This is a genomic window from Desulfosporosinus sp. Sb-LF, assembly GCF_004766055.1.
Taxonomy (GTDB): domain Bacteria; phylum Bacillota; class Desulfitobacteriia; order Desulfitobacteriales; family Desulfitobacteriaceae; genus Desulfosporosinus.
The window spans coordinates 173015-273775 of the sequence record NZ_SPQR01000007.1 but is presented as its reverse complement, the minus strand read 5'-3'; the positions used below and the strand labels follow the sequence as shown (position 1 = coordinate 273775).

The 100761-nt window shown below is 42.0% G+C and carries 87 protein-coding genes, 1 tRNA gene, 2 pseudogenes and 1 riboswitch; of the genes and pseudogenes, 20 read left to right on the top strand and 70 right to left on the bottom strand.

Translation table 11 applies throughout. The annotated features are described in order from the left end of the window. Both E4K68_RS21095 and trxB read right to left on the bottom strand, forming a co-directional pair. A pseudogene (locus E4K68_RS21095) lies at window positions 1-82 on the bottom strand (electron transfer flavoprotein subunit beta); the annotation flags it as partial. 117 nt (window positions 83-199) lie between these two features. After that, on the bottom strand, window positions 200-1120 hold the full coding sequence (gene trxB / locus E4K68_RS12890) for a thioredoxin-disulfide reductase (RefSeq protein ID WP_135379339.1): 921 nt from the start codon (window positions 1118-1120) through the stop codon (window positions 200-202). A gap of 229 nt (window positions 1121-1349) precedes the next feature. Here trxB and E4K68_RS12885 point away from each other — a divergent pair, with 229 nt between their 5' ends. Next, window positions 1350-4103, top strand: coding sequence for a UPF0182 family protein (locus tag E4K68_RS12885; RefSeq protein ID WP_135379338.1), 2754 nt, complete (start codon window positions 1350-1352; stop codon window positions 4101-4103). Between the two features lie 172 nt (window positions 4104-4275). Here the strand turns inward: E4K68_RS12885 and E4K68_RS12880 are convergent, their stop codons facing one another. The 11 genes and pseudogenes from E4K68_RS12880 to E4K68_RS12825 all read right to left on the bottom strand — a co-directional run bounded on the left by E4K68_RS12880 (window position 4276) and on the right by E4K68_RS12825 (window position 13595). Then, the gene (locus E4K68_RS12880; RefSeq protein WP_135379337.1) at window positions 4276-5553 is read right to left on the bottom strand and encodes a hypothetical protein; all 1278 of its coding nucleotides are present in this window, start codon (window positions 5551-5553) and stop codon (window positions 4276-4278) included. A 70-nt stretch (window positions 5554-5623) separates the two neighbouring features. Beyond that, a complete protein-coding gene (locus E4K68_RS12875) occupies window positions 5624-6586 on the bottom strand; it encodes a phosphodiester glycosidase family protein (protein WP_135379336.1) in 963 nt (320 codons plus the stop codon). A gap of 566 nt (window positions 6587-7152) precedes the next feature. Then, window positions 7153-7575: an OsmC family protein gene (locus tag E4K68_RS12865; RefSeq protein ID WP_135379334.1), complete on the bottom strand. Its 423-nt coding sequence runs from the start codon at window positions 7573-7575 to the stop codon at window positions 7153-7155. A 26-nt stretch (window positions 7576-7601) separates the two neighbouring features. Continuing rightward, window positions 7602-8183: an ANTAR domain-containing protein gene (locus tag E4K68_RS12860; RefSeq protein ID WP_135379333.1), complete on the bottom strand. Its 582-nt coding sequence runs from the start codon at window positions 8181-8183 to the stop codon at window positions 7602-7604. Window positions 8184-8313: 130 nt separating this feature from the next. Continuing rightward, window positions 8314-8976, bottom strand: coding sequence for a hypothetical protein (locus tag E4K68_RS12855; RefSeq protein ID WP_135379332.1), 663 nt, complete (start codon window positions 8974-8976; stop codon window positions 8314-8316). A 438-nt stretch (window positions 8977-9414) separates the two neighbouring features. After that, window positions 9415-10146 (bottom strand): phosphatase, encoded by a 732-nt coding sequence (locus E4K68_RS12850; protein WP_135379331.1) that lies wholly within the window; start codon window positions 10144-10146, stop codon window positions 9415-9417. A 75-nt stretch (window positions 10147-10221) separates the two neighbouring features. Then, a pseudogene (locus E4K68_RS12845) lies at window positions 10222-10566 on the bottom strand (ATP-binding protein). Between the two features lie 29 nt (window positions 10567-10595). Next, window positions 10596-11102, bottom strand: a complete 507-nt coding sequence (locus E4K68_RS12840; RefSeq protein WP_243450358.1) for a hypothetical protein — start codon at window positions 11100-11102, stop codon at window positions 10596-10598. 146 nt (window positions 11103-11248) lie between these two features. Beyond that, window positions 11249-11827, bottom strand: a complete 579-nt coding sequence (locus tag E4K68_RS12835) for a hypothetical protein (protein ID WP_135379330.1) — start codon at window positions 11825-11827, stop codon at window positions 11249-11251. Window positions 11828-11919: 92 nt separating this feature from the next. Then, window positions 11920-12780 carry an ATP-binding protein gene (locus E4K68_RS12830; RefSeq protein ID WP_135379329.1) on the bottom strand — a complete coding sequence of 287 codons (861 nt, stop codon included), beginning with the start codon at window positions 12778-12780 and terminating at the stop codon, window positions 11920-11922. Between the two features lie 50 nt (window positions 12781-12830). Continuing rightward, complete coding sequence (locus tag E4K68_RS12825; RefSeq protein ID WP_135379328.1) at window positions 12831-13595, bottom strand: DnaD domain protein; 765 nt, start codon at window positions 13593-13595, stop codon at window positions 12831-12833. A gap of 220 nt (window positions 13596-13815) precedes the next feature. On the opposite strand from E4K68_RS12825, the gene E4K68_RS12820 reads away from it, so the two are divergent. Continuing rightward, window positions 13816-14406, top strand: a complete 591-nt coding sequence (locus E4K68_RS12820) for an HD domain-containing protein (protein ID WP_135379327.1) — start codon at window positions 13816-13818, stop codon at window positions 14404-14406. A 14-nt stretch (window positions 14407-14420) separates the two neighbouring features. On the opposite strand, the gene E4K68_RS12815 is transcribed toward E4K68_RS12820, so the two are convergent. From E4K68_RS12815 to E4K68_RS12755, 13 genes are all read right to left on the bottom strand, one after another. Next, the gene (locus E4K68_RS12815) at window positions 14421-16127 is read right to left on the bottom strand and encodes an MBL fold metallo-hydrolase (RefSeq protein ID WP_135379326.1); all 1707 of its coding nucleotides are present in this window, start codon (window positions 16125-16127) and stop codon (window positions 14421-14423) included. A 198-nt stretch (window positions 16128-16325) separates the two neighbouring features. Beyond that, window positions 16326-16961 carry a response regulator transcription factor gene (locus E4K68_RS12810; protein ID WP_135379325.1) on the bottom strand — a complete coding sequence of 212 codons (636 nt, stop codon included), beginning with the start codon at window positions 16959-16961 and terminating at the stop codon, window positions 16326-16328. Next, window positions 16958-18100 carry a sensor histidine kinase gene (locus tag E4K68_RS12805; RefSeq protein WP_135379324.1) on the bottom strand — a complete coding sequence of 381 codons (1143 nt, stop codon included), beginning with the start codon at window positions 18098-18100 and terminating at the stop codon, window positions 16958-16960. The genes E4K68_RS12810 and E4K68_RS12805 overlap by 4 nt, the downstream gene beginning before the upstream one ends. 110 nt (window positions 18101-18210) lie before the next feature. Continuing rightward, window positions 18211-19056 (bottom strand): hypothetical protein, encoded by an 846-nt coding sequence (locus E4K68_RS12800; RefSeq protein ID WP_135379323.1) that lies wholly within the window; start codon window positions 19054-19056, stop codon window positions 18211-18213. A 233-nt stretch (window positions 19057-19289) separates the two neighbouring features. Beyond that, on the bottom strand, window positions 19290-20084 hold the full coding sequence (locus E4K68_RS12795; RefSeq protein ID WP_135379355.1) for a methyltetrahydrofolate cobalamin methyltransferase: 795 nt from the start codon (window positions 20082-20084) through the stop codon (window positions 19290-19292). Between the two features lie 102 nt (window positions 20085-20186). Continuing rightward, a complete protein-coding gene (locus E4K68_RS12790; protein ID WP_135379322.1) occupies window positions 20187-21149 on the bottom strand; it encodes an acetyl-CoA decarbonylase/synthase complex subunit delta in 963 nt (320 codons plus the stop codon). 15 nt (window positions 21150-21164) lie between these two features. Beyond that, window positions 21165-21926 carry an AAA family ATPase gene (locus E4K68_RS12785; RefSeq protein WP_135379321.1) on the bottom strand — a complete coding sequence of 254 codons (762 nt, stop codon included), beginning with the start codon at window positions 21924-21926 and terminating at the stop codon, window positions 21165-21167. A gap of 23 nt (window positions 21927-21949) precedes the next feature. Next, entirely contained in the window at window positions 21950-23860 is a 1911-nt protein-coding gene (locus E4K68_RS12780) for an ASKHA domain-containing protein (RefSeq protein WP_135379320.1), read from the bottom strand. Between the two features lie 101 nt (window positions 23861-23961). Continuing rightward, window positions 23962-25287: an acetyl-CoA decarbonylase/synthase complex subunit gamma gene (acsC, locus tag E4K68_RS12775; protein WP_135379319.1), complete on the bottom strand. Its 1326-nt coding sequence runs from the start codon at window positions 25285-25287 to the stop codon at window positions 23962-23964. Window positions 25288-25392: 105 nt separating this feature from the next. Continuing rightward, window positions 25393-27573 carry an acetyl-CoA decarbonylase/synthase complex subunit alpha/beta gene (gene acsB, locus E4K68_RS12770; protein WP_135379318.1) on the bottom strand — a complete coding sequence of 727 codons (2181 nt, stop codon included), beginning with the start codon at window positions 27571-27573 and terminating at the stop codon, window positions 25393-25395. A gap of 16 nt (window positions 27574-27589) precedes the next feature. Continuing rightward, window positions 27590-29608 carry an anaerobic carbon-monoxide dehydrogenase catalytic subunit gene (gene cooS, locus E4K68_RS12765; RefSeq protein ID WP_135379317.1) on the bottom strand — a complete coding sequence of 673 codons (2019 nt, stop codon included), beginning with the start codon at window positions 29606-29608 and terminating at the stop codon, window positions 27590-27592. A 64-nt stretch (window positions 29609-29672) separates the two neighbouring features. Next, window positions 29673-30437 (bottom strand): P-loop NTPase, encoded by a 765-nt coding sequence (locus tag E4K68_RS12760; protein WP_135379316.1) that lies wholly within the window; start codon window positions 30435-30437, stop codon window positions 29673-29675. A gap of 320 nt (window positions 30438-30757) precedes the next feature. Beyond that, complete coding sequence (locus E4K68_RS12755; protein ID WP_135379315.1) at window positions 30758-31615, bottom strand: DegV family protein; 858 nt, start codon at window positions 31613-31615, stop codon at window positions 30758-30760. Between the two features lie 556 nt (window positions 31616-32171). Between E4K68_RS12755 and E4K68_RS12750 the strand changes: the two genes are divergently transcribed. Beyond that, window positions 32172-32248 (top strand) — tRNA-Pro (locus E4K68_RS12750). Window positions 32249-32524: 276 nt separating this feature from the next. Next, window positions 32525-32647 (top strand): hypothetical protein, encoded by a 123-nt coding sequence (locus tag E4K68_RS21450; RefSeq protein WP_282432987.1) that lies wholly within the window; start codon window positions 32525-32527, stop codon window positions 32645-32647. A gap of 166 nt (window positions 32648-32813) precedes the next feature. On the opposite strand, the gene E4K68_RS12745 is transcribed toward E4K68_RS21450, so the two are convergent. Beyond that, a complete protein-coding gene (locus E4K68_RS12745; RefSeq protein ID WP_135379314.1) occupies window positions 32814-33887 on the bottom strand; it encodes an NADH:flavin oxidoreductase in 1074 nt (357 codons plus the stop codon). 214 nt (window positions 33888-34101) lie between these two features. After that, window positions 34102-34314, bottom strand: coding sequence for a hypothetical protein (locus tag E4K68_RS12740; RefSeq protein ID WP_135379313.1), 213 nt, complete (start codon window positions 34312-34314; stop codon window positions 34102-34104). Window positions 34315-34481: 167 nt separating this feature from the next. Here E4K68_RS12740 and E4K68_RS12735 point away from each other — a divergent pair, with 167 nt between their 5' ends. From E4K68_RS12735 to E4K68_RS12705, 7 genes are all read left to right on the top strand, one after another. Beyond that, entirely contained in the window at window positions 34482-35021 is a 540-nt protein-coding gene (locus E4K68_RS12735; protein ID WP_135379312.1) for a GNAT family protein, read from the top strand. A 55-nt stretch (window positions 35022-35076) separates the two neighbouring features. Beyond that, window positions 35077-35190: riboswitch (FMN riboswitch) on the top strand. Between the two features lie 138 nt (window positions 35191-35328). Next, on the top strand, window positions 35329-36450 hold the full coding sequence (gene ribD / locus E4K68_RS12730) for a bifunctional diaminohydroxyphosphoribosylaminopyrimidine deaminase/5-amino-6-(5-phosphoribosylamino)uracil reductase RibD (RefSeq protein WP_135379311.1): 1122 nt from the start codon (window positions 35329-35331) through the stop codon (window positions 36448-36450). Between the two features lie 164 nt (window positions 36451-36614). Further along, complete coding sequence (locus tag E4K68_RS12725) at window positions 36615-37268, top strand: riboflavin synthase (RefSeq protein ID WP_135379310.1); 654 nt, start codon at window positions 36615-36617, stop codon at window positions 37266-37268. Between the two features lie 77 nt (window positions 37269-37345). Next, window positions 37346-38548 (top strand): bifunctional 3,4-dihydroxy-2-butanone-4-phosphate synthase/GTP cyclohydrolase II, encoded by a 1203-nt coding sequence (locus E4K68_RS12720; RefSeq protein WP_135379309.1) that lies wholly within the window; start codon window positions 37346-37348, stop codon window positions 38546-38548. 67 nt (window positions 38549-38615) lie between these two features. Next, window positions 38616-39077 carry a 6,7-dimethyl-8-ribityllumazine synthase gene (gene ribE, locus E4K68_RS12715; RefSeq protein ID WP_135379308.1) on the top strand — a complete coding sequence of 154 codons (462 nt, stop codon included), beginning with the start codon at window positions 38616-38618 and terminating at the stop codon, window positions 39075-39077. A 144-nt stretch (window positions 39078-39221) separates the two neighbouring features. Then, complete coding sequence (locus tag E4K68_RS12710; protein WP_135379307.1) at window positions 39222-39842, top strand: sigma-70 family RNA polymerase sigma factor; 621 nt, start codon at window positions 39222-39224, stop codon at window positions 39840-39842. 64 nt (window positions 39843-39906) lie between these two features. Continuing rightward, entirely contained in the window at window positions 39907-40434 is a 528-nt protein-coding gene (locus tag E4K68_RS12705; protein WP_135379306.1) for a hypothetical protein, read from the top strand. A 49-nt stretch (window positions 40435-40483) separates the two neighbouring features. Here E4K68_RS12705 and E4K68_RS12700 read toward each other — a convergent pair whose 3' ends face one another. Together E4K68_RS12700 and E4K68_RS12695 are read right to left on the bottom strand one after the other, a co-directional pair. Beyond that, window positions 40484-40681: a spore coat protein gene (locus E4K68_RS12700; RefSeq protein WP_075363158.1), complete on the bottom strand. Its 198-nt coding sequence runs from the start codon at window positions 40679-40681 to the stop codon at window positions 40484-40486. Window positions 40682-40697: 16 nt separating this feature from the next. Next, window positions 40698-40907, bottom strand: a complete 210-nt coding sequence (locus E4K68_RS12695) for a hypothetical protein (RefSeq protein ID WP_135379305.1) — start codon at window positions 40905-40907, stop codon at window positions 40698-40700. Between the two features lie 211 nt (window positions 40908-41118). Here E4K68_RS12695 and E4K68_RS12690 point away from each other — a divergent pair, with 211 nt between their 5' ends. Further along, on the top strand, window positions 41119-41622 hold the full coding sequence (locus tag E4K68_RS12690) for a DivIVA domain-containing protein (RefSeq protein WP_135379304.1): 504 nt from the start codon (window positions 41119-41121) through the stop codon (window positions 41620-41622). On the opposite strand, the gene E4K68_RS12685 is transcribed toward E4K68_RS12690, so the two are convergent. The 9 genes from E4K68_RS12685 to E4K68_RS12645 form a co-directional block, all read right to left on the bottom strand. Beyond that, window positions 41617-41997, bottom strand: coding sequence for a hypothetical protein (locus E4K68_RS12685; protein ID WP_135379303.1), 381 nt, complete (start codon window positions 41995-41997; stop codon window positions 41617-41619). The two genes, E4K68_RS12690 and E4K68_RS12685, sit on opposite strands and share 6 nt — an antisense overlap. Before the next feature lie 17 nt (window positions 41998-42014). Continuing rightward, window positions 42015-43787 carry a UbiD family decarboxylase gene (locus E4K68_RS12680; RefSeq protein ID WP_135379302.1) on the bottom strand — a complete coding sequence of 591 codons (1773 nt, stop codon included), beginning with the start codon at window positions 43785-43787 and terminating at the stop codon, window positions 42015-42017. A 9-nt stretch (window positions 43788-43796) separates the two neighbouring features. After that, the gene (locus E4K68_RS12675; RefSeq protein ID WP_135379301.1) at window positions 43797-44201 is read right to left on the bottom strand and encodes a hypothetical protein; all 405 of its coding nucleotides are present in this window, start codon (window positions 44199-44201) and stop codon (window positions 43797-43799) included. Between the two features lie 188 nt (window positions 44202-44389). Next, the gene (gene clpB, locus E4K68_RS12670; protein ID WP_135379300.1) at window positions 44390-46987 is read right to left on the bottom strand and encodes an ATP-dependent chaperone ClpB; all 2598 of its coding nucleotides are present in this window, start codon (window positions 46985-46987) and stop codon (window positions 44390-44392) included. Between the two features lie 105 nt (window positions 46988-47092). After that, entirely contained in the window at window positions 47093-48100 is a 1008-nt protein-coding gene (locus E4K68_RS12665) for a J domain-containing protein (protein WP_135379299.1), read from the bottom strand. A gap of 371 nt (window positions 48101-48471) precedes the next feature. Beyond that, window positions 48472-50217, bottom strand: a complete 1746-nt coding sequence (locus E4K68_RS12660; RefSeq protein ID WP_135379298.1) for a phospho-sugar mutase — start codon at window positions 50215-50217, stop codon at window positions 48472-48474. A 284-nt stretch (window positions 50218-50501) separates the two neighbouring features. Then, a complete protein-coding gene (locus E4K68_RS12655) occupies window positions 50502-51386 on the bottom strand; it encodes a DegV family protein (RefSeq protein WP_135379297.1) in 885 nt (294 codons plus the stop codon). A 91-nt stretch (window positions 51387-51477) separates the two neighbouring features. Further along, on the bottom strand, window positions 51478-52056 hold the full coding sequence (locus E4K68_RS12650) for a flavodoxin family protein (protein ID WP_135379296.1): 579 nt from the start codon (window positions 52054-52056) through the stop codon (window positions 51478-51480). A gap of 480 nt (window positions 52057-52536) precedes the next feature. Continuing rightward, a complete protein-coding gene (locus E4K68_RS12645) occupies window positions 52537-53349 on the bottom strand; it encodes a GNAT family N-acetyltransferase (protein ID WP_135379295.1) in 813 nt (270 codons plus the stop codon). 209 nt (window positions 53350-53558) lie between these two features. Between E4K68_RS12645 and E4K68_RS12640 the strand changes: the two genes are divergently transcribed. Next, window positions 53559-54881, top strand: a complete 1323-nt coding sequence (locus E4K68_RS12640; RefSeq protein ID WP_135379294.1) for a M18 family aminopeptidase — start codon at window positions 53559-53561, stop codon at window positions 54879-54881. On the opposite strand, the gene E4K68_RS12635 is transcribed toward E4K68_RS12640, so the two are convergent. The 11 genes from E4K68_RS12635 to E4K68_RS12585 form a co-directional block, all read right to left on the bottom strand. Beyond that, entirely contained in the window at window positions 54876-55235 is a 360-nt protein-coding gene (locus tag E4K68_RS12635; RefSeq protein WP_135379293.1) for a DUF192 domain-containing protein, read from the bottom strand. The genes E4K68_RS12640 and E4K68_RS12635 overlap by 6 nt on opposite strands. 37 nt (window positions 55236-55272) lie before the next feature. After that, window positions 55273-56169, bottom strand: coding sequence for a type II secretion system F family protein (locus tag E4K68_RS12630; RefSeq protein ID WP_243450357.1), 897 nt, complete (start codon window positions 56167-56169; stop codon window positions 55273-55275). A 75-nt stretch (window positions 56170-56244) separates the two neighbouring features. Further along, complete coding sequence (locus E4K68_RS12625) at window positions 56245-57204, bottom strand: type II secretion system F family protein (protein WP_135379291.1); 960 nt, start codon at window positions 57202-57204, stop codon at window positions 56245-56247. A gap of 87 nt (window positions 57205-57291) precedes the next feature. Further along, the gene (locus E4K68_RS12620; RefSeq protein WP_135379290.1) at window positions 57292-58644 is read right to left on the bottom strand and encodes a CpaF family protein; all 1353 of its coding nucleotides are present in this window, start codon (window positions 58642-58644) and stop codon (window positions 57292-57294) included. A gap of 13 nt (window positions 58645-58657) precedes the next feature. Beyond that, on the bottom strand, window positions 58658-59899 hold the full coding sequence (locus E4K68_RS12615; protein WP_135379289.1) for a response regulator: 1242 nt from the start codon (window positions 59897-59899) through the stop codon (window positions 58658-58660). A gap of 13 nt (window positions 59900-59912) precedes the next feature. Then, the gene (gene cpaB / locus E4K68_RS12610) at window positions 59913-60665 is read right to left on the bottom strand and encodes a Flp pilus assembly protein CpaB (RefSeq protein ID WP_135379288.1); all 753 of its coding nucleotides are present in this window, start codon (window positions 60663-60665) and stop codon (window positions 59913-59915) included. A gap of 71 nt (window positions 60666-60736) precedes the next feature. Beyond that, on the bottom strand, window positions 60737-61852 hold the full coding sequence (locus E4K68_RS12605; RefSeq protein WP_135379287.1) for a Tad domain-containing protein: 1116 nt from the start codon (window positions 61850-61852) through the stop codon (window positions 60737-60739). Between the two features lie 42 nt (window positions 61853-61894). Continuing rightward, complete coding sequence (locus tag E4K68_RS12600; protein ID WP_135379286.1) at window positions 61895-62290, bottom strand: TadE/TadG family type IV pilus assembly protein; 396 nt, start codon at window positions 62288-62290, stop codon at window positions 61895-61897. Next, window positions 62287-62808, bottom strand: coding sequence for a prepilin peptidase (locus tag E4K68_RS12595; protein WP_135379285.1), 522 nt, complete (start codon window positions 62806-62808; stop codon window positions 62287-62289). The genes E4K68_RS12600 and E4K68_RS12595 overlap by 4 nt, the downstream gene beginning before the upstream one ends. Before the next feature lie 105 nt (window positions 62809-62913). Further along, the gene (locus E4K68_RS12590; protein WP_135379284.1) at window positions 62914-63087 is read right to left on the bottom strand and encodes a Flp family type IVb pilin; all 174 of its coding nucleotides are present in this window, start codon (window positions 63085-63087) and stop codon (window positions 62914-62916) included. A gap of 314 nt (window positions 63088-63401) precedes the next feature. Beyond that, the gene (locus tag E4K68_RS12585; RefSeq protein ID WP_135379283.1) at window positions 63402-63638 is read right to left on the bottom strand and encodes a hypothetical protein; all 237 of its coding nucleotides are present in this window, start codon (window positions 63636-63638) and stop codon (window positions 63402-63404) included. A gap of 310 nt (window positions 63639-63948) precedes the next feature. Here E4K68_RS12585 and E4K68_RS12580 point away from each other — a divergent pair, with 310 nt between their 5' ends. After that, window positions 63949-64260, top strand: coding sequence for a zinc-ribbon domain containing protein (locus E4K68_RS12580; protein ID WP_135379282.1), 312 nt, complete (start codon window positions 63949-63951; stop codon window positions 64258-64260). Window positions 64261-64433: 173 nt separating this feature from the next. Here the strand turns inward: E4K68_RS12580 and E4K68_RS12575 are convergent, their stop codons facing one another. The 9 genes from E4K68_RS12575 to E4K68_RS12535 form a co-directional block, all read right to left on the bottom strand. Beyond that, window positions 64434-65303: a nitrilase-related carbon-nitrogen hydrolase gene (locus tag E4K68_RS12575; protein ID WP_135379354.1), complete on the bottom strand. Its 870-nt coding sequence runs from the start codon at window positions 65301-65303 to the stop codon at window positions 64434-64436. A gap of 54 nt (window positions 65304-65357) precedes the next feature. Beyond that, window positions 65358-66299, bottom strand: a complete 942-nt coding sequence (locus E4K68_RS12570) for a LysR family transcriptional regulator (protein WP_135379281.1) — start codon at window positions 66297-66299, stop codon at window positions 65358-65360. A 576-nt stretch (window positions 66300-66875) separates the two neighbouring features. Then, window positions 66876-68342 (bottom strand): cobyrinate a,c-diamide synthase, encoded by a 1467-nt coding sequence (locus E4K68_RS12565; protein WP_135379280.1) that lies wholly within the window; start codon window positions 68340-68342, stop codon window positions 66876-66878. Window positions 68343-68544: 202 nt separating this feature from the next. Further along, complete coding sequence (locus E4K68_RS12560; RefSeq protein WP_135379279.1) at window positions 68545-68769, bottom strand: hypothetical protein; 225 nt, start codon at window positions 68767-68769, stop codon at window positions 68545-68547. A gap of 37 nt (window positions 68770-68806) precedes the next feature. Beyond that, window positions 68807-69865, bottom strand: a complete 1059-nt coding sequence (gene dsrB, locus E4K68_RS12555) for a dissimilatory-type sulfite reductase subunit beta (protein ID WP_135379278.1) — start codon at window positions 69863-69865, stop codon at window positions 68807-68809. Between the two features lie 38 nt (window positions 69866-69903). Next, window positions 69904-71127 (bottom strand): dissimilatory-type sulfite reductase subunit alpha, encoded by a 1224-nt coding sequence (gene dsrA, locus E4K68_RS12550; protein WP_135379277.1) that lies wholly within the window; start codon window positions 71125-71127, stop codon window positions 69904-69906. Between the two features lie 35 nt (window positions 71128-71162). Next, a complete protein-coding gene (locus E4K68_RS12545) occupies window positions 71163-71351 on the bottom strand; it encodes a 4Fe-4S binding protein (protein WP_135379276.1) in 189 nt (62 codons plus the stop codon). A gap of 1153 nt (window positions 71352-72504) precedes the next feature. Next, a complete protein-coding gene (locus E4K68_RS12540) occupies window positions 72505-74124 on the bottom strand; it encodes a (Fe-S)-binding protein (RefSeq protein ID WP_135379275.1) in 1620 nt (539 codons plus the stop codon). 43 nt (window positions 74125-74167) lie between these two features. Continuing rightward, window positions 74168-75055 carry a respiratory nitrate reductase subunit gamma gene (locus E4K68_RS12535; protein ID WP_135379274.1) on the bottom strand — a complete coding sequence of 296 codons (888 nt, stop codon included), beginning with the start codon at window positions 75053-75055 and terminating at the stop codon, window positions 74168-74170. 210 nt (window positions 75056-75265) lie between these two features. On the opposite strand from E4K68_RS12535, the gene E4K68_RS12530 reads away from it, so the two are divergent. Beyond that, entirely contained in the window at window positions 75266-76018 is a 753-nt protein-coding gene (locus E4K68_RS12530) for a hypothetical protein (RefSeq protein ID WP_135379273.1), read from the top strand. Window positions 76019-76238: 220 nt separating this feature from the next. Then, window positions 76239-76502 carry a hypothetical protein gene (locus E4K68_RS12525; RefSeq protein ID WP_135379272.1) on the top strand — a complete coding sequence of 88 codons (264 nt, stop codon included), beginning with the start codon at window positions 76239-76241 and terminating at the stop codon, window positions 76500-76502. Window positions 76503-76587: 85 nt separating this feature from the next. On the opposite strand, the gene E4K68_RS12520 is transcribed toward E4K68_RS12525, so the two are convergent. From E4K68_RS12520 to E4K68_RS21445, 5 genes are all read right to left on the bottom strand, one after another. Beyond that, entirely contained in the window at window positions 76588-77730 is a 1143-nt protein-coding gene (locus E4K68_RS12520) for a class I SAM-dependent RNA methyltransferase (protein WP_135379271.1), read from the bottom strand. 185 nt (window positions 77731-77915) lie between these two features. Next, the gene (locus tag E4K68_RS12515; RefSeq protein ID WP_135379270.1) at window positions 77916-78266 is read right to left on the bottom strand and encodes a YlbF family regulator; all 351 of its coding nucleotides are present in this window, start codon (window positions 78264-78266) and stop codon (window positions 77916-77918) included. Window positions 78267-78459: 193 nt separating this feature from the next. Beyond that, entirely contained in the window at window positions 78460-79230 is a 771-nt protein-coding gene (locus E4K68_RS12510; protein ID WP_135379269.1) for an alpha/beta hydrolase, read from the bottom strand. A gap of 94 nt (window positions 79231-79324) precedes the next feature. Continuing rightward, window positions 79325-80548, bottom strand: a complete 1224-nt coding sequence (gene pepT / locus E4K68_RS12505; RefSeq protein WP_135379353.1) for a peptidase T — start codon at window positions 80546-80548, stop codon at window positions 79325-79327. 190 nt (window positions 80549-80738) lie between these two features. Further along, window positions 80739-80864, bottom strand: coding sequence for a hypothetical protein (locus E4K68_RS21445; RefSeq protein ID WP_282432986.1), 126 nt, complete (start codon window positions 80862-80864; stop codon window positions 80739-80741). A 162-nt stretch (window positions 80865-81026) separates the two neighbouring features. On the opposite strand from E4K68_RS21445, the gene E4K68_RS12500 reads away from it, so the two are divergent. Then, on the top strand, window positions 81027-82343 hold the full coding sequence (locus E4K68_RS12500; protein WP_135379268.1) for an aminotransferase class V-fold PLP-dependent enzyme: 1317 nt from the start codon (window positions 81027-81029) through the stop codon (window positions 82341-82343). 65 nt (window positions 82344-82408) lie between these two features. Continuing rightward, complete coding sequence (locus tag E4K68_RS12495) at window positions 82409-82885, top strand: DsrE/DsrF/DrsH-like family protein (protein WP_135379267.1); 477 nt, start codon at window positions 82409-82411, stop codon at window positions 82883-82885. Here E4K68_RS12495 and E4K68_RS12490 read toward each other — a convergent pair whose 3' ends face one another. Continuing rightward, complete coding sequence (locus E4K68_RS12490; protein WP_348982859.1) at window positions 82886-83527, bottom strand: ribonuclease H family protein; 642 nt, start codon at window positions 83525-83527, stop codon at window positions 82886-82888. A gap of 193 nt (window positions 83528-83720) precedes the next feature. On the opposite strand from E4K68_RS12490, the gene E4K68_RS12485 reads away from it, so the two are divergent. Together E4K68_RS12485 and E4K68_RS12480 are read left to right on the top strand one after the other, a co-directional pair. After that, window positions 83721-84383 carry an AbrB family transcriptional regulator gene (locus tag E4K68_RS12485; protein ID WP_135379265.1) on the top strand — a complete coding sequence of 221 codons (663 nt, stop codon included), beginning with the start codon at window positions 83721-83723 and terminating at the stop codon, window positions 84381-84383. A gap of 354 nt (window positions 84384-84737) precedes the next feature. After that, window positions 84738-86189: an MFS transporter gene (locus E4K68_RS12480; RefSeq protein WP_135379264.1), complete on the top strand. Its 1452-nt coding sequence runs from the start codon at window positions 84738-84740 to the stop codon at window positions 86187-86189. 224 nt (window positions 86190-86413) lie between these two features. Here E4K68_RS12480 and E4K68_RS12475 read toward each other — a convergent pair whose 3' ends face one another. The 5 genes from E4K68_RS12475 to E4K68_RS12455 form a co-directional block, all read right to left on the bottom strand. Next, complete coding sequence (locus E4K68_RS12475; RefSeq protein WP_135379263.1) at window positions 86414-87148, bottom strand: class I SAM-dependent methyltransferase; 735 nt, start codon at window positions 87146-87148, stop codon at window positions 86414-86416. A 79-nt stretch (window positions 87149-87227) separates the two neighbouring features. Beyond that, window positions 87228-95822: a glucoamylase family protein gene (locus E4K68_RS12470; RefSeq protein ID WP_135379262.1), complete on the bottom strand. Its 8595-nt coding sequence runs from the start codon at window positions 95820-95822 to the stop codon at window positions 87228-87230. A 115-nt stretch (window positions 95823-95937) separates the two neighbouring features. Continuing rightward, window positions 95938-98514: a DNA translocase FtsK gene (locus E4K68_RS12465; RefSeq protein ID WP_199241760.1), complete on the bottom strand. Its 2577-nt coding sequence runs from the start codon at window positions 98512-98514 to the stop codon at window positions 95938-95940. Between the two features lie 111 nt (window positions 98515-98625). Further along, window positions 98626-99585 carry a metal-dependent hydrolase gene (locus E4K68_RS12460; RefSeq protein WP_135379261.1) on the bottom strand — a complete coding sequence of 320 codons (960 nt, stop codon included), beginning with the start codon at window positions 99583-99585 and terminating at the stop codon, window positions 98626-98628. 252 nt (window positions 99586-99837) lie between these two features. After that, window positions 99838-100728, bottom strand: a complete 891-nt coding sequence (locus E4K68_RS12455; protein ID WP_135379260.1) for a BON domain-containing protein — start codon at window positions 100726-100728, stop codon at window positions 99838-99840. Window positions 100729-100761: the final 33 nt, after the last annotated feature.

Below are 100761 nucleotides of genomic sequence, written 5' to 3'. Positions count from 1 at the left end.
CCCGCATGAGGGTATTCGTAACAGGATCGATTCGAACTTCGGAAGTGTCCGGAACTTGCTTTAGGCAGACTACGAAGTGCACTGAAATCCCTCCTTTATGTTATAATATTCAATTTTCGACTAAATACTCCATAAAATTTAACTCGTACATCGTAGTATAAAGCAAATATAATATCAAGTCTATATTTCCTTTCTGAAGTTAAATCTTTATTATTTCTGCAAGATACTTTTCTACCTCAACGGCCGCTAATGCGCCATCTCCAACTGCCGTAGCTACTTGGCGCAGTGGAGTGTTTCGGATGTCTCCCGCGGCATATACCCCTACGATATTGGTTTGTAGTAGATCATTTGTAAAGATATACCCACGATCGTCTGTCTCAATTTCACCATTGATAAATTGATCATTAGGATCTGTCCCAACATATATGAAAACACCATCCGCTGGGATTTTTCGTGTTTCTCCACTGAGTACATCACGAATACGCACGCCTTCTACAAAGTCAGAACCAAGAATTTCCTCAATAACAACATTAAGTTCAAAACGAATTTTCGCGTTGTCTTTAGCCCGGTTCATTGTGATCTGTGAAGCACGAAAGCCCGTCCTCCGATGCGCAATAATAACCTCTTTTGCAAATCTGGTGAGGTATGCACCTTCTTCGATGGCAGCCTCTCCCCCTCCGACAACAACAATCGTCTTATCTTTAAAGAAAGCACCGTCACATGTTGCGCAATAAGAGACGCCACGGCCTCGGAAAACATCCTCGCCAGGTACGCCCAATAACCGAGGTTTAGAACCTGCGGTAATAATAACAGCACGTGAATCTAATACCTGTCTGTCTGTATGGATCTTTTTAACTGTCTCTTTTAGGTCAAGTTTTTGAACTTCTTCGAAAATAAACTCAACTCCAAACGCCAAGGCTTGCTTATGAAATGAATTCATAAGTTCATATCCGTTGATCCCATCCGGGAATCCAGGATAGTTTTCAATCTTTTCAGTTGAAGCTGCCTGACCTCCGGGCATTGCCAATTCCACGATGACGGTTTTTAGCCCCCCCCGCGCAGCATATATACCAGCTGTTAGGCCCGCAGGACCCGCACCAATAATAACAACGTCATACATAACTTTCCACTCCTCTATTATGTTTCCGCACGAAAGATACCCCTTCAGGGTATTTTGCAAATAGTATACCATATTTTCTCCATATTTAAAAAGAATTCGGTTTAAATTCCGTATTAATGAATGAAGGGATTTTCTTTAACCGGGAAGAATATAATAATACTAGTTTTTAGCTGGTATAATGGCTTCAGTCTTAAGTCAGTTGCTAGTTGTTAAAAGGGAGGAATCATAGTTGCACCGTTTTTTTAAGTTTTTTGTTGGCCTAATCTTATTAATTGGGTTATTGACTGCGTCGAGTGGCTTATTCGAAGATTGGTTATGGTTTAAAGATCTCGGATATACTCAGTTGTTTTGGACTCCACTGCTAAGCAAATCGCTTTTTCAAGCGGTAAATGGCACCATTCTTTTTATATTTATTGCAGGGACCCTCTTTTCAATTCGCCATTCCATTGTAACCTTCGTTAACGAACGGTTACGTCTACGTTTGCGTCTAGTACAAGATATGAACCGTCCGGTTTTAAGCCTAAGTCAGCGTAGAGTTACGATTTGGTTACTTGTTATTTCCGCTGTAGTGAGTTTTGGTGTTAGTTTTGTAGCAGGGTTCACCGGCTGGTTGGATGTATTATCATTCACTCAAGCATCATCTTTCGGTCAAGTTGATCCAATTTTCGGCAAGGATTTGTCATTTTACTTCTTTAAGTTGCCTTTCTTAAAGACCTTATTCAATGCGTTTTTTGGTCCCTTGTTCTTACTCGCCTTGTTTACGGCAATTTTTTATGTCGTTACCGGTGTTATACGGTTTCACTCAAGTAAGCTTTGGCGAAGTGGTGCCGTTGAAATGGGAGCAGGAGCTCGTCGGCACTTGGCATTATTGATTGGGATCCTCTTTGCATTAAAAGCGTTTGGATATTACCTCAACATTTTCCAATTGCTTTACTCTGCTCATGGACATGTTGTTGGGGCCGGATACACTGACTTAACGGCTACACTTCCTGCGCTTAAAATTTTAATCGTCATTAGTGTTTTCGGATTTATCTTGGCTTGTATCTCATTGAGGTTTAAAGATTCACGCTTGTTGACAGTTCCGATTATTAGTATATTTGCCACAGGAATTGTACTATATGGTATTTTACCTGCGTTTCTTCAATCGTTTGTCGTCATTCCAAATGAGCTGAACAAAGAGCAACCTTATATCCAACATGAGCTAGATTTGACGAGATTTGGATATGGATTAGACCGTATTACTGAGATAAGCTATCCAGGTAACACACCCATTACACTGAGTACTTTAAAGGATGATCAAGGGACACTTAACAACATCCGGCTTAACGATACTCGCCCCATGCTGCAAACCTACACTCAGAAACAAGGAATTCGTCTGTATTACAAATTTAATGACATCGATATTGATCGTTATATGGTCAATGGAGACTATAGACAGGTCATGATGGGGCCACGTGAAATTTCAACTCCCGATTTGGATCCCAAAGCGCAAACATTTGTGAACATGCGCTTCAAGTATACACATGGGTATGGAGTAGCCGCTTCGTTTGCTAACGCTGTTACGTCTGAGGGACTTCCCTCCTTTGCTATCAAAGACGTTCCCCCTACCAGTGAGTTTCCAGAATTCAAGATGGCTGAGCCTCGCATCTATTATGGCGAGCGAACAAATGACTGGGTTGTAGCAGATACCTCCGTAAAAGAATTTGATTACCCCCAAGGGGATACTAACGCAGAGACCTCCTACCAGGGTAAGACTGGAATACAATTAACTCCTCTTAATAAGCTGATGCTTTCACTCAGACACGGAACGTTTCGATTCTACCTAGCCAAAGAAGTGACCTCAAATAGTAAGATGCTTGTGTACCGAAATATCAAAGAACGGGTTCAGAAGCTAGCGCCTTTCTTAAGCTATGATTCGGACCCTTATATGGTAATCGATAGTGGCCGTTTAAAATGGATTATTGATGCATACACAACATCCAATGCTCTTCCTTACTCCAATGAGTTCTCTGACCAAGGGTTTAACTACATCAGAAACTCAGTTAAAGTAATTGTGGATGCGAATGATGGGACAGTCGATTTTTACTCCGTCGATCCTAAGGATCCAGTCTTAAAAACTTATAGTAAAATTTTCCCAGACGTGTTTAAAGACTTAGCGAGCATGCCCTCTAGTTTAAAGAGCCATCTTCGTTACCCTGAAACGTTGTTTAACGTTCAAAGCAATATGCTTAGAACATTTCATATGACAAACTCATCAGTTTTCTACAATAAAGAAGATGCCTGGGATATCGCCAAAGAGCTCTTTGATGCAAAACCCCAAAACGTAGCTCCCTATTACACTATTATGAAAATTCCTGGTGAAGATAAGCCGGAATTCGTGCTGATGCTTCCTTTTACACCCGCATCAAGTGCGTCAAATACTCGGAACAACATGGTTTCGTGGATGGCAGCCCGAATGGATGGAGAACATTATGGCGAGCTATTACTTTACAAACTGCCTAAGAACATAGAAATTGACGGTCCACTGCAAATCGAATCTCGCATAGATCAAGACCCAGAAATTTCAAAACAGCTATCCTTGTGGGATCAAAAAGGCTCAAGCGTAGTTCGTGGAAATCTCTTAGCTCTCCCGATCGGCGGAAACTTCCTTTATGTAGAACCTATTTATCTGCAATCTGATAAAGGAGGTAGTATCCCCGAAATGAAGCGAATTGTGCTTGCCTATCAAGATCATTTGGTAATGTCCGATAATTTAGGTTCAGCTTTAACACAACTTTTTGGGGAAGGAACGCCTCAACCAACTACACCTGGACAAAGCGCCCCAACTCCCGTTTCACCCCCTTCGGCTGAATCACCAACCAAAGCCTTAAATACAACGAACTTAACTTCAATAATTGATCAGATGAATCAAATGCGCACCTTGCTGGACAGTCTGGAAACCCAACTAAAAGCCTTGAAGAGTTCTCCAAGCCCATCTTCTTAAGAAGATAGGCAATCTATTTCAAGAGCCTCTTGGCACTAAAATTTCAACCGTGCCATCGGGCTAGAATGTTCTCCATTGTGACATACAAAAGGAACGCAAGTGCGTTCCTTTTCTTAATACTATCAATTTGGAATAAATTGAGACTTTAACAAACGAATTCAAAGAGGTTTCGTTACGATTTAAGGGGCTGCAATTCCACGAGAGTGGATGTTCCTTGCTTAGTGAGTTGTATGAGCTCTGCCCCATCAACCGAGACATAATTCTCATCTCCGTGTAATTTGACCTCTGTCAAGTTCCCATTAGTGACTATATAGGCAGTTTGATGATCATAAACAACCACTTGTCCTTGAGCCCCTATTATCATTCGTTCGTTATCGTCAAAAGGAATAGAACCTTCCCACTTGGTTTTGAGGGATGGATTACTTGTCAAGTTTGAGAGGTCTTCCGTAGTTTTGATTTTAACAAGTTTATTGTTTTTAACCTCGCCTATATAGACACTCCCAGCTCTAATTCCCAAGATCCTATCATTAGTGTTCTTAGAAATAATGATTCGCTTTCCACCGTCCAAGGCAACTACTTGTTGGGTACTCCCCACCTTACTGTCAATTAAAAGTGTACCGTATCGATCCGAGGCGGCCATATTATCGATGGACTCACCAGATTTGCTAAGTGTGCGAACGTTTTTCATAACATCGATTTCCATGAGAAGTTCGGTTGAGCCGCTTTTTACAGTGAGATACATCAGATTAGTTGAGGTTGAGACTACCAATTCTTCGATTTTACCGTCTGCTGGAAATTTTTCAATTGTTTGATTAAAACGATCATCTGGCTCGGTGTCCTCATCACTATTGGGGAGCTCAAGGGAATACAATTCTGTAATTTGAGGATTCCCATATCGTTTTTCTACCCGGGGCTCAATGGGAGCCTCTTTGGGTACGTTTTTGGGAACTTCCTTCTCGATTTTTTGATTGGGATCTTCTGTTTTCGGGTCAACCGAGGTCGGCGTCTGTACTGGAGTTTGAACGGGAGTCTGCACCGTTGGTTTAGAAGGGTAAATTGTAACAGTAGTCACTGGATTGGGGTTTTTCTTAGCATAAAAATAGATTAAAGTATCTCGATCGGGCAGCCATTGATACGTGAGAACACCTAATGTTTTGTCATTGACTGAAGGCGACTTTTTTTCAAAAACAACTTTTTCCTTTTTAAGGTTAAAAACTTTGAGTGTACCATTTTCTGTGTAAGCCAAATAATCTTTGGCGTAAGAAATTTGAATATTTGTAAGGGCTACACCCGATATCGTTGCTTTAAGCTGAACAGTAATTGGGGTTTCTGATGCATTTACTGGTGCCATAACTTTTTGAACTTGGTTATTCAAATAGGAGTAAGCCCCATATTGCAGGGTAAGTGAAACTAAAGTCCAGACGAAGATAATACGGAGTTTCTTCTTCATGCATAATTCTCCTTTTTTGACATATCAAACTGGGACTTAACAGCACACGGGAGAATGGAAAAAGAACTAATTATGGGGTAACCACAAAAGCTGTGGGGATATAGCGTTCACCAAAAATATCCCAAAGTCGATTTACAACCTTGCCATTATAGACGAGTTCTGAAGAAGAACCGCCATCGAGATTGACAGCATTTACTGCGTTATAATCATTAAAGACATTCATAAGATCACGTAAAGTTGCCCCGATGCTCCAAGTGGGTTGACGACCGTCAATGACTACAAAAATAACTGTTCCGTCAGCCATTTGTCCAATGCCAGTCCGCGGGGCAATTCCCCATCCACCATCTCCCGAAATTACGGATCTGCCCTCAACAATTAGATTAGGACCGAAAGTGACGGCTTCGCGTATGTGTTTTTCTTCCAATTGGCTTGCTTTCATATCACCGATGATCAATTTTCCCTGGTCATTAAACCCGACAATATTTACGGTCTGATCTCCAACATTATTATGCACAAGTTTTCCACCTTGTACGGTCAGCCCATCAGGGAAAGCCCCGTTACCCTTCCCATTCGGATCATAGAACCCTCCGGCATTAATACCAGCAAAGGCACCCATATCCTTAACTAGATCGCTGACACGTTCTCCAGTAACACCAATTTCTTTGGTGACAGACAATTTTACACGTTTTGGGTCTTTGATCAGCATCACCTTGCCTTTGAAACTTGGACCTTGAATATCCTCGATCGTGATTCCTGCACTCGTATCGTCAACCTTTTTGCGTTGGATCGCTTGACTGCCGCTTACCCCTTGCGAAGTATTAATGTTCATAATTCGATCTATTTCTGATTGGGACAAAAAGGCCTGTACGACCTGAGGATGCCGTGATGTGTAAACCGAGCCAACAGCCATGACTTTAAGGGACTGGAAGGGCCCCCAGAATATTATTATAGGAGCAAGTATTGCCGCGAGAATAAGATTAAATCCCAAAAATTTTATTATCATTTTTATTTTAATCGAACTTTTTCTTTTCATTCCACTTCTTCTCCTTCTTTATTGTTAAACATCAGATTTTTTATGACTAATTTAACTATACTGATTTAAGGCAAAAAATAAGCCGCAGATTTCAAAAATGCGACCCTTAACCTAGAAATGTCTTTTTTTAAACTCTATTGTCAGTTTCCACAAAGAATAAATTATTAGAGCTAAATATAAATAAAAGCTCATTTGTATGGAGCTCCAACTAGAGCTTCCGAGATATACGCCAATTAGTTGACTCACTAAACCTGCAAGCATACCAATTACAATAATAAGCCACATGTGAATTACGACATTATGTTGTTTACGACGCGAGAAGTAATAAAGATAAAGAATGATAGAAATAAGAAAGACACTCCTTGAGATCATTTGAAGTAAGATCATTATATTCTCCTCATATACAAAATTCAATAATTAAACGTTATACTAAGTATAACAAAACATATATGTTCAATCAAGGTTGCCTATAAGGTATTTATAGGCAACCTTGATTGAACAATTTCACAAAATGAAGAAGAGTCGTATTTTAAAAAAATAACGACTCTTCTCTTTAGATTGAAAAGCTATGCAATAACAGGGTTAACTTCGATGCGGTATGTGAGGTCAGCAACTTTATCAATCATGTTGGCAACGCTACAGTATTTACTCATCGAAAGCTGAACAGCCCGGTGGAGTTTTTCTTCAGGAAGGGATTCACCCCAAAATTTATAAACTACTTCGATGTCATTAAACACACGTGGATGATCACTGGCCCGTTCACCTTCTACAGTCATTTCGAAGCGCTGAACTTTGATCTGCATTTTTCCAAGAATCGAAACAACGTCCATTCCACTACAACCTGCAATTGACATGAGCAGGAGTTCCATAGGATTTGTCCCATGCCCCGAGCCCCCAGCTGTGACGCTCGAATCAATATTAGTGATGACTTTCGAACTTCCTTCTCCCTGAAAATGCATCCCTTTTATGTTCTTAACTGATACTTTCATTTAATAAGCCCCCTTCATTCTTTGAATTAATCCCTACTAGGTAACCATATACCTTTGAGCACGTTTTGAGCAACAGCTCTCAAGGATTTGCGTGTGGACATTGCTTGGCTCCGTAGAGCTGCAAAAGCAGTTGGTTCAGAGAACCCATGCTGTTGAATAAGGAAAAGTATGGCTTGAAATATAATTCTACGCGTCTTAAGCTCTTCCTCTAAGCGTTGGATTTTTTTTGTGTTTTCCGATTCACGTATAAAACGATGTTCCGCGAGCTGTATAGCGACCGCCATTTCAAGTACATGCATTGGATACAGAATAACATGATGAGCATCAGCCTCTATGACTTCTGATAAAACGTTATGTTCTTCCTGAGTAAGTGCAACTATAACTGGGCATAGATGCTGAACAATCAAATTTTGAAGAACCTCGGACGAACTAAGGCCACGTAGATTCCACCCCATTATTATTAAATCTGGCTCAATTCGGTGGGTGAGACGTAATGCTTCCATCCCATTATCCGTCGTAGCTAAGACTTGATAATTTGTTAGCGGCAACATCGATTTAATATCCTGATTTAGCGGGGCTTTTTCTGATACTAATATTGCCCTCTTCATCTAAAATCACTCATTTCATAAAGCTGTATTTCACACCCACATTATATTATCTTTATCTTTGTATTAAAAATTCTGTCTAAAGGAAAAGCGCTCTATTTAGAGCGCTTTTCCTTTATTTAATGAATAAAGTTTATTTAGCAACTGCACCTAGTTGTTCTTCAGCAGAACGATACTCAGATTCTTGTTGAGAAATGGGGGGCTGTTCTATTGTCGCTGTATCCAATCTCAATGGGAAAATGAGGATCATTAAGGCCATTCCCCCAATAGCAAGCGCGAGATATTGTAATGATAAAACAAAAAAGACAATTGATGAAAGCTTAGAAGGAGTGCCAATTGCATAATTAAATGGCTGGATAAGTCTTAAATTTGCATTTAATAGCTGATTAGAGGTTGCATTAGATTCAGTGCTGTTATTATTAGTGCGGATCCAGATAGGTTTTCCCTGAAAATCTAAAGAATTAATAAGCTTGTGTCCTATGTTATAAAATGGATCTAGAGAAGAAAAATAGATGAAACCTTTGGTTGTATAAACTCGATCTAGCTCCACTGATGTTCCAGTGATTGCAGCCTTAGCATATGTTCTTTCGATTCTCAAAACATTATCCTTATCAATATTTATGGGCCCTTGATCAGTTATTATGGTATATAAACCACGATCAACAAACTCAATATTTGAGACCTTAACATCTAAAAACCGAATGCCAACCATCGACAGTAGGATAACAAATAAGCTAATAAATATTATTGCCCCAGCTATCCTTTCGCGATCTATCTGCCTTCGTATATTAAGCACAATTTGACACGTCCTTTACTTCTTAGCTTTCCTTTACATAGTTTAACCATAGTTCTCATTGTACTATAAATAATTTAACGAAACAAATGTGTTTCTTCTTATATACCCGAAAGGAAAGGTATTTTGCCTTTCCTAAGAGGGTTACCTCATTATTTCTCGTTGATTTAGATGTTTTTGGTAATTTATTCCGTTATGGGATATTTCGAGGCAAAATGCTTCCCGAATCTTCTGGGTAATTGTAGAGGGTCATTCGGAGTTAGTGTTAGAGGATTATTAGTTCCCGACTTGGGTTTAAGAAGAGGCTTTGGACCTGATGATTCTGGTACGACGACGGCAACATTAATAACTCCCCCTTCATTGTAATATATGGAATAAAAGGGCTCTGTGTACTTTATATTTAGATTTGTTAAAGTGTAAGAAAAATTCGTTGACGAATCTCTATGTGCTAATGGGTCGGCTTTTGCGTCGTGCTGCCAAATAGTTCAAAACTCTGTCAGGCGAGGTGTTAAGAACTTGATGTTCTGAAATTCCTGCTTCATGAACTAAATCGAGAGCGTGGCTAAATTCACCCACGCGATCCCAAAAATGTGCATCACTTCCTAAGATAACTGGCCCCTTATATTGCGCCATGTAATGAGCAATACGTCGGCAGTTTCCCCATGCCCCCCTTTCAATCGTTGTCAGAGAGCTGTTATTAATCTCTACTGGTAGATTCAATTTTGCAGACATGTAGGCAATTCGTTCGAGATCTAGCTCGAATTCAGGTCGCCCTGGATGGACCATCATATCAGTATAGGGATTTTCCATGGCCTTGAGATAGGCTTGTGTATTTTGTTCACATGTCCCACCAGGGTAACAGATATCATGAAGTCCAACGATAACTAGTTTCAATCGGGCTAGATAACTATTAGGGACGTCTAATTCTCCTTCTTGGCCTATAATATTAGCTTCGACCCCTGGCAAAATTCGGACTCCGTATAGTTCTTGGGGGAGAACCGTTAGATTCCCGAAATGATAGAGAAAAGGAGAACCTGGCATTTTAGGTCCATGGTCTGTCATACCCAGTAACTTGATACCTCTGCGTGAAGCTGCAAATGCATTTTCAGAAATCGTGCTGTAAGCATGTCCACTAGCTACAGTATGTGTATGTAAATCGACTAGTATTTCCATTTTAAACACCTCTGGGTTATTATTGTAAGCAGTCAAGTTAAACCAGCAACTTTCCGCCACAAACCATACAACATTTTAGCATTGAGTAATAGTCTTTCTATGTTGAAGTCTGTAGCTGTTACCTGTCATGTTTATAATTTCGCAGTGATGAATAAATCGATCTAAAATTGCAGTTGTAATTGTGGCATTGCCTAAAAAGTCAGCCTATTCATCAAAGCCCTTGTTTGAGGTAATGATGAGTGATGCTTTCTCAGCCATTGAGGATACGAAGCCGAAGAATAGATTAGCTTCCGTAGTTGACAGTGGCATAAAGCCAACCTCATCGATGATCACCAGTGCTGACGAATTGAGTATTTTTATGCGTCTCTTACTGGCAGTTGAGATTTGTGAGGTTTTTAGGTTACCCATGAGTTCAGCCAAGGTAGAGAAAGCTACGGCATAACCTAGGTCTAAAGCCTGTACAGCAACGGTCGAAGTTGTTCCCGTTCCTCCTCAAACACCTTGGCCGGTACCTTTTTAGTTGTGCCGTGAATCTTAGCGTTACCGGTTCTATCCAGCCAATCTAGGAATGAACTGTTGAGAATTTCCTCATCGGCAAACAGTCTGTTTTCATGGAAATTATACTTGATGAATTTAACCACATGCGAACCAGATCGCTTTCTGAAGGGTCGAGTTTGAAAGAATGCCCATTTGTAACGTGAATGCGCTAATACAAGGGCTACAAAGCGAAGCTTTACGCGTTGCCCATCAATGGATTCCATCCACTTTTCGCCAAAGTCCACTTGTAGCTGCTTACCCATCGGAAGCTCGTCTACGGCCTCATAGTCCCTAGGATGATTGGACTTTTTGAGATGATATTTTTCTCTCAAATTTTTGACATATCGCCTGACGGTACGTTCTTTGATGTCCTCTTGGTAATGCTTCTTGAGCCAATCGCATACTTGCGCTGCTGTCATTGTTGGATATTGACGAAGCCAGCTGATGATTGTTTCTTCATATTTCTAGCGTAAAACGGTATGGTTTAGTTCACCATTCACAATTATAAACCATTTAGACAAAATACAAAATAAGTGCTAGTTACTAGCACTTATTTTGTATAAAGTTATTGTTTTTTTACTGTTGTTGGAACCTTAACCGTCGAATCAACATTGAACCGAAAACTTGCTTCTGTAGCCTGTTCTACTCCCCCTTCAAGGTTAGGCTTTACTCGTAAGGTAATCAAATGTTGCCCTGAGGTTGCGCTTTTCCCTAATGCATCTCCTAAAGCTTTAATCTGACGAAAAGCTATGCGTGCAGTAGCTCCAGGTTCCAGCGTAGCTAAGTTTCCAGGCGAGGTAACTTTTTTTGTTTCATCACCTATTAGAGTCATTTGTAATTCGACTGGAACGTTAGTCATCTTTTTAGCCGTGGTATTTTGCACTGTTGCTATCAGGTCAAATGTTTTGGTTGAGATCACTTGAGCCCCTTTCAACGTGACACTACCATACGTAACATCTTTTATGATCGAGGCGGGTTCCACTGTAACACCAAGCATTTTGATCTCAGGAACTTCATTGATTTTGGTTACACTCGCATTTGTGTTTTGCCAAAGTGAAAACCCAGCAAAACCGATTAGGCAAATCACGAAAGCACTGGCGACCATAACGATGTATTTGCGGTCAATTGTGATAATTTTTGACAAGCTGAATACCCCCTATTAATTTGTGTTTTATTCCTTAAAAAAACCTATGCATGTCTTCTCAAGGACATGCATAGGTTTTGAAAATTATTTATTTATTTTTTCCCTTCACGTTCTTGATAAATTTGATGTCGGATATCTTTAAGAACGGTCAATCGGAATATTCGTGAAGACTGAATTATTCGAGATGTAGTACGTACTCCTATATAGTCTTCCATTTCATCAAGTGAAAGATTTGAGGTTATTACAGTGGGAAGTTGTTCGTTCATGCGATAATTAATAATTGAATAAATACGGTTTCGCGTCCAGTCCGTGTAATTATGAGCTCCTAGATCATCAAGGATCAAAATAGGGATAGTTCGTGCCGTATCCAATAAATCAATTTCATTAACTTCCGATTTATAGGTTGCTCTTAATTCGTCCAAGAGATCAGGAACTACCAAAAAAAGCACCTTAAGTTCGGATTCCATAAGTTCATTAGCGATTGAAGCGGCTAGATAGGTTTTTCCAGATCCTACGGGACCAGTATAAAGAATTCCAAGGCCATGGGGGGTGCGTTGACATTCCTTAACAAAACTTTTGGCGGCATCCAAGGCCCGCGCTGCTCCTTCATAATGCGTCTTATCTTCTTTTTCCGGTGAATAATAATTAAATCTAAAGGTTTCGAAACGGCAGTTCATCAACTCCCGTGAGATGCGTGCATGACGAAATTGATTCTCTAACTTTTTTGTTAACATACAATTGCAGGGATAAGCCACATCCCCATCAAGGAGGATTCCATGATCCTGACACGTTGGACACCTGAAAACTCCAGAGGGATATGAATGATCCACTTGCTCGTGGTTCTGGCGAGCAATGGGTGAACTTGGATCTGTACTCAGTGTAGACTTTAAGTCGGTTTTGAGTTTTTTAGCGGCTAAGACATTACTTTGTAAGATATCTTTTACACTTTTCATTCGGACAATAACCTCCTTAAGAATCCAAACTATATGTTGATGTTTATAAACTATAAATAAAAATTCTCGTATTTGTTAGTAGTTGTTTTTGAAACCGAATTCTTTGGCTTTGTAAGTTTTTTTTCCTGGCGAGACTGAAAATAAGCGTCCTCAGCCTCTATTTCAGCTCGCGTATGCAGTCCTTTTTTCTCCCATTCCCTGAGTATGGAGTCTAAATAGCGAAAGTTTCGGATTCCTGCACTCACGCCTCTTCTCAAAGCTTCGATAATGATCTCTTCTGTAAAATTAGAGGACAGCCAACGATCTATATTTTCGCATTCTAAGCGGGTTAGTAATCGACCCAGTTCTTGCTCAAAGGCGCGTACCAAATTTTCCATTGCTGGATTTGTTGGCGTTGTTGTAGGTTGCGATAAAGATTGGCTTTTTTTCAAGTTGCGTTCTTCTTCTAATTTTCTAGACCGTTCAATCGCCCATAGCTCAGCAAGTTCATCGATTAGACCAACAAGACTATAGCTATTACCCCACTTTTGCTCAATTGGATTCCAATACCTTTCAATCGCAAGTAGCTTTCGCTCAACCAGCCTTCCAACATCCTCTTCAATGTCAGATTGGGAAGCTGTCATTCGCCCAGCCAAAGTAGTGATTGTTGGGTAAGGATTGGTTTCAGCTTCGCTGAGAATCTGAATTAATACCATCATCTCACGATCGTTCAAACCAATCTCCTTATAATGAGTTAAAAGATATTTTGGAATTGCAACGACACCGGAAAAGAAAAGAGCCTGTGTAAAGCTCCCATAAACACTAACTTTATTCATTATCATCACTCCTTGTACCATCAAGAAAATAACCCTGAAGCATTCTCCACTTTAATGTATTATCCTCTCCAAAAAAATGGTAACAAGGATATATGAACCGTAAAATGGTTTATTAAATATAAAATAGTAAAATAAACTCGATAATATATCCCAAATTATGGAAGGTTATTAATGGTCTTTTGTCGTATATAGTTTACATAGAAACTAAGGAGGACAAGTTATGGACTTTCGGCAAGAACTTATTCAAATCATTGATAAATCTGGTGCTCACCCTGCCTGGGGAGTTAAACATTGTTTTCGGGTTTATCATCTAGCCAAAGAACTGTCAAATCACTTAACCCTGGATGACGAAGTTCTTTATGCTGCAGCCATGCTGCACGATACAGGAAAATATCCCGTCTATGCACTAAAGAACATTGATCACGCTTTGCGTTCCAAGGGGGTTACAGGAAACCTCCTACAACAAATGATGTTCTCCCCGATCAAGTTACCCAAAGTTTTAGATGCCGTGGAAAACCACATGTATTACTCGGAACCTGGACGGTGTGATGAAGCGGTGTATTTGCGCGAGTCTGACATATTGGATAATTTGGGAAACATTGGCTTAATGCGTCTGTTTAGCCTAGTTGGACAAGATGAACTAATTCAAACCCCTGAAAATGCAATCGATAGAGCCAGACTCTTTGCTGATGCCCTCCCAGACAAAGTATCTACTAAAGCAGGAAAACGTTTGGCGGTGAAGCGGCGTGAAGAAACTCTTCGCTTTTTGGCAGGTATAAAACGCCAAACCGCAGAATATGCTTGGCTTTGATGCCCTTTTTTACTTTAGTGCCGTTTTCCCCGTCCTTTTTCTTCTAGCCATCGTGTCATGCTATCTAAAAGATCCACGACACGGGCAAAATCATGGGTCTGTTGCCCTTGATCAATGAGTTGTTTAAGTTGGTGGCGCAGCCGAGCATACGATCTATTAACTTGAGCGCGTGAAAACTTGGGAACTGTAGTTTTGGATTTTTCCGAAGTTGATAGCACTTGCTGCTGATGTGTGGAATGGTTCATACTGGCTTTGATCGGAATATCCTGTGATAACCATATTTTTTGAGGTGCATGCCGAATAATTTGATTAGGCATTAATTCAATTGTTTCTCCTAGTTGGGGGATAAGGGGTGTTATTTTGAACAATTCCTGGATTTTGTTGGAGAAGACAGTTTGAGATTCTGTCTCTCCATGTACAAGAACGATCTGCTCTGCCTTTTTACCTAACAGAGAAAGCCAATGAAGTAGTTCAGCTTGGTCCGCATGAGCGGATAATCCGTCCATATGATTAATTCGAGCCTTAACAGCGACCTTTTCTCCATGTATAGTTACTTCCTCTACTCCATCTGAAAGAATTCTGCCGAGTGTACCTTGCGCCTGGTACCCTACGAAAAGAACCGTAGCATTTTCCCGCCAAAGATTGTGTTTAAGATGATGTTTTATTCGCCCGGCATCGGCCATACCGCTTGCAGCAATAATAATGGCGCCACCTTCAATTTCATTGAGGGCCATTGAATCTGCAGCGGTTTGACTAAAATGAACATTGGGCATATTCAGGGGACTATTGCCAAGCCTGATCAGTTCACGTGTTTCTAAATCAAAATGAGCGGTGTTTTCTTGAAAAATTTTCGTTGCCGCTATTGCCAAGGGACTATCAATATAAACTGGTAAAGTGGGAATACGATGTTCGTCCTGTAACTTACGGAGATAAAACAGAAGGTCCTGTGTACGTTCTATAGCAAAAGCAGGAATAACCAAGTTCCCTCCAGCTTCATATGTCGAACGAATTGTTTCTGCAAGCTGTTCAGCTCGATCCACTTTCTTCTCATCTGTATTCTCATCATGGAGGCGATTTCCATAAGTTGTTTCCATTACCACCACGTCAGCATCACTTAGAATGCTTGGATCTTCAAGGTAAGGTTGATTAACATTGCCGATATCCCCAGAAAACACAATCGTTCTACTAATATCCGATTCATTGACATGGAGCACAACATGCGCAGATCCTAAGATATGGCCTGCATCATATAGTTTAAAAGATACAGTCGGAACGAGCTCAACTTGCTCTAAATAAGGAGTTGCCTTAAAATATGGAAGAGCATCGAGTGCATCCTGGGCGGTATAAATCGGAATTAGCGGTTGGAGACCAGCTCTAACCCGCTTTCGATTTTTACGCTCTACTTCCATTTCTTGAATATGCCCACTATCGGGAAGCATTATTGAACATAATTTAATCGTTTCAGGAGTAGCCCAGATCGTCCCTTTAAAACCTGCTTTAATTAGTTTAGGCAACATCGCAGAGTGGTCAGTATGAGCATGGGTTAAAATAACTGCATCAATGCTTGCAGGATTATAGGGGAAACTGCCGTAATTCAACTCTTTCAGTGCTTTGGATCCTTGAAACATACCGCAATCAATTAAAATTCGCGATTCACCTGACTCAACTAAAAAAGATGATCCTGTGACGACTTGCGCCGCACCGAAAAAGCTAATTTTCATATACAATCCTCCAAAAATAGCGTCTAGAAGGTTTTTTATCGGATTTTTGCTAAACCTTCTAGGACGCTTATTTATATGTATTCAATTCTTTTTGAGTTTTATTTTTAAAAAGGTTATCTATTTAGGATTACCTATCATTGTTATTTTACCCGTTTGTTTCATGTTCCGCAATGGTAAAGCTTAACGTTAATCCAATTATCAAAGCTTAATGAATTCTAGTTTGACCGCTTTTAGAGCTGCTTGAGTGCGATCTTCAACGGACAGCTTACGATAGATACTTGAAAGATGATTTTTAACCGTCTTTTCACTAATGAATAAGGCAGTTCCAATCTCTCGATTTGATGACCCTCGTACTACGTAATGGAGAATTTCCATCTCACGCTCACTAAGTCCACAGGTATTTTTTACTCGGCTTGGATGCGTCAATTGCCCAAGCAATTTTCCAGTTACTGCAGGGGATAAAATCGGTTCGCCATTATACACTTTATGAATTGATTGAATTAATGTTTTCGAATCGACATCTTTAAGTAAATAGCCAGCCACACCAATTTGAAGGACCTGGAAGACCTTTTCGTCCGAATCATCAACAGTAAGCACTAAAATACCAATATTCGGCCATTCACGACGTATGACGCGACCAGCTTCTAGGCCATTCACCCCAGGCATATTTAGATCCATTAATAGAATATCGAACGACATGTTCCGGGCAACATTTATCGCACCTTGGCCATCTCCTACTTCTGCAACTACTTCAATACCCTCTTCAAATTGTAATATTCTGCGTAAGCCCTCTCTTAACAGAGGGTGATCATCGGCAATCACGATACGAATCATGTTGTCGTTCCCCCCTCCTGGCTTGATGGAATTGACAACTCTATCGTTGTACCCTTCCCCAAATTTGATCGAATCGAAAGATGACCAGAAAACATTTCTACGCGTTCGCGCATTCCAACAAGGCCAAAATGTTCTCCAGGAGCAATCATGGCAGAATTCACTTCAAAACCTTTACCATTATCTCGGATCCTGGCGATCGTCCAATCTTCTTGATAAATCAGCGAAATTTCAACGTCCGTCGAGTGAGCATGTTTTGCTACATTGGTCATCCCCTCTTGAACAAGGCGGAAAAGAGCCACTTCCATAGAAGGAAGTAGTCGTTTTTCACGGCCTTCGATTCGCAATTTACAGTTAATACCATAGTTTTCTTGAAAATTATCAAGATACTTAGAAATTGCAGGCACTATCCCCAAATCATCTAGTGCCATTGGACGAAGATCGAATATAATTCTTCGAATATCACGAAGATTTGAACGGACGAGATTTTTAAGATCTTTTAGCTCTGCTTTGACTCTGCTAGGGTCTACCTCAAGTAACTTTTCAGCAATTTCCAAACGCAAAACGATATTTGCAAGAGTTTGTGCGGGTCCATCATGAATCTCCCTTGCAACACGACGTCGTTCTTCCTCTTGCGCCCTAATAACCCGCAGACCCATTTCAACCCGTTGTTCATAGTTCTGCGTTTGAAGTGCCTCCTCTATCCCACCTTGCAATAAACTTATAGCCATGCTTACATGTGTTATGAGATTTTGGGCACGCTCAATTGTCGCATGCATCTGACGTAGAGAACGTTCAATATCATCTCGTCTTTTGCGCAATTGAACTTCATGCGCACGCAGAAGTTGAAGATTGACTTGAGCGTCCTTCGCTTCAGCGTAAGCCATAATCATATCATTTTCCGTATGCTTTTGATGTGCACGGCTAACTTCCATAAGTTTCTGCCGCAGTTGTCGATCAACCTTTTCTTGATACTCGACTTTAGCAATAATTTCTATCATTTCAGATTTAAGCTGTGAGAATTCATTAGTAAGCCGTTGCGACTCACTTCGTGATGCTTCTGCGATTAAAAAGATTTCTTCTTTTCCAGATTCAATCGCTGTCAAGGTGTTCTTCATGATTTCTCCCAACTGATCAGACACAATTTATTCCTCTTTTCCAAAGTCTATGTTAAATTATAATTTTTCCTCCTTTATATAATTCGACAAAGAATTAGTATTTCCTACTTCTGCTTAAGAAAAAAGCATTATTGTTAAACGAGCTCAGATTTCTTTCCTAGACGCTGAATGTACCTAATCTCTCTTTCTAATCTTCGTGGAAACGTTAGATCTACACTATTACACACTAAGACCTTCCAGCCCTGCTTGTTAAAGTTTAATATCTCACAAGGGTGCTCGGGATCATGTATAAAAATCAGAATATCTTCTACCTGTGCCAGAAATGTCTGCTCCATTAAAGTTATATTCCAATGGACTGTACCATTGGGGAAAACGGTTTTAAGTACATATTTAAGATGTTCCGCCTGCTCAGGTGCTTGCGAGGTATCCGGTAATTCCTTGGTTTTAGGATAGCCTGGTTCTAGGCCTACTATCTCAGCTTCAAGCTTTTGAACGTCTCGTTGAGTAATATTTACTGCTGCAAGTGCTGACATCACACTATCAATCTCGCAATCTTTTGATAGCTCACCAAGAAGTCCCACATTATCATTTTCTTGATTTCCTTCTTGGTGATTTTCCTGAACAATTCCGACAGGGAAAATTATAGTTTCCTTGATCTTCTTATTTTGAATATCTATTGCCTTTAGCATACCTTCATTTAACATTCTATCCATTACGTCTCTAAATTCAGGAATGTTATTTATAACACGAACGTCAGGAAGTTGTTGTTCAAGAAGTTGTTTAAGAGCTTCCTTCAAATATTCTGATGGAAAGGTCGGAATTCCCTGTAATACTGTCGTAACTTTCTTTACGATTTGACAACCCCTTTGAAATTCCGCTTCTGAATCTGCCCCAGTTAATAAACAGACCGTAAAAATTTTCTCTGTAATTTGACTAACCCATTCTTCAATTCGCGGATCATTATGAAAATAAGTCTCCAAAGTTATCCACCTCCAGAAAATATATCTGTTGAAAAGCTATGCTTGTATCTTAGACTGTATGAATAACTAATGATAAATAGCCTAAACTTTTCTACTATAAAATGACAAGCTCCTCGGAAAAGTTTCCAAGGAGCTTGTCACTATTTCATTTAATTAAGGTGTCTGCTCTTTTTGGTATTTTTACATAACACATGTCTTAAGCTTTCTTCACCTTCTTGAACACCTGACTAATATTAGCGAGAGCGGAAAACCTTAAGATATGAATCGGCATAAATGCTCTTATTGAGTAGGATTTGAGCTGTTGCGGCTACATCGACAAGGTCATCGTCATTGGCATCCATAATAGCTGCATCAAGTCCTGATGCAATAGCCATTGCGAGGTACGTCCGATTGATTAAATTACGATCTGGTGACTTCTGTGACACATTAGATAAGCCAAGAACCGTTCGTGGTGCTGGGTTTGCTAACATTTTCACTTGACGTAGACTTTCTAACACTTCAGGCGCATGCTCTTGAGCCACGTTTACAGGAAGAATTAAAGGGTCAATGAAAAGATCTTCCATACGCAAACCGTATTCATCTGCTGCAGCAACTAATTCCATAGCAAATGCTACCCGGTTCTCTGCGTCCTTAGGGATTCCTTTCTTATCCATGGTCAAACCGATCACACCTGCATTATATTGAATGGCCATAGGGAAGACGCGTTCAATTTTAACTTGTTCAGCAGGGCAAGAGTTAATAATTGCAGGACGTTTACAAACTTTCAGGCCTGCTTCGATTGCATTATAGTTAGTCGAGTCTAAGACTAATGGTAAATCCGAAACTTCTTGAATTACGTTAACCATCCACTCATACGCAGCGACCCGTTCCTCAGTGGGAATGGCAGGTCCCGAGTTAACGTCGAGGTAGTGTGCTCCACCTTCTTGTTGTTTTACAGCCCAATATTGCAACGGTTTTGGATCTTTATTGCGAAGTGCATCTCCAATATCGGTAAACATCCCGTTAATCCGTTCGCCAAAAATAAGCATTCGGTCACGACCTTTCATATTTTTTGGTTGTTAGGAGTTTCAAGCCAACTGGAATGGGTTTTATAAATAGTGCACTGCTACCTTGTTTTGAGTTTGATGGGCTTATTTGCTCATCAAATCAGCAATGTTCTTCTTAACTAAACTTACCGCAGCGGGATTACGCATCACAAGGATACTAGCTCCAACTTGTAACATAGCGGAAGCGGTTATTGCCTCCCAAAGCACACCACGGTCTTGAAGATCACCCCAGCCAGGGAACTCGTCAACCGATGCATTGGCCTCTTTGCACCGGTTGGCCTCATACCCAACGGTACAAATCATAGGCATGGAAAGCATTTTGTCATTTGCCAAAGCCCCGAGACGTGCACGTTCCATAATGGAATATGCATACTCGATGCCGAACCCAAGCCCTCCAATCATGGGGTCAATGACAATTTTGTTTAACGGTAGGCCCATCTCGTTGATCAAAATATTTAGTTGTTTGCAAATATTGATATCGAGCGGTGAACGTGCAATCAAAGTATGTTTGTGAACCATTGCAGCAGCCGCTATAGATTTATAGTTATCCTGTTCAGCAAGACCGAGAAGAAGGTTTTCTCCCGTTGCTGCCTCCGCAATAGCGGCCATAATTTCGTTATTCTTCTCATCATCGTCGCATCCTGCCACTATAAGTGGAACTCCAACGGCTGATAAGACTTCTTTTACAATACGGGCACAATCTTCTGGAGAACGGTTCTCACCTTCAGGATCTGCGCCAATCAGTTTTAGATAAACAAGATCCGCGCCATACTCGTCGACACATTTCTTTGCCCAGGCGGCTGGGTTACTGAGGGTATCACCAAATTGAGCTTTTATCGTATCATTCCACGATGGGACAATGTCATTGACCTCCATAGCGATTACTGGGCGATTCTGCATTTCTCCTTCAAAATGAAGAAATGGTAAAGTACTATCCCCACCAACGGTTACTGTAGAGGTTCGTGTTCCTCCTTGATCAGAAGTTGCGCCGAGAACGACCTCTCCGACCTTACTAGAATATCTTTCTTTTACTAATGTTACGGACATGAACTTCTCTCCTTTCTAGTTAAAGATTCCGGCACGGCTTAAAATGCTTTCAACAGCCTTGACCGAGACGGCATCATCAGGCAAATCGAACAATGCTTTACCTGCTAAGTCATATTCTACAACTAAAGGATCTAGCGGAATGTCTCCAATCACGGTAAGTCCAGTACGTTCAATTTCTTCGCTCAAGGATTTCATACTGCCCTCTGTGGATTTTGTAACGACCAAGTATATAGTCTGTACTGCGGACTTGAGTCCGCGAATGAGATCGTAAACCCGGCCAGCAGAGCGAATACCCCGTGCGGAAGAATCACTGATTACGAACATCACATCGATATGGGGGATCGTCCGCCGGCTAATATGTTCCAGTCCAGCTTCAGAATCCACGGCAACGAAGTCATAGTTTTCTCCAGTACTCTCGAGATGTTTACGTAAGAGATCATTAGGATAGCAGTAACATCCTGCCCCTTGTGGGCCTCCCATCACTAAAAGATCTATGTCTTGAGACTCGACTAGGGACTGCTGAAGTTTATATTCTATGAAGATATTCTTTGCCATTCCAGGGGGGATTGCTTTCGGATCTTTGCTTTGCTCAAGCAATTCTGAAATAGTTGCATTGACAGTTAATCCCAACGCTTCGCCTAGGTTTGCGTTTGGATCGGCATCGACAGCGAGAATTGAAATCCCTCTTTTTTGATGAACCATTTGCTTCAATAATAAAGCGGTGAATGTGGTTTTCCCTACTCCACCTTTACCAGCTACTGCTACATATTTAGCCATATAGAAGACCTCCATTTATAACGTTAACAACAAGATGGAAATAGGGCTAAATCCGTATGGGGCAAAAACAGAGCGGAAACATACTCATCCATAAATGTCGCTCCAACGGAAAGCTCGACATAGGTCATTTTCCGTCCCAATTCTTCCGCTTCACGCCAGGCATTTTGCGAAAGTAAAGCAAGACGTGCTCCTTTGACAGAAGAATTCCCGATAAACTCAAACCGTTCCTGTTCAAGATCTGGCAGCAGTCCAATTTGAACAGAATCATGCACATTAAGGTAATTACCGAAACCTCCAGCAATGACTATCCGACTGATCATTTCAATATCCACGGCAACCATATTTAATAATGATCGAATACCTGCGTAGATCGCCCCTTTAGCACGAATGACATTTTTGACATCATTTTCAGTGATCACGACATCTTGGTTCCCACCGGCTTGATGTGCCCAAGCAAGGACAAATTCTTTGTCATCAGAGGTAGCTCTCAAACGTTTCGAACCAGAGTGATGCCCTAGTTGAAAATTTCCAGCCCGGTCAATGATACCAGCTCCAAGTAATTTGGCCATGCAATCCACAAGTCCGGATCCGCAAATTCCAACAGGAAGAAGGTTGTTGACAACTTTGAGGGAAACATCGAGAGTTTGAGGGTCAATAATGACCCGTTCGATCGCCCCTGGCATTGCACGCATGCCAAACGTAATTCCACCACCTTCGAAACTAGGTCCTGCAGAACAAGCGCAAGCAACGAGCCAATCTTGATTTCCAAGCACTATTTCTCCGTTGGTTCCGATATCAATGAACAGTATAATATCTTCTCCATTGGCTAGATCTGTAACAAGTGTTCCTGCTACAATGTCTCCACCGACATAACTTGCTACCGATGGGAAGCAATGTACCAATGCCTCCTGTACCATATGAAGCCCGATTTCTCGTGCAGGGACAGAGGGGACTGATGTCATGGTAGGAATATAGGGTTCTAAACGGATGTACCTGGGATCTACGCCTAAAAACAGTTGTGTCATTGTGGTGTTTCCAGCTACCATTGCGCAGCAAATATCCGTATTGCTCAAAGATTGACGTACAAGGATCTTGTCAATTAGTCCATTGATTGTTTCCAAGACCTCTTTCTGAATCTCTTGTAAGTGCTTTTTGTCCTCGACTGCATACACTATACGAGAAATAACGTCATCCCCGAATTTCGCTTGCTTATTGTAAGATCCCTGTTGATCATTAATCTCTCCTGTCAAAAGATTAATGAGGTAAACGACAACCGTAGTGGTGCCAATATCAATTGCAAGTCCAAAGGGAGGGCGGTCATTACCGGGCTCCACGTGAATGACTGTTAACGCTGTATCGATATCCGTTAATGTGACAGACACGTCCCAGTTGGATTTCCGCAATGTTTCAGGAAGATGTTTTAAGACAGATAAAGGAATATGAATTGGTTTATCTCCAGTTTTCAAAACACGACGGAGTTCCATATTTAAACGGACTAAATCACTCGTGTTTTCAGTCAGGGTTGGCACCGAAAGCGAAATTCTTAGCTTTGTTGCTAAAGGATGATGCCCGAACTTTTCGAGTAAATCATGTTCACTTTCCCGTAAAATCCCCTTATGGACATCCCCCATTAAGACCTGATGTTCTTGTAACCGGGACTCTAGAGGTACCTCGATCGTCATATCCCCTTGGATCAAGGTTTGGCAGGCTAACCGAAATCCTTTGGAAATTTGCTCAGGTGTTAGGTTTCCTGTTCCGGTCACTAAGGGATTTCCGCTTAAAACGATAACTTTGCAAGCACCACAAGTTCCCTTTCCACCGCACCCTGATTTAATAAAGATTTCCGCTTTTGCGGCTGCATTGAGCAGTGATGTACCGTTATCAGCTTCAATAATACGGTTTTCGGGCATGAATTTGATTTGAAATGGGGGCATCGTTTTCACTTCCTCACTCTACCAAGAAATCCCTTTCACGAGTCTATGCAAGAGATCATCTTTGCGTTGCTCTCTTTAATCACTTAGGGCGACGTTAGTATTTAAGATATTGATTTTGAAAAGGATACAATTCCACTGGATTCACGTGGGCCGACAACAACTTTCCAACCGGATACTTCTGAAAGTTTACCCGAGATCACGGCAACGTAACCAGGTATGATCACATTACGATGTTTCACTTTATCGGCAATTCCGCAAGCATTCATTGCCTCAGCAATTTTCTCTGGCTCAAATTTACCTGCAGCATAGGCAGTAAGAACTGAAGTTCCATCTGTATCAATAGGGAGTATATAACTAGGAATTTTGGAAGTCTCGACTTCACCCTCAACACTGTAGTACGTCAAGGAGAAGTTTGTAGTAATATACAGTGGGGAATCTTCATTAACATCCCCAACTGAATGGAGAATAGGCTCAACTTGAATAGGTTTTTGGGGATCAGTGTATAGATTTTGTCGTATCGTCATTAAAGGCAAGATATGGGATTTTACGCTCGTGTTTAAGACAACGACACTGGCGTATTTCGCAACGTAAACAGAGGCCTCCATGATTTCGTCTAGTGGCTCTGAATTGCTTGTATAGGCAATAACAGGATAACCAAACGGACGGAATTTTTTCTTGATTGACAATCGGCGTAAATGCGTCAAGTTTTCTAAAGTCTGAACAGCTGTTCTAGAACCCGGATCCAAGACGAATTCCTTATAATCTAAAGCCTGAGCTTTTACGACGAGATCATCAAGTGCCTCAAGCCCTTCTGCTTTAATAATTATAGGAACGGAATTCTCCTTAGCTAGGTTGACCATTGCTTCATAGTTATCAGCAGTTGCCTCACCAATTAAGGGCTTTCGGGATGCTACTGGCACAAGAGCAGCCTTCAAGGCTATTGGATCACTGCTAAGCAAGAGTAACGATTTATCAGTACCTGCAGCTACAAGGCCAGCAACTTTTGCATAGCGCGCAGCATCTCCGGATTCATGAACCACGGCTACACCATCGATTGAATAGTGTAGTCCGACTCGATCAAATTCCAACCCATTAATTTCTTGGAGTTTGACACCCACTTCTTCATCACTTAATGTGTCAGACAGTCGAATGATCAAGGTGGTAGGGTGGTAGAAAGTTTTATCATGACGGAAGAGGACGTTTTCGTCTCCGATAACAGACCCATTGCCAAATTTAATAGCCTTAATCGGAGGTGCAGCCGCTGAATCCAAGGCCTCACGAGCAGCGGCAGTGACATAAGGGCAAGTATCTAGCGCTGCTTTGCCTGAAGCCAACGCCATGGCAAAGGCTAGACATGTAGGAACGCCACATTCTCCGCAGTTTTTCTTGGGTAATTGTTTATAGATTTCTAAACCTGTTAGAGCCATTTTGAATCCCCTTTCTAATCGATTTAGGAAAAAGCTTACAGACGAACAAAGGCCCCTGATAATAATTGAAACTGTATGAGGCCTTGTCGTCCCGTCCGAGAAACTTTACATTAATGATTCTAGAGCAAAGCAAGGATGTCCGTTTTCCTCAAGGAAAGGTAAGATTTCCTCTACCGTAGCACCGATTGATTCATCGGCAATCTTATCGATAAAGTCTGCGCCTAAACCTTCGTCGATGGAACGTTGAACAAAATCCTCACGCAAGAAGTCTTTCAATTCCTTAGGCATCCACACAATACGGGCAATTCCACCATCAGCGGGAATAAACTTCTTGCTTAAGAGATAAGTTCGACCAATTCCCATAAATCCAGGGGTTTGCATTCCACCACCGCAAGTTCCGGCTAGTGTAGAAAAGTTCATTCCACAAGGGGTCATACCGGAATGTTCACGAGTAGTAAGCATGATACCGTTAGCCTCAGGAACAATTGCCATAATAGCCTCAAAACATCCGCAAGAGGTCATCGGTTTATCCATTAGCGTATAGAGATTAACCTCTTCTAATGTGTTGTTTGAAGCTTTATATAAGAATTCATTTGTACTTTGCCACATACCTTTTAGCTCATCAATCGCCGGGCCTTTTGGAATGGGCTGGTTTGGTCCGTTTGGTGTAATTTCAAAGGATGCTTTGGCATCTAACCAGCTAACAGCTCCGCACAAACCTACCCTTTCAGGGGAGACAATGCAAACGTGGTTTGGTGCAAAGGATTGACAAAGCAAACAGGAGTAAAAGTCTGTAACAGACTCATCCGTTAAACTCTTCATGCGATCATCACGAGATTTATAGCGCTCGCGTGCTTTGATGAGACCTTCCTCAACAGCTGCTTGGTCAGTACAAATGGTGACTTGAACACGGTCGATGATCGCCGGGAATTCCTGCTTTAACTTCGCCAACAGGAGTTCACCGAAGTGTTTAATTAAGAAGCCTTTTGCCCTAGCATCTTTGGAAACCCGTACCCAACACAAATCCCGTTGAGCCACGTGCCAGATACCTTCTCCATAGTTTGCAAAGTAATGAATTCGACGCTCTAAAACGCCTTCAAAATCCGCCTGCATCTTACGTCCATAAACGTCGATTCTGATTCCCAAAGGAAGCTTAGATCCTTCAGGAACACTATCAATTTCAGGCCCAATAACCGTAATCTGACCATCAACGATTTCATCGGGTCCGACCATATGGACTAGTTCAAATGCCGTAGTACGTCCGCCGCCGAATTCGACGTAGGTATCCCCTTTACGGATCGTTTCGCCCTCAAAAGCAGGTCCGAAGTTTACCGGAATCGGTATTTCAATATTTGTTAACTTAATACCGCGTACTTCCATTGCCAACGGAACGATTTTCTCATAATCAGGCTCAGAAATATACCAATCAGGAATTTGCATATCATCATTAAGTGTTTGGTCCGTCAAGACTGGGAATCCCATAAATATTGCACCCAGTGAGGCAGCAATCTTGACATCATCCAATTCTCCCAAACTAAGGACAAAGGCCCGAATCCGACGTCTCTGATAATCACGGTGATTTTCCCGTTCTCCAGCTGGAATACCGCCGAAGGCCAAGCCTGCCCGGAAGGCATAGTTTACAGCATGAATTATCTGAGTAAAGTTTCCTAGTGGGAAAGCAATATAGTCCTCCCCAATTTTGACGTTTTCTTCAAGTAATTGCTCAATGACCTCATCACAAAGAAAGATCATGAATCCTTTACCCATGAGATTATCCACGATTTTCTTGGCTGCTTTAGAATCTTTGGCTCGACCCAGAATAACGGCAACACCCGGAATAGTCCAGTCCACCATCTTAATTCCATGTTTCCGAACAATCGGGTCACCTAAGAATCCAGTCCAAGGTTTCGTTTTGGGTTCATCTCCACGAAGATAATTTAGCGTCTCAATGATTTCTGCGGCATAAAGGACGGATTCACCCCAAAGCCTTGCATTGTCAAAGGTTAGCTCTGTGCGAACTTGATTACGCATGCGGTTCAGAATAGGCACCAATTCACCCAATTTAGTGACCTTTTCGCCTGAAAGACATGTGATGACCGGGAGGTGGTAAGCGGTATCCGGATAACCGACGATTTGTTCGGTACCAAAGTCTTTGATAGCCCGATTCAGAAGTATTTCTGCATAACTCATTGCAATAATTGTTCCGTCGTATGCTTTGCGTAAAAGTTTTTTTGGTTGAATACTAGGGTCTTTAATTGCGTCTGCGTAAATTTCCTCCATCGACATAAACGTTCCTCCTTTCTTACCAACCTTGGGCTAGTGGCGTGTTATTCTTTTCGGCAGCCTTTTTATGAATATTAAGTTTCCAAGTCCTATACTCTAGGGCATTTAAGAGTTTCTGTGCGCCAATGACGGGATCTACTTCTAATATGAAGTTTCCGCCAAAGACATCATGGGCAATTTGGGTCGTAACTCCATAGACAAGGTCACTACCCTCAACCGGGGGCATAGCACCAACATGGGTAGGAAGTCCCATGGTGACAGCCCAAGAACCGATCGCAACCGCTTTTTCATGCATTGCTTCTGGAGCAGAGGCAGCAAATGGAACTTTAGGGACATCTACACCCAGTTCATTAGCCATTGCCATCGCTAAATCCATACCACGGCTGTTATCCACACAGGAACCGACATGGAAGACTAATGGTAGGCCTGTTGATAATTGGGGGTTGGCTGCTTCCAGCGTTTTAAGGAAAGATTTGAGTCCTTCGCCAGCATAAGTATCAACCGCTTCAGGTGACATTAGACCAAATTTGGCAATTGCTCCGGCAGAGCAACCAGTGGCAATGACGAAAACGTCATTTTTAACAAGTTCTTTTAATACGGTAATGTGACCTTCATCTTGGGCCCTTCTTAGATTGTTACATCCTGCCATGAGAACGACCCCTTTGAGTTGTCCGCTCAGGATAGCATCTGTTAGTACTGAGATCGGACGGTCAGGGTTAATCTTGGATAAAATATCCTTAATGGCTTCAAGACTGAAGCCGGCAACAAGTTTATGACGTTCATTAGGAATATTGACTTTTTTGGGATCCCGCTTCTTGTATGCTTCAATAGCGATGCTAATAAGTTTCTTAGCATCGTTCATAGCTGAACTTGTATTAAAGGCGATGTGTTGGGCATTAGGGATTTTCATTATAGCTTCTGTTGTGACAACTTTGGTATGGTAACATTCCGCAAGAGTTTGCACTGCAGGGTAAATACATTGAATATCAACGACCATCGCATCCAACGCACCCGTCAGGATAGCCATTTCTTGAGAGGCTGAGGATGTTGCTAGATATACCCCTTCGCGCATGAGCAACTCATTACCGGTACAGCAAATACCAACGATATTTACCCCTTCGGCTCCAACTTTAATGGCGTCCTCTTTCATTGCCCGTGCTGCAGCAACAACCATTTCACTCAAAACGGGGTTGTGTCCGTGGACCGCTATATTCACCATTTTCGGGTTAATTACTCCTAGATTAGCCTCAGAGACTATAGGTACTGGAATTCCAAACAAAACGTCACTGAGAGTTGTCCCGATGTATTCCCCACCTAAGTCAGCGAGCGCAGCTTTAAGCCCACCGAAAATAATATTTACAGGATCGCTGTCAACACCCATGGCAGTTTGTGCTATGAGCTCGGTGACAGAGCGATCAATAGCTGTCGGCATAATATTAGTGTGCTGAAATTTCTTGCGGCGACCTTCGGTTATAAAGGCGTCTAAGAATGCTAGAGGACGGTCTTGGTAGCGACCAAAATCTGCATACCCCACCTCAACAACGTCTTTAAGGATTTCTTTGTCCTCACGGTTTAGAGTGTCAATCCCTAAATCCTGTGCTAATTTTTGAAGTTTAGCAGGTGATTTAATCTCATAATCCTGAGCATGACCCTCAACTAAAGCATGAGCGGTATGCAGTACATGACGCGCGTGCTCAGAGTGGGATGCAGTTCCTCCTGCAATGAGTCGAACAACATTACGCGAAACAATAGTATATGCAGATGCTCCGCATAATCCGCGACTGCCAACACCTTCTTCAGTTTTTACCCGGCAAGGACCTGCGATACAAATTCGGCAACATATTCCTTTATATCCGAACGCACACTGCGGGTTTTGAGCAACTGATCGGTCAAAAACCGTCTCAATTTTGCTATCTTGTGCCATTTTTAACACTTGTAGGGCACCTGGGTCTGTAGTGCGAATAGGATTCTTAGGATCTACGACTCTTGGTGCATCCGATGGTCGGGCAGTATGGGTTAAATCCCGATATCTAGGCATGTTACAACCTCCTCTTTTTTAAGATCTCTTCTCTTACTCTCACATCTCCGAACGAAAACCTTTTTCATCTCCCTTCATCAATTATTCTTTGATAAATTGTATGGAGCTGAACTTCCAGAGACCCTCCAAGCAATTCGTTATTGCCTGTATTTATGGACATCTCCAACAGTTCATCGCTGTACGGGATGATGCCTATAAGCTGATCTGAAGAAAAGCGGTCTCTAAGAAAATTTTCATCTTTAGAATTTCGGACTTTATTGCCGACAATGACCACACGAGGAATTCCCAGCTCAAGAGCGAGTTGCTGTATGACCTTCACTGTTTGAGCACTAACTTTAGTTGGTTCAGTAACAATGACTAGAACATCTACACCAAGGGCAGTTCCCCGGGTGAGTTGTTCAATACCTGCGCCCATATCCAATATGACAGTATCTTGTTCCCCCAGGATCAGTGAATTAACTAATGCTTGTAGAAAGCTGTTTTCCTTACAATAACAGGAGGTTCCTCCCCCTTTAATGTTACCCATTCGGAAAAAGCGTAGAGGTCCAAGTGGAATGCAGTAGTCTTCTAATATATCGTCAACATTGGGATTTAGAGGATAGTAGGTTCCACTCCCTCCCATTCTCTCTTCAATTAATTCCTTCATATCAACGATCGGTTTTAAATCAGCAAGAACTTCGTCAGAAATTCCCAAAACTGTCCCAAGGCTTGCATCTGGGTCTGCATCAACTGCCAAAACAGTAACTCCCTTTTGTGATAGCCAACGTGCAAAATTTGCCGCAAAAGTGGTTTTACCGACGCCGCCTTTTCCAGAGATTGCAATTTTCAAAGCCTTCACTCCTTCTAAAGGTTATTTATGAGACATTTTCATTAATAATTCTTCCTTTTATAAATATATTCTTCTTCGTTTCCTAGAATCCTTCAAACATTCTGATAATATTTGTCGATTTTATTGTTTTTTTTGAATATTTAGACGCTCGCTGTTAAAAAAAAGTAAAATCAAAAGATTTCAATGATGACTCACGTTATGGGCACTTGAGATTGGAGAGGATAACCCCCTATGAGTACTATTCGCTAACAAAGTCAATTTTCCTTGGCCAAATAATAATAAAATTCGAAGGAAGAACACTCGCCTTTTTTATAGTTACATTAAGCAATAGGCCAGGGATGAAATGTAAGTCCAAAAGCCCCTGGTCCAACATGAGTCGCAATTACGGCTCCGGCTTCAAACAGACGTACGTCATGTTCCGGAAAACGAACCAGAAGTTCGTTTAGTAAGGTTTCTCCTTGCTCAGGTATATTAACATGCATTATACAAATGCGGTAACGTTTCCCAGAAGATAATGCCCGAGTTAATTCGTCAAGAACGCGTTGCCAAGCTCGTGAACGTGACCGTACTTTATCAAAAACATCGATTTCTGCATGTTTATTGAAATAGAGAATCGGTTTTATCTGAAGTAAGGTTCCAACTAAAGCTACAGCTCCACCGATTCGTCCACCTTTTCGTAAATTTTCAAGGGTATTGACAATGAAGTAGAGTTCGGTCTGTTCCTTTAGGATTTGAAGCTGTGCCATAATTTCTGATGCACTCAGTCCTTGCTCTGCCCATTCAGCTGCAGCCCAAACTAGAACACCTAACCCCAACGCCGAGGACATTGAATCATAGATGTAAATGTTAGGGTTGGAGGCCAAATCTTTCGCCATCTTGGCTGAACGCAATGCGCCGCTAATAGCACCCGAGAGATGAATACTCACAATCTCCTCTATGCCCTCTGAAAACAAAGATTCATATGTTTCGAGAAATGCACCAACGGATGGTTGCGAAGTCGTAGATAAGCCTGTTATATGACTAAGTTTTTCAAAAAGTAGAACATTGGATAATTCTGTTTCCGGATAGGTTTCGTTTCCAATATTAACAGTGAGGGGTACGACGAGAATCTGGAATTGCTCTAGGATATCGTTTGTTAAATATCCTGTAGAATCCATAACGATTCCTATTTTCCTCAAATCTCTTCTCTCCTCTTATGTAAACACCTCACAACATTATTTGTTATTAGGGTCGTCTAAATTATATCCTAAATTAATAGGAGTAGCAATTACAAGACCGGTCAAGTAGTCTAGTGAAATGTTATTGATTCATTATGATTTCATATGGTCAGTCAGGCAGAGTAACTATAGTAGCATAGCTAGACAAATTATTAACTAAATATATTGTTGTATTATATATTTAGTTTGCATAAATTAATGTTAAAATTAATTTTTTTGTTTACGATAAGATTAATTTGCAGTTATATTATACTTTGCTCACGATTGATTACCGAATTGTTTAATTATTAAAATTATTTAATATCTAATTATTTAATTACAATGACGTTAGCAAATGATGGTTGTTGCTAAAAAGGTGATCTAATTTTTGAAGTTTATGTGGTGTACCCTAAGATCTTAGCTTTGTAAGCACTTGGTGAAAAGAAATATGTAAAAAGATAATAGAAAAAGTGAGAAAACGAAAATTAAAGTTGACAGGATCCAAGTGGTTTGTTATGATAATGATCGTTCTAATAAACGGGGCGTGGCGCAGTTTGGTAGCGTGCTTGGTTCGGGACCAAGAGGCCGTGGGTTCGAATCCCGTCGCCCCGACCACTGGTATCAAAGGGTTTCCTTAGATGGAAGCCCTTTATTTTTTTACTATCTAACTTTCTTTTGACCCACTTATTGGATTTTGATCAAATCGAATGAGACAAATACACATTTTGTTTATTTAAGCTATAATTTTATGAATTTCTCCCTTGATTCATCATTAGTTGAAACCTCGCTTTCTTTTTAGGCATCTCAACTATTTTTACAGATTTTAGTTAGTATTGTTCCGATTCAAATAACAAAAACTAAAACTGCAATTTAAAAGAGGAGGTTTCTATTATGAGAATGATGAAGAGTAAAACTAGTTTATTGAATCCTGGTATGTTGGCTCTCCATGTTGTCGGCATAGGAGGAGCGATTTGGTTAGGTAAAGCTTGGGAAAGAAAAACTGAAAATTATTAAAAGGAAAGCCGCCCTTTAGGGTGGCTTTCTTTCTATTTTGAAGATAAGAAAAGGCACTCCTTTCGGAACTCTCGATCTTTCCTTCGCCGTGCAAGTGCCATCTCTAATCATAAATATTTCATTCCTTGCTACACTGCGAAACGCAATAATTTATAAGAAAGAACTCCTATGAAATTGATGAGGTTTTTCCGGGGCAAGATTTTCCAGTCTTAAACCATTGACAGATCTTGCAGTTCAAACAAGGTTTGATCGGTAAAGTTTGTTGGGCTTTATTAACCCATTCCGGATCCACTAACAAACTCCTTCCAACAGCCACAAAATCGGCTTGATCATTTTTTATGAGATCACTAGCCTGTTCGGGTGTTTTAATCCCGTTTACTACTATAACTGGAATATTAACATTTCTTCTAATTTCTGTACCACCATATACAACCCAATTATGCTTAAATTCCTCCGGAACCACGGGTAGTTCACTCGGTGTCATGTCAAACCCAATCGAAACATGAAGCAAATCCGCCCCAGCCTTTTCAAACTCTTTGGCTATTTCAATAGACGTTTTCAAGTCAGGCTCATTACAGCCCATCCTGCATCCAATCATGAAATCCTTGCCTGTGACTTCTCTTATTCCCGTAATAATCTCAGTTGTAAATCTGGTTCTATTAATCAAGTTTCCTCCATAAGAGTCTTCTCTTTTATTTATCAAAGGGGACAGAAACTGACTTATCAAATACCCATGTGCACCATGCAATTCTACTCCATCAGCCCCTGCTTTTTTAGCCCTTAACGCAGCATCCACAAAATCATTCTGTAACTCGTGGAGTTCTGTAATTGTTAATGATCTAGCTGATAGTCCGCTGTTCTTTTGATTAGACTTCTCTTCATAAATCGATGGAGCCACAATATCCGTTGATGAGCTCGGAACAGTTTTTAAACCCGCATGATGAATTTGAACTATAACTTTGGCCCCATGATTATGACAAGCCTTTACAATCTTACTGATTTCTACAATGTGTTTGTCCGACCATAATCTCAGCTGATTGCCCGCTAATCTACCATTAGCATTGACACAGGTCGCTTCAACGATGATTAAGCCTATTCCGCCTCTAGCTCTTTCTTCGTAGTGGTTTACATGCTCAGCACTTACAAATCCATCTTCTTCTAAATAATTGAAAATGACCATTGGTGGTAATACAATTCTATTTTTAATCTTTAAATTCTTAATATTGTTCTTTGAAAACATATTCTTTTTCCCTCCTTGTGTTTGAAAAAATTTATAATTTAAACAATATATTATTGTAAATCATCTTGTTTTACAAGGATCCTTTTCCCTATCAAACATATAAAATACGTGAGAATACAATTTAAAAAAATAAAAGCCCCCTATCCTCTAAAAGGACAGAAAGTCAGTTCTGTGGTACCATCTTATTTTGCCTGAGATTGTCTTTACCTTTCCTTTAATCCGAACTTCTTTCGATTTGAAGGAAATTAGCATATCTCAGACCATCTAATCGGATGCAGAGAAGCTTTTCTCGATATCCGAGTTTCTGTGAGGAAACTCCCGGCATAACCTCTAACAATCGACGTCTTTGGATCACAACTCGAAGACCCATACCGTTAAAGAAAACTGTTTCAGACTTCCACCCACTCCAATTTCCTAAAAACTCCATCTGACCTACTATTTCTGTTAAAATATTATTTCTTTTAGTATATGCTTAAAGAAATAATATTGTCACTGATTAAACGTTTTACTTCAAAAGTTGATCAGCATTGTAGAAAAATGTTAAGATATAAATAAACTCAGAGTAAAAAACGCATTTAAGGAGATCTTGACAAAATGTTAAAAGGTCAAAAAACACGAATTCGTCCTATTGAGGAAGATGATATTGATACCTTATACCTATGGTACAATGATCAAGAGGTTAATCTATGGTCGAGCGGAGCTTGGCCATTGAATACACTACAAAGTAAAGATCAACTGGCGGTAAAGTTTCTTGACGGGTCACCGGACACCTATCGCTATGCAATTTTAGATGAAAACGATTTACTCATTGGAACTTTGGGTTTTAAAGAGGTTAACATTCCTGGTCGATCAGCTACTCTCTATATAGTTATCGGAAATAAAGAATATTGGGGTAAAGGATACGGCACAGATGCATTAATCACATTGATACGTTTTCTCTTTACCCAGTGGAATTTTCACCGTATCTCATTGGATACGTGGGATGAAAATATTCGTGCGACTAAGGCTTATGAAAAAGTCGGTTTCAAAATCGAAGGCCGCCAGCGCGAAGCGCGTTTCGTATTAGGAAACTACCACGACGCCATTCTTATGGGATTATTGCGCGATGAGTTTCTCTCCTTACATGGTAAATAATAGGGTTGCCAAAATCGAAAGTTAAGAGTAAACTATAATAAATTTAAAATATACAATAATCCTCTGGGGTTGGGTGAAATTCCCTACCGGCGGTAAAGCCCGCGAGCCTTTTGGCAGACCCGGTGACATTCCGGGGCCGACAGTACAGTCTGGATGAGAAGAGGAACATGTAAAATTAAGCGTAGATGCGCTTTTTTGAGCTGTGACTTTTTACTCAACACACCTGGAGAAAAACGGTGTGTTTTTATTTTCTATTTTTACGTTTTTTGGAGACACTAAATCCTAATTTCGCAGAAAGGAAATTCACATGCACGAATCAAGTCCTTCAAATTTTAGCGATGAAAGATTTATGAGAAGAGCGCTTGAGTTGGCGGTCAAATCACTGGGCAGAACTAGTCCAAATCCTCTTGTGGGGTGTGTGATCGTTAAAAATAACCAAATTGTTGGGGAAGGGTATCACATAAAAGCAGGATCTGCTCACGCGGAAGTACACGCTCTCTCAGCTGCGGGGGATCAAGCACGCGGTGCTACGGCTTATGTAACCTTAGAACCTTGCTCGCATTTTGGTCGGACACCCCCTTGCGCCGACGCACTGATTAGTGCAGAAATCAATCGAGTCGTCGTCGCTATGAAAGATCCGAACCCACTTGTCTCTGGCCGCGGTATAGATCGTTTGCGAAAAGCAGGAATTCAAGTAGACGTGGGTATCTTGTTCCCTGAAGCTTCCGCTATCAATGAAGTCTTTGTTAAAGCGATCACGACTGGCTTACCCTTTGTTGTTTATAAAACAGCGATGACCTTGGATGGTAAAATTGCTACCGAGTCGGGGGATTCACGATGGGTTAGTAAGGAAGAATCCCGCCATTATGTCCACGAGCTACGCGATCGATACGATGTTATCTTGGTTGGAAGTGAAACCGTTTTAAAGGATAATCCAGCCCTGACCTGTCGCCTTTCCGGCGGGAAAGACCCTGTTCGAATTGTAATCGATGGGCAATTACGCATTGAGGAAAACGCTCAGGTGCTTTCCTCATCCGAACACAGTCCCTGTATTATTGCGACCACTAACGTGGTGTCTACTGCAAAGGTTGATCGTCTTAAACGTCTTAAACATGTTGAAGTTTGGCAATATGATACTCCACGACATGTTCCCCTAGTAAAACTGTTGCGTGATCTTGTTCATCGAGGTTGGACAAGTGTATTACTAGAGGGGGGCGGTGGACTTGCAGGAACGTTTATAGAGGAGAAGTTAGTGGACAAACTTGAATTTTTTATTGCGCCTAAGCTGGTCGGTGGAATTGGCCCCTCTCCTCTGTCGGGTTTACATATCCAACGAATGAGCGAAGCCTTGGAGCTTCAGGATCTGCGAGTTGATCTTGAAACCGGGGATCTCCATGTTACTGGGTATCTTCGACAAGAACATTCTTGACAAAATTCAGGATCTGTAAAAGTATTAAATCAAATTTCAGAGGAGATTTTAACATACTTTGTACAGATAAACGCAGAAATCGGAACAGATCTTCTAGTGTCGAAACGCCACAGATGCCTACAAACCTTTAAAAACGATAACTAGATGCTCAGGAGGAGATACACTTGTTTACCGGAATTGTAGAAGAACTGGGTATTGTTCGAGACCTTCGCCTCTTGCCAGAATCGGGGCTGCTTACCTTAGAAGGAAAAAAGGTTCTTGAGGGTACTCAAATTGGTGACAGCATTGCCATTAACGGCGTTTGCTTAACCGTCGTTCGGTTGAATGGACGAGAATTCACGGTCGACGTGATGGCTGAGACGTTGTCAAAGACAAATCTAGCGGAACTTAAAAGTGGAAGCCGTGTCAACCTAGAACGAGCGTTACAGCTACAAACCCGTTTAGGTGGACATTTGGTCAGTGGGCATGTCGATGGAGTTGGCAAAATTCGTCGAATAACCCCCTGGGGTATTGCACAAGTTTATGAAATTAACGCTGCTCCTGCACTTTTACACTATATGCTACCTAAAGGATCCATTTCAATTGACGGAATTTCGCTAACGGTCATCGATGTTGAAGCTGATTATTTTACTGTCTCTCTGATTCCCCATACGTTTGAGCAGACTACATTGGGATTAAAGGGAATTGAAACAAGTGTCAACCTCGAAACAGACTTGATCGGCAAATACGTTGCTCGTTTTATGGGGTTAGGTACGGAACAAAGCAAAGGCAAACAAGATCTTTCTCTAGGCTTTTTGGCTGAACACGGCTTTATTTAGTGCTTGCTTTAAGATCAAAAATGAGCATGGAGAAAACGGATGTTTAATAATTTAATTAGTTTAAAGGAGTGAAAGACATGTCATTTAATACAGTTGAAGAAGCCTTAGAAGATATTCGACAAGGTAAGATGATTGTCATGGTTGATGATGAGGATCGTGAAAATGAAGGGGATCTGCTCATGGCTGCTGAGATGGCAACCCCAGAAGCAATTAATTTCATGGCAACCTATGGGCGAGGGCTCATTTGCGTTCCCATGACAGCGGATCGAATTCATGCCTTGAAACTTGAACCGATGGTAACCGTAAATACTGACCCACATGGAACTGCCTTTACGGTCAGCGTTGATGCAGTTACAAGCTCTACTGGAATCTCTGCATTTGAACGCGCAGCCACCGTCAAAATTTTGGCTGACCCTCACAGTGAACCGACTGCTTTACATCGTCCTGGACATATCTTTCCCCTTAAAGCCCGAGAAGGTGGAGTTTTGGTTCGAGCGGGCCATACGGAAGGCTCGGTAGATTTAGCACGTCTTGCTGGTCTTCAACCAACAGGCCTAATATGCGAGATTATGAATGAAGACGGGACTATGGCCAGAGTACCTGACTTGCTTCTTTTTGTGGAAAAACATAATCTTAAAATCATAACCCTTAAAGATCTGATTAGTTATCGACGCCGATCGGAAAAACTGATTGAAAGGGTCGAAAGTATCAATCTTCCTACCGAATTTGGTGATTTTAGTGCCGTTGGCTATCTCAGTATTATCGATCAAAAAGAACACCTAGCAATAGTTAAAGGAAAAGTTGATGATGGGGCTCCGGTGCTTGTCAGGGTTCACTCAGAATGTTTGACTGGCGATGTTTTCCATTCCAAACGCTGTGACTGCGGTGATCAATTGAGTGCTGCTTTGGAGGATATCGAACATGAAGGTCGCGGTGTACTACTCTATATGCGCCAGGAAGGCCGAGGAATTGGCTTATTGAATAAACTTAAAGCCTATAAACTTCAAGAAGAAGGAAAAGACACCGTTGAAGCCAACTTAGCCTTAGGATTTCAGGAAGACCTACGTGACTATGGTGTAGGTGCTCAAATTTTGGAAGATCTCGGAATATCAAAAGTGCGTCTAATGACCAATAATCCACGAAAAATCGTTGGCCTCGAAGGGTATGGTTTGAATGTCGTGGAACGTGTTCCATTGGAGACTCCTTCCAAACCCGAAAATTCAAAATATCTTTGCACAAAGAAACAAAAAATGGGACATTATTTAACAAGTGTTCAATAATAAACTTAACCACTTTATTTCAAATACATTTTAAATATTAATGCCGAAATGAAGAAAGGATGTTATCATGAAAACTTATGAAGGAAATCTAATTTCCCAAGGACTCAAGATTGGAATTATCGCAGCACGTTTCAATGAATTTATCACCAGTAAATTAGTAGGTGGGGCAATGGATGCACTACGCCGACATGGGGCTCTGGACGACGATATTGAACTAGCCTGGGTACCTGGTGCTTTCGAAATTCCGCTAGTAGCCCAAAAAATGGCCCTTTCTAAACGCTATGATGCAGTCATTTGTCTGGGTGCCGTTATTCGTGGCGCTACACCTCATTTTGACCTTGTCAGCAATGAGGTTAGTAAAGGAATCGCCCAAGTAGGCTTACAAACTGGAGTTCCTGTTATTTTCGGCGTTATAGCCACCGACAGTATTGAACAAGCAATTGAACGAGCAGGAACAAAGGCTGGAAATAAGGGCTTTGACGCTGCTATGACTGCGATTGAAACCGCAAATTTGCTTAAATCCTTCTAACGTTTCAATTGGGTTTTTTCTTACTAACTATAATTAATAGCAAGATTTGGCGAATTGTCCACAAAGTACTCCTTGTCAAAAGACATAATTTTGATTAGACTCATATAGGTAATGTGTCTATTAATTGACAAGGAGTTGAGTGCAATGACTTCGAACATCAACGCCCTGGATAAGGAAGCGACCATGCTTGAAGCAGCGCGCTCAGGTAATGAAGAAGCATTAAATGAAATCATACAACATTATGAACCTGAGGTTCGTATGATTGCTAGTAAATATTTTTTACCTCGAGCAGATTATGATGACCTAATCCAAGAAGGGCGAATCGCTATTTACAGAGCTGTCTTATCGTATGACGAAAAATTAGATATTCCCTTTCTTCATTTTTTAAGAATGGTTGTTAAACGCAAACTCATTGATTGCTTACGTAAGTACACGCGCCAAAAACATGTCAATTTAAATGAAGCTTATTCCCTCAACAATGTGATATCAGAATTAGAAGAAAGAAGTTTCTTAGAACTTTTACCCAATGCCGAGGATCCTGCCTTGATGGTCATCGCCAATGATGAAGCCCATTCAATGATACAAGGCTTAAATCAAAAATTTTCGAGTCTTGAACGCAGGGTGTTTGAACATTATTTTATTCAAGGATTTAAACAACGTGAAGTGTCCAAGCACTTGGGGCTTCATCCGAAATCTCTAGATAATGCAATCCAACGGATTCGACATAAAACAGTACTGTATCGTTCGCGCCAAGCAGCTGGTTAAATTCACCAATTAGTTCGATTACTTACTATTAGTGAATTTATTTGCGGACTTGAGGAGGCTGCTGATGCTTTCATTTTCTAGCCTTGTTTTTTCTTGGCGAATGCGCCTATCAAGGTTAAAGACCCATAAAATCTCTCTTAGTATAGGAGCCCTGTTTATTATCGCTATTAGCCTTTTGGGGCCTCCTGTTTATCAAGAAAGTTGGCTTGATCCTTTCAGCACGCTCAATATTCCCAATCGAGAGCTTCGTCCTCATGCAATTAATAAGGTGGGAATACTGAATTCGGATGATCCTTTTCATCCATATTACTACATCAACGAAGGAAAGATCCAGGATTTACTGCAAAACTTACAGCGTGCGACTGCCCTCTCATCTGACCAAGATTTAGGCACACTAGAATCTCAAAAAAAACTGTACTTTACATTGCATCGAGCACCTTCCCGCTACCATACTGAGGAGGACTATACTCTACAATATTACCCTGCAAAGAGTATTGTTCGTTTTGGCCAACAAACGTTCCGTATTAATGAGTCTACTATCTATGCTTTCAGTCAAATTACAGATAGTATGACCTCGGGATGGTGGAAATAAAAGAAGAACTGGGAACAAATGGTTCCCAGTTCTTCTTTTAAACGCTACTTTATGCAATTCCGCCACTTTGGTTAATCAACTTGCTGACCTTACTATGGGCATTGGTCGCTTCGTTGGCTAAACGTAGGTATATCTGTCTCAAATCTCCATGATGGGCACGTGTTGCTAGTGTCATGTATCCCATTGCGGCACTCGCAGCGTCTTTTTCATAATCATACAACATATCTAAATCTGTAAATTGGCTCATTTGCGAAGCCCCCTTTCTATTGTAGTTCTGACATTCCTTTGTTAAAATAACCCATTACGTTTTCTAAACCTTTTGCTTGTTCTTTAAAGAATCCCTTAACAGCTGCATCTTTTGCCATCTCGTTATACATTTGGCACTTTTTCATAGCCGTTTCAGTTTCGATAAGACTTCTAGTTAACATACCTTGGTCTAGAACTTTCTTCATTTCCATATCATTGAGTTGCATCTATATCCCTCCTTTTTAATAACAGTTTCAGGATGTGTAAAATGATCACAAATTATTCATGGTCATTAACTTTTAAAGCCCCTAAAAAAGCTTATCTACGTTATCAAATTTAGGACTGATTGTACTTCAAATTTAGGACTGATTGTACTTCACGTTGGACATAGAAAATGGTAGAGTATATTTACGGAATATCAGAAAAGGGGGCTACGAATTGGAAACGCCAGATTTCAAACGAGTTATCCGTGGATATGATCCGGAAGCTGTCGACCAAGCGTGGACAGAGACAGATCGTCAATTATCTGAAGCTAATGCCGCTAATAAAGAGCTGCGCTTGCAAATAAACAGTTTAAGGGAACAAAACTCAGAATGGGGAAATCGCCTCAAAAACTATGAACAGATTGAAAATGACCTACGCGATGCTCTATTAAGCGCGCAAAGAATTGCTAACCAAGTTAAAGATGAAGCTTCAAAACAGGCCGACGAACTTATGCAATCTGCCCGGCATGAAAGTGAAGCATTACTTAGCGAAGCAACTCGTATTGCAGAATCGAAAGAAATCGATGCAGAAACAATGCTCAATGAAAAAAGGGCGGAAATTATCCAAGTCGAAGAACACTTGCAAGAATTGGCTGAACAAAAGGAAAAAATTCAAAGTCAAGTTGATCAAGCTGTACTATATTTAGAAATGGTCAAAGAGTTACTCGGGCCCTTATAGAAGGTAGTAATAATAAACAAAGGTTACAAGTACGAGTACCACACATACTATGGTCCAAAAAAGGCTATGGGAAGTTCGAAAAGAGGTCGAAACCAATGCATTATGCATCGATTCGACCTCTTTTTCATGCCCTTCTTCATTGTCAAAAGGGATCTCTACGGACTCCTCGATCAGTTGAAGTGCCGTATGTCGAGATTCTTTAGGGACATAGAGATCCACACCTGTTGTTAACCCATAGGCAATTTTTAGGAATCCCCCGGCTTCCGGGTATTGTTTAATAGCCGGTATGGCCTCCTGTTTAAGAAGACCGATGATAATATCTGCCTCAAGGTCCTGCGAAACGCCGCAAAGGAAACTCCAGTTTTCCCCAATCATCTCTGCACCACTCCTTTTCAAGCACCAAGAATAACGCCATACTCCTGCCATCGCTGGTCAACGAGTTTAACGGTCGCCTCGTTAGGAAGTACTTCTCCGGGGTAACCCGGTTTCATCCGCGCATCAATCAGGATTGGACCATGATATTTCAATCGATGCTGGTGCACTTCAGTCGTAGCATAGATATCATAAGTTGGGTCGAAACGGGTAAAGACTTGCCAGAGAAAACCAGTTGATTCTAAGGCAAGGGCGAGGTCATCAACCAAAATCGCCAGGGGCCAATTCCAAAACGTTTCATCCTGAAGATGCTTCAACACCTCCGTAGCAAGCTCTGGAGTAATATTATACGAAGGAGCCTCTAATAACAGACACCCAGCACAAAAGGGCAATATACCTTTTATTCCTGGAAGTGTCGCCCCCTCGATATGCCGAGGCAAGTCCCGTTTAGGAGTTCCTAAACCAAGCATTATAGCCTTACTTCCATGATTAAGACGTCGACCTGTATAGTCCAAGGTATCCATAGACGTTTCATTGAGGATTAGAAGATCTGTCTCCGGTTCGAAGCGAGCCAACACAGTTTCCAATAGGGCTCTAAAATCTTGTAAATCAAGAATGACGTCGGTAAGGATCAAAAACTTCGTTAACGTAAGTTGCCCTTCGCCAAGGATTCGGAAAGCATGGGCTAAGGCCTCACGCTGATAACTTTCCCTTACAATAGCAGCTGCCAGAGCGTGAAAACCAGTTTCAGCATACGTCCAGAGCGCCTTAACGCCAGGCATAACTACTGGAAACATAGGGGACAACAAGGACTGCAAATATTCTCCTATAAAATAGTCTTCCTGACGGGGTTTCCCTACAATTGTAGCGGGGTAAATTGCATCGCGCCGATGATAAACAGTATGCGGGTTGAAAACCGGGAAATCATGAGCTAGAGAATAATAGCCATAATGATCTCCAAAAGGCCCCTCTGGCTTGCGAACGTGAGCGGGCACTGTTCCGCAGATGGCAAACTCCGCTTCTGCAATGAGAGCATGTGGATGAGTAGGAAGCTTAACTCTAGAAAGTTTTTCCCCCATTAAAAAAGAAGTAAAAATAAGTTCTGGTAGCATTTCCGGGAGCGGAGCTATAGCAGAGAGGATCAGAGCAGGAGGACCCCCTAAGAAAAGGGTCAATGGAAGAGCTTTTCCCAAACGTTCTGCTTCATAATAGTGAAATCCTCCACCCTTATGAATCTGCCAGTGTATTCCTGTCTGGTCTGGACCATAGATTTGAATACGATACATTCCTAGATTATGTTCTCCAGTCAAAGGGTGCTCTGTATAAACTAAGGGCAATGTGACGAACGGGCCACCATCTTCTGGCCAGCTGGTGAGTACCGGAAGTCGAGTCAAATCCACTACGCGATCTTGTATCTCAAGGACTGGTGCATTCTTCGGATTTACGGTACGAAGTCCACTTTTTGCCAAGGAAAACATCCAGTCCCTTTCTTGCCAAAGTACGGAAGGTTTTGGTGGAAGTAAGCGATGCAGAGCAGAAACGGCATCCTCTACTATTTTCTCTGGTTTCGGTCCAATGGCCAGGTCAACGCGACGACGTGTTCCAAACAAATTAGTGATGACGGGAAAATCGCTGCCTTTAACTCGCTTGAAAAATAGGGCTGGACCTTCTTCCTCAATAACACGACGATGAATCTCTGCCAGCTCTAGGTAAGGGTCAATTTCAGCGTCAATCTCAACAATTTGGTTCTCCCGTCGTAAAGTCTCTATAAAATGGCGTAAATTTGCGTGCATTGTTTCACCTCAATTCTTTGAATTCAAGGAGGCCAGGGCTGTTTGAGTTAGAGTATTGCAATGACTAATGATTTCTTTTAATTCCTCTGGACAAAGTTGTTCAGAGTGAATTCCAGCTGTTATAGCCACTGGAAATCGAAGTTCTCGAGCCAGCGTTTCAGCAACCGTTCGGGCTACATCAACATCTTTATGCCCCGGAACTGGCATTATGTAGACATCGGTGCTCCACCCATCGCCACGAAGGCTTGGGCGTGGGAGGGCCAGAACTACCCCACCAATATGCGGCTTCTCACCGCCTATCAAAAGGCCTTGAATGCCGTTGCTGGTGTCCATAAGTGTTAAGGAAATTTGACAACGTCCTTCCCCTTTTTGTTGTTGCCAAACAGGGAAATAGATCGGTTTTTTATCGGACACTTAATTTTTCCCCCTACTATGATTTAAGATTATGTGAGTACATTATACATTCAGTTGTGACGATAAGGAAGTTTTATAAAACTCAACGTTCGTTAAAGCATACAAAAAGAGAGTCGGGGGCCTTTCCCCGGCTCTTTTTCAATCTCTTTCCTGTTTAAATTATTTATTAATGGGTTAACTTGGCACTCTTAATTCTTATTATTTAAGAACGTAAAAGTTCCTAATTCATCTACATCTACCTGGATCTGTTGCCCTTCCATAAATTCACCTTGCAGAAGTTTAAGTGCAAAAGGATTTTGCAGACGTTGTTGGATCACCCGTTTGAGAGGTCTTGCCCCATAAACAGGGTCATACCCCTCATTAGCAAGTTGTCGACGGGCTTGATCAGTCAATACTAGCGTGAGCTTTCGTTCACTTAAGCGTTTACGTAACAGTCCAAGTTGAATTTCTACGATTCTTCCGATATGCTCGCGACCTAGAGGATGGAAGACAATGACTTCATCTAATCGGTTTAGAAATTCCGGCCGAAAGTGGTGTCTAAGTTCCTCATTTATAATAGAACGAACTTCTTCTTGAGGTGAGTTACTTCGAGCGAGGTCCTGAATAGCGGGGCTAGCAATATTACTAGTCAAAATGACAACCGTGTTTTTAAAGTTTACCATTCGCCCTTGCCCATCTGTTAACCGTCCGTCGTCGAGGAGCTGCAAGAGCACATTCGTGACATCACTATGTGCTTTCTCTATTTCATCGAAGAGGATTACACTATACGGTTTACGACGTACGGCTTCAGTGAGTTGCCCGCCTTCCTCATATCCTACATACCCTGGAGGGGCTCCAATTAGGCGTGCCACGGTATGTTTTTCCATATACTCTGACATATCAATTCGAACCATAGCCTGTTCGTCATCAAAAAGAAATTCAGCCAATGCCCTTGACAGTTCAGTTTTCCCAACGCCTGTCGGCCCCAAAAAGAGGAAGGAACCCAAGGGCCGATTTGGATCCTGTAACCCCGCACGAGCTCGTCGTACAGCATCAGCAACGGCACGAACGGCTTCTTCTTGACCGATTACACGTTCATGTATCCTTTCTTCCATTTTGACGAGCTTTTCCATTTCACTCTCCATGAGTTTAGAGACGGGAACATGGGTCCACGTTGCCACAATTTCAGCGATATCTTGCTCTACCACTTCTTGCTTTAACAATGTAGTTTTCTTTTCAAGCAGTTTTTGTTCCGTGGTTTGAAGTTCTTTTTCTAGAGTCGGGATTATGCCATACTGAAGTTCTGCCGCCTTATTATAATCCAACTGCTGTTGGGCTTGCTCCATGAGGTTACGTGAGCGGTCGACTTCCTCTTTGAGTTGTTGAATTCGGGCAAGAGTTTCGCGTTCACCTTGCAATTGAGCTTCCAGCCCAAAACGTTCTTCTTTGAGGTTGGCTAACTCTTCTTCGATTTTTGATAAGCGTTCCTTGCTGGCTTCATCTTTTTCTTTTTTTAAAGCCTCTCGTTCAATTTCCAATTGCATCATCCGACGTTTAATTTGATCTAATTCGTAAGGATCGCTCGTAATTTCCATACGCATACGTGCTCCCGCTTCATCAATAAGATCAATAGCCTTGTCGGGGAGAAAACGATCACTGATATAACGATCTGAGAGCACTGCTGATGCAATGATTGCTCCGTCTGTAATTCGTACACCATGGTGCGTTTCATAGCGCTCCTTGAGACCACGCAAGATAGAGATGGTATCCTCCACACTAGGAGCCTCCACCATGATCGGTTGAAAGCGCCGTTCCAGTGCAGCATCTTTCTCAATGTGTTTGCGATACTCCGCTAATGTTGTCGCTCCAAGCATACTGAGTTCTCCACGGGCCAACATGGGTTTTAACATATTGCTAGCATCCATTGCTCCTTCAGCAGCCCCCGCTCCCACAACCGTATGCAATTCGTCAATAAATAAAATCACATCGTCACGATCTTGGATTTCTTTGAGCACCGCTTTTAGGCGTTCTTCAAACTCTCCTCGATACTTAGCTCCTGCGATTAAGGTTCCCATATCCAGGGAAATAACTTGTTTTCCCCTAATTGCTTCAGGAACATCTCCGCGGACAATCCGTTGAGCTAATCCTTCGACGATTGCGGTTTTACCCACTCCTGGCTCCCCGATCAAAACGGGGTTATTCTTCGTACGTCTGGAAAGTGTCTGAATGACTCTACGGATCTCCACGTCACGACCAATGACTGGATCAAGACGTCCGCGCCTCGCTTGTTCCACTAGATTTAGCCCATATTGTTCAAGGGCAGCATAAGTGCCTTCAGGATGAGGGCTTGTAACTCGTTGGGTTCCTCTGATTTCACGCAAGGCCTGTAGCAATTTTTCGCGGGTCAGCCCCGCTTGTTTTAGAATTTGTTCGGAAGATCCCCCGGATTTTCCGAAAATAGCAAGTAATAAATGCTCTGTGCTAACATATTCATCCCCAAACGGGATCATTTCATCATGGGCCGCCACTAACACAGTCCGCAAACGAGGAGAAATGCTAATTTGTACGTTGCCACCGCTAATGCGGGGAAAGCGATTAATCTCCTGCCGGGTGGTTTGGATGAGTACGCCAACTGCTATGTCTAATTTAGTTAGTACTTGAGGCACAACACCATCGCCTTGCTCTAGAAGGGCGAGCAACAGATGTTCTGGCTCCACCTGGCTATTTGTGTTGCGTTCCGCCTTGGTTTGGGCGTCTGTAATTGCTTCCTGGGATTTCTGAGTAAAACGGTTGGTATCAAAAGACATAATTCGCTCACTCCTTTTCGAGATAGGTTTAGTCGGGGTGTTCAAATGCATTCCGCATTGCGTATGGAAGGAACTTTAATGAATTCAAGAAATATAACCTATAGTTTAAATATTCTTCACTGTGGCTTTGCGTTTATCAGCTAAATCTCGAAGAGCTGTAATTTCTGGCTCCCTAATGTCTTCTGGTAGAACGATCGATAATTCTACCAAAAGGTCTCCATATTGGTTCGGCTGTTCTAAATTTGGCAAACCTTTTCCTTTTAAGCGGAATTTCTTCCCACTTTGAGAGAGGGGTGGAATTTTGAGAAGGACTTCCCCGTCAAAGGTTTGAATACTGACCTCTCCTCCCAAAACCGCCCGATAGAAGTCAATCGGCTGATCTGCCCTTAAGTTATCTCCATCTCGATCAAAACGAGTATGCGGGCTTACCGTTATGTTTAAATAGAGATTCCCCACCGGCCCGCCCGAAATTCCCGGACTCCCTTGGCCTGTTAAGCGTACTCTTGAACCAGTCCGCACTCCCTTCGGTATTTTGGCTTCTATTTTTTTATCACCAGTATGGATAACGCGTGTTGTTCCACGGTGAGTTTCTTCTAGGGTCACTTGGACTTCAACTTCAAGATCCTGGCCGGCGCGGGGGCGTCCCTCGGCAAATCCTCCCGCAAATCCGCGACCTTGCCCTCCACCCCCTCCAAAAAGGGTCGAGAAAAAGTCAGAGTACCCGTCTCCACCCGACCCGTTAAATCCTCCCGTTCTTCCTGAGCCACCGAACATTTCTGCAAAATCTTCTGGAGACATTGTATGGGTCTGCCTGCCACCGCCCCCTCCTCCAGGATTCGATTGCCAACGACCCCAATCAAAATCTCCACGTCCTCCACGTGTCTGCCATTGTTGATAATCTTGCCGCAGTTCATCGTATTTATGTCGTTTCTCGGGATCGCTGATCGCTTGATAAGCTTCTGTGGCTTCCTTGAACTTAGCTTCAGCAGCTTTGTCCCCCGGATTGACATCTGGGTGATATTTTTTAACTAATTTTTGATAGGCTTTCTTTATTGTCTTTTCATCTGCATCTGGCGAAACACCCAGATTTACATAATAATCTTTAAAATCCATTCTCTCACCTCATATACTATTAGTTTCGGCAATGGTTATCCTTGTTTAGTTTCTGTTTGTGGTTATTGTTTAAGTTTGTATGGTATATATTAGAATATTATTCTTCTTTACAATTAAATTATAGCCTCTTTTATTATAAAGGTCAATAATGGTCAGATATATTTTTGACTATTTTTTAACTAATAATTAGTGTCATATAGTAATAAATATCGGGTAAGAAATTCTATGAATTCCTTACCCGATTATCAGTTTGATAATCTATCAAATTGCTTCTTACTCATATTCCAACTTTATATGAAAATAGTTTGGATAAGCAGAAAGTGACTAATACTTGACAATATCATCAATTTCTCGGTAGATGAAATACCGTATCAAGAGGATCGTATTTGCGTAATTCGATGCATAACATCGGTTTTAACCTTCCGAAGGGTATCCTCTGCTTCTAGAAGAGTGTCTCCTTTTACCGAGAAATAGAATTTAATCTTAGGCTCTGTTCCAGAGGGGCGTACCATAACGAATCCCCCACCGTTGAAGGAAAACCTCAAAACATTTGAACGGGGAAGTTTGAGGGGGTATGTTTGTCCTGACCCAAGATTCTTACCAATTCGATGTTCATAATCGTCGAATTTCTCAATGAGAATGCCACCCAATTCAAGGATCTCTTCCTGACGAAGAGTATCCATAATCCGTGCCATCTCCTCTTTACCTTTCATGCCTTCCAACGCTAGAGACTCTTGTGCATCAAGGTAATATCCAAATCTTTTATAGATGCCCTCCAGAATATCAAAAAGGTTACTTCCTTCCACCTGTTGATAATAGAGAGCCGCTTCTGCCAAGAGGACTGAGGCAATAATTCCGTCTTTATCTCGGACAAAATCACCGGCGAGATATCCGTAACTCTCTTCAAACCCGAACTGGAAAGTCCCCCAGCCGTTCTCTTCCATTTCCTTTTCCTTTTCGGCAATGAACTTAAATCCAGTCAACACGTTTTCGACGCGGACATTAAAGTAATTAGCAACCTCATCAGCCAAATCTGTTGAGGCTATTGTTTTAATGATCGTTGCGTTTTCAGGAAGAGTTCCTAATGCCTTTTTTCGAGACAGTATATAGAAAGTTAACAGTACACCAATTTGATTACCGGTAAGCTGCTCAAAGTCTCCGTTAGAAGCGCGCAAAACCACGCCCAAACGATCTGCATCTGGATCAGTTGCTAAGAGAAGGTCAGCATTTATCTTAACCCCATATTTGCGGGCTAGTTCAAATGTTTCAGGAATTTCCGGATTGGGATATGGGACGGTCGTGAAGTCTGAATCGGGAAGTTCTTGCTCAGGAACAATAGTGACCGAAGAGAAGCCAAGTTCTGATAAAGCCCGACGGACGAGAATGTTTCCTGCTCCGTGTAAAGGAGTGTAAACGATACGGAGGTTCTCTCCTTTTTGTGCATCGAGGCCTGGATTCAACGCGAGTTCTCGGACGAGAGCAAGGTAAGGTCGATCGATTTCTTCACCGATAATTTCGAGTAGCCCACTCGTCTTAGCTGCTTCTATTGACATTGGTTCGATACCCAACCAGTTTTCGCGCGCTTCAATACGAGCAAGTATTTGGTCTGCTTTTGCAGGAGGTACCTGGCCACCGTCATCCCAATACACCTTGTAACCATTATAGGTCTTGGGGTTATGGCTAGCGGTCACCACAATACCAGCCAAAGCATGCAAATGACGGACAGCAAAAGAAAGCTCTGGTGTAGGGCGAAGTCCATCAAAGAGATAAGCCTTTACTCCGTTTTGTGCAAGTACAAGAGCTGCTTCAAGAGCGAATTCGGGTGAGTACCTTCGAGAATCATAGGCAATAACAACTCCTCGCTGCATCCCTTCAGTCCCGTGATCACAAACACACTCTGCTAACCCCTGGGTTACTTTCCGTATGACGTACTTGTTCATACGGTTTGTACCTGCTGCTATGATCCCTCTTAAACCACCCGTACCAAATTCTAAATCCATGTAGAAGCGGTCCTCAATTTCTTGAGTATCAGTTATCAGACCAAGCTCCTGCCGTGTTTCTTCGTCAAAGTAAAGGTTTTCTGACCATAAGCGGTAGCGATCTTGAATACTCTTCATTAACATCCCGAGTTAAGAAAACTTGGACAAACCTAACCTTTTCCTTTCGTAAAATTTCTTGTACCCTTCTCCAAGTTTTAAACCAATATTACTTAATATATCTCAGTAATAACCGTCCAATGACTGATGTTCCGTTGAAACATACGGAAATGGATAATATTTCCTACGAAACATAGTATAGCATATTCTCACCTGTAAGAACAATCAGATTCATGGAGTTTTTCAGACTGTTTGAGCTAAAGTCGGTGTTTAAATAACAGGCTTGATATACAAAAAACCTCAGTCTAAAACTGAGGTTCAATAACCGTAGAGATTATTATTCCCACAAGTCCTGGGCCAGTATGAACTCCCATGACTGGACTAATCTGATTGAATTGTAATTCCTTGACATTGGGGATTTGGCGCGCTTTTTCCCATAAATTTCGAGCTTCTTTCTCAGCACCGCCATGGACAACAGCGACATTATAATCTGCGCCCTGAGTACATTCTGCTAAAATTTCAGATAACTTTTTTAGCGATTGATCTCTGCCACGAACTTTTGCATGGGTAATGTATTTTCCTTCAGAATTCACAGTAATAATCGGTTTTATATTCAAGAGTTCACCAATAGTCCCTGAAACGTATCCGATACGTCCGCCTCGTTTTAGATATTCTAATGTGGAAAGCACAAAAAACATCTTAGTTTGTCGCGAAACATTTTTTGCAACATCAACTGCAACTTGAAAATTCATCGAACGCCTGAGTTCGCGTGCTGCTTCGAGAACCGGAAAACCTAACCCCATAGAAAGTGATTTCGAATCTAACACTTCTATGAGCATCTCTTTGTACTCCTGAGCTACCTGGCATACAGTTTCATAGGTTCCACTTAAACCACTCGATATATGCATTGAAAGAACGTGTGTCACATGCGCGTCTTTTAACCGGCTAAACAAATTGGCTATTTCTGCAGGAGAAGGCAAAGATGTCGTAGGGACCTCAATTTCCATATTGTCATAAACCTCATCTGGACTGATATTTACCCGGTCCAGATATTCTCGATCTCTGTAGACCACGTGCAAAGGAAGGAGTTCGATCCCAAACTCTTTAATCATTTCTGGATCCAAGTCACTCGTACTGTCTGTTACGATCGCTATTTTAGGGACATTCGTCGGCAATGGAGTTTCTTGCATGAAGCTAGTTCCTTTCCATCATACAATAATTCTGAATATATTATTCAGTATATCATAATATCCGACAAATTGAACTTGCAAGTTTTGCAGGTTAGGATATCAACCTTTGTGTAGCTTTGCGCACATCATCAAAAGCTGTAGAATGTTCAATAATTTCTCCAGCTAGATCAATTCCACCGTAAAGGCAGGGTTGGGCGTATTTAATATCTAACATATGAAAGAAGGTTTGAATGGATCGTTCAGCACATTTAAACAAGTCCTTTTTTTGTGTACCTGCAGTCGAAAGAAATAGTCCGATACGATCGGGTCCTGCTGGGTTGGCAAGCGACTGATGATGGAGGTATTTGAGTGCCCAAAAAGGTTGCATCCGGTCGATCAAAATTTTGGTTTGGGCATTCAAGCCCATAAAAAAGATTGGAGCAGCGAGGATCAGACGATCAGCATGAATCAATCTTTCTTGAAGCTTGGGGACATCATCGTTAATTACGCATACCCCATTGGCAGAACATGCACCACATCCTTGACAGGGGGTTATTTTAAAATCCGATAGATAAAGCATCTCTGTAATATGACCCTCAATTTCGGCTGTTTTCATTCCCTCTAAAAGTAATGAGGTTGTGTTCCCGTTACGACGTGGGCTGCAAGCAATTCCAAGCACAGATAATGCCATTATTCTTCGACTCCATTTCAGCTATAGTTTTTTTTTCACACATAAAGAATATCCTAGCCAAGTACAAAAGCGAGCTTCTTAAAGATTTAAGAAACTCGCTTTTAGATTTGACTTTTTCCGCATGGATTAAAGCTAATTAGATTACAATATAGGATTAGGATCTGGGTCAAAATACCGCACCCTTTCTGTAACTACTTATCCTTCTTCATGAGCTTGCCTTTGAGTCTGTGTGGACTTAATTGATTCTAGTCCAACCGATTCCAAAATCGCATTAATCATTAATTGTTCTTTTTGCGTCATATAGATTTCTTCCTTTCAATTAAATTTTGTCTAACCAAACAAGTATATACTTTTTTGAATAAATGTCAAGTTCATTTGAGAATTAGTTAGAATTTTGGGGTTTACGAATGTTTTGACGAAAACCGACCCGTTATTTACGTAAAACACCGGACTTTAATAACCTATGCACGTGCCAGCAATTTATGTCAGCTCACAACACATTTCGAACTGTTTTACACTCGGATTAATTCCATTCGATCTGAGCAAAGCGGCAATCCAATCTTCGGGTTGATTTGTCAAGGACCAGGCTTCGCCTGTGTGCAGTAATAGTTTGTTAACCACCTCTTCAGCCCCAGCTGCGGTACCACTCCAAACATCAATTAATGGGGCATTTTTCTCACCGGCAAAGAGAGCACCAGCGGTCCCTGCCGAGTTCACAAAGGCTAAAGATTGTCTATACCGTCGTAGATATCCCTCTCTTCTTTGCCATGAAGGATTAAAAAAGGCACGGCGCCGGATTTCAAAGTATTGCTTCAAGGAAATCGATCTAAGTGGACGAGCCTCAATACGATTAGAAAGAAACCGAGTTTGTGAACGATATACACCGAGTTGGCGCACTTGAATAAAACCAACTGACTGATAGACTATACGCGCATGATTTTGCTCTAAAACCTCTAGGTAAATTCGTTTTAGACCGATGCGATTAGCCAAATCAAGTTGGGTATGTAATAGTGGAGCAAATATCCCTTTACGTCGGTAATCAGGATCGATACATGTCCCAGCGATCCAGCCATCAGCCCCTTCAATTGATAGCAAAGCAAACCCAATGACTTGCTCTTTGAAAATAATAGCAATTGAATGCTGCAAGGAAACTTGGCTTAGGTCAAGCCAGAGTTTCATGTACTCAGGTTTGTACGACATATCACAGTAGTACCCGCGCCAACAACGGTTCCAAATCTTCGTTAAATCGACTAAATTAATCGATTTAAGAGTTGTCACACTAATATTTCTCATGGTTAGTAACTCCACTTTATTCTCCTCAATAGTTTTAATTTCTTAGCTCTCATGAATCTTTCGATTATGTAGAGCTAATTTCCTGCTAACTATTTAAAGGGTTTCCCTATGTTTTAAAGGAAAGACGTTTTGCGGGGCGAATAAGTATTATTTCACTCCATTAAAGAAGGCAAATCGGAAAACATTTTTTCTTGAAAGGTGGTAAAAATATGAAAACTTCTTGTATTAGTAATACGGAACGGCAGTTTGCTCAAGAACTGCTTGATTTTATTGAAGAAAGCCCATCTTCCTTCCATGTAGTCGAGAACATAAAGAAAATGTTCGCTCCTCAAGGATTTCGCGAGTTGACCTTAGATGAGAAATGGTCGCTAACTCCTGGGGGAAAATATTTTGTTACACTAAATAATTCGGCCTTGATTGCTTTTATAGTCGGACAGGGTTCACCAGAAGAGTATGGGTTTCACCTCATAGGAACGCACACAGACAGTCCTTGTTTCCGACTTAAATCTTCACCTGAAATCCAGGTAGAAGGGGGTTATTTAAAATTGAATGTCGAAACGTATGGAGGTCCGATTTTGAATACTTGGTTGGACCGGCCACTTTCTTTGGCAGGTCGGATTATCCTACGTGGGGACTCTCCTTTCTCTCCTATAACTAAACTCATTCGAAGTGAACGTCCGTTACTTGTGATACCAAATCTTGCGATTCATATGAACCGCAAGATCAATGAAGGAATCGAATTGAATAAACAAAAGGACATGCTACCATTATGGACACAAATTACGGAGAGTTTACAAAATGAAGGGGCCATGATTCAGCACCTTGCCGAAACCGTGCAGTGTCTTCCTGAGGATATCTTAGACTTTGACCTCTTCCTTCATGACTGTGAAAAAGGCTGTTTTGTCGGGCTTCAGCAAGAATTTATTTCAAGTGGACGACTCGATGATTTGGCTATGATTCATGCAGGTGCTTGGGCCCTATCTAATGCAAATCCTGCTTTAATGACGCAGGTCCTGGCCTGTTTCGATCATGAAGAATGCGGAAGTACTTCTAAGCAAGGAGCAGCTTCTCCATTACTGGCCCATGTTCTAGAACGAATCCTGCTGGCGCAAAAAAAGGATCGAGAATGCTATTTTCGGGCCTTGGCGCATTCTTTCCTCATATCAGCTGATATGGCGCATGCTCTTCACCCAAACGCCGTCGAAAAGCATGATCCTGTTATTCGACCAATCCTCAATGGGGGACCTGTGATTAAAATCAGTGCAAACCAAAGCTATACGTCAGACGCAGAATCTGCGTCTGTTTTCGTGGCCCTCTGTCAGCAAGCATGTGTTCCAGTTCAGAAATTCATCAATCGATCAGATGAACGAGGAGGATCGACCATCGGTCCGATATCTAGCACTCATCTTGATATTCGTTCTGTAGACATTGGGAACCCCGTCTTAGCCATGCATTCCATACGCGAGCTTGGAGGGGTCAAAGACCACTTGGCTATCGCAAATGTCTTCTCTCAATTCTATGAAACACTATAAATTTTCTTCCCACTCCAATTTGTCACCGAGTTGAGTATTAGTAGCTTTCCCCCATCTCACAGGAAACTCGATGATACTGGTCGCCTCCCGGATAAAAGGAGAAATTCTCCAGGGGTGTAATTCATCTATTAGTGCACAAACATGGCCCGTTTTGTCCAAAAACCACACTGAAAGTGGATAGTGCATACCTATCATATGAACTTGTTGACAAGGTTTAAGCCAAAGCCCCTCTCCTAGTGCTATACGAGGCCTTCCCAACAGTCCACGGAATCGAGTCCAGAACGAATCCGTTTTCCATACCCATTCCCCTACGATTTCACCTGTCCTAAGATTGCGAAATTGTCCAGATCTCATTAATGTTTCTTCCTTTCCTTTTCAGAAAACCCAACGATTATTTCTGCTTAAACATCTCCATAATATGAATAATTGCCGGTCCAAGAACAATGATGAATATACTGGGAAAGACAAAAAATACTAAAGGAATCATCATTTTCACAGGGGCTTTTTGGGCCTTTTCCTCTGCGCGTTGCCGTTGTTTCTGCCTAATCTGTATAGCTTGATTTCGCAAAACGCTACCAATAGATATCCCCAGTTGGTCGGCTTGTACGAGTGAAGCTATAACATTGCTGAAGTCTTCAGCGGGCTTGTTGCGCCTCGCTAAGTCTCGTAAAGCTTCCCGACGCGGACGACCCATTTTAATTTCCTGCAACATCCTCAAAAATTCTTCCGCTAGAACACCTTTTTGCTTCTCCACAACTTTGAGTAAGGCAGCATCAAACCCGAGCCCTGCTTCTACACTGACGGTTAAGAGATCGAGAACATCAGGCAACGTGCGCTGGATTTCCATTTGCCGTTGCTTAGCTTTCGCCTTCAACCAGGAATTAGGAAACATGTAGCCAATAAGGAAGCCGATGATCCCCATTTCTATCCGCGTTAGAAATCCGGCATTTATCAACGAAAATATTCCCAAAAACACAAGTGAAAGTAGCACGCTTAGAGCGTATTGTAACCCTTTCCATTCCGCGTCTTCCCATTTACCCGATAATCCGGCAGCACTAAGCTTCACTGTCGTTTGTTCTCGTTGTCCTTTAGGAGCCCACCGTGTTGTGAGATGGGCAAATTGATGGAGCAACGGACGTAACATCCGCTCGCGTAGCGGGCGGATATCTTCATCGACCGTCATTTCTCCCTGTCCCAAGGCCCGCGAAATCCGTTCTTGCGCCTTACTTTCTTGCTTAGTAGAAAAAATCCCGATCAGCGTAAAACAGACGGCACCAACTATGCTCAATAGAATAATGGCTAATAGCAAGGGGCTCACTCCTTTGTTCCTAGTTCGCCCAGATTGGGGTTAAGATGATCTTCTTTAGACCTCGATCGTAATGATCTTTCGGATGATTATAAAGCCGATGAATTGGGAGATAAGACCGGCGGCAATCATTGCCCACCCGATAGGATGACTGAATAGTATGGAAAGATAGCTCGGATTGATCACACTCAAAACAGCTGCTATTCCAAATGGAAGGGCGGCGATAATATATCCGGACATCCGGCCTTGGGCGGTGAGTGTTTTAATTTCTTGCTGGATGCGAAGGCGATCCTGGATCGTCGCATGAATATTCAGGAGTACTTCTGCCAAATTCCCTCCAGCCTGACGCTGAATCAGCATGGCTGTTACGAGCAGGTCTAAGACATCACTACCGACTCGTTCAGATAAATGGATCAAGGCTATTTCCGTAGCGGTTCCGTACGTCATTTCACGCAAAGCAAGATGAAATTCCCCTGAAATAGGATTAGGCATTTCCTGACTGACCATTTCCATGGCTTGTAAAAGGCTAAATCCCGCCCGCAGAGAATTGGCCAAAACCAGCAAAGCGTCTGCCAGCTGATTGTTAAATTGGCTGCGTTTCCTTTTCTGGGCAGATTTTAACCATAACCTAGGAAGTATCCCTCCACCTACGGCAAAAAGAATTCCCAGGTAAATTTTTTGCGTGAGCATAATGCCAATGAGGAAAAAGAGAACGGTTAAAAAAGCTTGGAGAACCAAAAATTCTCCGCCTTTGAGTGGAATATTTCCACGGATCAATTCGAGGTCCAAACCCTCGCACCAATGACGTGGTGCGATACGACCTAAAAGTGTGAGCAAGTGTCTTATATCTCTTTTACTTGTTCCCGGGTTAGACGGAGCCCTTAACGCCGTAAACCGTCGAAGTTTAGCTTCAAGTGTCTCTTCATGGCGTGTAAGGGCAAGGATTCCGAGGTAAACCGTTAAAAATGTGGTGACTGCCGGAATGAGTATGACTGTTTGAGCCATCCCCTTAACCATACGGTTCCTCCTTACATCCGAGATTATTACGAAAACATGGCTAGCGCCAATCCTTAGTGAAAGCTGTCACCATAGGTATGAAGAAAACTAATTATTTAAAAATAGATCTTCTGGGAGTATCTGCCCTGCAGCAATCAGTTTATCAATAAAATGAGGTCGAATTCCGGTCGCCCTAAAATGGCCTTGGACCTTACCTTGTTTATCAATTCCTGTCTGCTCGAAACGAAAAATGTCTTGAAGCACGATCACATCCCCCTCCATCCCAAGGACTTCTGTAATATGAGTTATTTTACGGCTTCCGTCCCGCAAACGGCTCTGCTGTATAATAACGTCCAGGGCACTGGAAATTTGCTCACGGATTGCCCGGACAGGCAAATCCATCCCGGCCATGAGAACCATTGTTTCCAGACGAGAAAGCATATCACGGGGAGTATTGGCGTGACCGGTGGTCAGGGAGCCATCGTGACCGGTATTCATAGCTTGTAACATATCAAGGGCTTCTCCGCTTCGGACTTCGCCCACAATAATGCGTTCTGGTCTCATCCGTAAAGCATTGCGCACAAGGTCGCGTATATTAACTGCTCCTTTGCCTTCGATATTTGCTGGACGAGTTTCCAAGGTGACGACATGAGTTTGACGTAGCTGGAGTTCAGCGGCATCTTCAATAGTAATAATACGTTCATCCTCTGGAATGAAAGCAGAGATCACCCCAAGTGTTGTAGTTTTTCCGGAACCGGTCCCCCCTGAGACAATAATATTCAAACGTGCTTTGACACAGGCATTTGTGAATTCTCCCATTTCAATTGTTAATGTTCCAAAATTGACCAGATTGCTAATTCCAAACGGGATTTTAGAAAACTTACGAATGGTAAGAATCGGTCCATTTAAAGCCAAAGGTGGGATAATCGCATTAACCCGAGAACCGTCTGGTAAACGGGCATCAACCATTGGCTGACTCTCATCAATACGCCGCCCTAAAGGAGCAACGATTTTTTCAATAATATGCAAGACGTGAGCATCATCGTAAAACGTTACCCCGGCTGGTTCAAGTTTGCCCTTTCGTTCAACATACACTTGGCGTGGTCCATTAACCATGATTTCATTTACAGTAGGATCTTGTAGCAACGATTCAATCGGCCCAAACCCTAAGATCTCGTCTATAACCTCTTTCACTAGGCGCTGTCGTTCCATCCGTGGAGGGGTTAACCCCAAGGCATCTGCCCTCGCGTCAAGCGTGTGTTCAACAAGCGGATGCAGTGTCTCGGAAGTGAGGTCCTGGGTGTTAATCTTATCCAAAGCTTGGATGACTTCATGATGTACGGTGCTTTTAAATTCACGCCAGGGGTCAATTTGTGAAGTGGAACGAATTGTTCTGGACTCGTTCGTTGGCTCTTCGGATTGAAGAATCTTTTCCTTTTCTAAACGTTTAAGCAAAGACACTATTCATGCCTCCTTAAAATCCAAAAATTCTACTTAGCTCCATTAAGGGTTTTGGCCTTCGACGCTCGTGCTCTTGCGGGGCTGGCTTTGTCTCAAAGGGTTCTGATGAAGTAAGTTCTTCCGCCATCTTGCGAATTGCTTCTGATACCTTGATTTGAGAGTGGGACATCACAAAAGGTACCCCTCGGTTGAGGGCGGCAACAAGTGCTCGCCCGTCGCTCGGAATTTCATAGCTTATTTTGACATTCAGGCTCTTTTCCACATCATGAGGATCCATTCCCATTTCTTTACTGGAACGGTTAAGAACAACGTGCACTTTGGGGGTATGATGAAGCCCCTCGATAACCTCAAGGCTTAGCTTTGCATTCTTAAGGGTGGGTACATCCATTGCGACCACTAGCCAAATTTGAGTTGCCGCATCAAAACTTACTAGACTAATATCTTCAAATCGGCTGACATTATCACAAATTATAAAATCAAAATGAGCCTTTACCTCTGTAAGGATTTGTTCTACATGTTCTGCTGTGATTAGTTCGGCATATTCTGGGCGTGTTGGAGCTGCCAAAACCTGAAGACCGGAAGAGTGAGTTAAAAAGTAAGATTGAATCTCGGAAAACTTAATTGGTCCAGACTGAGTCAAGTCGGCAATCGTTCGTTTTGGAACAAGATTAAGAAAGACGGCAACATCTCCGAATTGAAGGTTGAGATCAATTAGCAGAACTCTCCATTTTCCTGAACTTGCTAATTGGACCGCTAGATTGGTAGCTAACGTGGTATTACCTACTCCACCCTTAGTACTAAAGAAAGAAATGATTTGCCCATTTCGCATTTTTGAATCGACAAACACCTTAGAGTGTTCTCCCAAAGCATCCCTTTTTCGTTGATCCATTTCACTGACCTTGGCAATGACACTAGCCAATTCACCTCCGTTAAAGGGCTTAATAATATATTCCCGAGCTCCAGCCATCATGGCCCTGCGCAAATAGGCCTGCTCCCCTTGGACCGACATAATAATCACGGAACTTTCCGGTACTCGAAGGGCCATGAGCTCAGTTGTCCGTATTCCATCCATTTCTGGCATATTGATATCCATCAAAATAATATCCGGCCGTTTCTCTTCAGCCATCAGTATCGCTTCGGAACCGGATCCTGCCTCGCCTATTACCTCCATATCGTCTTCAAATTGAAGAAGTCGCCGGATGCTATCCCTAGTGTCGCTAATATCGTCAACAATCAACACGCTAATGCGTTTCATGGTAGGTACCCCCTTACTTATAACGATTAAAATAACTGGGATCCAAAAACACATTCCCGCTTACCGGGGTATCTTGACGAATGTCCGTATTTGCAGGATTACGCAACATCAAACGCAGACTTCCTTTTTCACTTCCGTAGGTTATCGCCATTGCTTGTGGTACGCTCAGAGCCAACGTGTAAGATTTGGTATCAACCTTTGTTTTATCTCCACTTACACTCTCCCCCACGCTTAATATCAAAACATCCTGGGCAGCCAATGTCGTTATAGCCACGGCCTGTGAATTTGCGGAGGAGTCCTTCGTGTCTATCGTCACGAGAACATCGACGTGATCTCCGGGTTTTACAGCATAACCGACCCCACTGACTAAACCAATCGGAATCGCAACCGCCCTTTTTCCGTCCGGAACGGTGAGGGCAGTTGGGCTGCCTGTGGAGTTGCCATTACTTTTATTCTGAATATTCCGACGTTCAAGCATTGAACTGAGGAGCAAATCTCCGGCTGAGAGATTTAATAGGGCCACAGAACCCACGACATTTTGAATGGTAGAAAAACCACCCTGGGGATATCCCTGAGTCGGAACATCCTTAACCTCCAACTGGCTGGCCTCAATGACCGAACGGGCCGGAATGTTCGTCTTTACGATCACCAAAGGTTTGAACGAAACTGATGTGTTTCTGTTCGCATTGTTAAGATAGAAATACATTGATCCAGCCGCTATCAACCCACAAACGAGTGCCAGAAGAAAAAAACCTCTACGCTGCATGATAGTCACTCCTCATTATGGTTACTATTATCTTACTCAGGCATTACGTTCCAGACTGTTTCAGAGGAGGGTTAATTGTCAACGAGTTTCGGCGTGTATAGACCGAAATCCATATTCGCTATCCCATGCTCCATGTCCTGTTCTGTCTTTATCAGGTCAGATAGGCTAGCCGAAGTATGGCCATTCGAAGCAAGGGTCTGTATAAACCAACCTGTTACGATAGAATCGTTCCCGTTTCCGGCAACCCCTTCGAGAAAGAAAGCGGCAAATCCAACGATTTGCACTTGTTGAATGGAATTCCCACTTTCGGAAATAATCCGGACAATAGGGATATAAATAATTTCCGGGGCATTCCGGTTATAATTAACGAAGGTATTTCGCGGAATCTCTATGTCACTTCTTAATCTCGTGTTGATTCCGTCTGCCGTTGGTCCGCTCATATTTCCGTGTTTGACATCCACAATCTGTCCCACCCGTAAAGTTCCCTGATACCCATTGGCTAAATCCGTTTCATACGTATTGGCACCATTACCACTAAGATCCAAAGCTCCATACCAGCCTGGGGTTACAGAGTCTTCGCCAGATTTTTCAACGGCATTATTCTTGCTGTCATCAAGGTACCAACTGGAGGTTCCAGATCCTCCTCCAGATTTGAGCACATACTTCTGCCCATAGACAAAGTCTTGTTCCTGGATGCTAAGAGGCACTGCTCCAGATAGTTCTGTCGGTGGAACCATCATGGCCTTGGCGGAGACGGAAATCTGTTCCTCAGTAATGCCCCAGATTCGGGCAAAATAGGTAGGAACTTGCTGAGTGGCCTGAACAATTATTTTGGCGTTATTTGCTTCTAAAGACACAGTAACAGCTGGAACTCCATTTTCGTCGGCATAATCCCTAGCTTTCTGCTCAGCAAGACTGGGATTATTCGGAAGCTCTTGCACACCAGCGAGGGCTGCTGCATCGACCGAATTTTGAAGATGTGCCTTTTGGGCATACATTAAACCAACATCTGTTACAATTGCACAGAAACCGAGCAGGACTGTTAATGACAAGGTAACTAGCACGACAACGCTCCCGCGTTCCTTCCTATTAACATCGGTATTGTTAAACCCTTGGCAAAATAGTTGTTTAAACTTTTGTAGCGAGGGTTTCCATCGTTTAGAAACAGGAGATTTTATTATAATCATGACCACTCCTCCATCTTATGGAAATGGGCACTATGGATTTTCCTATTCTAGTCGCATAATGATGCTTGAACTCACCACGACAGGATTGGGTATCACATTACTAATGATTGGAATGATTAGTTGAACGGGATAATTGACTTTAACCGTTACTTGTTGCCCTGACTTTCGTTGGCTTTGAGTTGGTGTAATTGCGATCGTTAGACTCGCTGAATCAAGGGAAGTCGCTGCATACTGAACGGAATTATTAATATCGGCGTCTGTTCCTCCGATGGTTGCGGTTCGGCCACCTGCCCGAGCGGCATTGCTAACTGTAATATAAGCATAGCCGACGCGCCCCATCTCAATCACGCCAAACAGTAACAGGAAAAAAAGAGGCAAGACAAGGGCCATTTCGACTAAAGCTTGGCCATGTTCTCCTTTCCGGAGTCTTTGAATCATGACCATCTCCCTCCCAAGGGCAAAAACAAGGCAATCAGTGTACCTAAGGCAATCGCAATTCCGTAGGGGAATTTCTCTTGTCGCACATTGTTCATTGCTACATTTATATGTTGAGGCTTTTGAAGAATGGGGATAAAGAGCAGGAAGTGCTTAAGCGTATTTCCAAAGGCTTTTCGACGAGCAAGCAAAACGGCAGAGATAAGACCACCTATGACGGCTCCGTATAGGACACTGGTAATGACAAAATGGGCACCGCCAAAAGCCCCGATCACCGCAAGTAACTTTACATCCCCTGCTCCCATCCCCCCTAAGAGATATGGTAGAAAGAGTAAAACAAAACCGGTAACGGCTCCCAAGAGACTGCTCGTCAATCCAGAGACCCCTCCTTGAAACGTATGGAGCAGGATCGCAGTGAAAAAAGCGGGAACGAGCAGTCTGTTGTAGATCTTGTGTTCACGCCAGTCAGTGAAGACAGCGATGCCTAATGTCAATCCCATCGCAACCTCATTCACTCCCATTACAGCTCCCCCTTTTTCTAAAGAACCCTACTGCGGGCAGTAGGGTTCTGGGTTGTGTTCTTAATTAATTAGCAATGGTTATGAGCGGCTTTAATTACAAATATGTTAAGTGGCAGGTGTAAGCTTAGTTTTTATTGTATCAAAAAGGGTACTAAGTTGGCCACCCATCGCTGTTAGAGCAACTATGACGCCGATCGCCACGAGTGCGATAATGAGTCCATATTCGGTCATTGCTTGTCCCGTTTCGTCCCGTAAGAGTCCCATTAATTTTGCTTTCAATTCAAAACCCTCCTTCGTCTTTTTGCAACCTATTGTCTATTAATTTCATTATAATCTTGAGTTGTGCTAACAAATATAAGGCTATAGTCACAATCGAAGGTGATCTAGACCTATTCGATAGTCCTATGTCTAATGACTCAGAAACAATTCGCTTAACGTTTGTTCTCTGTAACTAGTAATGGGAGAGTTTAATCTGATCTAGCCAGAAATTGGACTTATATAAGGGTAGGACCATTCATAAGACGGCCCTACCTTTATATAAGTCCATTCTATATCAATGATGCACTTCATTCTTTCAATCCCTTTTATAAAAATTAATGAAGGTTTGAGATTAAGCCCTGGATAAACGCCTTAGCATATTCACTATGAACTGCAACAACCTGATCACTCCCTGGACTAAGCGGAATGAAAATGGCTACAATATCCTCAAAGTTATATAGTCTTTCTCCTGAAGACTGGCAAATCAAATAGCCATTCTGGTTAAATATTGTCTCCAGTCTATGCATACCAAGTATACGATCCGGTAGAGTCCCTAAATCGAGTTGCTTCAATATGGTCATCCTCCTCATCTTGCCTGCATGCTCTTATGTTTATTGTTATGCGATATTACCGTATTTTATTAAGCACTGGATTTTGAGATAAATACACTCCTAATCCCTAACTATTATTTATAAGTGGGAACTTACAGAATATAGTGGAAAATTTTCGGTAAACAATTGACTTGTATTCATTTAATAGCTATACTAAAAGAAACTCGTTAATACTTGTGGATTTCCAAACCTTCTCGATTGCCTAAGGCTATGGGAAGATTTCTTAGAACTTCCCATGTAGCGGGTAATAATAAAACGGAGGTTTTTATTAGTGTTTAATGACAAAATTTTAAATTGTAAAGATTGTGGACGTGATTTTGAATTTACAGCGTCCGAGCAAGAGTTCTATGCAGAGAAAGGGTTTACCAATGAGCCCGGACGTTGCCCAGAATGTCGTGCTGCACGCAAAGCACAAACTAGAAATAACGGTGGCGGTGGCGGTTATTCTCGTCAACCACGTGAAATGTTCCCCGCTATCTGTGCTACGTGTGGAAAAGAAACCACGGTGCCGTTTCAACCTTCCGGTGATAAACCAGTGTATTGTCGTGATTGTTACCAACCTCGAGCACGCAACAATTGGTAAATCGTTTTTAAAAGAAGCCTTCCTAGCATCAATGCTAGGAAGGCTTCTTTTTTTCTCTGAACATCTTTAGTCTATACATTTTTTGATACAAACGGGAATATATCAAAGTTAACAGTTAACTTTACCCAAGAGTGGTTCCGTTTCGAAAATCTATGCATGAAAGCGGGCCACTTCTACTCTTTCGATACCTTTGAACGATCCGCAATGTCTAGTTCAATTAATTCATGATAAAGTTCCTTTCGTCGATCCGCTAGAAAAAAGCTATCTCTCATAGATGCACGCTCAGAGCGACGAATTAGATTGATCCGATCAGCTGACAAGGACGCTGAGAGTATTCCTTCTTCCCTCAGATATGATTGATTAAGCAGATCTCCCTTTGGGCCAATAACAATGGCTCCTCCGCTAAATTCCTTCGCTTTACCGTTGCCTCCCATCAAATTACACGCTCCGAGGTAAACGGAATTATCATAAGCGCGTGCACCGAGATAACGCAACCAAATCTCTTTTCGATCACCAGCTACAAGTGGGGAAGCATGAGGAGCAAACAAGACCTCAGCACCCTTTAGAGAATAAATCGCTGCCGTTTCTGGGAAATGCCAGTCCCAGCAAATCCCCACAGCAAATGTCGTTCCATGAGCTGAAAAGATTGGAAAATGATCTCCAGCTGTGAAATATGCCAGCTCACTCCGACCCAGATGCACTTTCCGATAAATCGCAGGTTCCTTATCTGGAGACAAGATAACATGAGATATATGAGGTTTTTTGGCAACTTTACCTTGCTCTACTAGACCCACTAAAAGAGTGATCCCTAAGTCTTGCGAACACTCCCTTAATCGTGAAATCCAAGGACTTTCAAGTGTGTCTCCCATTTCCGATGCATCCGGCGGTGAATAGCCGTCTAAGGCACATTCCGGAAAGCACAGCAGGGAGATCTTTTGCTTATGAGCAAGCTCAGCCAAGTGAATAATTCTTTGAAAATTACGTTCAGTCTCTCCAACAATGGATTCCATCTGAACGAGTCCAATCCGGCAGTCTGTTTTCATTTTTTGTTCTCGTCCTTCCCTACTACTCACTACAGACTATGAGTAAATAATAGCTTATTCGAGATCTTCTAGTTCATTATAGTCCTTACTTAAAACATCCGATAGTAACCTATGATCATGGAGGAGATTGATCAAGAGACGTTCATCTTTAGTCTGGGTGGTTCGGGCATTAGTAAGAATACTGAGGGGCCGATAAATAGGAGCATCTTGAATCTTTAAGCATTTGAATATTTTCTGATCGTCTTCCCTACTAACAGTCAGTGAGGAAATAATCGTAATTCCAAGTCCAGCCGAAACCAGTTGTTTGATGGCCTGAGTACTTCCCAATTCCATCGTGATATTTAACTGATCAGGTTCAAGCCCTCTCTCTTTTAAGGCCATCTCCATTACTCTACGAGTCCCTGAGCCATCTTCTCGTGTCACCAGACGTTCGTTTGGAAGTTCAGCTAAGGTGATGCTATTCCTGGACGCCCAGGGGTGAAAATACGGAAGCACGACTACTAACTCATCTTCCCAGAAATTTTCTACATTAAGATCCTTATGCACTGGCACCGGACCCTCGATCAGGCCAATATGCATTTTTTTCTCTAAAACATCTTGAGAAATCGATTCTGTATTTGCGATTTTCACCTTGAAGTCCACGTCAGGATGCGTCTTGAACAAGAATGCAAGAATATTTGGTAGAATATACTCCCCAATCGTTAAAGTGGCTCCAAGATAGATAAGTCCTCTCTGATCCTTGGCAAGAGCGTTTATCTGTTCTTTGGCATTCGTAAGTATATCCAGGACACTCCGAACATGAGCATAGAAAATTTTACCTTCTTTGGTAAGAGTTACCCCTTTATTTGTGCGATCAAAAAAACGAGCGCCATACTGATTTTCGAGATTCTGAATCTGCAAGCTAATACTGGGTTGACTCATGTGAAGTTTCTTAGCTGATAAGGTTATATTTTTGGTTTCTGCCACCTCTTTAAAAACAAGAAGGTGTTGTTCCATGATGATGTATCTCCCTTCCTCGATCCTTATAAATAAATAGTGTACTCTAAGAAATGCCCGTCCCTCACGAAGTTCATGATAATAAAAACACTGGTTCAACTCGTTACAATGAACTAAATTCGAGGGTTCAAACTGCATCAAGGCTCAAGCGCCTAAAACCGCGCAATTGCTTTGTACAGGGCAATAAACGTTGAAAATCATCAACGGCCTCTCCCAAAGGCTTTGCTTGCTCTCTGAAAAATCCTAGTATTATTATAAAATATCCTTATGTTTATAATATCATTAAGGAGAAGTATTAGCCAGACAGCCACACTTCCTTTTCTATAAAAACAAAGAAAAATTTTCTTAATAAGACTCATAACATTTAATGAGAAAACCACAAGCAATATTTCGTTACATTTCTCATGTGTTTCCTAAGGCCTTTTATTCTTTGACCACGCCCTGACCAATTCAAAAAGCCTCCCATACGGAAGGCTTTCGAATTGCTTTGAAATAGACCATCTTTCCAACAAACTATTCAGAGAAGATTTGAACAATATAACAAGGACTATCATTCTGCAAATGTCCGTTGATGCTTTATTGTCCCGCAACTTTCTCATCCTGTGCCCACTTAGTCTGGCTGAAGTTGGTTGCCAACTTCACCATTCGTTCAGCCCATTCAGGGCATCCCAGAGCGTGAATATGATTATACGCTGCAAAAACGTTCTTATAACAAATTCCGTCATGCTGCCCATCGATTCCAAACCCCCGTTTAACCTTAAACCCAAACTTCAAGTAAGGTGCTAAGTTGATCACCCGGGAATTATGAAATTCATGGCCCTTAATCTCCATATTCTCCGTAAACCAAGGCTGATCTGGAATTGCTTCCATGATCGTATACCCATGCCCTTGAGGTTTATTTTCCATCTGGGTATCAAGCGGAAGTAAGCCAACCATTTCAAAGTTATGAGAAGACGTTCGAATCGAGCGGCCAAGATACATTAGCCCTCCACATTCGGCGTAAATTGGTAGTCCCTTTTCTCCTGCCCGTCGAATTTCTAAACGAAGAGGTTTGTTCTCTTCGAGCTCAGCAGCGAAAACTTCTGGAAATCCCCCTCCTATATAGAGCCCGTCAAGGTCTCCAGGGAGTTGGCTATCTGAAAGGCTATTTATAGGAACCAAATCAGCCCCTGAGTCTCTCAATGCTTCCAAGTTTTCAGGATAATAAAAGCTAAAAGCCGAGTCTTGGATAACTCCAATTTTGGGTTTCATTCCCCTATTTTTGGCCGCGTATTTAGCTAAGTTAGGAACCAGCGACTCACCAAACTGAGGCAGTTCTGGAGCGCTTTGGGCTAGAGACATGATTCTGTTTAAGTCCACATGTTCAATTATGACATCTGCAAAATAATCCAGTAAATTATCCGTTTCATCAATTTCGCCCTTCGTAACGAGTCCAAGGTGCCGATCAGGAATGCGTAAATTGATGTCTTTTGGAATCGCACCCACAACTGGTATTTTACAGAATTCTTCTATGGCTTCACGAGCAATCTTCTCATGGCGGGCACGTGCTACTTTATTCAAAACGACACCCACGATTTTCACGTCTGGGTCAAAATGTTGATAGCCCATCACTATAGCGGCTATACTACGTGTCATCCTGGTTGCATCAACCACAAGTAGCACTGGGGATTGGGTTACCTTAGCAATTTCAGCAGTAGAACTACTTCCTTGCAAATCTAAACCATCATATAGGCCCATCGCACCTTCAATGATGGTAATTGATTTTCCGAAGGAGTGATTAGACACAGAACTACAAATCTCCTGTTTTCTCATGAAAAAAGAATCCAGGTTACGGCAAGTGTTCCCCGCCGCGGTCGTATGCCAACTAGCATCAATATAGTCTGGTCCCTTCTTGAAGGGTTGAACTACAATTCCTTGCCGTGCAAATGCTCTGAGTAACCCTAAAGTAAACGTTGTTTTCCCACTCCGCCCCTGAGGTGCTCCAATTACTAAGCGAGGGACATTCCTGATACTCAATTCGTTCATAGCTGTCAATGGTAACATAACACCCGCACCTTTCTTGGAGCAATTTATTCAGGAGTGAATCTATAACTAACACAAAAAAATTGACCATCCTCAGCCCATTCCCAGCAATGCAGATTTGAGAGAATCAGCAGAAATTTTGGGAAAGGATATCCTTCAGATGGTCAATAGAAAGTATATAAAAAAAGTATCGCTTTAGTTTCGTCTACCTAGGGAAAAAGAATCAACCATTAGGTGTTTGAACCTTACCTTTTAAACAAATAAAGGTGGTCGTAATATAAAGATATTCAACTAGATCCTCAGCGGTAAGCTCTTTAACTGCGTTATCCACATCGCCCTTTGTCTCGCCTATGGCAACAGCGACATCTCTACTCTTGGCTTTTTGCACTTTCCCAAGATATTCAAGTACTTTCGCTTTTACTTCGGGGCTTGCAGGTCCTTTTGCCATTTAGATACCAGCTTTCTAACTTTCTTTAATTATCAAATTAGTACTTAAATGATGCTGATGTACGGAAGGTCTCTCTTGAGAAGATGTAATCATCGATCAACATTGAAGAGAAAGGAAGTCCAGCCATGCTGAAGAATTTCTCCCAACCAATCCGCTCAACCCATTCACCAACACGTTCACCTTTGTGAGCATTTGCAATCCAGAGCTCTAAGATATTGCGAATTGCTTCAGTTGTTTCAGGCCAACGTGGAGCATTGTTTGGTAGGAAAGGAATCACCATACGAGAAAAGCTCGGTGCAGAACGGGCATTTGAGGTTTTACCCCCAATAAGAATCGCGATTCCATCGTTCTTAGGATCATAGATTTCCATAGCAGGAGACATCGTATAGCAGTTACCGCAATACATACATTTATCTTCATTGACGATAACACTCTTGTTCTTAGGATCTGGACGAATAGCGCCAGTCGGGCAACTAGCAACGAGACTAGGAATCTCAGTGCCTTTTCGAATAATCTCATGGTTAATACGAGGAGGAGTTCTATGAACACCGACAATCGCGATGTCACTGCAGTGTGCTGCACCACACATATTTAAACAGCACGCCAAGCCCATTTTCAATTTAGCAGGGAGCTTCATGGAATTAAAATACTCATATAAATCATCCATAACGGCTTTAACAACGCCTGAAGCATCCGTTGCTGGAGTATGACAGTGTACCCACCCTTGAGTGTGAACAATATTGCTAATGGATGCGCCTGTTCCACCTACACAGTATCCTTTAGCATCTAAAGAATCAAGTAGTGGTTGAAGTTTAGACTCATCAGAAACTAAAAATTCAACATTATTACGAGTTGTGAAGCGAAGATGCCCATCACAATATTCGTCAGCCACTACACATAAATCACGGATAAAATCAATACTGACCAAACGAGGAGAACCCACACGTACACTATAAAGTGCTGCGCCGCTTTCAGAAACATGTTTGAGAACGCCTGGACGGGGAATCTCATGATATTTCCATTTGCCGTAGTTTTCCAGGATGACCGGAGGAAGCATATCTTTATAATTTGGAGGTCCTTGATCTAGTTTTGCCATCGTAATCCACCTCTCGTTAGCTACTTATTATTTTGAAATTAGAGCTTAGATCCATCAAGAGCAGTTCCGGATTTGTCAAGATCATCTTGATCCCAGAAGACATATGGGTTAGCACGTGGGCGGAAGACCATTTGCGGTACAGGAGGAATTTCCGTTTCCTTTAGGAATTTGGTCATTCCTAAGCGGTAAATTGTCTCACCAATACGTTCACGTGATTTACCATTCTCATCCCACCATTCCCAAATGCGGCGCATGAGATCCTTAAACTCTTCAAAATCGTCTTCTTTTTCCATCTTCATGAATGGCACAATAACCCAAGACATGAAAGCGGACTGAACAATCGTGGATTTTCCACCGATCAAAATACTAGCGCCTTTTTCTTTGCCAGCTCGAATAGCCTTAGGCATCATATTTATACAATGCATGCAACGCGTGCAATCTTCGCCAATTACTGAAAGTTCTTGAGTTTCAGAATTGAATTTCAGGCAGCTCGTTGGGCATTTGTCACAAACCAAACCTTGAATATCGTATTTATTAGCTACATATTCTTTTACTGCGTCTTGATCGATTCTTAAAGTATCGCGCCAAGTTCCGATCACGGAGCAATCAGAGCGGGCAATCGAAGAAGTACAATCATTAGCACAACCAGAGAACTTAATTTTGCTCTTGTAAGGCCACATTGGACGATGAAGCTCATCCATAAATTCATTGGTTATATTATAACAGGCTTCAAGTGTGTCATAGCAGGCATGTTCACAACGTCCTGGTCCTACGCAGCAGTTAGTTGTTCTCAGGCAGGACCCAGATCCGCCTAAGTCAAATCCTAGCTCACTATACTCATCGAAGATGGGTTGAATACTCTCTGTTTTGCATCCTAGTAGAATAATATCCCCTGTTGAACCGTGCATGTTCGTTAAACCACTTCCGTGTTTCTCCCAAACATCACAAATGGAACGAAGTGTTTTCGTGTTGTAGAACCAGCCAGATGGTTGAAGCAGACGAACAGTATGGAACTCAGCAACGTTAGGATACGTTTGAGGCTCATCGATATAACGGCCAATTACACCGCCACCATAACCCCTAACACCAACGATCCCACCGTGTTTCCAGTGTCCTCTGCGCTCTTCATAAGATCTTTCCAAGACTTGTAGTAATTCAGCTGAAGCAGCACTTTTTACTGCGGCCCGTTTGATTTCAGTTACAAAACTGGGCCATTTGCCTTTTTCTAGTTCGTCTAGTAGAGGCGTTTTCTTTTCTGTCATGGCACACCCTCCGTCTTCAAGTTTATGGGAGTTTCTTACATTTCGGAAATACTGATGGCTTCTGTTGGACAGACCGACGTACAGCTTTCACAACCCATGCACTCTGATTCGTCACCAACTACATGAGCCTTGTCCTCACTAAAGCCAAGTAGGTGAGCTGGACATCCTTCAGTGCAAGAGTTGCAACCTGAGCATAGATCTTCATCGATTGATACAATAAACACAAATAACACCTCCTTAAACTAATAAAGAGAAAAATCAAACAGTGGACAAACCTTAATACGAGTTTTACTTGTGTAAATTAACACTAGTCCATGTCCTTAATTTAACACCTTGAGTTGTATCCGTACAATATTGAATACCGATTGAACTATACGGAATACTGATTATGAAGTTGAGGTGTATTAGTCTTGTTTAAAATACGCATCCAGACTGAGAGTCCTCCTTAAAGATAAGTTACTTCACTAATATCTTTTCCTTGGAGCATACAAAGATCAAAGGCTTGAAGTACAGAAGTGTCCTCAATGAGCAAACGCGCGGGAAGTCCAGCGATATGGTCAGCGATGACGCGACTTTGTTTGTTGGAGGTCGAGGCTAATGGAATATAAACCGATTCACCCGTAATAAGGTGAATTTGTTCTGCAGAGTCTACGCATCAAAATAGAAGGATCATTAGTCCGCAACTGCTCATCCACATGAATAGCTCCTATGCTTTCAATAGTGAACCCGGCCCCGCGAGCAAGTCTAACTTCTGGACATACCCAATGACTACAATAAACTTTTGTGTTTCAATATTACCTGTTCTGTGATGACACGACACACCTTTCCTTCAGCATCCCTTTCAAAAGCCTTCACTTTGCAAGTGAATTGAAGATCAACGCCATGTCCCTTCATTTCTACCTGTTTTGACATGCCAGAATCAAACAATATGAGTAACACTCGAGAATCAGCCTCACCTAAGGTAACCTTTAAACGAGGGCCAACTATTGCATCAGCTGTTTCAACTCAGATGGGTTCAGATCCCATGACCATGTCATGTTTCACCTGCTTGGTGTTTATTAAACCCTTGACCTTCTGGCATCATGCGAATGATCTCAATGTAAAGATCCGGCTACACCTGGAACCTGTTGGGCACTCGTCTTATCCACAGTAGCGAGAACAAAATAATCAGAAGTCAAGGTTTCCTCGAAATCCGTTACTAAGTTTGCGTGCCAAAACCGATTATATTGTTCCTGCCAATGCCTATGGCTTTACACCACACATTGACTTTAGATGTCAATTATCTTTGACTAGTAATACATGATTGAAACCTGAACAAATAGACCATTTCAGAATATCTGAAATGGTCTATTCTATAAGAATATAGTTGAAGTCTGATTACTTTGTTTCTAGAAACTCAAAGAAAGGCTTCTTCATATCCACCATTGCGTTCACCATTAACTCCACTAAACCGGAATACTGGAGATTAAATTTCTCAGTAGCATCGTAGTGTTCCAAAATACCACGCATAGCTCCCTTGCAGTTAGAACAAGGAGCACAAATATATTTAATAATTGAGGGGTCTGCTATGGTATCCTTAAAGGCTCCAAGAATCTGGTTAAATTTCACCCGAGAAGCAATTTGAGTTCTAAACTCAGGGAAGTTTGCGTCATTCATAATGGCGAAACCACTACCCCCGCCACAGCAGTAGTTTTCTGTTCCGTGAGGTGCCATTTCTCTAAACTGAGGACACAATGCTTTTACAACATTCCTTTGAGGCTCTACAATTCCCATTTGGCGCACCACATTACAAGGATCGTGGAGAGTTACTGGGAAATTATTCTTACCGGGATCAAATTTTACACGCTTATTCTTGACGATATCCCAAAAAAGAGGGAAACAGCTCTCTACAGGAATCTTAGCGTCACCAAAGGCCATGCGGTCAGCCACAATCGCCGAAGCCTTATGGGCATGCCCACATTCCCCCATCACCATGCGGTTGACGCCTAAGTCTTTAGCTACTTTCATCTGTCCCAAGGCGATCTTTTTAGCCTGAGGATCATCATACCAGAGACCATAGTTAACACTGTCATACCCCAAAACCTCACTACTAAGGGTCCAGTTTAAGCCAGCTGCGTTCATAAGAATGGCAAATGCAACAGGGTTTTCTGGCCAGGCTATAAACTCTCCAGCATTATGCAGCAGTAGAATGTCGGCACCTTTTTTATCCACTGGGAATTTAAGCTTTATGCCAAATCTTTCTTCGGTATCTTCTTCTAAGAACTCAAGGGTATCTAAAAACGCTGCTTTAGTCAAGCCAGTTGATGAGCCAGTCTTCAGCTGGTTCATCGTACCTTTGGCATGAATAGGAGTTGGAGCAATCCCCATCTCCTGGCTGAAGATCTTGCGAATTTCTTTGGCGAGAAGGGAGTTATCCAACCCCAGGGGACAGGTCTGAGCACAGCGCCTGCAAAGATTACAGCGGTAGGCTAATTCCCCTAGCCGAGCAATCGTTTCCCAGTTAACATCGATATCTGCCCCGACAAAACTGCCTAAGAGTTTTCCACTAGTGGTGAAATACTTCTTCATAATTTTACGAAGAACCTCAGAACGGAAAATCGGTCGGTACATCTCGTTGTCTCCTGTCGCTTCATAAATATGACAGGCACTTGAACAGGTATCGCATTTCGCACAGTATTCATATGTCAACAAGATAGGTTGGAGCACCCCATTATTGGCATCGGAGAAAATCTTTTCTAATCCTCTGAGAAAACTATTGACAAATTCATTTTCTTCCTCCTTAGTTTTGGGTCGAACTAAGGTTCCTATACCAACATATCCATCTAAAGAAGTGCAGTATTTTTCTTTCCATGCAGACTTAGGATCAGTTAATTGGGATTCCATTCCAGGCTTATCATATGGCGCCAGTAGAGGTATTAATTGACCTAGTTCGAGTTTGATAAGTTGCTCATCAGAGCGTCCCATATCCTTCGGACGTAGATCTTTTTGATTTATCATACTTTGATCTCCTTTTCCATAAAGTCGACATTCAAGATTTAAGTTATTTTCCTGGTGCAACGGGTGGCTTTAAATGAGGGGCAGACCACGAAGTGGTCGGGCGAAAAGTCGATGCTTTTTTGACTTGATGCTCGATCGCGCTTCCCTTAAGATTCGGATCATTGTCCCAAAGAACCTTATGGAAGGTAAAGTACTTTCCAACATAATGGCTCATCTTACTGATAGGAATATAAATCAGCATAATTCCGACAAGAATAATGTTTAGAGTTTGAAGGGTAGTGGCTGCAAAAGTAGAAGAGAAAGTAATAAGACTTCCAGTCACTTCTCGAGCAGTACCAAAGGATAAATCAGTGCCCCAGGTCATGATCCCAGAAACAAGAGCTGCAAAAATGAGCAACAGATTAAAATACTCTTGAGGAGTTGTATGCTTTTTTAAAGTATTGTCGAACAGCCGACGAAGAAATAATGCCCCAGATCCTAAAGTAGCTAGTGCAAGACCGGAAATTCCCGTTACAACAGTTAGGTAGTAAATCAACGATCCCCAGACGCTCAAGCTCTCTATAGCAACCCCGTTGGGGATAGAAAATACACCGATCACTAATAATATAGTCCAAGTCATCAGAAGGTAAATACCTAAGTGAAGAGCATAAGAAATCCACCATAACGGACGTTGGTTTTCGAACAGCTTCTTAATAAAAATAATTTCTTTTAACATTTCTTTTATTTCGCGTACGTGAGAAACTTTGTGTGGTTTATTCCACCATTCAGATTGCTCATAAAAGGAACCTCCATGTTCAAATCCTTCTTCTTTGGGAATTGGATAGAGATCCATACGCCCGTGCATGGGCATTTTCGCAAATTGATAAGCTTTGAAAGCAGATAGTCCTACAAATAGGAGAATGGATAGATACGCAATAATACTTAGTAACAAAACCTCAGCCTCCTTACAGTTGTTATAATTGTCACTAACCAGTCTACGTGAGTTGCTATTGCTTGTAAAATTACCATTTGCTATTACAGCATCTAATTTATTGATTGAGATTCATCCCACGATTATGACTCTTCTGAACACTTTTAGATCTAGAAGTTTTGGTATAAGATATGAGTAGCTTAGACAAACATATATATAAGGAGGATACCTATGAAGGCCTTGATTACATTAACATCGAGTGAATCAAAACGACTTATTGCACGAGGAGTAACAGCACTACCAAGCGTTCAGAACGCTTTGGAAAGACACACGATCATCGTTGCTGGCGGCACGTCTAATGCCTTTGTCGCTGAAGAATTACTAGGAATACACATCGAGGATAAAACCGGATATACAGTGGGTATCGTTACGAAAGGGGAGCTAGGAGTCAGTCAATCATCTAAAAGAACGGCTCCTTATGTTATCGAGCGAGGGAAAGCTCTCAACATCTCCTGGAAAGAATACTTGCCTAAGTTACAAGTGGGAGATATTTTCATCAAAGGCGGCAGCGCGGTTGATAACACTGGCTTAACCGCTGTGATGGTTTCCGATTCAACAGGGGGTACGATCGGGGCAGCTCAGGGAATCCTCTATGCACGAGGAATTGAACTAATTGTTCCGATCGGCCTAGAAAAGATGATTCCCGATGTTCGAGTAGCCGTAGATTTCATGACCAAATCTCCGATTGACGAAGCGATTGGGCATAAAGTTGGTCTCGTTCCTATGGTTGGTGCAACTGTTGTTACGGAATTGGCGGCCCTAGAAACACTCTATGATGTTGAAGTCCGATGCATCGCTGCCGGTGGAGTCGATGGCTCAGAAGGCGCCGTTACGCTCGCTGTCGAAGGTATAGAGGAAGAAGTGCAAAGGGTAATCAGAGACATTCAATCCATAAAAGGCGAGCCTCAGATTTCAGTTCAATGATGCCCACCTCTTTCCTCGAATCTGTCATTTGATGAAACTTACTCTTACTACATACGTTTCAATGGCCAAGCAATCTTGAGATTTCTTCTTACTTAATTTTAAAATAGGGTGTAACAAACTGGATGACACATTTTAAAGTGGTCCCCATGTCAAGGACATTTTGAAAAAGGGGCATTATAAAATCAAGATATTTCATATACACTCCTGATAAGGAGGAGATATGACAAAAGCACTGGTTGTTGCATCCCTGCGGATACAATTTCCAGTGCTTTTATTCAAACTCATATCTATACGGATTATGGAAAAGTTAATGAAATCATTGGATATCTTCAAAGAATATATGAGCAGTTCGCAAGTGCCTAACTATGTGAGGCGCTACTGTGATAGCCTTGATGAATTCAAATGGCAGTGGTTTTATAACCAAATGATAGAACCGATGGAATTCGTGGCTGATACGGATTATCTGTTTTATGTTCTGAAATAGATTCTAAAGTGCGATTTCGACGACCTTGGATATGCGGTCTATTTCCAGACCATCATGAATCCAGAAATGTTGCCGGAAGCATGGCCTAGTACGGTTCTCTAGGTGGACGTGGTCCGAAGAACTGGAAATAATGGCATTCAAGCCGTCCAGTATAGAGCTTTCTGCTTTTATCCCAACGACGTCCAATTAATCGTTCAGGAAATTGGTGAGTGGTAAGCATATGCAAAGACCAATTTTCCAAACGATTAAATGTTTCACCAAGTTCAAGATAGAGTCCTTCGATTTCTTTCAATTCACCAAGTCGTTCTCCATAGGGTGGATTAGCGATCATATGCCCATATTTAAATCTAGATCGTACTTCTGCCACGGGCAGGCGCTGAAAGTGAATGACGTCCTCTACTCCTGCCTCAATGGCGTGTGTGCGGGCCAAGGACAGAGCGTTAGGGTCTATATCCGAACCGTAGATATGTAGTGGTACGTTACGATCCCATACATCTAGCGCTTCCTGCCATGCCTCTTGCCAAAGTGCTTTAGGGATATTTGGCCATTTTTCTGCTGCAAAGCTACGTTTGAGTCCCGGTGCTCGATTTTGTGCAATAAAGGCCGCCTCAATGGGAATAGTCCCTGTCCCGCAAAAAGGATCTATTAACGCACGCTCCTTATTCCAAAAGCTTAGCTGAATCATCGCTGCTGCCAAAGTTTCTTTCAACGGCGCTTGACCCGCGAGCTGCCGATAACCACGCTTATGCAAACCAAGCCCAGATGTGTCAATGGTTAGCGTAACCATATCGTTTAGTAGAGCTACTTCGATCTGATAACGGGGTCCCGTCTCTTCAAACCAGCTCCGTCCGTAGGTTTCCTTAAGACGTTCTACAATGGCCTTTTTAACAATCGCTTGGCAGTCCGAAACACTAAAAAGCCGCGATTTTATGGATTTTCCTTGAACAGGAAAGTTTGCATCCTCTGTAAGCCATTCTTCCCAAGGTAGTGCTTTTGTTTGCTGAAAAAGTTCTTCGAATGTCTGAGCTTTAAATGAGCCCATTTTGAGTAGGACTCGATCAGAACTACGTAACCAAAGGTTTGTTCGGCAAAGTCCCAGTTCATCTGTCGTAAATAAAACTCTCCCGTTTTCGACATTAAGCTCATCATACCCAAGGTTTTTAAGTTCACGCGCCACAATAGATTCTAAACCAAAAGCAGCAGTTGCAATTAGCTCAATTTTTGCCATATGGATTCAACCTCTCTTAAATCAGACAATATACATGATCCACATAATGACCATTTAAATAGGTTTTAATCTGTATCTTTTCTATCATAAGTGGTGTAAGCCCAAATGGCAAGTTCTTAATCAGTACTGGTTAAAAAAGAGGTTATAACTTCTTTATATTTTCAGTATTTCTACTGAATCAACGGTTAAATTTTATCAGTGCTTTTGATTCCTTCTTTAATTTTACTAGATATTTGCTCCATAAACTCTTGAAACTTTGTGTTAGCGTTGTTAGATAAATAGACTTGAGGATTTCTTATACAGATTTCCTCTATCTCTTTAATTTTCTCCAGTTCTTCTTTACTCAATTCTATTCCAGAAATTTTCTTTCGATATTGTTCCTGCTGGATTTTCTGAAAGTCTTCTACTAGCTTGCGAGCTTCAGTGTTATGAAGAAGATCATATTCTGCCTTTTTATATTCTTTGTACACCGTTGTAAGAGCAATTGATTGACCGAGTTCGGTGCTTTTCTGCATAATTTTCTCAAGTTCATTCAATTCCCATATTCCTCCTTAATTATTGAAAATCCCTTACAACATATTCTTCGCCACAGTCTATCTTTTAATCCCAAAAAACGGAATGGCATTTTCTGACTCCCTCACTCACTCTTCTTATAACTCTTTTTTGTTTTACGAGTCAAAGGCATGTAAGCTCTGAAACCCAACATGCCTTTATAATTTCTCCAGTTTATTAAGCAGAACAGAACATCTGTTTTAAATAATTCTTAATCGCGCTATTGACCTTATCGGGTTGTTCTGTCATAGACATATGCCCTGCATCTGCAATAAGAACAAGGGTTGAGTGAGCTAGTTCTTTAGAAAGGTATTCAGAATATCGTACCGGAGTCATTTGATCATCTTCTCCACAAATGACTAATGCAGGAAGCTTAATATTACTTACACGGTCCATAACATTAAAATCATCACATGCTCTGAAATCAGCGAGATAAACCACAGTTGGGACTGTTTTCATTGCTTCGACAGCCTGTTCTAATACTGCCAAGGAAGCTTTGAAGGAATAGCTGTAACTGACGTTTCCCAGCGGGTGTTCGCCCCTTGCTAGTACTTCTAGCGTCTCAGAGTTTACCCGCAACCTTGCCCCGCTATCGACGATGATCAGCCCTTTCATCAAATCGGGATAGGTTAAGGCCATCTCTATAGCAATAGCTCCGCCCATAGAGTGCCCTGCGACAATGAATGGATCTAAATTTAAAGCTCTTACGAACCGCCATAAAAACTCTCGGTAAGCAATTATGGCATCTGCTGTTGGACCTTCAGATAGACCATGCCCTGGGAGATCCGGGGCAATTAGGTTATAGCCCTCGATTCCTGACAACTGGTTAGCCCAAGTTTTTCCTGTCCCGCCCGCCCCATGTACAAACAATATTGTCGGTAGGTCAGCTTGAAAATAATCATTCTGATGATAATGAATTTTCTTTCCCTGAACATTGATAAGCGGCATTTTTTTGGACCCCCTCTAAGAATTATAACATTTTAGCACCGCTGCCAAGAACAATGAAAGGTTTTAATAAATGAGCAATAAGTTCGGACCTTAGCTATTCTATTGCATACATCTCGACAATTTTCAGAATGACTTCTACAGCCTTTTCCATGGCGTACGTGGGGATGAACTCATATTTACCATGAAAATTGTGTCCCCCAGCAAAAATATTAGGAGTAGGTATGCCCATGTAGGAGAGCCTAGCCCCATCGGTTCCACCACGGATCGGACGGATATCTGGAGCGACTCCCACCGCCTCCATTGCTTTTGAAGCGGTGTCGACAATGTGTTTGACTGGCTCAATCTTCTCTCTCATGTTGAAATATTGATCTTTAATTTCGACAGTAAATGTATCTTTCCCATAGTTCTCATTCAGTTGATTTGCAATCCGCTGCATTAGTTTTTTTCGTTTTTCAAAAGAAGCTAAATCGAAATCCCGTACGATATAACGTAACTCGGCTTCTTCGACTTTCCCTAGAATATTGGTCAAGTGATAAAATCCTTCATATCCTTCTGTTACAGCTGGTGTTTCTTCTTTTGGTAACAGATTGATGTATTCCTGAGCAAGTAGGCTAGCATTGATCATTTTTCCTTTTGCTGAACCAGGGTGAATGTTTCTCCCTTGTACACTTACTATCGCTCCAGCTGCATTAAAATTTTCATATTCCAATTCTCCGATAGGCCCGCCATCAATTGTGTATGCAAAATCCGCACCGAATCTTTCAATATTAAAGTGATCTGTCCCTCTTCCCACCTCTTCATTTGGCGTAAACGCAACATAGATTTTACCATGATTGACCTCTTGATTGTTTTTGAGATATTCCATCGCGGTCATAATCTCAGCAATTCCTGCCTTGTCATCTGCTCCTAGTAATGTCGTTCCATCTGTCGTGATTAGAGTTTTTCCCTTATAGTTGTTAAGTTCTGGAAACTCCTTCGGAGATAGTACAATATTCTTTTCTTTATGAAGGACTATATCGCCACCATCATAGTGTTCGATAATTTGAGGATTGACTCCATTACCGCTCATATCAGGACTTGTATCCAAATGTGCAATAAAACCAAGAGAAGGTAAGATCTTATCAGTATTTGCGGGTAAGCAAGCCATAACATAGCCGTTATCATCTAGGGAAATATCCTCTAAATTTAGAGTTTTTAACTCATCTACGAGTACTTTAGCCAGCTCGATTTGTCCTTGAGTCGTAGGGAAATTATTTTCTTCAACGGATTGAGTATCAAATTTGACATACTTTAAAAATCTTGCTGTAACGTCCATAATAAAATCCTCCATATCTCAACTATCGTACGTTTAAGTAAGCAACGTCAATAAATATTGTTTAATCTACTAATTCTATTCTATGTACTTGTTTAGAATCGCAAACTACTAAAGCATTATTTTAGATGTTTCCAAAAAAACTATTAAGGCCTCAAGCCCGATAGCTTGAGGCCTTTTCATTGGCCTTTAAGTCTTAGCTTCCACTGTCTGTAGCCTCTTTGGCCTTTTTCTGCTCCTGTTTGAATTCTGCGCTTCTAGAATCATACTTTGCACTAGTTCGCCCTTTAGTATGTTTTTGAATTTCTCCTGACTTCTTCATACTTACCTCCATGCTTCTAAGACTTTTAGAACCCATGTTTAGTATGTTTCAGTAGCAGAGAGTTCATGTAACCTAAAAACTTCTGTAACCTTTTCTTTAAAATAAAATATCCTACTAGTAACGTACAAAGGCCTTATACATCTACAAACTTGAGGTGATAGAATGAATTATAAGTTGTCGCGCTCTAATTACAGGCAACTAGTTGTGGGGACTGACACTAAGATCCCGCTCTTTAACGGTCAATTTACAACAGGCATCAACTTTGATAACGCGGCTTCAACCCCTCCTTTTGTTTCAGTGATGGAGGAAATAAATAATTTCTCATCAATGTACTCTTCCATTCATCGTGGCACAGGGTACAAATCACAAATGTCCTCCCAGCTCTTTGAAGAAGCAAGATCTGTCGTCCTTAAATTTGTCAATGCAGACCCACGCCAAGATACGGTTATCTTTGTAAAGAACACAACAGAAGCCATTAATAAATTATCCCATCGTCTCTGGGAAGGTGGAAAGAAAAGTGTTATTCTATCAACTTGGATGGAACACCACTCTAATGATCTCCCTTGGAGAAATAAGTTTCAAGTTGATTATGTTCAGACAGACTCTTATGGAAAACTGAGCCTCAAAGACCTTGAGAGTAAATTAATCAAATACAAAGGTAAGGTGAAACTTGTCACTGTTACGGGAGCTTCAAATGTAACAGGATATGTAAACCCGATACATAAAATAGCTGAACTGGCACATCGTTATCAGGCGAAAATACTTGTTGATGGGGCACAGATGGTTCCTCATACCGCTATTAACATGAAACCTAACAATCCGCTTGAACATATCGATTACTTAGCATTTTCAGCTCATAAAATGTACGCGCCCTTTGGCATTGGAGTACTTATCGGCCCGCACGAAACGTTTAAGCAAGGTGTTTCAGAATTCGTAGGAGGAGGTACTGCAGAAGTCGTAACTCATGATTGGGTAAAGTGGAATGACTCTCCACACAAGGATGAAGCTGGCTCTCCCAACGTCATGGGCGTTGTAGCCCTCGTGGCTGCAATTAAAACACTAACAGCCATTGGAATGAAAAATATTGATCAATACGAACATCAACTTGCTGACTATGCCCATTCGAGACTGAAATCAATTCCAGGTATTACGCTTTACTCTCAATTTTTCCCGGGCGAACCACGAATTGGGGTCATCCCTTTTAATATAAACGGAATGCCACATGAACGAGTGGCATCTATCTTATCGAACGAAGCGGGTATTGCGGTTCGAACCGGGTGTTTTTGCACCCAGCCCTATATTCAGAAACTTTTATCGATTTCTCCTAAGCAAATGGAGTTCTACAAAAGGAGCGTGAATGCTCCCCGGCCTGGTATAGTACGACTGAGCTTTGGATTATACAACGATTTTAATGAAATTAATGTTTTGACCCAAATGCTTGAAAGAATTATTAGACACCCAACAACTTACATTTACTAAATGTTATACAATTTCTATTTCTACTTATAATAGGTTTTGTATATAGCATTTAAGGGGTGTATGAAATGAATAAGAAAATGAACCTTCTCATGTTTAGCGGTGATTATGATAAAGCACTAGCCGCGCTGATCCTTGCCAACACAGCTAGAGAGCTGGATGTCGATGTGACCATGTTCTTCGCTTTTTGGGGACTCTTTTTAGTTCGCGATCCTGAAAAAGTAACTTTTGACAACAAAACTGCTTTTGAGAGCATGTTCGGAATGGTTACTCCAAAGGGACCTGAAGAATTGCCCCTCTCACGGATGAACATGGCAGGTCTAGGGAAGCAAATGCTTCTTGACATGATGGACGATGAAAAAACCCCTTCTCTGACAGATTTCCTCAATGGAGCAAGGAAAAAAGGAGTTAAATTTTACGGATGCAAATTATCCGTTGACGTCATGGGATTTGAGGAATCCGAACTACTACCAGAGGTTAAAGTTATTACGGCAAAAGAATATTTAAGTGATGCTTTAGACTCAGACATGCAACTCTTTATCTAATTACTTTGTGCTTAATCCAAGAGCTTCTTTGGCAAGCCGGTCAACGTAATCGTTAAACCGATCTCCGCTATGGCCGGCCACCTTTTTAAATTCGTACAATCCATGATGTGCTCGCATAAACGTCACATATGCTTGTGTAAACTTGTTTTTGGCCTGCCAATCCCCATTAACCCAGTGCGAAATACCAGAATAGTCATGATAGATTCGAATCCGCACATCTAGTGTTTTGGCTTTTTCCACAGCATGTCGTACGGCAGCGATTTCCCCTGCCACGTTTCTCATGCTTGAGGCTTCAAGGTCTTCACCAACTCCATTGCTTTCGAAAACGACCTGATCATCCTTAATAAAGGCATAACCATAGGAATATCTGCCATTGGAATAGCTTCCATCTGTATAAACCTCGAAGTCAACAACACTCTCTTGATTAACCTGCTCATTTGCCTTAGAACTTCCGGCAATCGTAATAGAAACTTCATCTTTCTGGGCTTGCCACTCAAGGGCTTCAGCTTTCGTTTCAAATCCTTTAAACATAGCCCCTTTATATCCCTTGACGGATGCTTGACATTCCGGCCAGTTGTTAAAAATGCCGATCCTAGATCCCCTTTTGACTACGTAATAATTTTTTTTACCCAAAATTGTCACCCCTTATCCGCTTCTAACTATTATAAATCGTTTCATTCCAAAAATAAAACAGTAGCTTCTAGAAACGTACGAATATCCCCTTAGCAAAAGAAGGATAATTCAAAATATTGTTGAAAATAAATATATAGCTTTAAAAGAAACTCGATCTTAGCTGGATGTATGTTTCAACAAATAATAAGAAGGGGGAGTAATTATGGAGACTTATAGGGTAAAGGTTGGTGCAGAAGGAGAAATCATTTTGCCCTTGGAATTGCGTAAGCTTTTCGGACTAGTTGCAGAAGATACGTTAGATTTGTGTGTCGACTCTGAAGGAAAAGTTTTCGTTCATACCGCCGAACGTTCTGTCCGGCCGCTCTCGGATTTCTTTGAAGATCTGATTATAGGTGATTTGCGATGTGACGGGTGTACAGGGGATGTTCTTAAAAACAAGCTTTTAGAGCGCAAGTTAAAACTCAGTACCGTACTCGATCGCTTATCAGAAGAGGCCTACAGGGCATATAAAAATGGTCAATCGATCAAATGGTGGGAAACTCCAGCGTTAGAATCCCTGGGTATTAAGAAAATCTCCAAAGGGATCTATGATGTTATGCTAACCACCCGCGGGGTTCATGATTTAGTCGTCCTTAGTGAAGACGAACTCCGCGAAATTCCGGCTGTCTTCGAGAGCTTAGAACAAGACCCCCTAGCCTTTAAACATCTTAGCGGGCCATATTACGAAACTTATCGGGTTTCTTTCCGTAGTGGATCAAAGGAATATCGGGTCGTTTACACCGTCTTTGCCCCAGAAAATCTTATCGCTATTTTAACAGTTGGAGCGCGCGAGGTGATTTATGAACGGCTTAACGGGATAGCCTGAAAGGTCAAATTTTACAATAAAACTATGACCATTCCAGTCAGAACCCTTGTGTTCAATCATATAACGTATAGTAGAAGAGACAAGCTAAATATGGCTTGTCTCTTCTACTATACGTTATTATATACCTTAGCTCGAAAGCCTACAGAAAACCATGGAAAATCCAATATTCAAACGCATTGTTTTCTCAAAAACGACAGCGATTATATAACTTGCTTTATATGTGTTAAAATGACCTGTAATATGCTATATTTAGCTTTAAAAGTTCCGCTCAGAATTCTTCTCTTTTTAATTAAAAGTTTGTCCGATGCTCAAGAATTTTAACAGTTCATCAGATCACGGAAGGGGTATTACACTTTGAATCAAGTCGCAAGCACCCTATCAACACGTCTTAAAGCTTCGCCTCATTACCGCTGGTTTATCCTTGCAACCGTATCAATTGGCACATTCATGGCAACTCTAGATGGCAGTATAGTTAATGTGGCCCTACCCACCATTTCCGGCAAATTAAATGCGAGCCTTTCAATATTGCAATGGGTCGTTATTGCCTATCTATTAACCGTATCCAGTTTGTTGCCTGTTTTTGGGCGAATTGCAGATCTTCTAGGGCGCAGACGAGTTTACTCTTTGGGATTTTTGGTTTTCACCCTTGGTTCGGTTTTCTGCGGAATAGCCTCGAATATTTGGTTTCTGATTGGGATGCGTGTACTCCAAGCCATAGGTGCTTCTATGTTGATGGCAAACAGTGCCGCGCTAATTATTGCCAACTTCCCGCCCAAGGAACGAGGACGGGCGCTAGGACTGACAGGAACTGTTGTCGCATTAGGAAGCCTAACAGGCCCGGCTGTCGGCGGTCTCTTAGTTGGTTTATTAAACTGGCGCTCTATTTTCTATATTAATTTGCCGATTGGGATTCTCGGCTATCTCGCCGCACAAAACATTCTCCCTAATGACAAACCCCAACACAATAACGAAACCTTCGATTTTGTGGGGGCACTTTTCTTCACGCTAGGAATGATCAGCTTATTATTTGCGATCAGCAATGGCCAGAATTGGGGTTGGCGATCTTACCCAATCCTTGGAGGAATACTACTGGGAACACTTTGTTTAGCATTCTTTTTCTATACAGAGGTTCGAGTCACCAATCCCATGATTGATCTTTCTCTGTTCCGAATCCGCCCTTTTTTCATAGGAAATATTACTGGCCTTCTCTCATTCGTTACTATGTTTGCTAATACGATACTCATGCCTTTTTATCTACAACATGTGTTAAATTACAGTCCAACTCAAGTGGGATTACTGATGACCTCTTTTCCCCTGATGATGGCGATCATCGCACCAATCAGTGGACATGCCTCTGACCGCATCGGCCCAATAGCTCTTACTACTAGCGGACTGTTCATTACGGCTTTAGGTTTATTTTATCTTTCAACAGTGACCGCAACCTCACTATTTTGGCAGATAATACCTGGCACTCTCCTCATGGGCATGGGCGCCGGCCTGTTCCAATCTCCCAATAACAGCAGTGTCATGAGTGCAGTCCCACCTAGAAAATTGGGCGTAGCAGGCGGAATTAATGCACTTGTCCGCAATGTCGGCATGGTAATCGGTATCGCCTACTCCGTCTCATTATTTGAAAACCGTGAAGCGATGCTCCTTATGGGCGTAAATAACCCTACAGCAATCCAACAAGCCAATGCGTTCGTAAGTGCATACCATACTGTCATGCTTACCTCAATGGGCATAGCCATTTTTGCTGCTCTACTTTCCCTGAATCGTAGAGGATACATCCGAGAACCAAAATCTTAAATAATTAATATTCCTTTCTACCAAAAAAATCCGACTATAAAGAAGATTCAATGGCGATCGTCAAGCTTCTAGGCGCCGGTGATTGCCATTGAATCTTCTAACCACCACAAAATACCCTATAGAGTAGACTTTTTAAATCGTCTACTCTATAGGGTATTTTTTTCGGAAAGCTACTAGCTTTTCAACATTAAGACTCTAATGCCGTGAATACCACCATGACCCCTCTACTTGAGATAAGTGAGTGGTATTCGCTTCGCCGACAAAATAGTGGCAGGAGAATCTACAGTCCATGGCTTTCTTTCAAAGTTGCCCCATAGTTTGGATACTTCCCATCCAGTATCCATTAAAGCATTTTTCAGGATATCGCACGTAATCGGAAATAAAATGTTGACACCTGACACAACCTGTCTCGTGGCAGGAAATTCAATTTTCATAGCAAAATCAAGTTTCCCATCTGCACGATGGGTATACAATCGGTAAAAGAATAAATGTTCCGTCTTGATAAAGGGTAGTTCTTTAATTTGCTGAGCCAAAATCCGATCGTAATTCACGATTTGTAATAACAGTCGATCTCCCTTCTCACGAAATTGAGCCAAAACTTGTTTCAACTCAATTTCCCCAGACACATGTGCTAATGTATTTCCCAAACAAACGATTCCGTCAAAACGTTCATTGATACTACTTAGGTCCCGCATATCCGCAACTGAAAATGAAGCCGAGCTTGCTGTTTTTTGAGCTTTTATTTTGGAAATCTCAATCATCTCATCGCTTAAATCCACGCCAAGCACTTGCACACCCGTTTGGCTCATTTCCAAAGCAAACGTCCCTGTACCGCAACCAATATCAAGAACCGATGACACAGATTCCTGCCTTAGATAATCCTGCAGAAATGTTTTCTGTGGTCCCTTTAATGGAAAGATCTCATCATAGTATTCAGATAAAGCGTGGTAAAAATCCATTCAATCACCCTCTCTTGTGGTAAGGCAAGGGGAAAGGTAACTTCTTTATACGCAAGTTACTCATAAAAGTCCGATACTCCTACAGTATTAAGCGAACCGTATGAACTCGACCGTCGTCTTTTAACAAAATTACAGGTTCCAGCAGAACTTCCTCATCTAAGGTAATCTGCTCACACCCACTCATCCTAGCATTGGGATTCTCGACAATGATCTCATATTGTGTCGTTTGATACTGATAAGATAAACGGTAACCCGTCCAACGACTTGGAATACATGGCTTTAAGACTAATTTATCCCCTTGACGTTTAAACCCTAAAATTCCCTCAAGACCTGCCTGATACATCCATCCAGCAGCCCCAGTATACCACGTCCAGCCACCTCGACCAACATGCGGGTGAGTGGCATAGACATCCGCCGCCATCACGTAGGGCTCAACTTTGTAGCGATTCACTTCATGTTCTGTACGAGCATGATGAATGGGGCTCAACATCTGAAATAACTCTGTAGCCTTATCCCCTTCCCCCAAATTTGTATAAGCCAAAATCGCCCAAGCTGCTCCATGAGTATATTGCCCGCCATTTTCACGAACCCCAGGAACATACCCTTTAATGTATCCAGGATCAGGTAAGAACTTGTCAAACGGCGGGGTGAGTAAAAGGAGTAATCCATCTTCTTTGCGCCACAAATAATGTTCTAAAGCCAGCATCGCATCTTTGGCCCGTGAGGGTTTGGCTGCCCCGGAAAGAACAGACCAAGACTGAGCAATAGCATCGATCTGACATTCTGTATTTTGCGCAGATCCTAAGGTTGTTCCATCATCAAAATAAGCGCGGCGATACCACCCACCATCCCAACCATACAGTTCTATATTTTTCTGAAGCTCTTCTGCTTGACTCCGATATCTGGTTCCTCTCTCGAGATCTTGACGAACATCACATAAGCTGGCAAAACGCATCAAGGTAAGATACAGGAACCATCCGAGCCACACACTCTCCCCTCTTCCTTTCGGTCCTATTCGACTAAATCCATCGTTCCAGTCTCCGGAACCAATAAGAGGTAACCCGTGTTCCCCAAAATGTAGCCCTCTTTCGATGGCACGTATACAATGCTCGTACACATTTCCCTGCTCATTAGAAATGTTTGGAATTGAATACCGTTCATCTTCATCTTCTTTCAAAGGCTGGTCTTCTAGAAAGAAAATCGACTCATCTAATATAGCCTCGTCCCCGGTGCGTTCAATATAATATGCAGTAACAAAAGGTAGCCATAACAAATCATCTGAGAATTTGGTTCGTATCCCTTTTCCCTTTCCAGCATGCCACCAATGCTGTACATCCCCTTCCAGGAATTGATGACCACAATGAAGAATAATTTGTTCTCGGGTGACCTCGGGTGTTGTATAAACAACGGCCATTACGTCCTGAAGTTGATCTCTAAAACCATAGGCTCCTCCTGATTGATAGAATGCTGAACGGGCCCATAATCGGCAAACTACCGTCTGATAAAGCAGCCAACGGTTAAGAAGTATGTTCATGGACGAATCAGGCGTGTAAACCTGAACTTTTCCTAATAACTTATCCCAGTACCGATTTACTTCCTCAAACGCCTTTCTAATCATTTCGGGCTGCCTATAATCGAACATAATTCGCTCAGCTTTTTCACGATTTTCGGTTTCACCAAGTAAGAATGTAACGGTTTTGGTTTCACCGGGTGACACGGAAACTTTGAGTTGCATTGCAGAACAGGGATCAAGCCCTGCTCCGACTGTTTCCGAGAAGACATCCAGCTTTAATCCGATGGGATCTTCTAAACTTCCATTACGTCCGATGAACTCAGTACGATCCCCGGTATAACTTGTTACGGCCGCTCCAGAAGCAGTTAAAAACCCTAACCGCCCAACAAACTCTTCTTGAAACGTGTTTCGAGAAAATAGCGCATTACAGTCTTGAGCATATTCAGTAACCAAATATGGAGACGTTTGCTCGCGAGCAACTCCCATCACCCATTCCACATAATAAATCGCGCTAAGATGTAGCTCGTGATCAGTATTATTTGAAATAGTCAATTCAATAACCTTTACCGGATCATTCACTGGGACAAAAAGACGCAGAGTTTGTTTCAGTCCATGACTATAATGCTCGAAAATTGAATACCCTTGGCCATGCCGTATCGTATATGAACCCTTTTCACGCTTTGGATTAGCAGTAACAGACCAAGATTCGCCAGTCTCTTCATCACGTAAGTAGAGCGCTTCCCCTACAGGATCCAAAATCGGATCATTTGACCACGGTGTAAGCTTGTACTCCCTACTATTGATTGACCAAGTATACCCAGCGCCCACTTCAGAAACTTGAAAACCGAATTTTGAGTTGGCTATCACATTAATCCAGGGCAGTGGAGTGTTTATGCCTTCCTGCAACTTTATGATGTACTCTTTCCCATCTTCGCCAAACCCACCGTATCCGTTTGCAAACTGTAGTTGCCCCGATGTTAGATCGTTTACCTCTTCTCGGGTCTCAGTTATTTTATTCTGTATCCCTGGGAGCGAATTGTCTAGGGACTTTTCTTGCAAATCTGACTCACGGCGCTCAATATCCCCTAAAATAAGCTTTCCTTTCTTACGAACTTGAACAGAACACGACCCTCCCTCTCCATGAAAGATCATTCGAGCCACTGTACGGAGAAGAACGACATCATCTGGGTGAACGTGACCTTTTTGAAGTAGAAAGACACCACCAGGTTGGTTTAAGAGATCCCGGGCATGCCCCATTGAAATGATATCACGCAATGTGTCCTGGAAAGCCTGAACGTAGCCACTATCATCTTCATTGAGAATGACGAGGTCTGCTAACAGTCCTTTAAGCCTCCAGTATTCATGAATTGTTAGAAGTCTGCGTACCAGCTCCAGATGTTCGGCATCTTTGACACGAACAAGGACAATGGGCAGATCTCCTGAAATAGCATAGGGCCAGAGGGAAGACTGCCCTTTACGGTTACTTTTAATATATTCCGCCTCATCAATACGGCAAGGGCTAAGATAAAGCAAATGACCACCTAAGCTAAGGCCTTCGTTTGCCTGTGTAGCCGTCAAATTCAAATGGCGAAGCTCCATTTTGCTATGTGTCCATGCCAACTCAAACGCCCTATTAACTGAGAGTGGATCCCGATACTTTTCGGCAATATTGATTATTTCCTCACGACTCTCCGCGTATCCGACGGAAAAAGAGACCCGAACGGTTTGACCAGGGCCAACCCTAACCCTCTGACGCAAACTCATCATTGGATCCAACACGGCTCCAACGGTATTCGACAAAGGATGATTCGCATCGAGTGCTTGTGGCCTGGCAAGGCTTCTTCCCCGTCCAATAAAGCGCGCGCGGTCTGTCTCATATTGAAGGGAACCCACCTTTTCTCCCTCAGTGGCAACCGTGTGCATGAGCCACAATCGAGTCTGATTTTCACTGCGAGGTCTTCGTGATGCCAATAAAGCCTCATGAGCAAATTCAGTTTGTATAAAGAGATTGCCAAAGGCAGGATGTGCCAAATCTTCACTTGGCCTAGCAAGAACCACCTCAAAATAGCTGGTGACTTCTATCGTTCGGTCATACTTGCTATGATTTGTCAAAGAGACACGGCGCAACTCCGCTTGATCTTCAGGGGATACGACAACTTCGGTACGGGTAGTAATATTACCATCCTTCCGTAAAAACTCTACCTTATCCGGTGCGTAAGTCAACTTATACTCCTCACCTGAATTCCCACAAGGTTGGTGCGTTGCAGACCATACGTCACCAGAATTCAAATTTTGTATATAAAAATACATCCCCCATGCATCCCGAGTCACATCTTCACGCCAGCGAGTGAGGCTAATTTCTCGATAACGACTGAAGCCTGCCCCAGAATTCGTCATCATAACAGAATACTGTCCATTGGAAATGCAATGAGTCACTGGAATAGGACTCTTTGCCGTGTCCAAAAAGATAAACTGATTTTTCTCCGGTTCAACGTTCTTAACTTGACTCTCTTTTTCAACATATTCTCCCTCAGGTTGAGGTATAAGAGGAGTCACCTTCGGTAAGCGTTCTTGAAGCAAAAGTTCCGTAGATTGGATCAAGGCCTCTTTATGCAAACGCTGTTGCATACGATTTTCATGTAACACATTATCAATCGCTAAGAGACTCATTCCTTGGTGATGGGCCATAAAACTCTGAATGAGCTTGAAAGAGCGCCCCACCGGGATACGTTCACTAGTGTAATCAGCGGCTTCATATAACCCATAGCGACCCGCAAAACCTTTTTGTTCCATCGTCATAATGTTTAATAATGCTTCACGTGGAGAAACCATCAACGCCAAAAAGCTCGCATAGGGCGCAATTACAAGATCCTGAATTAATCCCCGTTTAAGACCAAGTCCCGGGACTCCGAAAGCTTTATACTGATAATTGAGTTGAGGGTCGAAGGCATAAAATCCCGACTCGGATATTCCCCAGGGTACATTATGTTCTACGCCATACCTTCTTTGAACTTCGACCACGGAACGGTAAGTTTCATCCAGAAGGGTTCCCTTATAATTTCGCATAACTAGGAGTGGCATTAAAAATTCAAACATAGTCCCGCTCCAGGAAACTAAACTTCGTTTTCCTTTAGCCATTGTCAAAGAACGCCCTAGCTTAAACCAATGGCTAGGAGATACATCTCCTTTTGCGATGGCAATAAAGCTCGCTTGGCGGGCTTCTGAGGCTAATAAATCGTAATAAGACTTATCAAGCATGCTTTCAACAATACGATAGCCAATTGAGAAAAGTTGACGTGTCTCGTCAAACAGAGGGCGGAAATCAGTATCTAAAGCCATCGTCTCAAGTCGTTGCTGTAATTCTTCTGTCCTAAGCACATAGTCTTGTATCTTCTTGAGCGCCCGCTCTATACTTTCCCTTAACTCGGGCGTAAAACTATTTTCCTTCAGTCCATCGCTGTAAAACCTGGCAAGTTTACTCAAGCCGGAGATTTCATAAGCCTGCGTATTTAGAAGCGAATAAGTTTCTGAATAGTTAGGGTTGGTAACCCAAGGATAGATTTCTTCGGATTCCTGGCGGAAGGCTCGAATCATCGTATCGAGACGACGTGCCCAATATTTACCCTCTTGGGTTAATTCTTGTTCTAAGAAGGGCGCTGGCCAGAGGGACAATAAATTCATCCAGCTCTGTAAATTCCAGGCTTCATCCGAACCCAGAACGCGTTCAAGATCCTCTCCAAATCGGTTAAGTTCCTCGTAAGTATCCTTGCCAAGCGCCTCAATCAATAAATTATAAGTATCCTGAAGACCCAGCACACTTTGCCGATCGTTTAAGGGTTTGTCTAAGATCTCTGTAAGACCAGATTTTAAAGTCAAAAGATAAAGAACAAAGTTTCCACTATCAACGGTTGACACATAAAGTGGTTCTAAGGGCCTGAGACTTTGGGTATCGTACCAATTATAAAGATGCCCTTGCCAGTGCTCGAGCTTATCAATAGTTTCTAGCGATTGCTCAATTTGTTCATATACCGTTGCTAGCGTGACGTACCCGAAATCCCTTGCTGCCAGATTCGCTAGCAAGGCCAGTCCAATATTAGTGGGAGAGGTACGGTGTGCTACACCGTTCGGTGGATCAATTTGAACATTATCTGGCGGCAACCAATTATCCTCTAGACAGACAAACTCCTCAAAAAAGGCCCATATTTTTCTAGAAAAACGTCGCAAAAAGAGCTGTTCCGTAAACAAAAGAACTTCCTTTTTTCGACGAATGGGTAAACTGACACGATAGGCAACCCATATTGAAGCCACCCATGCTATAGCTATCGGAATAAATTCGCCTAACTTCGCAGGAAACGAAGACACGATGGCAACAACGGTTAATAAGGTCAGAAGAGCCACTGGCCACATCGAAGTAACCATTGCTTTTAAGCTGACATCCAAGCGTTTCTCTGTATCTGCAGCAGTTTCCCATTCCAACAGATGTCGGTGTGAAATAAACTGTCGATATATACTTCGCATGATTGCGTCAAGCATGATCAATGCCTGAAACGGAATAAATATGAACTGCAAAGAAAACTGAATAACCAAAGTCAAAAGATCTTGGCCGATGTTTCCCTTTTCAACACGCTCATCAAAAATCTGACCGAGAAGAAATATGACTATGGGTGAAATTAAACTTAAGGAGATTAGCCCTAACCAGACAAATGGGTTCCCTGAAAGAGCTGTGAATGCTAAGACGATTATTAGTACCAGTGCCGGTGTTTCAAAACTTCTTCTCAAATTGTCGAAAATTTTCCACCGTGAGATAAAAGGAATTGGTTTAAATAGCCAAGGTAATAACTGCCAGTCTCCTCTAACCCAACGGTGTAACCGACGCATGTAAGCTAGGTAGTTGGCCGGATAGCCATCAACCAGCTCTACGTCTGTTACAAGTCCCGCCCTTGCATATAATCCTTCAATTAGATCATGGCTGAGAATTGTATTTTCGGGAAAGGCCTTATTCGTAACTCTATGGAAAATACTAACATCATAGATCCCTTTACCTGTAAAAATGCCTTCTCCAAACAAATCTTGATAAACATCCGATACCGCGGTTGTATAAGGATCCACTCCAACTCTGCCAGAAAAAATTCGCGCAAAATTTGAGGCACTTGCGCTCAAAATTGAAACCCCAACTCGCGGTTGAAGAATACCATAGCCTTCAACCACTCTCTTTCCATCCTCACTTAGACGTGGAGCATGCAAAGGATGGGCGATCGTTCCAACCAATTTCTTGGCCGTTCCTCGAGGCAACTGAGTATCGGCATCGAGCGTAATGACATATCGGAATGTGGGTAAGAGCGACAGATCACCGATTTGAATTATATAACTTGTCGTCCCCTCTTGACACAAAAGCCGGTTAAACTCAATAAGCTTTCCACGTTTTCTCTCCCACCCCATCCATACACCTTCAGAAGCATTGTAAATTCGCTTGCGATGAAAGAAATAAAAACGACTTTGACCGTATTTATGGTTTAGAGCCTCGATTGCAACCGTGGCCGCTGAAACAATTTCCTCATCCCCTTTAATCGTTTCAGACGAGGAATCTGCAAAATCGCCCAGCAACGCAAAATTTAGATTTTCATCTCGATTAGCTAGATAATAGACTTCCATATCACTGATGAGTTCATTAACCCTGTCAACACTCGTTAATAGCGTTGGAACCGTAACCATTGTCCGTAATGTTGGCGGAATCCCCTCACGCAAATCTAATTTCGGAAGGAAAGTGGGACGAAACAATTCCGAGGCAGCCCAATTTACCAAGGGGATGATCAAACTACTCGCCCAAATTAACAGTGCCAACATCAGAATTACATGGATTAGGATATGTGAACTCTCATGATAGGAATACGATAAAACCCAAGCAAATAGACTTCCCGTTCCGATCAGCAAACAACCAAAATAATACATGTTAGGGTTCTTCCGAATCGAACTCTGAATCTCACTCCTCAAGTTTTGGGACACTCCAAAATCATGTTCCAATTCTCTTTCTAGTGTCTCGCGACCTAACCCGATCAAATGATACCCTACGTGAGATGACGCAAGCTCTCCCTGCTTATGCGCTTTTTCCGCTTCAAGGAGCACTTTTCGAACTACGACCAGCTCTGAAACTTTGTAGCGTCGAGCAATCTTTTCAACCTGATGACGATAAGCATCACGCGACTCGAAATCCATTTCGCTATAAACTTTGCCAGGATCTTTTTTTAAAACACGTTCCACTAAGCTGACTTCTTCAAAAAAGCGTGGCCAATCTTCTGAGTTAATGTAATGAATGCTCAGAATCGCATGACCCATAGATACTTGATACATAGTCTGACGTTGACGCTCAAGTTTTGCCAATTCTTCGATTGTTGTGTCTTGTTTAGCAACAGTGAGATCGACCCAGTGTAAAAGAGGTGCCCCTTCTACCCCAAGTTCTCTCATGCGTTTCAGGATCTGTTCTGCATAAGCCGAGGAATACTCAGCTTGAGGACTAAGCGTTTTTAGAATACCTTCCCATTCTTCAGGCCCATGTTCTGATTCCAATAAGGGCAATATCCAATGATCGGCTGCTTCCCTTTCTGTCTGAGTAAACAGTATTTGCTCTGATATTCTCCGGATGTTTTCCAAGAGCACAATTCGTAACATAATAGGAATTGCCCATAGTTCCCCACTCGACAAAGGTGCTTGAACTTGATAAGCGTTGATAAACGCTTTGAGAGTGTCACTTTTCAATTGGCTATCCGTATGTTCGATGAGTTCAACCATCAACCCATAAATCCGTGGGTACCCTTGAAAATCTCCACTGAAGTTCCGTGGCAATTGACGTTCAAATTTATCAGGAAGACTCCTCTGAATCTCTTCTCTTAGGTCTTTTAAACTATAGTAATTGTCTAATAACCATTCCGTAGCAGGCACAATATCCTGGGTTCGCGTTGAATAATCCGTAATTTCACGGTAAGCACGTTCTAAAAACTTCATATTTTGTTTGACCCTAGGTAATAAAGCACGCACTGGGGAGCCAGTTCCCAGGTTTTCATTAAATTTAGCAATTTCTTCAGCGTGATTAAGTAAATCTTCCCCGTGCAGAACAATATCTTTATATGGTTTATCTTTTGTATGCGATCTTCTGAAAAATTTCATTCGTCATCTCCGCCAATTATTTTACATTCATTTATGCATTATCCCCACTTTCCCTCACTTCATTCATCATAAATAAAACACCCTAGCCATATGAATTGCTAGGGTGTTTTATAGTTTATTCAAAACGTTCCTTAAACTCCTCTGACGTTAAGAGCACCTGCCGCGGCTTACTCCCTTCGTACGCTCCGACAACTCCTTGCCCTTCGAGCATATCCATTAACCGTGCCGCCCTAGTATATCCTAATTTTAACCGGCGTTGAAGGAAGGATACCGATGCCATACCCGTCCTGATGAAAAGCTGTCCTGCATCAATAAATAAGGCATCATCCAATCCATTAGTCTCTTCATTCTTGTCGGTTGTCTCTGCAAAAAGTCGCTCCGGATCGAGATAATCAGGCCTACCTAATCCCTTCCAATGTGTAATTACTCGTTGCACTTCTTCATCCGTTACTAGACAGCCTTGTACACGTAACGCTTTATTCACTCCTAGAGGGGAATAAAGCATGTCTCCTCGTCCAAGAAGTTTCTCCGCGCCTGTTGCATCCAGAATGGTTCGTGAATCGATTTGAGACGAAACTGCAAAGGAAATCCGGCTGGGTATATTGGCCTTAATCACCCCTGTAATAATATCAACCGAGGGACGTTGAGTCGCAATCACCAAGTGAATCCCCGCTGCGCGAGCCATTTGAGCTAAGCGACAAATGGCTTCTTCAACTTCTCCGGCTGCAACCATCATTAAATCAGCCAGCTCATCGATAACTACGACAATGAAGGGCAAAGCCGGCTTATCGCCTGTGATTTCCACAGCCTTAAATTTATTATAACGCTCGATATCTCGAACCCCCGCAGCCGCGAAGAGTTCATACCGATTTTCCATTTCTTTGACAATCCATTTTAAAGCGCTCGCTGCTTTCTTTGGATCGACCACAACAGGAGCCAAAAGGTGAGGAATTCCGTTATAATGACTAAGCTCCACCATTTTGGGATCCACAAGCAGGAACTTCACTTCATCTGGGGTTGCATTGTAGAGAATGGAATTAATGATCGTCGTAATGCAGACACTTTTCCCCGACCCGGTAGCTCCTGCCACAAGGAGATGAGGCATTTTAATCAAATCTGCTATGATAGGTTGATCCGCGATATCTTTTCCCAAAGCAACTTTTAGTTTTGAAGCATATTTTCCGAAGCTCGTTGTTTCCAGCACTTCTCGAAATCGCACAGAGCGCGCGTGTTTATTCGGAACTTCAATACCGATAGCGGCTTTTCCAGGGATCGGAGCTTCAATCCGCACATCTCGAGCAGCAAGTCCGAGTGCGATATCATCCGACAGATTAACGATCTTGCTAATTTTGACACCAGGTGCTGGCGCTAACTCATAACGAGTAATGACTGGGCCACTTGTTACTCTTATCACTTTAGCTTTTACTCCAAAATCCAGAAGAACTTTTTCTAGAAGTTTAGGAGTTTCTGTATCCTGAACTACGAGATGCTGTACCTCAGAATCCAATAAATCAAAGCCTGGGAACTTCCAATGGTCCTCCGGTTGCTCTTTCTTTATCTGATCCACCAACTGAGCCACTTGCCCCGCATAGTTGGGTTTTGGCGCTGTGGCTACGACCTCAGGAATTTCAGACTCCTGTAACTCCAGTGATGTACAAGCCGTCTCCAACTGCTCATTCTTCAAGTTCGCTAACTCTGGTTCATTCATCAATTCGACACTTGAATTTAGCTCAGAAATTATGTCAGAAATTATTTCAGAATTCATCTCAAGAATAGTTTCCTTCTTGATTTCTGGCATTAGAATAGATATTATTTTTTCTTCTAGCCCGTTCTTTGAAACTGAACCCTCAACAACTTGAGCAATTTTCTCAGCCTCATCAATCGTTCTGGTATCTTTCCTTAAATCCCCTACTAAGTCCAACATATCCTGATCCAAGGGATTACCATCTACTTTAAATTGAGCTAGAAATTCATCCTGATCCGATTGAGATTTAAAGACCGAAGAAACTAGGGTAGGTTTTTCCAGAGAGATTTTCGAAATCTCAGTACGCCTAACGCCTTCTTGACTTTGGGGCACTCGTTCTAATCGTTCTTCTTTATCTACTTCCTCCATATAATCTTGGAGACCTTTTAAAGTCGTCATTTTGCGAAGTTTCTTAGGGAAAATTGATTCTCCAGTGGCAAAATAAGAAGTAAAATTTTTCCCTAGTTCTTCCATTTCTTCTATTTTGCGAACATCAGTATCTTTCATTTCTACCCATTCGGGCGTAGTAAAATATTGATTAAAACCGTGAAGGTTTACAAGTTTCCCCTCTGGGAGAGGAAAAACATTGGAAACTGAGTCATCCCTGAAGTTTGATTTCTTCATTTCATCCAAACTTTTTTGATTAGGCTGTTTTTTTCTACGATTTCTGGGCCTCGAGTTCTCTCGAGACGATGGCTTACCAGAACTTTCAAACACGATGGATGTCAAATCCGTAGAATAAAACCAGAGTAGAAAGGCCAAGAACAACCCTAACAACAGACCTACCCAAGCTAGGCTTTTCCCCATAAATGCTGTAAAGATTGAATAAATTGGTTTTCCAACTGAAAATCCCAATAAACCGAGTAAACCAGTTAAAAAATATAACGATAATAACACGCTGATTAATTTAAGCCAAAAAGAACTTGGAGCTTTTTCCCTTTTCGACACACCTTTCCACCTCCATGCTTCTTACCCATTATGGTTGATGAGCTAGGAAAATGTCAAAAGGTTTTTTTGAACTTAACCCCCACTAACCTCGTTCGGTAAGGGGGGGGTGATTTAACAGCTTAATAGCACACCCGCTTGATTAGGTAAAGGGTGGAATATTTCCTGTGATATTTCTCCGTCTGCGTTAAGAAATACGTTACCCGTATATAGGAAATCTCCTTTAGTCCAATATCGCAAATCCAAAAATTCTACGTTACATTCATCATTTCCTGAAGAATGGATAATCACATGATAATAAGGTGTAAATTGGCTAAATATCTCGGCGAGGTTTCCTTCGAGAGCATTTGAAACTGCAGGGTTATCTCCATTAAATTGAGGTAAGACACGGCAGACCGAGGATATTTGGTTTCGGATAATACCAAAACTCACAAAGTCCTCTTGAAAAAGAATAAAGTTCCAAGTAAATGGATGATACATTGCCGGAAGGACTTTGACTTGATCCCTATCTTTCAGATGATAAATCGACATTAAGCGATCACGTGTTTTCGTGCGGCCTAAATGACGATATCCCAAATATAACGCGCTAAACAGCAAAGCAATAAGAGAAGAAGTCTTCGCTAAATCTTGATTCTTTATTGAAATTAAAAAAGACATAAGCAAAAAGCTTAGAACCACAGGATCAGTAAGCATAATCATATCAACTGTAATTTTTTTGCGTGAAAAAGGCCATAAAAGTTCTGCGCCATAGGAATTTAATAAATCCATAATGCCATGGGAGATGGTTCCCAGCAGGGTAAAAAAGAAAACAGTCGTCCATGAGCTGTTAGGAAAAAGTAAATACAAAGCTGTGCCTAGCCCCAGAGCCATGCCAGTTAACGCAATAAAAGAGTGACTAGCTCCCCGATGTTTTAATAAATAATACAGGCGACCCTTTACATGAGCAATAATATCTAGATCAGGGAGCATTGCACCTAAAGTGCAACCCAAAAATACAGGATCATTCAATTGGATAGAGTGACCTGAAAGGGTACTCAATGCAACTCCAATTAAACCATGTGTTATCGGATCGATTTTAGCTCACCTCTACAATCAAAAATTGCATTTTTATGCTCCATAAACACTTTTATTGTGAAATCTGCGTTGTTTTCATTATATCATAATGGCTACAGAGAAACTAACAGATTAATATTCCCTAAATTTCCATTCCCTGTTATTATTTCTAAAATTACTTTGTTATGTAGAAGTTTAAATATTAGAGATATAAACGCCAAAAACTTATAGCATTAACTATAAGTTTTTGGCGTTAAGTCTCCTTTTGAGAATTTAACCTTTACTTGAATGTGCAGCTACTTTTATTGAATTATTAACATCATGAATTTCCGGGATATATTGAATTATTTTCTCAGCCCATTCTCGATCTTCTTCGGTATACACTTCACCTGTCAGGAACGCAATGCCATCCTGGACAAAAGCGCGTATCTGTCCGGAATTTAAACGATGTTGTCCAAGCTTGGAGACCAACCTTTCCGTTAACCACAAATCGTCTCCTTGAGAGCGGTGTCTAGAAAAAACCTCACTAACCACGGCTTTTACTCCCGGCACCTGGTAAGCTGTTTCTACAGCCCATTCCATAGCTTCCTGAGTATCAACTAATCCAGTTAACGTAATCAGGCCATTTCGAGCCTCAGTTTTAATTTCTTGAGCATTAACCCACGGAGAGGCGACCAAGGCATTTTCTACCCGATTAACCAAGGTTGCGTCATCAACAGCCTTTTCCAAGAACTGAATTTCACTACGAACCTCTTTTACCCCGCGGACTTGAGAAGCTAACCGTTTTGCCAATCGTTCTGTACTCTGGGTCTCAACATGCCCAAGCAGGGTGGCAACCCCACGACTTACTCGACAACCTAAATGCGTAATATCTTCATAATTTGATCCTTGAAAACGTTCAGCAATTCCTTTCTCAATGTCTTTATCTCTGATAGTCCCGTCATTAGCCACTGTTAGTGAATTATCCAATTCCCGCACTCCGTCTATGCGCCCCACTCGGCTTCCAAAAAAATCTTTCTCTACAAGACTGTCAACCGTTCCCCAAAGTGTAGCACGATCCCCTTTGACCTCTACATGAAGTCCCTGAGCACTTTCCCCGAAATGTGTATGAATAAGCTTTTTGATATCCCGAAGGACGTCTTGTTCAGAACGTGAATTATGCATAAATCTCCCTCCACAATGAAAACTGTTACTACT

Bases quoted from the DNA above. Each gene is read 5' to 3' on its own strand.
- trxB (WP_135379339.1), bottom strand. From the start codon at position 1,120: ATGTATGACGTTGTTATTATTGGTGCGGGTCCTGCGGGCCTAACAGCT.
- E4K68_RS12880 (WP_135379337.1), bottom strand. From the start codon at position 5,553: ATGAAGAAGAAACTCCGTATTATCTTCGTCTGGACTTTAGTTTCACTT.
- E4K68_RS12875 (WP_135379336.1), bottom strand. From the start codon at position 6,586: ATGAAAAGAAAAAGTTCGATTAAAATAAAAATGATAATAAAATTTTTG.
- E4K68_RS12865 (WP_135379334.1), bottom strand. From the start codon at position 7,575: ATGAAAGTATCAGTTAAGAACATAAAAGGGATGCATTTTCAGGGAGAA.
- E4K68_RS12860 (WP_135379333.1), bottom strand. From the start codon at position 8,183: ATGAAGAGGGCAATATTAGTATCAGAAAAAGCCCCGCTAAATCAGGAT.
- E4K68_RS12850 (WP_135379331.1), bottom strand. From the start codon at position 10,146: ATGGAAATACTAGTCGATTTACATACACATACTGTAGCTAGTGGACAT.
- E4K68_RS12840 (WP_243450358.1), bottom strand. From the start codon at position 11,102: ATGACAGCAGCGCAAGTATGCGATTGGCTCAAGAAGCATTACCAAGAG.
- E4K68_RS12830 (WP_135379329.1), bottom strand. From the start codon at position 12,780: ATGAAAAGTGTAAAAGATATCTTACAAAGTAATGTCTTAGCCGCTAAA.
- E4K68_RS12825 (WP_135379328.1), bottom strand. From the start codon at position 13,595: ATGAATAAAGTTAGTGTTTATGGGAGCTTTACACAGGCTCTTTTCTTT.
- E4K68_RS12820 (WP_135379327.1), top strand. From the start codon at position 13,816: ATGGACTTTCGGCAAGAACTTATTCAAATCATTGATAAATCTGGTGCT.
- E4K68_RS12815 (WP_135379326.1), bottom strand. From the start codon at position 16,127: ATGAAAATTAGCTTTTTCGGTGCGGCGCAAGTCGTCACAGGATCATCT.
- E4K68_RS12810 (WP_135379325.1), bottom strand. From the start codon at position 16,961: ATGATTCGTATCGTGATTGCCGATGATCACCCTCTGTTAAGAGAGGGC.
- E4K68_RS12795 (WP_135379355.1), bottom strand. From the start codon at position 20,084: ATGCTTATTTTTGGCGAACGGATTAACGGGATGTTTACCGATATTGGA.
- E4K68_RS12790 (WP_135379322.1), bottom strand. From the start codon at position 21,149: ATGTCCGTAACATTAGTAAAAGAAAGATATTCTAGTAAGGTCGGAGAG.
- E4K68_RS12785 (WP_135379321.1), bottom strand. From the start codon at position 21,926: ATGGCTAAATATGTAGCAGTAGCTGGTAAAGGTGGAGTAGGGAAAACC.
- E4K68_RS12780 (WP_135379320.1), bottom strand. From the start codon at position 23,860: ATGCCCCCATTTCAAATCAAATTCATGCCCGAAAACCGTATTATTGAA.
- acsC (WP_135379319.1), bottom strand. From the start codon at position 25,287: ATGGCTCTAACAGGTTTAGAAATCTATAAACAATTACCCAAGAAAAAC.
- acsB (WP_135379318.1), bottom strand. From the start codon at position 27,573: ATGTCGATGGAGGAAATTTACGCAGACGCAATTAAAGACCCTAGTATT.
- cooS (WP_135379317.1), bottom strand. From the start codon at position 29,608: ATGCCTAGATATCGGGATTTAACCCATACTGCCCGACCATCGGATGCA.
- E4K68_RS21450 (WP_282432987.1), top strand. From the start codon at position 32,525: ATGAGAATGATGAAGAGTAAAACTAGTTTATTGAATCCTGGTATGTTG.
- E4K68_RS12745 (WP_135379314.1), bottom strand. From the start codon at position 33,887: ATGTTTTCAAAGAACAATATTAAGAATTTAAAGATTAAAAATAGAATT.
- E4K68_RS12740 (WP_135379313.1), bottom strand. From the start codon at position 34,314: ATGGAGTTTTTAGGAAATTGGAGTGGGTGGAAGTCTGAAACAGTTTTC.
- E4K68_RS12735 (WP_135379312.1), top strand. From the start codon at position 34,482: ATGTTAAAAGGTCAAAAAACACGAATTCGTCCTATTGAGGAAGATGAT.
- ribD (WP_135379311.1), top strand. From the start codon at position 35,329: ATGCACGAATCAAGTCCTTCAAATTTTAGCGATGAAAGATTTATGAGA.
- E4K68_RS12720 (WP_135379309.1), top strand. From the start codon at position 37,346: ATGTCATTTAATACAGTTGAAGAAGCCTTAGAAGATATTCGACAAGGT.
- ribE (WP_135379308.1), top strand. From the start codon at position 38,616: ATGAAAACTTATGAAGGAAATCTAATTTCCCAAGGACTCAAGATTGGA.
- E4K68_RS12710 (WP_135379307.1), top strand. From the start codon at position 39,222: ATGACTTCGAACATCAACGCCCTGGATAAGGAAGCGACCATGCTTGAA.
- E4K68_RS12705 (WP_135379306.1), top strand. From the start codon at position 39,907: ATGCTTTCATTTTCTAGCCTTGTTTTTTCTTGGCGAATGCGCCTATCA.
- E4K68_RS12700 (WP_075363158.1), bottom strand. From the start codon at position 40,681: ATGAGCCAATTTACAGATTTAGATATGTTGTATGATTATGAAAAAGAC.
- E4K68_RS12695 (WP_135379305.1), bottom strand. From the start codon at position 40,907: ATGCAACTCAATGATATGGAAATGAAGAAAGTTCTAGACCAAGGTATG.
- E4K68_RS12685 (WP_135379303.1), bottom strand. From the start codon at position 41,997: ATGATTGGGGAAAACTGGAGTTTCCTTTGCGGCGTTTCGCAGGACCTT.
- E4K68_RS12680 (WP_135379302.1), bottom strand. From the start codon at position 43,787: ATGCACGCAAATTTACGCCATTTTATAGAGACTTTACGACGGGAGAAC.
- clpB (WP_135379300.1), bottom strand. From the start codon at position 46,987: ATGTCTTTTGATACCAACCGTTTTACTCAGAAATCCCAGGAAGCAATT.
- E4K68_RS12665 (WP_135379299.1), bottom strand. From the start codon at position 48,100: ATGGATTTTAAAGATTATTATGTAAATCTGGGTGTTTCGCCAGATGCA.
- E4K68_RS12660 (WP_135379298.1), bottom strand. From the start codon at position 50,217: ATGAAGAGTATTCAAGATCGCTACCGCTTATGGTCAGAAAACCTTTAC.
- E4K68_RS12655 (WP_135379297.1), bottom strand. From the start codon at position 51,386: ATGCAAGAAACTCCATTGCCGACGAATGTCCCTAAAATAGCGATCGTA.
- E4K68_RS12650 (WP_135379296.1), bottom strand. From the start codon at position 52,056: ATGGCATTATCTGTGCTTGGAATTGCTTGCAGCCCACGTCGTAACGGG.
- E4K68_RS12645 (WP_135379295.1), bottom strand. From the start codon at position 53,349: ATGAGAAATATTAGTGTGACAACTCTTAAATCGATTAATTTAGTCGAT.
- E4K68_RS12640 (WP_135379294.1), top strand. From the start codon at position 53,559: ATGAAAACTTCTTGTATTAGTAATACGGAACGGCAGTTTGCTCAAGAA.
- E4K68_RS12635 (WP_135379293.1), bottom strand. From the start codon at position 55,235: ATGAGATCTGGACAATTTCGCAATCTTAGGACAGGTGAAATCGTAGGG.
- E4K68_RS12625 (WP_135379291.1), bottom strand. From the start codon at position 57,204: ATGGTTAAGGGGATGGCTCAAACAGTCATACTCATTCCGGCAGTCACC.
- E4K68_RS12615 (WP_135379289.1), bottom strand. From the start codon at position 59,899: ATGAAACGCATTAGCGTGTTGATTGTTGACGATATTAGCGACACTAGG.
- cpaB (WP_135379288.1), bottom strand. From the start codon at position 60,665: ATGCAGCGTAGAGGTTTTTTTCTTCTGGCACTCGTTTGTGGGTTGATA.
- E4K68_RS12605 (WP_135379287.1), bottom strand. From the start codon at position 61,852: ATGATTATAATAAAATCTCCTGTTTCTAAACGATGGAAACCCTCGCTA.
- E4K68_RS12600 (WP_135379286.1), bottom strand. From the start codon at position 62,290: ATGATTCAAAGACTCCGGAAAGGAGAACATGGCCAAGCTTTAGTCGAA.
- E4K68_RS12595 (WP_135379285.1), bottom strand. From the start codon at position 62,808: ATGGGAGTGAATGAGGTTGCGATGGGATTGACATTAGGCATCGCTGTC.
- E4K68_RS12575 (WP_135379354.1), bottom strand. From the start codon at position 65,303: ATGAAAACAGACTGCCGGATTGGACTCGTTCAGATGGAATCCATTGTT.
- E4K68_RS12570 (WP_135379281.1), bottom strand. From the start codon at position 66,299: ATGGAACAACACCTTCTTGTTTTTAAAGAGGTGGCAGAAACCAAAAAT.
- E4K68_RS12565 (WP_135379280.1), bottom strand. From the start codon at position 68,342: ATGTTACCATTGACAGCTATGAACGAATTGAGTATCAGGAATGTCCCT.
- E4K68_RS12560 (WP_135379279.1), bottom strand. From the start codon at position 68,769: ATGGCAAAAGGACCTGCAAGCCCCGAAGTAAAAGCGAAAGTACTTGAA.
- dsrB (WP_135379278.1), bottom strand. From the start codon at position 69,865: ATGGCAAAACTAGATCAAGGACCTCCAAATTATAAAGATATGCTTCCT.
- dsrA (WP_135379277.1), bottom strand. From the start codon at position 71,127: ATGACAGAAAAGAAAACGCCTCTACTAGACGAACTAGAAAAAGGCAAA.
- E4K68_RS12540 (WP_135379275.1), bottom strand. From the start codon at position 74,124: ATGATAAATCAAAAAGATCTACGTCCGAAGGATATGGGACGCTCTGAT.
- E4K68_RS12530 (WP_135379273.1), top strand. From the start codon at position 75,266: ATGAAGGCCTTGATTACATTAACATCGAGTGAATCAAAACGACTTATT.
- E4K68_RS12525 (WP_135379272.1), top strand. From the start codon at position 76,239: ATGACAAAAGCACTGGTTGTTGCATCCCTGCGGATACAATTTCCAGTG.
- E4K68_RS12520 (WP_135379271.1), bottom strand. From the start codon at position 77,730: ATGGCAAAAATTGAGCTAATTGCAACTGCTGCTTTTGGTTTAGAATCT.
- E4K68_RS12510 (WP_135379269.1), bottom strand. From the start codon at position 79,230: ATGCCGCTTATCAATGTTCAGGGAAAGAAAATTCATTATCATCAGAAT.
- E4K68_RS21445 (WP_282432986.1), bottom strand. From the start codon at position 80,864: ATGAAGAAGTCAGGAGAAATTCAAAAACATACTAAAGGGCGAACTAGT.
- E4K68_RS12500 (WP_135379268.1), top strand. From the start codon at position 81,027: ATGAATTATAAGTTGTCGCGCTCTAATTACAGGCAACTAGTTGTGGGG.
- E4K68_RS12495 (WP_135379267.1), top strand. From the start codon at position 82,409: ATGAATAAGAAAATGAACCTTCTCATGTTTAGCGGTGATTATGATAAA.
- E4K68_RS12485 (WP_135379265.1), top strand. From the start codon at position 83,721: ATGGAGACTTATAGGGTAAAGGTTGGTGCAGAAGGAGAAATCATTTTG.
- E4K68_RS12475 (WP_135379263.1), bottom strand. From the start codon at position 87,148: ATGGATTTTTACCACGCTTTATCTGAATACTATGATGAGATCTTTCCA.
- E4K68_RS12470 (WP_135379262.1), bottom strand. From the start codon at position 95,822: ATGAAATTTTTCAGAAGATCGCATACAAAAGATAAACCATATAAAGAT.
- E4K68_RS12455 (WP_135379260.1), bottom strand. From the start codon at position 100,728: ATGCATAATTCACGTTCTGAACAAGACGTCCTTCGGGATATCAAAAAG.